Genomic DNA, 113,283 nt, shown 5'->3' on the forward strand with positions numbered 1-113,283 from the left:
GCGGTGAGCGTGGCCTTGGTGCCGGGGCCGATGTTCTCGCGCTCGGTGACGATCCGGTCGTCCGGGTAGAGGACGTAGACCTCGGTGACCTTGGAGCCGCGGTTCTCGACGGCGAGCTTGACGTGCCCGGCCGGGAACTCCTTCTTCGACACCTCGCAGGAGTCGTCCTTGGCGACGACCGTGATCGCGCCGTCCTTGGCGTCGCCGCCGCCCTTCTCGGCGCATCCCGTGACGGCGGTCAGGGCCGCCGCGGTCGCGGCGGCGGTGACGACGGAGAGGCGGACGGCTCGCATGGGGACTCCAGGAACGAGGGGGACGGTATCGAGGCGGAGCTAACTTAGCCCAGGCTTACCTGACTCAAAACTGTCCGTCCGGTGATCCGTCTCTCATCTCCGGCACACCGGACACGGGCGGGTCACGGTGGTTCCAGGAACCGTCCATGAACTGGTCAAGAGCAGGTCAAGGGGGGCGGTTCGTCCGGATCCGGCCCGGGAGCCGCGCCGGAATCCGGACGCGGCCCTGCCCCCGTACGGACGAGTGGTTGAATTCCGCCATGAACACGACCGCCACTGACATCGACGTCCTGCGGGTCTTCTGTGCGGGCGACGGCCGGTACGGCAATCCCCTCGCGGTCGTGCGGGACGCCCGCACCCACCCCGACGAGGCCTCGCGGCAGGCGCTCGCCAAGGAGCTCGGCTTCAGCGAGACGGTGTTCGTGGACGATCCGGAGCGCGGGCTCGTCGACATCTACACGCCCGGTCTGCGCCTGCCGTTCGCCGGGCACCCGCTCGTCGGCGCGGCCTGGCTGCTCGACCTGGAGGTCGTCCACCCGCCCGCGGGCGAGGTGTGGGTGCGCGGGGACGGGGAGTTCACCTGGATCGAGGCGCGCGCCGAATGGGCCCCGCCGCGCACCCTGCGCCGGTACGCCTCCGCCGCCGAGGTGGAGGCCCTGGAGGTCCCGGAGCCCGGCGACTGGATCTACGCCTGGGCCTGGGAGGAGGAGGCCGCCGGGCGGGTCAGGGCGCGGGCCTTCCCGGGGCGCGGCGACGGCATCGACGAGGACGAGGCGACCGGCGCGGCGGCGCTGCTCCTCACGGCGGAGCTGGGACGGGCCCTGAACATCACGCAGGGCCGGGGGTCGCAGCTCCTCACCGCCCCCGGCCCCGACGGCATCGTGGAACTCGGCGGACGCGTCCGCCTGGAGGGCACGCTCACGCGCTGACCCCTCCCGTGCGGTCCGAAGGCCTCACGCGCTCAGCGGGAACTCGCTCCCGAGCTGGTGGAAGACCGCGCTGTTGAAGGCGAAGGCGCGCTTGCACTCGTCGACGATCCGCTGCTTCTCCAGGTCGTCGGCGTTCACCCCGTCGAGCAGCTCCCGGTACGCCCGCTTGAACGCGGCCGGGTTGGAGATCTCCTCGAAGACGTAGAAGCGGACGCCGTCGCCCTTGCGCGCGAAGCCCCAGGTGCGCTCCGCCTTGTCGCGGATGATCTGACCGCCCGACAGGTCGCCCAGGTAGCGCGTGTAGTGGTGCGCCACGTAGCCGGCGGGCCAGTCGCGGGCGCACTCGGCGACCCGCTCGGCGTACGCCGTGGTGGCCGGCAGCGGCGAGGCGGCGGCCTGCCAGTCCGGGCCCCGCAGATGGGCGAGGTCCTGCTCCAGGGCGGCCGTGCGGAACAGCTCGGGCCGTATGAACGGTCCGGCGACCGGGTCCTCGCGCAGCGCCTCCGCGCCCTCCTCCAGGGCCCGGTAGACGAACCAGAGCTGCTCGGTGTAGCGCGCGTAGGCGTCGACGCCCAGGCGCCCGCCGAGGAGGTCACCCATGAAGGACGACGTCTCCGCTTCGGTGTGCTGCTCGTGCGAGGCCGTGCGGATGAGCGTCGAGAAGGGCGTGTCCAAGGCGTGCCTCCGGGACCGATGGGACGGGAACCAGTGACGATCCTGCCGAGTTAGGCTTACCTAAGTCAACTGGTTCCCGACGTCCTGTCGGTAAAAAGCTACCCACTTCCCGGGGCGCGGCAACGTCAGGGCAGCGTGAGGATCTCCGCCCCGGTCTCCGTCACGACGAGGGTGTGCTCGAACTGGGCCGTCCGCTTGCGGTCCTTGGTCACCACGGTCCAGCCGTCGTCCCACATGTCGTAGTCGTGGGTGCCGAGCGTCAGCATCGGCTCGATGGTGAAGGTCATGCCGGTCTTGATCTCGGTGGTGTGGTGCGGGGAGTCGTAGTGCGGCACGATCAGGCCGGAGTGGAAGGACGAGTTGATGCCGTGCCCGGTGAAGTCGCGCACGACCCCGTAGCCGAACCGCTTGGCGTACGACTCGATGACCCGCCCGATGATGTTGATCCGGCGCCCCGGCCGCACCGCCTTGATCGCGCGGTTCAGGGCCTCCCGGGTCCGCTCCACGAGCAGCCGCGACTCCTCGTCGACGTCGCCGCAGAGGTAGGTGGCGTTGTTGTCGCCGTGGACGCCGTCGACGTACGCGGTGACGTCCAGGTTCACGATGTCGCCGTCCCGCAGCACCGTGGAGTCCGGGATGCCGTGGCAGACGACCTCGTTGACCGAGGCGCACAGCGACTTCGGGAAGCCCCGGTAGCCGAGGGTGGAGGGGTAGGCGCCGTGGTCGCACATGAACTCGTGCGCGACCCGGTCGAGCTCGTCGGTGGTGACGCCGGGGGCGATGTGCTTGGCGGCCTCCTCCATCGCCTGCGCGGCGATGCGGCCGGCGATCCGCATCCGTTCGATCGTGTCGGAATCCTGCACCTCGGGCCCGGTGTACGGGGTCGGTGCGGGCTTCCCGACGTACTCGGGGCGGCGGATGGAACCCGGAACGGAGCGGTGGGGGGAGAGCTCCCCCGGTACGAGAAGCGACTGGCCAGACATGCCAGCGAGTGTAACGACCGGGTCTGGGGCACCATGATCTTCGGAGGAAGGAGCCGACGATGGCCCTGTTCAAGAAGCGCACGGCGGGCAAACCGGGCGAGTGGTACTACTGCCTGGAGCACAAGAAGGTCGAGGAGGGCCCCGAATGCCCCTCGAAGAACCGTTTCGGCCCGTACACCACCCGTGAGGAGGCCTCCCACGCCATGGAGACCGCCCGCGACCGGAACCTGGAGTGGGAGACGGACCCGCGCTGGCACGACGCCGGGGGGAAGAAGGACGGGAACCCCGAGTAGCCCGCGTAGGCGGTACGGGAGCCCCGGGGCCGCTCAGGCGGTCCCGGCGGTCTCCTCGCGGGCCTTCTCGGCCGCCTCCTGCTGCGCCCTGCGCCGCAGCGAGTCCGGGTCGGTCGCGGAGTCGTACCGCAGGAGCTTCGGCAGCGTCAGGCAGAGCAGGCCCACCGAGGCCACACAGGCCACGCCGCCCGTCCAGATCGCCGTCCGGGTGCCGGTCCAGCCCGCCGCCACGCCCGCCCGCACCTGGCCGAGCTGCGGGCCGACGCTGTAGGAGAGCACCTCGATGCCGGCGAGCCGGCCGCGCAGCTCCTCCGGGATCGTCTGGTTCCAGATGGTGGAGCGGCCCAGACCGCTCAGCATGTCGCCGGCGCCCGCGAAGGCCAGGCAGAGCAGCACCAGCCAGACGTTCCCGAACCAGCCGGCCGCCGCGATCGCCAGGCCCCAGGCCGTCGCGCCCCCGGCCACGAGCAGTCCGTGCCGCCGCACCTTCGAGGTCCAGCCGCTGGTCAGGCCGAGCACCAGCGAGCCGACCGAACCCGCCGCGTACATCAGGCCGAGCGACCAGTCCGCGTCCAGCTCGTCCGCGAGGAACGGGAAGATCGTGTTCGGGAAGGCGAAGAACATCGCCGCCAGGTCGATCGCGTACGTGCCCAGCAGCACCGGCCGCGACCAGGCGTACCGGGCCCCCTCCGCGATGCCCCGCAGCGACGGCTTCTCCGCGTCGTGCGCGGGCGGCGCGGGGGAGAGGCGCCGGCACATCAGGACCGAGACCGCGAAGCCGCAGACCGTCACCGCGTACGCGGGCGCGTGCCCCGCGAGCGCCACGACCAGGCCCGCGATCGAGGGGCCCGCGATGGCGCCCATCTGCCAGCGCAGCGAGTTCAGCGCGGCCGCCGCCGTCTGGTGCTCGTGCGGCACGATCCGGGCGAAGAGCGAGTCGAGCGCGGGCCGCTGGAGTCCCGCGAGCGCGGAGACGCCGGCCGCGACCACGTACAGCGGCCAGAGCATCGGCTCCGGCAGCAGCGCGTTGACCAGCAGGACCGCGGCCAGCGTGCCGAGGCCCGCCTCGGTCCACAGGATCACCCGCCGCCGGTCGACCGCGTCCGCGAGCGCCCCGCCGTACAGGCCGAACACCACGAGCGGCACCAGCTCGACCGCGCCCATCGCGCCGACCGCGAGCGGCGAGTTCGTCAGCTCCTTGATCTGGAGCGGCAGGGCGATCATCGCCATCGCGCTGCTGAAGAACGTCACGAGCCCCTGCACCCACAGGAGCCGGAAGTCGCGGGAGGCGCGCCAGGGCGCCAGATCGGGCAGAACGGCGGAAAGCTTCGAGAGCGCGGGGGACACGAGGGGTCATGTTCCGTCCGAAAGGTGCTGAAGGCAACCTGATTATCGGTGAGCACTGCCGGGGGTTCGGTGGCGGGGCCCCACCGGCGCTTCGGTGGCGGCCCCCTACCAGCGCTTCGGCGGCGGGGCCGTCAGCCGGTCCGCGAGGTCCGAGAGCCGGTCCCGGAAGCGCCGGTTCCCGCGCGGCGACGGCAGGCTGTTCTCCCCGGCCGCCGCGCTCACCAGGTGCTGGACCGTGTCCAGGTCCACTCCCGCCCCCTCCGCCACCGCGAGCGCCTCGTGCGCGAGCCCCCGCACCTCCGGGTCGCCCCCGTCGAGCGCGAGGACCGTCGCCCCCGCCCGCCGGGCGTCGTGCACCCGCTGGAGCAGCCCCGCCCCCGGCCGCTCCGGCGCCACCACCAGGAGGGTCGCCCCCCGCCCCGCCGCTTCGAGCCTGCCCAGGCCCACCGCCAGGTGCGCCGGATCGCCCGGCCGCACCCGGTGGCGCACCAGCGTCGGCGCCAGCTCCGGCAGCCCCGACCAGGCCGACTCGTCGACCAGGTGCGCCGCCAGGTGCCAGGGCTCGTACTCCTCCGTGCCCACCAGGAGCAGCCCGCCCCCGTGCGGGACCACCGAGCCCCGCAGCGCCCCCGCGAACCGGCGGGCCGCCCCCGGCCACTCCGTCCCGGCGAGCACTTCCCGCAGCAACGCGACCCGTACGGCATCCATGCGGACGCATCATGGACGACGCCGGGCCCGCGCGCGGCCGAATGCGAGTGGATCACCCGTACGGGAAGGCCCCCGGCGGTCCGACCGGTCGGTAATGTCGGGGCCATGACTTCCTCCAGCGCACCCCAGGACCCCGCCGCCCCGGCGGCCAAGGCCCCCAAGGACCCGTGGGACCTCCCGGACGTCTCCGGGCTCGTCGTCGGCGTCCTCGGCGGCACCGGCGAGCAGGGCCGGGGCCTCGCCTACCGGTTCGCCCGGGCCGGACAGAAGGTGATCATCGGCTCCCGCGCCGCCGACCGCGCCCGGGACGCGGCCGCGGAGCTCGGCCACGGGGTCGAGGGCGCCGACAACGCCGAGACCGCCCGCCGCAGCGACGTCGTGATCGTCGCCGTGCCGTGGGACGGCCACGCCGAGACGCTGGAGTCGCTGCGCGAGGAGCTGGCCGGCAAGCTCGTCGTGGACTGCGTCAACCCGCTCGGCTTCGACAAGAAGGGCGCCTACGCCCTCAAGCCCGAGGAGGGCTCCGCCGCCGAGCAGGCCGCCGCGCTCCTCCCGGACTCCCGGGTCACCGCCGCCTTCCACCACCTCTCCGCCGTCCTCCTCCAGGACGCCTCCCTGGACGAGATCGACACCGACGTGATGGTCCTCGGCGAGGAGCGCGCCGACGTGGAGGTCGTCCAGGCCCTCGCCGGCCGCATCGCCGGCATGCGCGGCGTCTTCGCGGGCCGGCTGCGCAACGCCCACCAGGTCGAGTCGCTCGTCGCCAACCTGATCTCGGTCAACCGCCGCTACAAGGCCCACGCGGGCCTCCGGGTCACCGACATCTGAGGACGCCCGAGCCGGAGGGGCGAGCCGGAGAACGGGCGCTTCCGGGCATGGGGGACACTGGACGGGCACCGAGACCCATCCGTACGGACAGGAGCCGACCCCCATGCCCCGCCTCGCCCTCTACGCCCTCGTGGTCTGCGCCCTGGCCGTCGCCGCGGCCGTCGTCTCCTTCGTCCAGGGCAGCTTCCTCGGCATCGTCTGGGTCCTCCTGGCCGGCCTCTCCTCCAACATGGCCTGGTACTACCTCCGCCGCGCCAGGGCCGAGAAGGCCGCCGCCCAGGTCTGAGCCGCCCGGGGCGGGGCTCAGACCCCGCAGAACTCCGGGGTCCCCTCCCAGAACCGGAACAGCCGCGAGCCGCAGTACCGGCTCAGCTCCGGCACGCCCAGGGCCCGCATGAGCGCGTCGATCGCGTCGAAGAAGGCGCCGTTGACCGCCGGGACGAACAGCAGCGCGATCACGACGAAGAAGCCGTACGGCGCGTACGGCTCGATCCGCCGCTTCACGCCGTACGACAGCCAGGGCTCCACCACCCCGTACCCGTCGAGCCCCGGCACCGGCAGCATGTTCAGGAGCGCCGCCGTCACCTGGAGGAACGCCAGGAACGCGAGCGCGTACCGGAAGGCCGGCGGCACGCCGTCCAGCGCGTCCAGCCAGAACGGGGCCGTGCACACGAGCGCGAAGAGGACGTTCGTCAGCGGGCCCGCCGCCGAGACCAGGCTGTGCTTCCAGCGACCCTCGATCCGCCCCCGCTCGATGAAGACCGCGCCGCCCGGCAGACCGATCCCGCCCATGATCACGAAGAGCACCGGGAGCACGATGCTCAGCGCCGCGTGCGTGTACTTCAGCGGGTTCAGGGTCAGGTAGCCCTTCGCGCCCACCGTGACGTCCCCGCCGTGCAGGGCCGTCCGGGCGTGCGCGTACTCGTGCAGACAGAGCGACACCACCCACGCCGAGGTCACGAAGAGGAAGACCGCGAGACCGGGCAGGGCGGCGAAGTCCGTCCACACCGCCCAGCCGGTGACGGCCATGACGGCGAGGATCGCCAGGAAGACGGGGCTGATTCGCCGTTCGCGGCTCCGGGCGGTGGCCGTGGTCATCAGGGAGGCTCCCAGGGGACGGGGAAGGCTGGTGTGCGGGGAACGTACCGGGACCGGGTCCGGTTCCGGGCCGGGGCTCACGGAGAATGGGGCCGTGCGCTATTCCGTCCTCGGTCCCACCCTCGTCCACGCGTCCGACGGCACCGACGTGACCGTCGGCGGTCCCCGGGTGCGGGCGCTGCTCACCGTCCTCGTCCTGCGGGCCGGGCGGCCCGTGCCCGTGCGGGAGCTGGTGGACGAGGTCTGGTACGGCGACGAGCCGCCCGCCGACGCGGTCGCCGCGCTCCAGGCCCTGGTCGGGCGGCTGCGCAGGGCCCTCGGCCGGGACCGGGTGGCCTCCACCGAGGGCGGCTACCGGCTCGACGCCCGCCCCGAGGACGTGGACGCCCGCCGCTTCGAACGGTTCGCCGCCGACGGGGCCGCCGCCCTGGCCGCCGGGGACGCCGGGCGGGCCGCCGCCCTGCTCGACGAGGCCCTCGGGCTCTGGCGCGGCCCCGCCCTTGCCGACCTGCCGGACCGGGCCGCCGAGGCCGCCCGCTGGGAGGCCCGCCGCCTCGACGCCCGCCGCGCCCGCCTCGACGCCGCCCTGGCCCTCGGCGACGCGCCCGCCGTCCTCCCCGAGCTGACCGCCCTCTGCGCGGCCCACCCGCTGGACGAGCCCCTCCAGGCCCTGCGGATCCGCGCCCTGCGCGACACGGGCCGGGCGGCCGAGGCGCTCGCCGCGTACGAAACGCTCCGCCGCGCCCTGGCCGACCGCCTCGGCGCGGACCCGTCCCCGGCCCTGCGCGCCCTCCACGCCGCACTGCTCGCCGGGGAGACGGCGCCGGCGAAGCCCGCCCCCGCCCCCACCCCCGTCCGGGGGAACCTGCGCGCCCGGCTCACCAGCTTCGTCGGCCGCGACGAGGAGATCGCCGCGCTCCGGGAGGACCTGCGGGCGGCCCGGCTCGTCACCCTGCTCGGGCCCGGCGGCGCCGGGAAGACCCGCCTCTCGCAGGAGGCCGCCGAGCGCGGCGCCGAGGCCTGGCCGGACGGCGCCTGGGTCGCCGAACTCGCCCCCGTCACCTCCCCGGAGGCCGTGCCCGAGGCCGTCCTCGCGGCCGTCGGCGCCCGCGAGACCGTCCTGCGCGGCGCGGGGGCCGAGGAGCTGCGGGCCGGGAACGACCCCCTCGCCCGGCTCGTCGAGCACTGCGCGGGGCGCCGGATGCTGCTGCTCCTGGACAACTGCGAGCACGTGGTCGGCGCCGCCGCCGAGCTGGCCGAGACCCTCCTGGCCCGCTGTCCGGGGCTGCGGATCCTGGCGACGAGTCGGGAGCCGTTGGGGGTGCCGGGGGAGGTGGTGCGGCCGTTGGGTCCGTTGCCGGTGGGGATGGCGTTGCGGTTGCTGGGGGAGCGGGGGGCGGCGGCGCGGCCGGGGTTCTCGGTCGGGGACGATCGGGAGGCGGCGGAGGAGGTGTGTCGTCGTCTGGACGGGTTGCCGTTGGCGATCGAGCTGGCGGCGGCGCGGTTGCGGATGTTGTCGGTGCGGCAGATCGCGGAGCGCCTTGACGATCGTTTCCGGTTGTTGACGGCGGGGGCTCGGACGGTGCTGCCGCGTCAGCAGACGTTGCGGGCGGTGGTGGACTGGTCGTGGGATCTGCTGGAGGCTCCGGAGCGGGTGGTGCTGCGGCGGCTGGCCGTGTTCACGGGCGGGTGTGATCTGGCGGCGGCGGAGGTGGTGTGCGGCGGCGGCGGGGAGGCCGGGGACGTGCTGGACGTGCTCGGGGCGTTGGTGGACAAGTCGTTGGTGGTGGCGTCGCCGGGTGGGGCGGGGATGCGGTACCGGCTCCTGGAGACGGTGGCGGAGTACGCGCGGGAGCGGCTGGCGGAGGCGGGGGAGCGGGCGGAGGTGGAGCGGCGGCACCTGACGTACTACCGCGAACTGGCCCGGCGTACGGATCCGGAGCTGCGCGGGCCGGGGCAGGTCGCCGCCATCGCCCGCTTCGAGACCGAGTACGGCAACCTCCGCACCGCCTTGCGCCGGGCCGTCGACGCCCGCGACGAGGACGAGGCCCTCGTCCTCGTCCACTCCCTGCTCTGGTACTGGCAGATGCGCGACCTGCGCACCGACGCCCTGCACTGGGCCCGGGCCGCCGCGGCCCTCGGCCCCGACCCGTTCGCACCGCCCGCCGCCCCCGTCGTCCCCCTGCACGAACCGTGCACGGCCGCCCCGCCGCCGCTCTCCGAGGAGCAGCGCTGGGAGGCCCGGCGCGGGGTCCGGCTGGTCGAACTGATCAACATGAGCCACGAGACGGGCCGCTGGACCACCCCCGAGGGCGTGCGGCGGCTGCGCGAGATGACCGCCGCCCACGACCCCGGCCTGCCCCAGTCCTGCCGGCTGCCCGGCGCCTTCGCCTTCTTCGCGCTCCTCCTCATCGGGGAGGCCGACCGGCTCGGCGACGTGCTCGACGTCACCGTCGACGCCTGCCGCCGGTACGGCTACGACTGGGACCTCGCCAACGTCCTCCAGCTGCGCGCCAACCTGCTCGCCAACCGGGGCGACCGGGCCGCCCAGGCGATCGCCGACGCCGACGAGAGCCTGGAGGTCTTCGTCCGGTTCGGCGACGCCTGGGGCGCGGCCGAGGCGCTCTCCTCCCGCGCGGAGGCCAGGGAGCGGCTGCTCCTGTTCGAGGAGGCCGCCGAGGACTTCACCGCCGCCATCGGCCACGCCGAACGGATCGGCGCCCAGGCGCAGGTGCTGCTCCTGCGGGCCCGGTACGCCGGCACGCTCGTCGAGGCCGGGCGGCCCGCCGAGGGCGAGGCGATCCTGCGCGAGATCCTGGCCGACGACCACGCCCTGGGCCACGAACCCCGCGCGGGCGCCCGCATGTTCCTCGGGGTGGCACTCGGCCGCGCGGGACGGACCGACGAGGCCCGCGAGCACCTCCACGCGCTCCTCGGGGAGTTCGACTCGGACACCCTCGCCCTCTTCAAGGGCTTCACCCTCGGCGTCCTCGGCTGGCTGGACGTCCTGGACGGGCGGTACGCCTCCGGGCTCACCCTCGCCGCGGAGGCGTACGAGAGCTCCCTGGGCCCGCTGTCCATGATGATCGGCCCGCAGATGCCGGCGATGCACCTGATCGTCGCCGCCTGGGCCCTGGCCGGGCTCGGCGGACCGGAGGCGCGGACCGGCGCGGTGCTGCTCGGGGCCAGGGACGGCCTGCTCCCGTCGGAGCACCTGCCGCCGCCGACCGAGCGGGAGCAGCTGGAGCGGGCCACCGAACTCGGCCGTTCCGTACTCGGGGACGCGGAGTTCGAGGCGGCACGCGCCGAGGGCGACGGCCTCTCCTTCGAAGAGGCCGCCGCCCTGCTCGGTCGCGCCGCCGACGCGATCGATGAGCGCGCCGAGTCCTGACCCCCCGGGGAGCCTCGGCTCAGGTCTTCTTGCGGAACTTGGCGACCGCGATCGGCGCCGTGACGACCGTGATCAGCACCGACCAGCCGAGGGTCATCCACACCGAGTGGGCGAGCGGACCGCCGTTGACGAGGTTCCGCGCGGCGTCGGCGAGGTTGGAGAGCGGGTTGTAGTCGGTGAAGGTCTCCAGCCAGCCCGGCATCGAGGTCGGCGGGGCGAAGATCGACGAGCCGAACTGGAGCGGCATCAGGACCAGCATCGCGACCCCCTGGACCGCCTGCGTCGTCTTCATGGTGAGGCCCAGCAGGATGAAGATCCACATCAGCGAGGCGCCGAAGACCATCGACAGGCCGATCGCGGCGAAGAGTTCGAGCACCGAGGTCTTGACCTCCATGCCGAGCAGGAAGCCCATGCCGAGCAGGATCGCGGTGGCGATCAGCATCCGGCCGACCTCGACGACGATCTTGGCGATCAGGACGGAGGACCGGGCGATCGGCATCGTCCGGAACCGGTCCATGACCCCCTTCTTGAAGTCCTCGTTCACGCCGGACCCGACGGCCATGGCGATGTTCATCCCCATCATCGCCATCAGGCCGGGCGTCACGTAGTTCACGTACGCGTCGTTGTTGCCCTTGCCGGCGATCGCGCCGCCGAAGACGTACACGAACAGCAGGATGAAGATGATCGGCATCAGGACCGCGTCGAACATCGACTCCGGGTCCTGCTTGATCTGGAGGGCGTTGCGCCGGGCGAGCGCGCCGATGTGGCGCAGGTTGGCCCGCAGGCCGATCCGGCCCTCGCCGGCCGGCGTCGGCGCCGGGCCCGTGCCCTTGTCCGGGCCGCCGGCGGGGGTCTGGGAGAGCGGTGTGGTCGTGGTGGCGGTGCTCATGCGGCGACCTCCTCGGGAAGCGCGTCGGACACGGTCGTCTTCTGGCCGGTGATCGCCAGGAACACCTCGTCCAGGCTGGGCAGATGGGTGCCGATGTGGGCGATGCCGAAGCCGCGCGCGCCGAGCAGGGCCACGACGGCGGTGAGCTGCTCGTCGGCGAGGATCGGCACGTACAGCGCGCCCTCGTCGGCGACGACGGTCGCGCCGGCGACGCCGTCGAGACCGGTCTCGCGCAGCGCGGCGGCCATGGCGGTCAGGTCGGCCGGGTCCACCGGGCGCACCTTCAGGGTGCGGCCGCCGACCCGGGCCTTGAGGTCGTCGACCTTGCCGTTGGCGATGACCTTGCCGCGGTCGATGACGGTCAGCTCGTTCGCGAGCTGCTCCGCCTCCTCCATGTACTGGGTGGTGAGCAGGACCGTGGCGCCCTCGGAGACCATCCGCTGGACCTCGTCCCACACCTCGTTGCGGGTGCGCGGGTCGAGGCCGGTCGTCGGCTCGTCCAGGTAGAGGACGGCCGGCTTCCCGATCATCGAGGCGGCCAGGTCGAGCCGCCGGCGCATGCCGCCCGAGTAGTTCATCGCGGGCCGCTTGGCGGCCTCGGTGAGCGAGAAGCGCTCCAGGAGCTCGTCGGCGCGGGCCCGGGCGTCCTTGCGGGAGAGGTCGAGCAGCCGCCCGATCATGTAGAGGTTCTCCCAGCCGGACAGCTTCTCGTCGACCGAGGCGTACTGGCCGGTGAGGCCGATGGTGCGGCGCAGCTGGCGGGGCTGGCGCACCACGTCGTAGCCGGCGACGACGGCGGTCCCGGCGTCCGGGAAGAGCAGGGTGGACAGGCAGCGGACGAGGGTGGTCTTGCCGGCGCCGTTGGGACCGAGGACCCCGAGGACCGTGCCCTCGCGGACGTCCAGGTCGACCCCGTCGAGGGCCTTCGTCGCGCCGAAGTGCTTCACGAGGCCCCGTACCTCGACGGCGTTGGTGTGTGATCGCGTCATGTCCACCATGGAACAGGGCCCCACCGACAGCGCCCCGACAGATGACCGACAGCCCGCCGATGGGGGATGTCGGCGGGCTGTCGGAGGTGCCGCAGTGGCTCCGTGACCCCTTTCGGCGGGGTCCCTTCCGGGATCAGTGGAAGGTGTGCTCCTCGGCGGGGAACGCCCCGCCGGAGACGTCCTCGGCGAAGGCGCGCGCGGCGTCGCCGAGCGTCTCGCGGAGGTTGGCGTACTGCTTGGTGAAGCGCGGCACCTTGCCGCCGGTCAGACCGGCCATGTCGGTCCAGACGAGGACCTGCGCGTCGGTCCCGGCGCCCGCGCCGATGCCGATGGTCGGGATGTGCAGCGAGCGGGTGACCTCGGCGGCCAGCTCGGCCGGCACGAGCTCCAGGACGACCGCGAACGCGCCCGCGTCCTGCGCGGCCTTGGCGTCGCGGAGGAGCCGGTGGGCGGCCTCGTCGGAGCGGCCCTGCACCCGGTAGCCCATGGTGTTCACGGACTGCGGGGTCAGGCCCAGGTGGGACATGACGGGGATGCCGGCCTGGACGAGCAGCTCGGTCTGCGGCAGCGAGCGCTCGCCGCCCTCCAGCTTGATCGCGCCGACGCCGGCGTCCTTGACGAGCCGGGTGGCGTTGCGCAGGGCCTGGACGGGCCCCTCCTGGTACGAGCCGAAGGGGAGGTCGCCGACGACGAGGGCCCGCCGGGTGCCGCGCACGACGGCGGCGGAGAGGAGGGTCATCTCGTCCATCGTGACGGGCACGGTGGTGTCGTAGCCGAGGTGGCAGTTGCCCATCGAGTCGCCGACGAGGATGACCGGGATGCCGGCCTCGTCGAAGACGGAGGCGGTCATCGCGTCGTAGGCGGTGAGCATGGGCCACTTCTCGCCGCGGGCCTTGGCGGCGGCGATGTCGTGGACGGTGATGCGGCGGGTGCCCTTCCCCCCGTACAGCGACTTGTCGGCGTCGCCGGTGGCGGCGGGCGGCTTCTGGGCAGCCTGAAGCGTCATGGTGAACGGCTCCTTGTGTCATCTCGAGGCGCCCTCACGGCGTCCCCGGACCACGTCCATGGTGGCACTTCGGCGGGCGGACGGGAAAGTGGGCCGAAGTGGCGCTGTTCACACCGCCGCCATGTGTGAAGTCCGGCGGGGGCGTGAAGCGGCACGACGCCGGTCCGACGTGTCAACGCAACGTAAAGACTCGTCCAGCTTTTTCGATACGAGACGGTTCCGTATCGAAATGGCCCTAGGCTGATCGGCATGTCACAGCCGTCCACCGCACCCGCCACACCCGCGATACCCGCCGGGCCCCGCGTCCCCGAGGCCGTCCACCGGCGTCGCTGGGCGATCCTCGGCGTCCTGATGCTCAGCCTGCTGATCGTCGTCCTCGACAACTCGATCCTGAACGTGGCCGTCAGGACGATCGCCGCCCCCGCCCCCACCGGCATCGGCGCCACCCAGAGCGAGCTGGAGTGGGCCATCAACTCCTACACGCTCGTCTTCGCCGGGCTCCTCTTCACCTCCGGCCTGCTCGGCGACCGCCTCGGCCGCAAGAAGGTGCTGCTCTTCGGCATCACCGTCTTCGGCATCGGCTCCGCCCTCGCCGCGTTCTCCGGCTCCCCGGGCGAGCTGATCGCCTACCGCGCCGTCATGGGCTTCGGCGCCGCCTTCGTGATGCCCGCGACCCTCGCCGTCCTCATGAACGTCTTCGAGCGCGACGAGCAGCCCAAGGCCATCGGCATCTGGGCCGGCAGCGTCGGCCTCGCCATCGCGATCGGCCCCATCACCGGCGGCCTCCTGCTCGAACACTTCTGGTGGGGATCGATCTTCCTCGTCAACGTGCCCGTCGTGCTCCTCGCCCTGGCCCTGATGGTCTGGCTCGTGCCCGACTCCCGGGACCCCAGGCCCGGCCGCGTCGACGTGCCCGGCGTGCTCCTCTCCGTCGTCGGCCTCGTCCTCCTCGTGTACGGGATCATCCGCGGCGGCGAGCTGGCCGACTTCACCGACGTCACCGTCCTCGCCCCGGTCCTCGGCGGCCTCGCGGTCCTCGTCGGCTTCGTCCTGCACGAGCGGCGCAGCGACCACCCGGCCATCGACATGTCGTACTTCAGGAAGCCCGCGTTCTCGGCCGCCGTCGCCGCGATCGCGCTCGTCTTCTTCGCCCTCATGGGCGTGACCTTCTTCTCCGCCTTCTACCTCCAGAGCGTCCGCGGCTACACCGCCCTGGAGTCCGGTCTGCTCCTGCTGCCGCTGGCCGTCGCGCAGATGGCGTTCGCGCCCCGCGCCCGGATCGTCGTCGAGCGCTTCGGCGCCCGGACCGTGTGCGCCGCCGGCATGCTGCTCGTCGCCCTCGGCCTCGCCGCCTTCGCCCTCTTCGACGCCTCCACCCCGGTCTGGGTCCTCGAAGTCGTCTTCTTCCTCCAGGGCACGGGCATGGCCCACATCATGCCGCCGGTCACGGTCGCGATCATGCAGGCGCTGCCCCGCGAGAAGGCGGGCTCCGGCTCGGCGATCAACAACACCTTCCGGCAGGTCGGCGGCGCGCTCGGCGTCGCCGTCCTCGGCTCGGTGCTCTCCTCCACGTACCGGGGCGAGATCGAGGGACACCTGGGCGGGGTGCCGGCGGCGCTGCGGTCCCTGGCGGGCGAGTCCGTCGAGGGCACCCTCGCGGTCGCCGAGAAGCTCGGCCCGGCGGGCCGGGACCTGGTGGCCCCCGCCTACCAGGCCTTCCTGGACGCCATGCACGTCACGGCGATCGCCTCGGCCGCGATCGCCCTGGTCGGCGCGGCGGTCGTCGCCGCCTTCCTGCCGGGCCGCGCCCCGGCGGCCCCTGACGCCGGCCCGGACGCGCCCGCCGGCCGCCCGGCGGGCGACGCCCCCCGGGCCTCGGTACCGGCCCCCGGCGCCGGGGCGGGAGAATCGGCCCGACGGTAACCCGCAGCCCCCGGACGAGAGGCGGAACGCACGTGTCGCTCCAGAACGGCGAGACCCCGGCCCCCCGCGCCGACGGGGGCGCTCCCGGCGGGGGGCCGGAGGCCGGGGCGGCGACACCTCCGGGGGGCGGCCCCTCCGGGGGCCCCGCCCCCCGCCGCGGCCGCCCCCGCTCCGAGGCCGTCGACCAGGCGATCTTCGAGGCGGTCGGGGGCCTCCTGGACGACGGGGTCCCGCTGACCGAGCTGTCCATCGAGCGGATCGCCCGCACCGCCGGGGTCGGCAAGGCCACCATCTACCGCCGCTGGTCCGGCAAGGAGGACCTCTTCGTCGACCTGCTGCGCTCCCTGGAGCCCCCGGACCCGGTGCTGCCCGGCACCTCGGCCCGGGACGACCTCGTGGCGCTCCTGGAGGCCCTGCGGCAGCGCGGCCTCGCCAAGCGCTCCTCCGCCCTCCTCCACACCGTCTTCTCGCAGATGCGGCTCTATCCCAAGCTGTGGGACGCCTACCAGCTCACCGTCATCGAACCGCGCCGCCGGATCGGCCTGGACGCGGTGCGGCGCGGCATGGCGGAGGGCGAGATCCGCGACGACCTCGACGCCGAGTTCGTCAACGACCTCCTCGTCGGCCCCCTGCTGCTGCGCACCGTCATCCGCCCGGACTCCTCCGACCTGGAGCCCGGCCTCGCCGAGCGGGTCGTCGACACCGTCCTGGACGGCCTGCACCCCCGTACCTGACAACCGGCCCGGCACGCGGCCGACCGGGGGTGCGGACCGGCGCGAATATGAGCGTTCTGTCACAACAGCCCCCTCTGCGCACCCCCGGAGGAACCCGCCACGCGCACGGTGTCGTCCCTGGGGGAGTACGGCCGTCCCCTCATCGCCTAGTGTCGACGTCGGGTCACGGCAGCAGGCAAGACAGCACGGCGCACGGCAGTGAGGGCAGCGATGACGCGGGTGGACACGACGGGGACCGAGTACGGCGGCGCGAACGGCGAGCGTCCCCGTTCCCGGTTCCGGACCGCCCTCGACCGGCTCCGCCGCGACCGGGGGATCTGGCGCCGGGGCGTCCTGATCGCCCTGGCCGCCGTGGCGCTCACCCTCGTCATGGTCCTCCACGCCGACATCCCCAACCGGATCGGCAACCTGGGCAGCCTCACGGAGACCTTCCTCCCCTGGTTCGGCCTCTTCGTGCCGCTCCTGCTCGTCCTCGCCCTGCTGCGCCGGTCCGCCACCGCGCTGATCGCGCTGCTGCTGCCGGCCGTGGTGTGGCTCAACCTCTTCGGCGGGCTCGTCGCCGACAAGTCGGCCCCCGGCGGCGACCTGTCCGTCGCCACCCACAACGTGAACGCCGACAACCCGGACCCCGAGGGCGCCGCCCGGCAGCTCGCCGCCTCCGGCATCGACGTGCTCGCCCTGGAGGAGCTCAAGGGCGACATGGTCCCGGTCTACGAGGAGGGCCTCGCCGAGGCCTACCCGTACCACTCCGTCCAGGGCACCGTCGGCCTCTGGAGCAAGCTGCCGCTGCGCGGCGCGCGGCCCGTCGACATCCACATGGGCTGGACCCGCGCCATGCGCGCCTCCGTCGTGACCCCGAAGGGCGAGGTGGCCGTGTACGTCGCCCACCTGCCCTCGGTGCGGGTCAGGATGAACGCCGGCTTCACCGCCAACCAGCGCGACAACAGCGCCGACGCGCTCGGGGCCGCCATCTCCCGCGACCCGCACGAGCGGCTCGTCCTCCTCGGCGACCTCAACGGCACCATGAACGACCGCGCCCTCAACGCCGTCACCTCCCAGCTCCGCTCCACCCAGGGCGCGGCCGGCGACGGCTTCGGGTTCAGCTGGCCGGCCTCGTTCCCGATGGCCCGCATCGACCAGATCATGGTCAAGGGCGTCGAGCCCGTCTCCTCCTGGGCGCTGCCCGCCACGCGGAGCGACCACCTCCCGATCGCCGCCCGCGTGGCGTTCTGAGCAGGCCCCGGGCCGAGCGGGCCCCGAGCCGAGCAGGACCCGAGCCGAGCAGGACCCGTTCTGAACCGGCCCCGTTCTGAACCGGCCCCGTTCTGAACCGGCCCCGAGCTGAACCGGCCCCGAGCTGAACCGGCCCCGCGTCGAAACGTCCCCTTCACCTTCCGGAAGCCACCGGGAACACGTCGTCTGCGACAATTTGTTCAGACGGCGAACTAATCCCGTCTCCCCCTCCGGAAGGCTCCTCCTCCCATGCCCCTGGCGTTGCTCGCCCTGGCCGTCTCCGCCTTCGGCATCGGCACCACCGAATTCGTGATGATGGGCCTCCTGCCCCAGGTCGCCGAGGACCTCGGCACCTCCGTGCCCACCGCGGGGCACCTCGTCTCGGCGTACGCGATCGGGGTCGTCGTCGGCGCCCCGCTGCTCACCGCCCTCGGCTCCCGCGTCCCGCGCAAGCGGATGCTGCTCCTGCTCATGGCCCTCTTCACGGTCGGCAACCTCGCCTCCGCGCTCGCCCCCGGCTTCGGCTGGCTCCTCGCGGGCCGGGTCCTCGCCGGCCTCCCGCACGGCGCGTTCTTCGGCCTCGGCGCGGTCGTCGCCGCCCGGCTTGTCCGCGAGGACCGGCGGGCGCGGGCGGTGGCCACCATGTTCCTCGGCCTCACCGTCGCCAACATCCTCGGCGTGCCGGCCGCGACCCTCCTCGGCCAGCACCTCGGCTGGCGGGCCACCTTCCTCGTGGTCGCCGCGATCGGCCTGCTCGCCGTGGCCGCGCTCGCCCGCCTGGTCCCGCAGATCCCCGCCGACCGACACGGCGGCCTGGGCCGCGAGGTGCGCGCCCTCGGCCGCCCGCAGGTGCTGCTCGGCCTGCTCACCGCCGTCTTCGGCTTCGCGGGCGTCTTCGCCGTCTACTCGTACCTCGCCTCGATGACCACCGAGGTGATGGGCTTCGGCGACTCCACCGTCACCCTCGTCCTCGCCCTCTTCGGCCTCGGGATGACCGGCGGCGCGCTCGCCGCCGGACCGCTGACCGACCGGGCGCTCCGCCCCACCCTGTACGGCTCGCTCGCCGCCCTCGTCCTCGCCCTGGTCGCCTTCCGCTTCACCGTCCACGTGCCCTGGCTGGCCCTGGTCACGGTCGTCGTGCTCGGCGCGGTCGGCTTCATGACCACCACCCCGCTCCAGATGCTGGTCATGAACAAGGCCGCGGACGCGCCCACGCTCGCCTCCGCCTCCAACCACTCGGCCTTCAACCTCGCCAACGCGGGCGGCGCCTGGGCGGGCGGCGCGGCCGTCGCCGCCGGCTGGGGCTGGACCTCCCCGACCCTGGTCGGCGCGGGCCTCACCGTCGTCGGCCTGGCGGTCGCGGCGGTGGCGGGCCTGCTCGACCGCCGTACGCCGGAGGGGGCCTCCCGCGTCGTCGCGGGAAGCCCCCTCGACAGCCCCCTCAGGGGCGCGGAGGACGAGGTCAGCCGGTCGGGCTCTCCCGCCAGCGGTTCGTGATCGGCAGGCGCCGGTCCTTGCCGAAGCCCTTCGCCGAGATCTTGGTGCCCGGCGGGTACTGGCGCCGCTTGTACTCCGCCGTGTCCACCATCCGCAGCGTCCGCGTCACCAGCTCCTCGTCGTAGCCCGCGGCCACGATCGCGTCGCGCCCCCGGTCCCGGTCCACGTACAGGGCGAGGATGCCGTCCAGGACCTCGTAGTCCGGCAGCGAGTCCGTGTCGACCTGCCCCGGCCGCAGCTCGGCGCTGGGCGGCTTGGAGATCGAGTTCTCCGGGATCGGCGGGGTCTGGCCGCGCTCCTCGGCCGCCCGGTTCCGCCAGCGCGCCAGCCGGAAGACGTCCGACTTGTACACGTCCTTGATGGGCCCGAACGCCCCGACCGCGTCCCCGTACAGCGTCGAGTACCCCACCGCCAGCTCGGACTTGTTGCCCGGCGCGAGGACCAGGTGCCCCTCCTGGTTGGAGAGCGCCATCAGGGCCGTGCCGCGCAGCCGGGCCTGGAGGTTCTCCTCCGCGAGCCCGGTGAGGCCGAGCGCCCCCATGTACGCGTCGAACATCGGCTCGATCGACACCGTGCGGTAGTGGAGCCCGGTCCTGCGGGCCAGCTCGGCCGCGTCGCCGCGCGAGTGCTCGGAGGAGTACTTCGACGGCATCGACACCCCGTACACGTTCTCCGCGCCGAGTGCGTCGCAGGCGATCGCGGCGACGAGCGAGGAGTCGATGCCGCCCGACAGGCCGACCAGGACCGAACGGAAGCCGTTCTTCGCGAGGTAGGCGCGCAGGCCGATGACGAGCGCCGAGTACACCTCCTCGTCGTCGTCGAGCCGGTGCGCGTAACCGCCCGTCAGCTCCGGCTCGTACGCGGGCAGCGGCTTCTCGGAGAGCACCACCCGGTCGATCCGCAGCCCGTCCCCGCCGACCGGCCCCTCCGGGGCGTCCGGGTCGTACGCGGGCAGCTCCAGGTCCAGGATCACGCTGCCCTCGACGAACTGCGGGGCCCGCGCGACGACCTCGCCCTCCGCGTCGACGACGATCGAGTCGCCGTCGAAGACCAGCTCGTCCTGGCCGCCGGTGGTCGCCAGGTACGCGGTGACGCACCCGGCCTCCCGGGCCCGCGTCCGGACCAGTTCGAGGCGCGTGTCGTCCTTGTTCCGCTCGTACGGCGAGGCGTTCACCGACAGGAGCAGCCCCGCCCGCGCGGCGCGCGCCGCCGGGACCCGGCCGCCGTCCTGCCAGAGGTCCTCGCAGATCGCCAGGGCCACGTCGATCCCGTGGACCCGGACGACCGGCAGGGTGTCGCCCTGGACGAAGTAGCGGTACTCGTCGAAGACCCCGTAGTTGGGCAGGTGGTGCTTGGCGAACCGCAGCACCACCTCGCCGCCGTACAGGACGGCGGCGGCGTTCTCCGGCGACCCCGCCGGGCGGCCGAGCCGGGGCTTCGCCCGCTCGGACCGGTCCAGGTAGCCGACGACCACCGGCACCTCCCCGAACCCCTCCTCCGCGAGGCGCCGGGCGAGCCCGCGCAGGGCCGCCCGGGACGCCTCCACGAAGGAGGAGCGCAGCGCGAGGTCCTCGACGGGGTATCCGGTCAGCACCATCTCGGGGAACGCGACGAGGTGCGCGCCCTGCCCGGCGGCGTGCCGGGTCCAGTGCACGATCGCCTCGGCGTTCCCGGCGAGGTCTCCGACGGTCGAGTCGATCTGATTCAGGGCGAGGCGTAGTTGAGGCACGCGCCCAGTCTAATCGTCAGACCGACGCTATGTCGTGGGGTTCGGGGGTTCGGGGGTTTGGGGGTTCGGGGGTTTGGGGGGTTCAGGGGGTTCGGGAGTTCCGGGGTTCCGGGAACGGTACGGCCGTTGCCGGAGCCGTAAGCCCCCTCGCGCGTCAGCCGGTCCGCGTCACCGCTTCACCGGCCCGGTCCAGATCACCGGCTCGTACTCCAGGAGCTGCGGCGCCAGTTCCACCTGCATCTCCCCGTCCGCGCCGGCCGGCAGCGAGAAGGCGAAGCCGCTCTTGGCCTGCTTGCCCGGGAGCACCTTGCCCTGGAACATCTCGGTCGCCCGGCTGCCGTCGAAGATCGCCCCCGCCGTGGCCCCCTCCGCGTCGCTCGCGTCCGGCAGGGCCGTGGTGACGTCGATGACCTTCTCGCTGCCGTTGACGATCGTCACGGTCACCCGCACGGCGGTGTCGCCCTTCTCGTACCCGGCGGCGAACTGGTCGGGCCGGTAGGGGAGGGGCTCGGAGACGGTGACCTTCACCCCGTCCTCGTACGTGTGGGTCTTCCCGAACGCCAGCACCGCCGGACCGGTCTCGGTGGGCTCCGGCACGCTCTCCCGCGTGCTCTCCGGCGCCGGGGCGGGCGCGGCGGAGGACGTCGTCCCCCGCCCGTACGGCCCGTCGTCCGCGAACGCCGCCAGGACGAAGACGACCAGCCAGGCGAGGGAGACGACGATCGTCACGGAGCCGAGGACGATGCCCGCGATCGCCTGCCCCTTGTCGTTCGTCTCGCCGCGCCGGGCGCGCCCGTGACCGACGATGCCGAGGACGAGGGCCAAGGCCCCCAGGATCCCGCCGAGCCAGAAGAGGAACGGGACGATCCCGAAGACCAGGCCCACGATGCCGAGGACGAGGGCGCCGACTCCGAGGCCGGAGCGCTGGGGCGGCGGCGCCTGGAACGGCGGCGGCCCCCAGGCGGGCGGACCGGGGGGCTGTACGGGCATGGTCATGCGAGGTCCTCCGAGCTGATCAGAAGACCTGACGTTAAACCGGCCGCACGCGCTCCGGCCAGCGCTTTCACGGCCGAGACGCGTTCGTGACCCGCCGCGCGCCGCGCACCGTATGCCGCACGCCGGACCGCCCGGACACGAGGGCCCGGGCGGCCGTGGTCCCACCCCGGTGAGGGGGGAAGGTCAGGAGGAGGCGTAGACGCTCATGCAGAACGCCTTGATCTGCTCGTCCGACAGGTGCTGCGCCAGCTCGGCCTCGCTGATCATGCCGACGAGCTGCTTGTCCTCGATGACGGGCAGCCGCTTGATCCGGTGGCTCTGCATCTCCTCCAGGACGGCGCCCACGTCGGCGTCCGCCTCGACCCAGCGCGGGGTGCCCTTGGCCATCTCGGCGCAGGTCACCTTGGACGGGTCGTGGCCCATGGCCACACAGCCGACGACGATGTCGCGGTCCGTGAGGATGCCGCAGAGGCGTTCGTTCTCGTCGGCGATGGGCAGCGCGCCCACGTTCAGGTCGCGCATCAGCTGCGCGGCGCGGTCGAGCGTCTCGTGAGCCGGGATCCACTGGGCCCCGGAGTGCATGATGTCCTTCGCCGTGGTCATGGGGTCGCGTACCTTTCGTCGTCGAACGTCGTCGTACGAATCCCCGAGTCCCCTCATTGTCGGCGCACGCCACGGCCCCCGCGACCGCAGCGGGTCACGGGGGCCGGGAACGTACTCCGGGAGCCCGGGATCAGGCCCCGCGCTCCTTCAGCATGTCCGCCATCAGCAGCATCTCGGACTTCTGCGCGTCGACCATGCCCTGGGCGAGCGCGCGCTCGGCGCCCACGGCGCACTTCTGCACGCACCCCTCGGCCATGTGGACCCCGCCCCTGTGGTGCGCGGTCATCAGCCTCAGGTACAGGACCTCGGCCTCCCGGCCACTGGCCGCGCGCAACTCCTCGATCTGCGACTTGGTCGCCATGCCCGGCATGAGCGCCCCGTCCAGCGGACCGGTGTCGCCCGAGCCGCCCATGCCCATCCAGGCCATCGGCTCGACGCCGGACTCGTTCTTGGGCAGTCCCCACAGGTCGAGCCAGCCGAGCATCATGCCCCGCTGGTTGGCCTGCGTGTTGGCGATGTCGTACGCGAGCCGGCGCACGGCCTCGTCCTTCGTCCGGTCCCGGACGATGAACGACATCTCGACGGCCTGCTGGTGGTGGACCGCCATGTCCCGGGCGAACCCGGCGTCCGCCGACGTCGAGACCGGGGTGGCGGAGGCCGCGGGGGCCTCGTCGCGGTCCGCCGACGCGACGGTGACGGCGCCCCCGGCGAAGAGCAGCGCGAGGGCGACGGCGGTGATCGCCGCCCCCTGCGTGCGGTTCACCTTCACTGGCCCATCCCCGCGCCGCCCGCACCGCTCGCGTCGAGCCCGCCCGTGCAGGCGGCGCCCAACTCGGGGGTCTGCGGGCCCTGCACGTACTTGGTGAAGAAGGCGTCGACGCGCGGGTCGTCCGCGCCGTCCACGGTGACCTGCTTGCCCCAGGCGGACAGCATGATCGCCCCGGTCTGGTCGTCCACGGGGCTCATCAGCGAGTACTTGGTCTTGCCGACCTTCGTGGCCAGCTTCTCCACGTCGGCCTTGGGGGCCTTCTTGCTGTACGTGACCCAGACGGCGCCGTGCTCCAGGGAGTGGACGGCGTTCACGTCGGGGATCGCCTTGTCGTAGACGTCGCCGTCGCAGTTCATCCAGACCGGGTTGTGGTCACCGCCGACCGGCGGCTTCATGTCGTACTTCACGGGCGTCTGGACGTGGTTGCGGCCGAGCTTGGCGGGGTCCCAGGTCTTCTCGGCCGCGATCGGGGCCTTGGCCGCGGCGTCCTTCTTGTCCTGCTCGTCGGACTTCTTCAGCAGCACGAAGCTGCCGAAGCCGACGAGACCGAGCACGACGACGGCCGAGACGCCGACGGTGATCAGACGGTTGCGGCGCTCGCGGGCCTGCTCGGCGCGGCGCATCTCCTCTATTCGGGCGCGGCGGTCGGCGTTGGCGGAGCGGTTGGCGGCCATGGTGGTGTCGTCCTTCTTCGGGAGGTGGGGGTGGGGTTCGGTTCGGGCACGGACGTGCGGCGGGGGTGGCGGCCGGGCCGCCCTCCGTACGCCTAGGTCCGGAGAACCTGAAGGACGTGCAGGTCCGGCGCGCGCGGCCGGACGCCGGAGCGGCGCGCCGGCCCGTCGCCGGAGACCGGGGCGAGGCGCGGCAGCCCGTCCGCCGCCTGGAGCGGGGGATCGAGCGGGGGCGCGCCGAGCACCGCGGGGGAGAGGGAGGGGAAGAGGGAGCAGCCGCCGCGGTCGTACGGACAGACGTACTCGACGGTGACGGCGGTCGCGGTCTGGACCCGCCTCTCCGGCACCGCCCCGTGATGGCCCGGTCCCGCCCCCGGTCCGGCGCCCGGACAGAAGAAGAGCGCGGCGAGGAGCGTCGCCACGGCACTCACCAGTGCCATGGGACGCGCGTGCCGGGACGGGCGTACGAGCCGTGGGGCCCCCATGGGCGGAGATCGTAGTGGGCGAAGGCCCTCCGTGGGCCGAACGGGGTACCACCGAGTACCGGAGGCCGGGCGGGAGAGGAGGAACGGAGGCGGGAAAGGCCCCGTCCCCCGTTACCTGAGTCACAACCGAACAGGCAGTATGGGTGTGCAACGTGCGCGAAACCATGTGGTGGGATGCTCAGGTGCCCCCGATGTGCCCGAGGCGGTGGGATCAGGCGGCCTGACCAGCGAGGATGGGTGTGGAAATGGACAAGCAGCAGGAATTCGTGCTCCGTACGCTCGAAGAGCGCGACATCCGCTTCGTGCGCCTGTGGTTCACCGACGTGCTCGGCTTCCTCAAGTCGGTGGCCGTGGCGCCGGCCGAACTGGAGCAGGCCTTCGACGAGGGCATCGGCTTCGACGGCTCCGCGATCGAGGGCTTCGCCCGCGTCTACGAGTCGGACATGATCGCCAAGCCGGACCCGGGCACGTTCCAGATCCTGCCGTGGCGCGCGGAGGCCCCGGGCACGGCCCGGATGTTCTGCGACATCCTGATGCCGGACGGCTCGCCGTCCTTCGCGGACCCGCGCTACGTCCTGAAGCGGGCCCTGGCCAAGACCTCGGACCTGGGCTTCACCTTCTACACCCACCCCGAGATCGAGTTCTTCCTCCTGAAGGACAAGCCGCTCGACGGCTCCCGGCCCACCCCGGCCGACAACTCGGGCTACTTCGACCACACCCCGCAGAACGTCGGCATGGACTTCCGCCGCCAGGCGATCACGATGCTGGAGTCGATGGGCATCTCGGTGGAGTTCTCCCACCACGAGGGCGCGCCGGGCCAGCAGGAGATCGACCTCCGCTACGCCGACGCGCTCTCCACGGCCGACAACATCATGACCTTCCGCCTGGTCATGAAGCAGGTGGCCCTGGAGCAGGGCGTCCAGGCCACCTTCATGCCGAAGCCGTTCTCGGAGTACCCGGGCTCGGGCATGCACACCCACCTCTCCCTCTTCGAAGGCGACCGGAACGCCTTCTACGAGTCGGGCGCCGAGTACCAGCTCTCCAAGGTGGGCCGCTCCTTCATCGCGGGCCTCCTGAAGCACGCGGGCGAGATCTCGGCCGTCACCAACCAGTGGGTCAACTCCTACAAGCGCATCTGGGGCGGCTCCTCCCGCACGGCCGGCTCGGGCGGCGAGGCCCCCTCGTACATCTGCTGGGGCCACAACAACCGCTCGGCCCTCATCCGCGTCCCCATGTACAAGCCGGGCAAGACGGGCTCCTCCCGCGTCGAGGTCCGCTCCATCGACGCGGGCGCCAACCCCTACCTGACCTACGCCGTCCTCCTCGCGGCCGGCCTCAAGGGCATCGAGGAGGGCTACGAACTCCCGGCCGGCGCCGACGACGACGTCTGGGCCCTCTCCGACTCGGAACGCCGCGCGATGGGCATCGAGCCCCTCCCCCAGAACCTCGGCGAGGCGATCTCCCTCATGGAGAAGAGCGAACTGGTCGCGGAGACCCTGGGCGAGCACGTCTTCGACTTCTTCCTGCGCAACAAGAAGCAGGAGTGGGAGGAGTACCGCTCGGAGGTCACCGCCTTCGAGCTGCGGAAGAATCTGCCGGTGCTGTAGGGATGCCGGAGATCCGCGGCGGCTTTCACGAGGTCCCGGCGTCGAGCGTGCCGGAACTCCTCGCGGAGGCCGCCCGCCGGGGCGTGCCCGTCTTCACGCTGTCGACCGGCGGGCGCACCGGCAAGGAGGCGTTCTTCCGGGCGGTACGGGAGACCCTCCCGCGGATCCGCCGCTCAGCGCCTCCCGCTGTGTGTGGGACGCCCTCGACGACTCGCTCCGGAGCGGTCTGCACGCCCTGGACGCGCTCCACGTGGTCGTACTCCGACCCGACACCGGGCGGCCCGTCGCGAGAGCCGACGGGGACCACGCGATCGCCCTGGACGTCCTCCGCGACCTGCCGGTGAGCCTGGCGGATCCCCGCTACGACGCGGGCCGTCGCACGGAACTCTCCGTGTACGTCGCTTCCGCGCCGTTGCGTACGGTCGGCTCGTGATGATCGAAGGTGGCACGTCCCGCAGGCTGCTCGTGGTGGACGGGGATCCGGCCTTCGAGCTCAGCTTCTGGCCCGGTAAAAGTCGTTGTCCCGTGCGCGGGCGGGCGTTCACACTTCCGGGGTGAAGATCCCCTCCGTCGCCACCGCGCGGCTCCTCCTGCACCCGCTGTCCGTCGACGAGGCCGAGCGGATCGTCGCGCGGGCGCCCCTCGCCGGGGACCTCTGGGCCGAGGGGTATCCACAGGACGGGGACGTCCGGGGGTGCGGCGGGTTTCTGCGGGGGGTCTTCGAGCGGGGGGATCCCGGGGTCTTCCGGGCCTATGAGGTGCGGCTGACCGAGAGCGGGGTCGCCGTCGGGGGCATCGGGTTCCACGGGCCGCCCGACGAGCTCGGGGTCGTGACCGTGGGGTACGGGCTCGTGCCCGATGTGCGGGGGAAGGGGTACGCCTCCGAGGCCCTGCGCGCGCTCCTCGACACCGCCCGGGTGGCCGGCGTCGCCGGGGTGAAGGGGGACGCCGACCTGGACAACCCGGCCTCCCACCGGGTCATGGAGGCCGCCGGGATGCGGTGCGTCGCGGAGAGCGACGGGCTCCGGCACTTCTATCGGGGGTTCTGAGGCGTCCGAGGTTCTGAGACGCCGGGGTTCTGAGGCGCCTGGGTTCTGAGATACCTGGGGTTCTGGGAGCCGGTCGGGCGGTTCAGCGTTCCGACAGCTCCGACGGCGCCTCCTGGACCGTCCAGCCGTTGCCGTCCGGGTCCTCGAACGTCATGAACGAGTTCCAGGTGCCGCCCTTCCCCTCCTCCCAGCCCGTCGCGCCGACGTGCATCACGGGGGAGGCCTCGACGCCCCGGGCCACCAGCTCCTTCCGTGCCGCCTCGATGTCCGTGACGCAGATCTGGAGGCCGTGCAGGCCGCCCGGGGGCGTCTGCTTCGTGCCCGGCATCGGCGGCATCCCGCTCAGCATCGCGATCGAACAGCGCGAGCCCGGCGGGGTCGCCTGGACGATCCGCACGCCCGGGGCCACCTCGTCGTCCAGGTCGATCGTGAAGCCGCACTTCTCGCCGTAGAACTCCTTCGACCGGTCCATGTCCGTGACGGGGACCGGGACGACTTCCAGCGTCCAGTTCATGGTTCTTCTCGTTCCACTCGGGAGGATCGGGACCCGTCGTCACCGACCTGACGGAAAATCGTCCCTCTCGCCGTCCCGTTCCGGAACCGGGAGCGCGCACAAGGGCGAGAATGCTCCCCCTTGTTCCTTCTTTGTTCCTTCATGTCGCACATCCGATCGTCAACTGCCCCTTCTCTTCCGTCTACTGTGCGGAATTGATCGTGATTGAGGGCTCCTGCGACACACAACCTCCCTATAGTGAGCCAGCGTTGATCACATGAACGCGACACGTGCGGCTGTCGCCACAGGAGTCGGGAGTTCAGGACTCATGACGCATCCCCGCCCCGAGCAGCCGCCCGCCCCGCAGCCGCCCCCCGGGTGCCCCGCCCACGCGGGCACCGCCGTGTCCCTCGACGGCCCCGGGTTCCAGGTCGACCCCCAGGCCCTCTACCGGGCCATGCGGCGCGACCACGGACCCGTCGTCCCCGTCGAACTGCCGGGCGGGGTGCCCGCCTGGCTGGTCGTCGGGTACCGCGAGCTCCACCGGGTCACCAGCGACGGCGAGCTGTTCCCGCGCGACGTGGGCCTGTGGAACCAGTGGCCGCACATCCCCGACGACTGGCCGCTGCTCCCGATGGTCGGACGGCCCCTGCCCTCCATCTACTTCACCGCCGGGGAGGAGCACCGGCGGCACGTCCGGATGGTGGTGCCCGCCCTGGAGGGCGCCGACCCCTTCGAGATCCGCGGGCACTGCGAGCAGCTCGCCGACCGGCTCGTCGACGCCGTCTGCGGCCGGGGCACGGCCGACCTCGTGGCCGACTTCTGCGAGCCCCTCCCCGTCCTCGTCCTCGCCCGCCTCGTCGGCTTCCCCGACGCCGAGGGCGAGGACATCGCCGAGGTGCTGAAGGACCTGGCCGACGGCGGGCCCGGCGCGCACAGCGCCCACCAGCGGTTCGGCGCCCACATGGCGCGCCTGGTCGCCGCCAGGCGGGCCGCGCCCGGCGACGACGTCACCTCCCGCATGCTCGCCTTCCCCGAACCGTTCACCGACGAGGAGTACGCGCTCGACCTGATGGCCGTCACGGCCGCCGGGCACCTCACCACCGCCGACTGGCTCGGCAACTCCCTGCGCCTGATGCTCACCGAGGACGCGTTCGCCGACTCGATGGCCGGCGGCCGGCGCAGCGTCTCCGAGGCCACCACCGAGGTGCTGTGGGAGGACGCCCCCACCCAGATCCTCGCCGGACGCTGGGCCGTACGGGACACCCGGCTCGGCGGGCAGCACATCAGGGCCGGGGACATGTTGCTGCTCGGCCTCGGCGCCGCCAACACCGACCCGCTGATCCGCCAGGGCGCGCGGAACGCGTACGGCGGCAGCGACGCGCGCGGCGGCAGCGGCGCCCACCTGGCCTTCAGCCACGGCGAGTACCGCTGCCCCTTCCCCGCCCAGGAGATCGCCGAGATCATCGTCCGCACCGGCATCGAGGTCCTCCTCGACCGGCTGCCCGACCTCGAACTCGCCGTCCCCGCCGGGGAACTCGTCCGGCGGCCCTCCGCCTTCCTGCGCGGCACCACCTCGCTCCCCGTCCGATTCACCCCCGTTCGTACGACAGGAGACCTCTCGTGACCTGCCCCCATGCCGCCGCAGCACAGGCCGCCGCCCGGAACGGCGGGACCGTCGTCATCGACCCGATGGTCCAGGACCTGGACGGCGAGACGGCGCGGCTGCGCGACGCCGGACCGCTGGCCCGGATCGACCTGCTCGGGGTGCCCGCCCGGGCCGTCACCCGGCACGCCGACGCCCGGCGGCTCCTGGTCGACCCCCGGCTCGTGAAGGACCTCGACGCCTGGGGCCTGTGGCGCAGCGGCGAGGTCACGCACGCGTGGCCGCTCATCGGCATGATCGACGCCGGACGGTCCATGTTCACCGTCGACGGCGCCGAGCACCGCCGCCTGCGGGCCAAGACCTCCCAGGCGCTCACCCCCCGCCGTCTCGAAGCGATACGCCCCGACATCGAGGAGTTCACCGCCGAACTCCTCGACGCGCTGGAGGAGGGCGGGAAGGACGGGGCCGTCGTCGACCTCAAGTCCGTGTTCGCGCAGCCGCTGCCCATGAAGGTCGTCGGCATGCTGATGGGCGTCGACCCCGCCGCGAACGCCATGCTCACCCGGCAGTACAAGAAGTTCTTCTCGATGCTCACCCCGCAGGAGGAGCGCCTCGCCCTCCTCGCCGACCTGGACGTCTTCTACGCCGGTCTCGTCCGCGAGAAGACCGCGCGGCCCACCGACGACCTGACCTCCGCGCTGATCCTGGCCGACGAGGGCGGCGAGCCGCTCACCGAGGAGGAGGTGATCGGCAACCTCAAGGCGATGGTCGCCGCCGGGCACGAGACCACGATCGGGCTCATCCTCAACGCCGTACGGGCCCTGCTCGCCCACCCCGACCAGCTCGGGCTGGTCCTGGACGGGGAGGTCTCCTGGGAGGCCGTCGTCGAGGAGACCCTGCGGTGGGACACCCCCACCACCCACCTCCTCATGCGGTTCGCCACCGAGGACATCGAGGTCGGCGACGACGTCATCGCCGAGGGCGAGGGGGTGGTCATCTCCTACCGGGCGATCGGCCGCGACCCCGAGCAGCACGGCCCCGACGCCGACGCCTTCGACGTCACCCGGCCCGCCCCGATCCGGCACATGACCTTCGGCCACGGCCCGCACATCTGCCCCGGCGCCGCCCTCTCCCGCGTCGAGGCCGGGATCGCGCTGCCCGCCCTCTTCGCCCGCTTCCCCCGGCTGCGGCTCGCGGTGCCGGACGCCGACGTCCGCAAGCTGCCCGTGATGACGCAGAACGACCTGGAGGCGTTCCCCGTCCTCCTCGGCGACTGAACCGGCGACCGACCCGGCGACCGGCCCGGCGACCGGCCCCCGGGGCCCGGGGCCGGAAGATCCCGGGCCCCGGGCCGCTCAGCGTCCCGCCGGCGTCCAGCGCAGACGGCCGTCCAGGCCCATCGCCGCGACCCCGTCCGTGCCCGCGTCCGGCGCCCCCGCGAAGAGGAAACGTTCCAGCGTCCACACCGGCCGCGTCCCCGCCCCGGTCTTCCCCGTGCCCGTCCTGCCGCGCGAGGCCGTCGCCAGGAAGCCGGTGCGGGAGCGGACCGCGAGGAGGCCGTCGCCGCCGCTCACCGGACCGAAGCCCGCGACCCCGGTGCCCGGCAGCTCCGTGAACGGGGAGACCGGGGCCGTACCGGAGAAGTCGGCGCTCCGCAGGTCGCCGGAGGACGGCTTGCGGAACCAGAGCCGCACCCCGTTCCCGTCCGGCGCCGGGGAGGCGCTCAGCGCCAGCGTCGTCGGGGGCAGGCCGGTCGGCGCCGGGCCCGTCAGCGGGCCGCCGGGGTGCTGCTCCGCCCAGGCCAGGACGGTCGTCGGGGTGCTCGCGAAGACGTACCCGCGCCCGCTCGCGTCCGTCGCCGCCACCGGGTCGCCGTGCACCTCCGCGCCGCCCAGGACCCGCCACGGCCCCCAGTCCCCGCCGGCGGGCCGCTCGCGGGCGGTGAGGCGGTGGCGGCTGTCCCGCAGGACCAGGGCCGTCCGGCCGTCGGCGCCCACGGTCACGGCGGGCGCGCTGATGTCCGAGGAGCCGGAGGCGTCGTCCGGCTCGGGGGTGCCGAGGGACCGCCACGGGCCGAAGGCGCCGCCCGGCACCGACTGCACGGTGGTCACCACCTCCCGGTGGTAGTCCGCGAGGACCGTCCGGGTGCCGTAGACCGCGATCCGGCCGTCGGGCAGGGGCACGGAGGTGACGCCGCTGTCCAGGCCGCCGCCGGGCAGCAGCTCCGGTCCCCGCCAGGCGACCGCGTCCGCGGCCTTCCGCCAGGTCGCGAGGCGCCCGTCGAGGACGGAGAAGGCACGCAGGCCGCCGTCCGGCTCCCGCTGCACCCAGGAGGTGGAGGTGCCCCGGGCGTAGCGGACGGTCTGGGTCCAGCCCCGCCCGGCGGGCCGCGCGGCCACCTTCAGGTCGCCGCAGCCCGCGAGGGTCCCGCAGTCCTCGACCCCGTCCAGCCACGCGTACGTCTTCAGGGTCTTCAGCTTCGCGCCCGCCGCCTCGGCGTCGAGGGTGTGGGGCAGGGCGCTGGTCGGGTAGCCGAGGTAGTTCTGCACGCCGACGTGCGGGTGTCCGGGCACCTCCGCGTACCGGGCCAGGGCCTCCTGGACGAACCGGGCGCCGTACAGGTGGTCCTGGTGGTCCCGGTAGGCCCCCGTCCCCGGGTACGTGCCGGGGGACGGGTCCTGCATCCGCACGAAGGTCGGCCGGAAGCGCTCCAGGAGCCCGGTCAGCACCGCGACGACCTGCCCCCTGTTGTACGAGAAGTCGGCGGTGGCCGGGCTGCCGGCGGAGAGCTGGGAACCGAGCTCGGCCACGCGGCCGTGCCAGAGGCCGTTGAGACTGTGCGGACGGTCGTCGCTGATGGAACCGGCCTCGTGCATCTGCAGCCACACCAGCTTGACGTGCGGCTTCGCCCGCAGGGTGTCCAGCTCGGCCCACGCGCCGCCGGCCGTGGGGATCGCGGTCCGCTCCCAGGGGCTGGTCCTGCTGCCGGTCGCCATCTCGGCGTACGCGGCGCGGATGCCGTTCTGCCGGGCCTCGGCGTAGCCCGCCTTGTCGACCGCGGTCCCGGCGGCGTCGTGCGGGCGCGCGTTGACGCCGTCCGACTCGCCCGCCGTGAGGTAGACGGAGGTCAGGGGGCTGCCGGAGTGGAGCGACTGGGATATGTCCGGGTTCATGAAGAACAGGTCGTCGTCCGGGTGCGCGACGAACTGCATCACCGCCGCCGTCCCGCCCGGCGGGACCTTCGCGGGCGCCCGGTCCGACGCGGCCCGCGCGGCCCCTCCCGCCTTCGCGGCCGTCGCCGCGTGCGCCTCCGGCCCCTCGGGCGTGCCCGTCACCGCGAGGGTCCCGGCGAGGGCGCCGCCCACCAGGGCGGCCGTGACCACTGTCACGGCGGTCCCGCGGCGGGACGGGAGGTCGGAACGGCGGGGGCGGCGGAGACGGCGGACGGGCATGGGTCGGCGGCGCACTTTCGGAGAGGTCGGACGGTTCGCGGGGTCGGGGCGGTACGAGGGGCCGGTGTGGCGCAAGGGGGCGGTGTGGTCGGCGGGGGCGGTGTGGCGCAAGGGGGCGGTGTGGTCGGCGGGGGCGGTGTGGCGCAAGGGGGCGGTGTGGTCGGCGGGGGCGGTGTGGCGCAAGGGAGCGGGGCGGTGCGGGTGATCGGGGCGGTGCACGGGATCGGGCGGGCAGGCGAACGGCACCCCGGCGGGCGCCGGGGTGCCGTTCGAACGGACGGACGGGTCTCGCGCTCGGCAAGACGGACTTTCAAGAAATACGGTTCACCGGGCCCGAAAAGCGATCAATGTGGGGGACGTCACGTGTGATCCGCCGCGAACCGAAGGCCTGCACGCCCCCGCCCCCCGCGCCGGATAGGCTCGATCCCCCGGGTTCGCCCCCGGGGCTCGGACGTACTCGGAGGGAGCGGCGGAATGACGGTGCCGGGACGCAGGAGCAGTACGTTCTCACGTCTGGTGCGGCACGGGTTCACCGACCCCTCGGGAGCCGAACGGCTCCTGGACGTGCCCGAGCTGTCCGCGCTGCGCGGCGACTCCGTGCTCCTCGAAGCCCTCGGCGCCACCGCCGACCCCGACCTCGCCCTGCGCGGCCTGGTCCGGCTCGTCGAGGCGCAGCCCGAGGCCGAGCGGCAGACCTTCACCGCCATCCTGCTCTCCGCCAAGCCCTTCCGGGACCGGCTCCTCGGCGTGCTCGGCGCCTCCGAGGCGCTCGGGGACCACCTGGCCCGCCACCCCCGCGACTGGGAGTCCCTCGTCACGTACGAGGCGGCCGACCTGCACCCGGGGGTCGCCGACTTCGAGCGGGGGCTCGCCGAGGCGACCGACCCGGTCGCGCTGCGGGTCGCCTACCGCCGCTGTCTGCTCGCCATAGCGGCCCGCGACGTGTGCGGCACCACCGACGTCGCCCAGGCCGCCGCCGAGCTGGCCGACCTGGCGACGGCGACCCTGCGCGCCGCGCTCGCCATCGCCGAGGCCGCCGCGCCCGCCGACGCCGCCCAGTGCCGGCTCGCGGTGATCGCGATGGGCAAGTGCGGCGGCCACGAGCTGAACTACGTCTCCGACGTCGACGTGATCTTCGTCGGGGAGCCGGCCGAGGGCGCCGACGAGGGCAAGGCGATCCAGGCGGCGATCCGGCTCGCCTCCCACCTGATGCGGATCTGCTCCGAGACCACCGTCGAGGGCACCATCTGGCCGGTCGACGCCAACCTGCGCCCGGAGGGCCGCAACGGCCCCCTCGTCCGCACCCTCTCCTCCCACCTCGCCTACTACCAGCGCTGGGCGAAGACCTGGGAGTTCCAGGCGCTGCTCAAGGCGCGCGCGGTCGCGGGCGACCCGGAGCTCGGCTCCCGGTACATCGAGGCCGTCTCCCCGCTCGTCTGGCAGGCCGCCGAGCGCGAGAACTTCGTCCCCGACGTGCAGCGGATGCGCCGCCGGGTCGTCGACAACATCCCGGCCGCCCAGATCGAGCGCGAGCTGAAGCTCGGCCCCGGGGGCCTGCGGGACGTCGAGTTCGCCGTCCAGCTCCTCCAGCTCGTGCACGGCCGCAGCGACGCCACCCTGCACAGCGGCGCCACCCTCGACGCGCTCGCGGCCCTCGCCGCCGGCGGCTACGTCGGCCGGGCCGACGCGGCCCAGCTCGACGAGGCGTACCGCTTCCTGCGGGCCATGGAGCACCGCATCCAGCTCTACCGGCTGCGCCGCACCCACCTCGTCCCCGAGGACGAGACCGACCTGCGCCGCCTGGCCCGCTCCCTCGGCCTGCGCACCGACCCGGTCGCCTCGCTCACCAGGGAGTGGCGGCGGCACGCGGCCGTCGTCCGCCGGCTGCACGAGAAGATCTTCTACCGCCCGCTGCTCGACGCCGTCGCCCAGCTCGCCCCCGGCGAGACCCGGCTCAGCCCCAAGGCGGCCGGGCAGCGGCTCGAAGCCCTGGGGTACGCGGACCCCGCCGCCGCCCTGCGCCACCTGGAGGCGCTGTCCTCCGGGGTGAGCCGGAAGGCCGCGATCCAGCGGACCCTGCTGCCCGTGCTGCTCGGCTGGTTCGCGGACTCGGCCGACCCGGACGCCGGACTCCTCGGCTTCCGCAAGGTCTCCGACGCCCTCGGCAAGACCCCCTGGTACCTGCGTCTGCTGCGCGACGAGGGGGCCGCCGCCGAGAACCTCGCCCGGGTGCTCTCGGCCGGGCGGCTCGCCCCCGACCTGCTGCTCCGCGCCCCCGAGGCGGTCGCGATCCTCGGCGACCCGGAGGGCCTCAAACCCCGCGACCGGGGCCACCTGGAGCAGGAGGTCCTGGCGGCGGTCAGGCGCGCGGACGACGCCGAGCAGGCGGTCGCGGCGGCGCGCGGGGTGCGCCGCCGGGAGCTGTTCCGCACCGCCGCGGCCGACCTCATCGGCTCGTACGGCACGGAGGACAGCCCCCGCGAGCCCGACCCGGGCGCGCTCGTCGACCGGGTGGGGGAGGCCGTCACCGACCTCAACGCGGCCACGATCGCGGGCGCGCTGCGGGCCGCCGTGCGCGCCGAGTGGGGCGAGCGGCTGCCGACCCGGTTCGCGGTCATCGGCATGGGCCGCTTCGGCGGCCACGAGGTGGGATACGGCTCCGACGCCGACGTCCTCTTCGTGCACGAGCCGCGCGAGGGCGTCGACGAGCAGGAGGCCGCCCGGGCCGCGAACCGGGTGGTCACCGAGATGCGCCGGCTCCTCCAAGTGCCCACCGCCGACCCGCCGTTGCTGATCGACGCGGACCTCAGGCCGGAGGGCAAGAGCGGTCCCATGGTCCGCACCCTGAAGTCGTACGGGGCCTACTACCGCCGCTGGTCGCTCGTCTGGGAGAGCCAGGCGCTGCTGCGCGCCGAGCACGTGGCGGGCGACGCCGACCTGGGCGAGCGGTTCATCGAGCTCGTCGACCCGCTGCGCTACCCGGCCGAGGGGCTCGGCGAGGACGCGGTCCGCGAGATCCGCCGCCTCAAGGCCCGGATGGAGTCCGAGCGGCTGCCGCGCGGCGCCGACCCGACGCTCCACGCCAAGCTGGGACGCGGCGGCCTGAGCGACGTCGAGTGGACGGTCCAGCTGCTCCAGATGCGGCACGGCTGGGCCGAGCCGGGGCTGCGCACGACCCGTACCCGCGAGGCGCTGGCCGCCGCCCACGCGGCCGGGCTCATCCCCACCGAGGAGGCGCAGACCCTGGACGAGGCGTGGGTCCTCGCCACCCGCGTCCGCAACGCGGTGATGCTGGTGCGCGGCCGCCCCGGCGACACCTTCCCCTCCGAGCCGCGCGAACTCGCGGCGGTGGCGCGGTACCTGGGGTACGAGTCGGGGCACGTCGGCGAGATGGTCGACGACTACCGGCGGATCACCCGCCGGGCCCGCGCGGTCGTCGAGGAGCTGTTCTACGGGGCGTGACGCCTCCGGCGATGGCGTGACGCCTCCGGCGGTGGCGGTGCGCGGAGGTCCTACGGCGCGTCGAGCAGCGTCCTCACGTGGGCGAGGTATCCCGCGAGCGCCAGCTCGAACGCCTGGTTCGCGCGGCCCTCCGGGACCGCGCCCAGGGCGCGGGCCAGACGGGGGGTGGCGGTCTCGTCGGCGAGCTCCCACATCGACTCGGGGGCGGCCAGGTCGAGGGCCGAGCCCAGGACGAGGTTCTCCAGGGCGATGATCACGGGCATGACGTCGGGCAGGGCGAAGCCCGCGTCGAGCAGCCGGCCGACGGCCTTCTCGTACTGGGCGAGGACCTTCGGGGCGCGCACCGGTGAGGTCATGAGGAGCGGGATCGCGCGCGGATGGGCGGCGAAGGCGGCCCGGTAGGAGCGGGCCCAGGCGACGAGGGCCGCGTCCCAGGGCTCCAGGCCGAGGGTCCCGCCGTCGATCCCGGCGGCCACCCGTTCGCGGAGCAGCTCCACGATCCCGTCCCGCCCGTCGACGTGGTGGTAGACGGAGGCCGTCTGCACCCCGAGCCGCTTCGCGATCTGCGGGACGCTGAACTCGCCCTGCTCGTCGACGACTTCGAGCGCCGTGGTGGCGATGCGCTCCCGGTCGAGGAGGGGTCTGCGCGGCCGGCCCATGGGGCGTCACTTCCTGTCCGGGTTCCCGTCGGATTCCCGCCGGGTCTTCCCGAACGGTCGGGGACGAGGCTACATTGCGCAAACCGAAAGCCTTTAGGTTTACGTCCGGCCGGACATCCGACACCCCTGCCCCGCCACCGGAAGGCCCTCCCCAGCCATGTCCGCACCCGCCCCCGACGCGCCCCCGGGACTGAGGACCGGCACCCTCACCACCGCCGACATCTCGTTCTTCGTCGTCTCCGCCGCCGCCCCCCTCACCGTCATGGCCGGCGTCGCCCCCGTCGCCATCCTGCTCGGCGGCGTCGGCGCCCCCGTCGGCTACCTCCTGGCCGGCCTCACCCTCACCGTCTTCGCCGTCGGCTTCACCACCATGAGCCGCCACGTCCGCAGCGCCGGCGCCTTCTACGCGTACATCGCGCGCGGCCTCGGCACCCCGATCGGCATCGCCGCCGCCCTCGTCGCCATGCTCGGCTACAACGGCATGGAGATCGGCGTGTACGGGCTCCTCGGCTCCGCCACCTCGGACACCGCCGCCGCCCTCGGCCACGACGTCCCCTGGCTGCCCGTCTCCCTCGCCGGCCTGCTCCTCGTCTGGTACGGCGGCCACCGCTCGATCGACTTCGGCGCCAAGGTCCTCGGCGTCCTCCTCGTCGCCGAGACCGGCGTCCTCGTCCTCCTCGCCGGCGGCGTCCTGCTCGACGGCGGGGCCCACGGCCTCTCCCTCGGCGGCCTCGCCCCCGCCCACGTCCTCACCGGCGGCACCGCCGCCGTCCTGGCCTTCGCCTTCGCCGCCTTCACCGGCTTCGAGTCCACCGTCATCTACCGGCGCGAGGCCCGGGACCCCGCCCGCACGATCCCCCGCGCCACCTACCTCGCGGTCGCCTTCCTCGGCCTCTTCTACGCCTTCGTCGTGTGGACCGTCATCCAGGCCTTCGGCGAGGACGAGGTCGTCCGGGCCGCCGCCGACGACCCCGGCGGCCTCTTCTTCGCCGCCATCACCACCTACGTCGGGTCCTGGGCCGCCGACCTGATGCACGTCCTCATCGTCACCAGCGTCCTGGCCTCCCTGCTCGCCTTCCACAACGCCATCAACCGCTACACCCTCTCCCTCGCCGAGGAGGGCGTCCTGCCGAAGGCCCTCGGCAGGATCCACCCCCGCCACCGCTCCCCGTACGTCGCCGGGGCCGCCCAGACCGCGCTCGGCGCGCTCGTGGTCCTCGCCTTCGCGCTCGCCGGCGCCGACCCGTACCAGCAGCTCCTGCTCTGGGTGAACACCCCCGGGATGCTGGGCCTGATGGTGCTCCAGCTGCTCGCCGCGCTCGCCGTGCCGTTCTTCTTCCGCCGGATCCGGCACGACGAGGGCGTCCTGCGCACGGTCGTCGCCCCCGTCACCGCCTTCGTCCTGCTCGCCGGGGCGATCGCCCTCGTCGCCGGGCACGTCGACCTCTTCACCGGGGCCTCGCCCGCCGTCAACACGGTCCTGCTCTCCGTCACCCCCGCCGTCTTCCTCCTCGGGCTCCTCCTCGCACACCGGCTGCGCCGCACCCGCCCCGAGGTCTACGCCCGATTCGCCGCCGAACCGTCCACCGGAACAGAAGGAGCAGAACCCCCGTGTCCGCACCCGACCTCGTCCTCGTCAACGCCCGCGTCCGCGACCCCGGACCGACCGGCCACACCGCTGTCGCCGTCCGCGACGGACTGATCACCGCCCTCGGCACCGACGCCGAGGCCCGCACCTGGACCGGACCCGGCACCGAGACCGTCGACCTGGCCGGCGCCACCCTCACCCCCGGTCTCACCGACGCCCACAGCCACCCCGTCTGGGGCCTGGAGATGTTCACCGGCACCGACCTCTCGGCCGTCACCGACCTCGAAGGGCTGCGGGCCGCGCTCCGGGCCGCCGAGCGCCGCGACGGCTGGGTCCTCGGCTTCGGCCTCGACCACAACGCCTTCGGCGGCCGGCCCGTCCACCGCGACCTGATCGAGGACGCCCTCGACGGCGCCCCCGCCCACCTGCGCCTCTACGACGGCCACTCCGCCCTCGTGAACGGGACCGCCCTGAAGGCCGCCGGGATCGACGGGCCCCGGACCTTCGCCCAGCACTCCGAGATCGTCTGCGGCCCCGACGGGACCCCCACCGGGCACTTGGTCGAGCACGCCGCCATGGACCTGATGACCCCGGTCCTGCCCGCCCTGCCGTACGCCGAGCGCCGCGACCGGCTCGTCGCCCTGCTCACCGGCATGGCCGCCACCGGACTCGCCTCCGCCCACGTCATGGACCTCGGCGGACACGACGTCCCCGGCCTCCTCGCCGCCCTGGAGGAGGACGGCGACCTGCCGCTGCGGCTGCGCCTCGCGCCCTGGTGCATGCCCGGCGCCACCCCCGAGGAGCTCGACGCCTTCGTACGGCTCCAGGAGCGGGCCGGCCGGCTGTGGCGGATCGGCGGGGTGAAGTTCTTCATGGACGGCACCGTCGAGGGCGGCACCGCCTGGCTGGAGCACGCCGACTGCCACGGCCGGGGCACCGAGGCCTTCTGGCCCGACCCGGCCGCGTACTCCGCAGCCGTGGCCCACCTGCACCGGGCCGGGGTCGGCACCGCCACCCACGCCATCGGCGACGCGGCCGTCCGGCACGTCCTCGACACCGTCGAAGGGCTCGGCGCGGGCGGCCCCCGGCACCGGATCGAGCACATCGAGACCGTCCCCGACGACCAGCTCGGGCGCTTCGCCGCGCTCGGCGTCGTCGCCTCGATGCAGCCCCCGCACACCGCGTACACCCGCGCCGACCACACCGACGAGTGGTCCGTACGCCTGGGGGAGGAGCGGGCCGGGCGCGCCTGGCGCTGCCGCGACCTGCGGGACGCCGGGGCGCACCTCGCGCTCGGCTCGGACTGGCCGATCGCCCACTACGACGCCCGGCAGGTCCTCGCCACCGCCCGCGCCCCGCGCGGCGCGGCCTCGGCCCGGCACGGGCTCACGGGCCTCATGGCCCTGGAGGGGATGACCACGCACGCGGCGTTCGCGGCGGGGGAGGAGGCGGTCGCGGGCCGGATCGCCCCGGGCTTCCGGGCCGACCTCGCCGCCTTCGCCGTGGACCCGGTGGAGGCCCCGGCGGACGAGACCGCCGAGGCCCCGGTCCGGCTCACCGTCGCGGGCGGCCGGATCACGCACCGGGGGGACTGAGAAAGGAGACCGGCTAGCGGCGGGAGTCGACCGGCCGGACCGGCTCGCCCTCGCGGTCCGCCTCCGGGAGCGGACCGCCGTGGGCGACCACGCCCACCGGCTCCACCGGCTCGACCAGCTTCGGCAGCCGGTGGGGCCGCGAGCCGTACCAGAAGTACGAGACGGCGAAGCCGAAGGACAGGCAGGCCATGCCGCCGACCGCGTCCAGCCAGAAGTGGTTCGCGGTGGCCACGATCACCACGAGGGTCGCCGTCGGGTAGAGCAGGCCCAGGATCCGCGCCCAGGGCGCCTTCGCGAGCAGGAAGACCGTGATCCCGCACCAGAGCGACCAGCCGATGTGCATCGACGGCATCGCCGCGTACTGGTTCGACACGTGCTTGAGGTTCCCCGAGGCCATCGAGCCCCAGGTGTGGTGGACCAGGACCGTGTCCACGAAGTCCTGGCCGTTCATCAGCCGGGGCGGCGCGAGCGGGTACAGGTAGTAGCCGACCAGGGCCACGCCGGTGGTGGCGAACAGGACCGTGCGGAACGCCGCGTAACGGCCCGGCTGCCACCGGTACAGCCACACGAGCACACCGATGGTCACGACGAAGTGCAGCGTCGCGTAGTAGTAGTTCATCGTCACGATCAGCCACGTCACCGAGTTCACGGCGTGGTTGACGGTGTGCTCGAAGGCGAGCCCGAGGGACTCCTCGGCCCGCCAGATCCAGTCGGCGTTCCGCAGCGCCTGGGCCTTCTGCTCCGGCACCGCGTTGCGGACGAGCGAGTACGTCCAGTAGCTCACCGCGATGAGCAGGATCTCGAACCAGATCGTGGGGCGCCGGGGCACGCGCGTGCGCAGCCGCGACAGCCTGCCGTCGGCCGCGATGGGTGACGACGGGGTCGTCCGGTTGTCCACACGCTTCACGGTCGTTTCACCCATGGGGAGAGAGTCTGCCAGATGGCCGCCCCCGACCGATCATCCCAAGGTCGGGTCCCGCGCGCACCCGGTCAGCCCTGGGAAGGAGGCCTGACGGCGGACGGTGCGGAGGCGGTGGAACCCCTGACCACCAGCTCGGGCATGAAGACGAACTCGGAGTGCGGGGCCGGGGTGCCCCCCACCTCTTCGAGCAGCGCGCGGACCGCGGCCTGCCCCATCGCCTGCACCGGCTGCCGGATGGTGGTCAGCGGCGGATCGGTGAACGCTATGAGGGGGGAGTCGTCGAAGCCGACGACGGAGACGTCCTTCGGCACGTCGAGCCCCTGCTGCCGGGCCGCCCGGATCGCGCCGAGCGCCATCATGTCGCTCGCGCAGACGACCGCCGTGCAGCCCTCGGCGATCAGCGCGCCCGCCGCCGCCTGGCCGCCCTCCAGGGTGTAGAGGGAGTGCCGGATCAGCTCCTCGGACTCCTCGGGGGAGAGGCCGAGCCGCTCCTCCATGCCCTTCTGGAAGCCCTCTATCTTGCGCAGCACCGGCACGAACCGCTTCGGCCCGACGGCCAGCCCGATCCGGGTGTGCCCGAGCGCGGCCAGGTGGGTCACCGCGAGCCGCATCGCCGCCCGGTCGTCGGGCGACACGAAGGGCGCCTGCACCCGGGGCGAGAAGCCGTTGAGGAGGACGTACGGGACGCCCTTGCCGCGCAGCCGGTCGTAGCGGGTGGTGTCGGCCGTGGTGTCGGCGTGCAGCCCGGAGACGAAGATGATGCCGGCGACGCCGCGCTCCACCAGCATGTCGGTGAGCTCGTCCTCGGTGGACCCGCCGGGGGTCTGGGTGGCGAGGACCGGCGTGTACCCCTGCCGGGTCAGGGCCTGCCCGATGACCTGCGCCAGGGCGGGGAAGATCGGGTTGTCCAGCTCGGGGGTGATGAGGCCGACGAGCCCCGCGCTGCGCTGGCGCAGGCGCACGGGCCGCTCGTAGCCGAGCACGTCGAGCGCGGCGAGGACGGATTCGCGGGTGGCGGTGGCCACGCCGGGCTTTCCGTTGAGCACGCGGCTGACTGTGGCCTCACTGACCCCTGCCTGGGCTGCGATGTCGGAGAGCCGCGCGGTCATGGGAGTGGACTGTACCGGTCACGGGGCGTATTGCCCACCGCCCCGGCGCACCCCGTCCGCGGTGGCCGGGAGTCGTCCTTCTGCAAGGTCTTGCAGTTCTTGCGGGGCGCATCGGGAGCGGCTCGGGGGCGCGTGGGGTGCGCAAGGGCGCACTTCCGCCCCTGTCAAGCGACCCCTCGGCAACCTTAGGGACACGCGGATGTAACGATCGCCGAGTCTTGCAGAAAAGTCCCGCAAGGTCTTTCGGCTCGTTTTCATCCCTGTTACGTTCCTGCCAACCCGGAGCGCCGCGAGGGAGCGGTCGCATGAGGAAGGTTCCAGCCCCTCGTCCCCCCGGGATCAGTTGAAGGAGTTCACATGCGGCGTGGCATAGCGGCCACCGCGCTGGTCGCGGCCCTGGGCGTGACCCTGGCGGCGTGCGGGAGCGACAGCGGTTCCGACAACGGCGGCTCGAAGGGCTCGGGCGAGCTCTCCGGCACCGTGACGTGGTGGGACACCTCCACGGTCGGCTCCGAGGACAAGGTCTTCAAGAAGGCCGCCGAGGACTTCACCAAGAAGCACCCCAAGGTCACCGTCAAGTACGTGAACGTGCCCTTCGGCGAGGCGCAGAACAAGTTCAAGAACGCCGCGCAGTCCGGCTCCGGCGCGCCCGACGTCATCCGCTCCGAGGTCGCCTGGACCCCCGAGTTCGCGGACCTGGGCTACCTGGCCCCGCTGGACGGCACCGCCGCGCTGAAGAACGCCGACGACTTCCTCGACCAGGCCGCCGCCTCCACCAAGTACAACGGCAAGACCTACGCGGTCCCGCAGGTCATCGACTCCATGGGCATCTTCTACAACAAGAAGGTCTTCAAGGAGGCCGGCGTCGAGGTCCCCAAGACCATCGCCGAGCTGAAGACCGTCTCCGCCAAGATCAAGCAGAAGACCGGCAAGACCGGCCTCTACCTGCGCGGCGACGACGCCTACTGGTTCCTCTCCTTCCTCTACGGCGAGGGCGGCGACCTCGTCGACGCCGAGAAGAAGACGGTCACCGTCGACGACCCGGCCGGCGTGAAGGCCTTCAAGACCGTCAAGGACCTGGTGGACTCCGGCGCGGCCAAGACCGACGCGACCGACGGCTGGAACAACATGCAGACCGCCTTCAAGGACGGCAAGGTCGCCATGATGATCAACGGCCCGTGGGCCGTCGCCGACACCTACGCGGGCAAGGAGTTCGCGGACAAGGCCAACCTGGGCATCGCCCCGGTCCCGGCCGGCTCCGGCGGCCAGGGCGCCCCGCAGGGCGGCCACAACCTCGCCGTCTACGCGGGCTCCAAGAACCTGGACGCCTCCTACGCCTTCGCCGAGTACATGACCTCGGTCGAGACGCAGACCACGATCGCGAAGGAACTCAGCCTCCTCCCGACCCGCGAGTCCGTCTACATCAAGCCGGACGTGGCGACCAACGAGATGATCTCCTTCTTCAAGCCGGTCGTGCAGAAGGCCGTCGAGCGCCCCTGGATCCCGGAGACCGGCAGCCTCTTCGCGCCGCTCGTCACCGAGTACACCAAGGTCCTGACCGGCCAGACCACCCCGGAAGCGGGAGCCAAGGCGTCCGGCGACGCCTACCGCAAGCTCCTCAAGGACTGGAAGTAACAGGAAGGCGGACCGGCTGATGGCCGTGGACACCACCGGCCAGTCGGTGGCGAAGGCCGCGGGCGACCCTGTCGCCCGCGGCCGGAGCCGCGGGACTGGCAAGCGCAGGAGGGCCGAGAAGCGCTCCCTCGCCACCCACTGGTACGCCTGGGCGATGGTCGCCCCGGTGATCGTCGTGATCGCCGTGATCATCGGCTATCCGCTGGTCCGCGGCGTCTACCTGTCGCTGACGAACGCCAACGAACGCAACGTCGCGCGCTCGATCGGCGTCAACGAGATCCCGGCCACCTACGAGTTCGTCGGCCTGGACAACTACGCCGACGCCCTCACCGGCGGCCAGTTCCTCTCCACCCTGGGCTGGACCCTGGTCTGGACGGTCGCCTGCGTCTCGGTGACCTTCGCCCTCGGCCTGACCCTCGCCAACGTCCTCAACCGGAAGATCGCCGGCCGCTCCTTCTACCGGCTGCTGCTCATCCTCCCCTGGGCCGTGCCGGGCTTCGTCTCCGTCTTCGCCTGGCGCTTCCTCTACAACCAGGACAACGGCCTCCTCAACAAGGTCCTCGCGGGCGGCGGCATCGACGCCGTGCCGTGGCTGAACGACCCCACCTGGGCCAAGCTCTCGGTCATCGCCGTCAACGTCTGGCTCGGCGTGCCGTTCATGATGGTCGCCCTCCTCGGCGGCCTCCAGTCCATCCCCGGCGAGCTGTACGAGGCCGCCGAGATGGACGGCGCGAACGCCTGGCAGCGGTTCCGGCACATCACCATGCCCGGCCTCAGCTCGGTCTCCACGACGGTGGTCCTGCTCTCCACCATCTGGACCTTCAACATGTTCCCGGTGATCTTCCTGCTCACCCGGGGCGGGCCCGGCGAGGCCACCCAGATCCTCGTCACCCAGGCCTACAAGTTCTCCTTCGAGGTCAGTCCGCGCGACTTCGCCCAGTCCTCCACCTGGGGCGTGCTCATCCTGGTCCTCCTGATGCTGTTCGCCGCGGTCTACCGCCGAGTCCTCCGCAAGCAGGGAGAAGTCTGGTGACCACCACGAACCCCACCCCCCGGGCCGTGACCAACGCGCCGGTCCGCGGCCGCCGTTCGCCGCTCTCCTCGGTCGCGCTGCACCTGACGCTGATCACGGCCTCCGTGATCGCCGTCTTCCCGGTCCTCTGGGTGCTGCTGACCTCGCTCAAGCCCGCGAAGTACGCCATCACCACGGACTTCTTCAAAGAGACGACGTTCGAGAACTACACGAACCTCCTGAACGACACCCCGTTCCTCACCTGGTTCGGCAACTCGCTGCTCATCGCGGGCCTCACCACGCTCGTCGGCGTCTTCATCTCCGCCACCACCGGCTACGCCGTCAGCCGCTTCCGCTTCCCCGGCAAGCGCGGCCTGATGTGGACGCTGCTCATCACCCAGATGTTCCCGGTCGCCGTCCTGATCGTGCCGATCTACAACATCATGGCGTCGACGGGCCTGCTCAACCAGCCGGCCGGCCTGGTCATCACGTACCTGACCATCGCCGTCCCGTTCTGCGCCTGGATGATGAAGGGCTTCTTCGACACCATCCCGCGCGAGATCGACGAGTCCGGGTACGTCGACGGCCTCACCCCCTTCGGCACCTTCTGGCGGCTGATCCTGCCGCTCGCCAAGCCGGGCATCGCCGTCACCGCGTTCTACTCCTTCATCACCGCGTGGGGCGAGGTCGCCTACGCCTCCGCCTTCATGGTCGGGGACGAGAACCTCACCCTCGCGGGCGGACTGCAGAAGTTCGTCAACCAGTACGGCGCCCAGTGGGGTCCGATGTCCGCGGCCTCCGTGCTCATCGCCATCCCCGCGGCGCTGGTGTTCCTCTTCGCCCAGCGGCACCTGGTCACCGGCATGTCCGCCGGTGCCGTCAAGGGCTGAGCCCGACCACCGCCCCCGCACGCCCCTCCTTACTCCCAGGGAAGACATGACCCAGCATCTCGCCGCCCCGGCCGACGTCCCCACCACCGGAACGCACACGGGCTGGTGGAGAGACGCCGTGATCTACCAGGTCTACCCGCGCAGCTTCGCCGACGGCAACGGCGACGGCATGGGCGACCTGGAGGGCGTCCGCAGCCGGCTGCCGTACCTCAGGGACCTGGGCGTCGACGCCGTCTGGCTCTCGCCGTTCTACGCCTCCCCACAGGCCGACGCCGGTTACGACGTCGCCGACTACCGGGCCATCGACCCGATGTTCGGCTCCCTGCACGACGCCGACGCGGTGATCCGCGAGGCCCACGCCCTGGGCCTGCGGATCATCGTCGACCTCGTCCCCAACCACTCCTCCGACCAGCACGAGTGGTTCCAGCGGGCCCTGCGCGAGGGCCCCGGCTCCCCGCTGCGCGAGCGCTACCACTTCCGCCCCGGCAAGGGCGCGAACGGCGAACTGCCCCCCAACGACTGGGAGTCCATCTTCGGCGGCCCGGCCTGGACCCGCACCGAGGACCCGGACGGCACCCCCGGCGACTGGTACCTGCACCTCTTCGCCCCGGAGCAGCCCGACTTCAACTGGGAGCACCCGGCCGTCCGCGACGAGTTCCGCTCCATCCTGCGCTTCTGGCTCGACATGGGCGTCGACGGCTTCCGCGTCGACGTCGCCCACGGCCTGGTCAAGGCCGCCGGACTGCCCGACATCGGCGCCCACGACCAGCTCAAGCTGCTCGGCAACGACGTCATGCCCTTCTTCGACCAGGACGGCGTCCACGAGATCTACCGCTCCTGGCGCAAGGTCCTCTCCGAGTACGACGGGGAGCGCGTCCTCGTCGCCGAGGCCTGGACCCCCACCGTCGACCGCACCGCGAACTACGTGCGCCCCGACGAGATGCACCAGGCCTTCAACTTCCAGTACCTGGGCACCCACTGGGACGCCACCGAGCTGCGCACCGTCATCGACGCCTCGCTCGCCGCGATGCGCCCGGTCGGCGCCCCCACCACCTGGGTGCTCTCCAACCACGACGTCACCCGGCACGCCACCCGTTTCGCCAACCCGGCGGGCCTCGGCACCCAGCTCCGCGAGGCCGGCGACCGCGAGCTCGGCCTGCGCCGGGCCCGCGCCGCCACCCTCCTCATGCTGGCCCTGCCCGGCTCGGCCTACGTCTACCAGGGCGAGGAGCTCGGCCTGCCCGACGTCACCGACCTGCCCGACGAGGTCCGCCAGGACCCGTCCTTCTGGCGGGCCAGCGGCCAGGACGGCTTCCGCGACGGCTGCCGGGTCCCGATCCCGTGGACCGTCGCGGGCTCCTCGTACGGCTTCGGCGACGGCGGCTCCTGGCTGCCGCAGCCCGCGGCCTGGGGCGCGCTGAGCGTCGAGGCGCAGACCGGCGACCCGGGCTCCACCCTGGAGCTGTACCGCAGCGCGCTCGCGGTGCGCCGGACGCAGCCCGGACTCGGGGCGGGCGAGGGCCTCGAATGGCTGGAGGCCCCCGAGGGCGTCCTCGCCTTCCGGCGCGACGGCTTCGTCTGCACCGCCAACACCACCGGCCGGGCCCTCTCCGTCCCGCTGCCCGGCCGGTTCCTCCTCTCCAACGAGCCCGTCGCCCCCGGCGCGGACACGGTGGAGCTGCCCGCCGACACCACCATCTGGTGGGCGGTGTGACGATCCCCCTGCCGCGGGGCGCCGGAACGGGCGCCCCGCGGCTCGCGGACATCGCGGCCCAGTCCGGCGTCAGCGAGGCCACCGTCAGCCGCGTCCTCAACGGCAAGGCGGGGGTGGCCGGCGCGACCCGGCACAAGGTGCTCGCCGCGCTCGACGTGCTCGGCTACGAGCGTCCCGTACGCCTCAGACAGCGCAGCGCGGGCCTCGTCGGGCTCGTCGTGCCCGAGCTGACCAACCCGATCTTCCCGGCGTTCGCGCAGGTTGTCGAGCAGGTCCTCGCCGGGCACGGCTACACCCCGGTCCTGTGCACCCAGATGCCCGGCGGCGCCACCGAGGACGAGCTGGTCGAGCAGCTCGTGGAGCGCGGGGTGTCCGGCATCGTCTTCCTCTCCGGGCTCCACGCGGACGCCACCGCCGACCCGGCCCGCTACGCCCGGCTCGCCGCCCGGGGCGTGCCGTTCGTCCTCATCAACGGCTACAACGAGCACGTCGACGCCAACTTCGTCTCCCCGGACGACCGGGCAGCGGCCCGCATGGCCGTGCGGCACCTGGTCGAGCTGGGCCACGAGCGCATCGGCCTCGCCATCGGCCCCCTCCGCTACGTCCCCTCGCGCCGCAAGGCCGAGGGCTTCGCCGCCGAACTGTACGAGCTCCTCGGCGTCGAGCGCGCGGACGCCGAACGGTTCGTCCGGCCCACCCTCTTCGGCGTCGAGGGCGGTCACGCCGCCGCCGACATCCTGCTCGGCGAGGGCTGCACCGGCATCGTCTGCGGCTCCGACCTGATGGCGCTCGGCGTGATCCGCGCGGTCCGCGCCCGGGGCCTCGACGTGCCCCGGGACGTCTCCGTCGTCGGCTTCGACGACTCGCCCCTGATCGCCTTCACCAGCCCGCCGCTCTCCACCGTCCGCCAGCCCGTGCAGGCGATGGCCACGGCCGCCGTGGGCGCGCTCCTGGAGGAGATCGAGGGGAACCCGGTGCAGCGCACCGAGTTCGTGTTCCAGCCGGAACTGGTGGTGCGCGGTTCGACGGCGCAGCCGCCCGCCCGGGTCGCGGAGCCGCAAGTCCTTCCGTAACAAATCGCGTTGCGGCGTCCGGAGGGTTGACCGGGCGTCGGGCCACTCGTACGGTCACGGCTGAAAACAGTTGCTGAAGTTTTCGGCAACTTCTTGCGACAGTGAAGTCAGCAGGAGGAAACATGGCCAGAAGGACCGTGGCCGCTGCACTCGCCCTCGTGGCGGGAGCCGCTGTGGCCGTCACGGGAAACACTCCCGCCCAGGCCGCACCCCCCGGTGAGAAGGACGTCACCGCGGTGATGTTCGAGTGGAAGTTCTCCTCGGTCGCCAGGGAGTGCACCGACCGCCTCGGGCCCGCCGGATACGGCTACGTCCAGGTCTCCCCGCCCCAGGAGCACGTCCAGGGCGGCCAGTGGTGGACCTCGTACCAGCCGGTCAGCTACAGGATCGCCGGCCGCCTCGGGGACCGCACCGCCTTCAAGAGCATGATCGACACCTGTCACGCGGCGGGCGTGAAGGTCGTCGTGGACTCCGTGATCAACCACATGGCGAACGGGTCGGGCACGGGAACGGGCGGGACCCCGTTCTCCAGGTACGACTACCCGGGCCTCTACTCCGGCGCCGACATGGACGACTGCCGGGCCGAGATCACCAACTACCAGGACCGCGCCAACGTCCAGAACTGCGAGCTGGTCAAGCTCCCCGACCTGGACACCGGCGAGGCCTACGTCCGCGGGAAGATAGCCGGCTACCTCAACGACCTGCTCTCCCTGGGCGTCGACGGCTTCCGGATCGACGCCGCCAAGCACATGCCGGCCGCCGACCTCGCCGACATCAAGGCGCGGCTCACCAGGCCCGGCGCGTACTGGAAGCAGGAGGCCATCTTCGGCGCCGGAGAGGCCGTCTCCCCGGGCGAGTACCTCGGCAACGGCGACGTGCAGGAGTTCCGTTACGCCCGCGACCTCAAGCGGGTCCTGCAGAACGAGAAGCTGGCGTACCTGAAGAACTTCGGCGAGGCCTGGGGCCACATGCCCTCCGGCCAGGCCGGCGTCTTCGTCGACAACCACGACACCGAGCGCCAGGGCGACACCCTGAACTACAAGGACGGCGCGAGCTACACCCTCGCCTCCGTCTTCATGCTCGCCTGGCCCTACGGCTCCCCGGACGTCCACTCCGGCTACGAGTGGACCGACAAGGACGCCGGACCGCCCAACGGCGGCCAGGTGAACGCCTGCTACAGCGACGGCTGGAAGTGCCAGCACGCCTGGCGCGAGATCTCCTCCATGGTCGCCTTCCGCAACACCGCGCGCGGCCAGGCCGTCACGAACTGGTGGGACAACGGCAACAACGCGATCGCGTTCGGCCGCGGCTCCAAGGCCTACGTGGCGATCAACCACGAGTCCTCGGCGCTCACCCGCACCTACCAGACCTCCCTGCCCGCCGGCACCTACTGCGACGTGCAGTCGAACAGCCCCGTGACCGTCAACGGCTCGGGGCAGTTCACGGCCACCCTGGGCGCCCACACCGCGCTCGCCCTGCACACCGGCGCCAAGGGCTGCGGCACCAACCCGCCCGCCGCCACCGGTGCCTCCTTCAACACCACCGCGACCACGGTGACCGGCCAGAACATCCACGTCACCGGCAACCGCGCCGAACTCGGCAACTGGGCCCCGGCCTCGGCCCCCAAGCTCGACCCGGCCGCCTACCCGGTCTGGAAGCTGACGCTCTCCCTGCCCGCCGGCACGACCTTCGAGTACAAGTACCTCCGCAAGGACGCCGCCGGGAACGTCACCTGGGAGTCCGGCGCCAACCGCACCGCGACCGTCCCCGCCTCCGGGCAGCTCGTCCTGAACGACACGTTCCGCGGCTGAGACACGGCTGAACCGGAGCCGAACCGCGACTGACCCCCCACCAGCCGCACCCCGCCCACCGACCCCGCACCGCAAGGGCCGCCCCACCCGGGGCGGCCCCCTCTTCCCGTACCTCCAGGGAGACTCCCCGTGATACGCAAGAGAACGGCCGTCGCACTGGCCGCCGCCCTGTGCGCGGCCCTCGTGCCCGCCGTCCCCGCGACCGCCGCGCCGAAGCCCCCGGCCCCGCCGTCCGACCGGGCGCTCGCGGCCGAACCCGCCCGCCAGGACCTCACCCGCGAGCAGTTCTACTTCGTCCTGCCCGACCGCTTCGCCAACGGCGACGCGTCCAACGACCGCGGCGGCCTCACCGGCAGCCGCACCCGGACCGGCTTCGACCCCACCGACAAGGGCTTCTACCAGGGCGGCGACCTCAAGGGCCTCACCCGGCGGCTCGACTACATCAAGGGCCTCGGCACCACCGCCATCTGGATGGCGCCGATCTTCAAGAACCGGCCCGTGCAGGGCGAGGGCGAGAACGCCAGCGCCGGCTACCACGGCTACTGGATCACCGACTTCACCCGGGTCGACCCCCACTTCGGCACCAACGCCGACCTGGAGAGGCTGATCGCCGCCGCCCACGCCAAGGGCATGAAGGTCTTCTTCGACGTCATCACCAACCACACCGCCGACACCGTCGACTACGCCGAGAAGACGTACGGCTACCGCCCCAAGGGCGCCTACCCCTACCTGGACACGAACGGCCGCCCCTTCGACGACCGCGAGGCCGTCGGCCGGGTGGACGCGGACTCCTTCCCGTACACGCCCGTGGCCGAGAAGGGCGTCAAGGTCCCCTCCTGGCTCAACGACCCCACGATGTACCACAACCGGGGCGACTCCACCTGGGTCGGCGAGTCCGCCGAGTACGGCGACTTCGTCGGCCTGGACGACCTGTGGACCGAGCGGCCCGAGGTCGTCGAGGGCATGAAGAGGATCTACGAGAAGTGGGTCCGCGACTTCAAGATCGACGGCTTCCGGATCGACACCGTCAAACACGTCGACCTGGACTTCTGGACCCAGTGGGCCACCGCCCTCGACGCCTACGCCAAGAAGCGGGGCCGCGAGGACTTCTTCATGTTCGGCGAGGTCTACTCCGCCGACACCGCCGTCACCGCCCCCTACGTCACCCGGGGCCGGCTCGACGCCACCCTCGACTTCCCCTTCCAGGACGCGGCCCGCGCCTTCGCCTCCCGGGGCGCCGGAGCCGACCGCCTCGCCGAGGTCTTCGCCGAGGACTACCGGTACACCACCGACAAGGCCAACGCCTACGAGCAGGTGACCTTCCTCGGCAACCACGACATGGGCCGCATCGGCACCTTCCTCGAGCAGGACAACCCGAACGCCACCGACGCCGAACTCCTCAAGCGGGCCCGGCTCGCCAACGAGCTGATGTTCCTCTCCCGGGGCAACCCGGTCGTCTACTCCGGCGACGAGCAGGGCTTCACCGGCGCCGGCGGCGACAAGGACGCCCGCCAGCCCCTCTTCGCCTCGCAGGCCGCCGACTACCTCGACGACGACCAGCTCGGCACCGACCGCACCCACGCCACCGACGCGTACGACACCGGCCACCCGGTCTACCGCTCGATCGCCGCCCTGTCGAAGCTCACCCGCGAGCACCCGGCCCTCCGCGACGGCGTCCAGCAGGAGCGGTACGCCGAGGGCTCCGTCTACGCCTTCTCCCGCACGGACGCGAAGGCGCGCACCGAGTACCTCGTCGCCGCCAACGGCTCCACCGCCGACCAGGCCGTCACGATCCCCGTCGACTCGGCGGCCTTCCGCACCCTGTACGGCGGCCGGGGAGCCGTTACGGCCAAGGACGGCAAGGTCACCGTCACCGTCCCGGCCCTCTCCTCCCTGGTCCTCCAGGCCGACCGGGCCCTCCCCTCCCCGGCCGTAAAGCCCTCCCTGGACCTCAAGGCACCGGCCGCCGGAGCCACCGGCACCGTCGAGCTCTCCGCCGACGTCACCGGCGGGCAGCTCAACCGGGTCGTCTTCGCCGCCCAGGTCGGCGACGGGCGCTGGCAGACCCTCGGCACCGCCGACCACGCCCCCTACAAGGTCACCCAGCACGTGACCGCCCCCGCCGGCACCGCCCTGCGCTACAAGGCCGTCGTCGTCGACAGCGCGGGCCGCACCGCGAGCGCCACCGCCGCCACCACGGCGGGCGCGCCCCCGGCCCCCGAGAAGCCGGTCGCCGTCGAACGCACCCACGCGATCGTCCACTACAAGCGCGAGGACGGGGACTACGACGGCTGGACCCTGAAGGCCGCCGGACAGCAGGCCGCGTTCACCGGCCGCGACGCCCACGGCGCCTTCGCCTGGGTCGAGGTCCCCGAGGGCGCCGCCACGATCCCGTACACCGTCGAGAAGGACGGCGCCGCCGACGGCCCGCGGCGGACCGTCGACCTCGGCCGCACCGGCGAGGTCTGGATCACCCAGGGCCGGGACGGCCAGTCCGACACCGACCCGGCACCCGTCACCCCCGACAAGACCAAGGCGGTGCTGCACTACCAGCGCGCCGACGGCGACTACGACGGCTGGGGCCTGCACACCTGGACCGGCGCCGCCCAGCCCACCGACTGGTCCAAGCCCCTGCTGCCGGTCCGCGTCGACGCGTACGGCGCCGTCTACGAGGTGCCCCTCGCCGCGGGCGCGACCTCCCTCTCGTACATCCTCCACAAGGGCGACCAGAAGGACCTGCCCACCGACCAGTCCCTCGACCTCGCCACCTACGGCCACGAGGTCTGGCTGCTCGGCGGGGAGCCCACGTACCTCCTGCCCACCGTCGGCGGCGCCCCCGACCTCGACCTCGCCAAGGCCTCGGCCCAGTGGATCGACCGGAACACCGTCGTCTGGAAGGTGAAGGCCACCGACGCCACCAGCCAGCAGCTCGTCCACGCGAAGGACGGCGGGATCGCCGTCACCGGCGGCGCCCTGAACACCGAGGGCCAGTGGCTCCGGCTGAACCGGACGACGCTCACCGACGCCCAGAAGGCGAAGTACCCGCACCTCAAGGACTACCCGGCCTTCACCGTCGACCCGCGCGACGCCGACCGGATCCGCGACTCCCTGCGCGGCCAGCTGATCGCCACCCAGCGCGCCGCCAACGGCGCCCTGCTCGCCGCCACCGGCGTCCAGACGGCCGGCGTCCTCGACGACCTGTACGCGAAGAAGGCGACCGGCGCCGCCCTCGGCCCGGTCTTCGGCCGCCACGGCGTCACCCTCTCCGTCTGGGCCCCCACCGCCCGGTCGGTCGCGCTCGAACTCGACGGCCGGACCGTCGCCATGCGCCGCGACGACACCACCGGCGTCTGGTCCGCCACCGGCCCGAAGTCCTGGACCGGGAAGCCCTACCGGTACGCCGTGAAGGTCTGGGCCCCCACCGTCCAGAAGATGGTCACCAACAAGGTCACCGACCCCTACTCCACCGCCCTCACCACCGACTCCGCCCGCAGCCTCGCCGTCGACCTCACCGACCCGAAGCTCGCCCCCACCGGCTGGAAGGGCCTCAAGAAGCCCGCCGCCGTGCCGCTGCGGGACGCCCAGATCCAGGAACTCCACATCCGCGACTTCTCGATCGCGGACCCCACGGCCCGCGCCGACCACCGGGGCACCTACCTGGCCTTCACCGACCAGGACAGCAAGGGCGCGAAGCACCTGCGCGACCTCGCCGCCTCCGGCACCTCCTACGTCCACCTCCTCCCGGCCTTCGACATCGGCACCGTCCCGGAGAAGAAGGGGGACCAGGCCGCTCCGGCCTGCGACCTCACGGCGTACGCCCCCGACTCCGAGGAGCAGCAGGCCTGCGTCACCGCCGCCGCGGCGAAGGACGGCTTCAACTGGGGCTACGACCCGCTGCACTACACCGTCCCCGAGGGCTCCTACGCCACCGACCCCGAGGGCACCCGCCGCACCGTCGAGTTCCGGCGGATGGTCCAGGCCCTCAACGGCGACGGACTGCGCACCGTCATGGACGTCGTCTACAACCACACCGTCGCCGCCGGACAGTCCGACAAGTCCGTCCTCGACCGGATCGTGCCCGGCTACTACCAGCGCCTCGACGCCGACGGCGCCGTCACCACCTCCACCTGCTGCGCCAACACCGCGCCCGAGAACGCCATGATGGGCAAGCTCGTCGTGGACTCGATCGTCACCTGGGCCAGGGAGTACAAGGTCGACGGCTTCCGCTTCGACCTCATGGGCCACCACCCGAAGGCCAACATCCTGGCCGTGCGCAAGGCCCTCGACGCCCTGACCCCCGCCAAGGACGGCGTCGACGGCAGGGCGATCGTCCTCTACGGCGAGGGCTGGAACTTCGGCGAGGTCGCCGACGACGCCCGCTTCGTCCAGGCCACCCAGAAGAACATGGCCGGCACCGGGATCGCGACCTTCTCCGACCGGGCCCGCGACGCCGTCCGCGGCGGCGGCCCCTTCGACGAGGACCCCGGAGTCCAGGGCTTCGCCTCCGGCCTCTACACCGACCCCAACGCCTCGCCCGCCAACGGCACCCCGGCCGAGCAGAAGGCCCGCCTCCTGCACTACCAGGACCTCATCAAGGTCGGCCTGACCGGCAACCTCGCCGACTACGCCTTCACCGACACCTCCGGCCGCACGGTCAAGGGCTCCGAGGTCGACTACAACGGCTCCCCGGCCGGGTACGCGTCCGCCCCCGGCGACGCCCTCGCCTACGCCGACGCCCACGACAACGAGTCCCTGTACGACGCGCTCGCCTTCAAGCTCCCGGCGGGCACCTCCCCGGCCGACCGCGCCCGCATGCAGGTCCTCGCCCTGGCGACGGCCACCCTCTCGCAGGGCCCGGCGCTCTCCCAGGCCGGCTCGGACCTGCTGCGCTCGAAGTCCCTGGACCGCAACTCGTACGACAGCGGCGACTGGTTCAACGCCATCCACTGGGACTGCCGCGACGGCAACGGCTTCGGCCGGGGTCTCCCGCCGGCCGCCGACAACCGGTCGAAGTGGGGCTTCGCGAAGCCGCTCCTGACGAACCCGTCCCTCACCGTCGGCTGCGCGCAGATCGACGGCGCCTCGGCCGCCCACCGGGACCTCCAGAAGATCCGCACCACCGAAGCGGTCTTCTCCCTGGCCACCGCCGACCGGGTGCGCTCCGCCCTGACCTTCCCGCTCTCCGGCCGCGACGAGACGCCCGGCGTGATCACCATGCGCCTCGGCGACCTGGTCGTCGTCCTCAACGCGACCCCGCAGGCGCGGGAGCAGAAGGTCACCGGCCTGGCCGGCAAGGACTACCGCCTGCACCCGGTCCAGGCGAAGGGCTCCGACGCGGTCGTGAGGACCGCCGCCTACGCGAAGGACTCGGGCACCTTCACGGTCCCGGCGCGGACGGTGGCGGTGTTCAAGGCCGGATGACCGGCCCCCGGGGGAGCGCCCACTCCCTCGGGGTGACCCCGTGGCGCGTGCCGTCGGCGGCGGGCTTTCCCGGCTCCTCGCCGACGGCACGGCAGCCCACGGCCTCGTAGGACGCACGCAGCCGCGGGTCGCCCGTCGGGCGGTCCCGCCGGGCCACGGTCCGCCCGGCGGTCTCGATCCGCCGTCGTCACGGGGTCCTCTGGTCGGGCACGGCGGGCAGGGCGTCCGGGGCGGGCCCGGGCGCGGGCACGAGCGAGACGAGCCGGGTCACCAGGTCCCCGAAGGGCCCGTCGGCCGGCTCGTCCGCCAGGATCCCGACCAGGACCTCCGCCGTCCCGGGGTCGTACGCGGCGCTCACCGCCGCGAGGGCCGCGAAGTCGTGCACGAGCTGCAACTCCAGCTCCGCGCGCGGCACCCGCCGCCCGTCCAGCCAGAGCAGCGCCGTCGACTCGGCGAGCGACACCCAGGAGCGGACCACCAACTCCAGGCGGGCCGAGGGCTCCTCGACCTCCAGGTGCGCGAGGATCTGCTCGTACGCGGCCTGCCGCACCTCGTCGATCATCGCGTTCGTCGTCGAGGAGCCGACGGCCGGACCGCCCCGCATCAGGGCCGCGAACCCGGGGCCGTGCTCGTCCACGAAGTCGAAGAAGCGGCCCATCACCCGCAGCAGCCGGGCCCCCAGCGGGCCTTGGGGCGGCTCCACGAAGCGGGCCGCCAGCTCGTCGGCGGCCCGCCGGAGGGCCGCCTCGTAGAGGCTCTGCTTGCCGGGGAAGTAGTGGTAGACCAGCGGTCGCGAGATCCCCGCGGCCGCGGCGATCTCGTCGATGGACACCTCGTCGGGAGAGCGGTGGCCGAAGAGTTCGAGGGCCACCCCGATCAGCTGCTGCCTGCGCTCCTCGACGCCCATCCTGCGGCGTACCCCGGTCGTCATGCGAACAGCCTAACGGCGTCCGTTACGCTCCTGCCCCATGAGCGCTGCCGACCAGGACACCCCGGCGACCGGGTCCCCGAAGGCCCCCGGGGCCCCGAAGACCGCCGACGAGCTCGCCGACCGTCCCGAAGACGGCCACGGGGGAGCAGCGGCCGCCGAACCCGACGACGAGGGGGACGAGTTCGACGACGAGTCCGCAGAGCCGGGCGGGCGGCCCGCCGGGGGCCTCACCCCCAGGCAGGCGAGGCGGCTGCGCGTCGCCGCCGCCTCCGTCCTCCTCGTCGCCCTCGCCGTGGTGCTCGTCGTCCGCCTCGCGAGCCGCACGTCCGTCCTGGTCGTCGGCGTGTACGGACTCGCCATGATCCTCTGCGGGATCGTGATCGAACTCTCCCGCAACGGCCGCACCCGGCTGGGCACGTGGCTCCTGGCGGGCGGCCTGCTCGCCGCGCTCGCCCTGGACTGGCTGGTCCTGCCGTAGGGCACGCGCACCCGCCTCGGGCCGCCGGGCCCGAGGTCCGGGCCGCGGGGCCCGAGGTCCGGGCCGCCGGGCCCGAGGTGAAGAACGCGACCGTCTTCTCCGGGGCCCGCTCGCCGAACCCGGTGTCCAGGCTCTCGGCGGGGCCGGTGTCCAGCTCCTGCGCCGGACGGCGTACGGCCACCTTCTCCAGGCTCCGCCCTAGAGGTCGAGCACGAGCCGCCTCCCCGCGCAGCGCGAGACGCAGATCAGCATCGAGTCGTCCCGCTCGGCGTCGGTGAGCAGCTCGTCCCGGTGATCGATCCCGCCCGCCAGGACCCGCTGCTGACAGGTGCCGCAGAACCCCTGCCGGCAGGAGTACGGGACGTCCGGCAGCTCCGTGCGGACCGCGTCCAGGAGCGACTGGTCGGCCGCCACCGCCACCGTCCGGCCCGAGCGGCGCAGTTCGACCTCGAAGGCGGTGCCGCCGGTCGTCGCGGACGCCGAGAAGCGCTCCAGGCGCGGGGTCCGGCCCTCGGGCAGCGCCGCGCCGACCGCGTCCATGAGCCCGTCGGGACCGCAGCAGTAGACGGCGGTCCCCTCCGGCACGTCCGCGAGGAAGCCCAGGTCGGGCAGGCCGGACTCGTCCTCGGCGACGACGGTCGTACGGCCGCCGCCGCCCAGGGCCCCGACCTCGGCGAGGTACGGCATGGTGGCGCGGCTCCGGCCGCAGTAGAGCAGCCGCCAGTCCGCCCCGGCCGCCTCGGCGGCGCGCAGCATGGGCAGGACCGGGGTGATGCCGATGCCGCCGGCCACGAAGACGTACGCGGGCGCGTCGACGAGCGGGAAGCGGTTCCGGGGGCCCCGGATCTCGACCTCCACGCCCGCGTGGAGCTGCTCGTGGACCTCGCGCGAACCGCCCCGGCCGCCCTGCCCGGCCCCGATCAGCCGGGTGGCCACCGTGTACGCGCCGGTGTCGGCGGGGTCGCCGCAGAGCGAGTACTGCCGGACGAGCCCGGAGGGCAGGACCAGGTCGATGTGGGCGCCCGGCTGCCAGGCGGGCAGCCCGGCGCCTTCGAGGCGCAGCTCGACGACGCCCTCGGCGGGCGAAGTGCGGCCGGCGACCAGGACCTTGCGCGGGACGGTGCGGCCCCGGCCGTACCCGGAGACGGGCTCGTCCAGCGCGGGCATCGGCCACAGCGGGGCGGTGGACATGCGGCGGCGGACGGCCCGGCGCACGAGCAGGGCGGCCCCGGCGGCGAGGGCGACGGAGGCGAACCGGGGCATCAGCGGCCCCCGTTGGCGCCGGGGGAGGAGGCGAGGTAGGCCACGGCCTGCGCGGTGTCGCCCTCCTGCGAGGGGTGGTAGGACCGGCTGAGGTAGCGCGGGACGGAGCGCAGCATGGCCGGGGTGGAGGGCAGCACGCCCTGCCGCCCCTTCCGCACGAAGTCCGCGAAGGAGGCCTTCGGGTCGACGAGGCTCGGGTCGTTCTCCAGGAAGAAGCGGATGCCCCGCTGCCAGAGGAAGACGAGCGCGCCGAAGGCGAGCGCCCAGGTGCGGGCGCGGCGCCGGTAACCGCCGTCCAGGTGTGTGAAGAGGTCGAAGGCGACCGAGCGGTGCTCGACCTCCTCGGCCCCGTGCCAGCGCAGCAGGTCGAGCATGGTCGGGTCGGCGCCGACCCGGTCGAGCGCGTCGGCGTTGAGGACCCAGTCGCCGAGGAAGGCGGTGTAGTGCTCGATGGCGGCGATCATCGCGACCCGCTCCATCAGCCACCAGCGGCGCGCCCGGCCGGGCGGCAGCGTGCGGTCCCCGAGCAGCTTCTCGAAGAACCAGTCGACCTGCGCGGTGTACGGCGTGGGGTCGAGGCCCAGCTTCCGCAGGTGCGGCAGGACGTCGTCGTGGGCCTGGGAGTGGATGGCCTCCTGGCCGATGAACCCGATGACGTCCTCGCGGAGCCGGTCGTCCGTGACGTACGGCAGCGCCTGCTTGTAGACGTGCACGAACCAGCGCTCGCCGGCCGGGAGGAGCAGGTGCAGCACGTTGATGGTGTGCGTGGTGAACGGATCGCCCGGGACCCAGTGGAGCGGCGTCTCCTCCCAGTCGAAGGAGACCTTGCGGGCCTTGAGCTCGACGTGCTCCGACGCCACCGGTGCGGGCTCCGTATGAGACATGCCGTCAATATACTGAGGAGTAAGCGACGGGAACAGGTGCGTGCGAGGCCTTTTTGCGGCAGCCCCGGCGGGGCGCGGGGCCTTTCCGCGGGCGGGCCGCCGGGGCCCGGAGCCTTGCTGCGGACCTGCCGCCGGGGACGGCCCCTCACCGCAGCGCGGTCGTCCGCGTCCCGTCCCGCAGGGTGCCGTTCAGGTCCGCCCGGGCCCCGGCGCTCGCCGGCACGGCGAGGACGGACCCGTCCGAGCGGCCCTCCACCCCGCCCGAGACCTCCAGGGACGCGAAGTCGGAGGAGCCCGCCGCCAGGACGTACCAACTGCCGCCCGGCGCCCGCCACAGGACGCCCGCCAGGACCCGGGGGTCACGCACGCCGCAGGCCGGCGAACCCTCGGAGCGGGCCGCGAGCGCCGCGGGCACCTCCGGAGACGGGACCAGGAACTGGGCGAGGACCCGGCCGCCCGTGCCCCGCCAGGTCTCCGCGCGCGTGCACAGCCAGGCGCCGAGCCCCGCGTCCTCCGGCAACGGCTGCCGGGCGAACCGCCAGGCGTTCACCGACCGCACCCCGTGCGCCCGCACCGCCGTCAGCTGGCAGGCCGTCCGCGCCCACGCCTCCCGCGCCTCCGTCCCGGTCGCGTCCGCCGGATCGGCCGGCCTGCCCCACAGGAGCCGGGCGGGCGCCGGCTCGCCGAGGTCGGTGAACAGCCGCGGGCCCGAACCGTCCCGCACCTGGAGCGCGTTCCACCGGGTGCAGCCCTTCGCCTGCGCCGGACTGGGCACCGGATCGGTGACGCCGTCCGCGTCCCGCGCCAGGACGTACGGCTCCTTCGCGGGCGCCAGCAGGTCCCGCACCGCCGTCTCCCGCACCCAGGGGGCCGTGAGGTAGCGGACGTTGCCCGCCGCGCGGGACACGACGAGCGCCGTCGAACCGACCGCGTCGGCCCCGTCCGTCCGCGCGAAGTCGAGCGCGACGCCCGCCGTCCCCCCGACCGGCTCCGCGTACCGCACGGCCCGCAGCCCGTCGTGGAAGAGCACCACCCGCGCCGCGTCCACCCGCCCCGCGAACAGCAGTTGGGGTGGCCCCATCGGCGGCCCGACGGGCGTCCCCGGCGTCGCGGACGACCGCACGGAACCCCCGGGCCGCGCCCATACGGCGAGGGCCCGCCGCAGCAGCGCGGTGTCCCCGGCCAGGTTCCCGCGCGCGGGCCACACGGAGAAGTCCTGCCGCGTCGACCCCGGCCAGACGGCGGGACCGACCCGCTTCACGGCCGCCGGATCGAGCGCGGCCTCGGCGGCGGGGTTGCGCGCGTACGAGGGCGCCGCGGCCCCGTTCCGCCCCCACCCGCCCCCGGGCAGCCCGAGCAGCGCCCCGCACACCACGAGCGCCGCGACGGCCGCGAACCCGGCCCAGACGTGCTGCCGCCGCCGCAGCAGATCGGTCGGCCGCGCCTGGAGCGCGCAGGGATCGAACTCGTCGGATTCGAGCAGGGCGACACCACCGAGGCGAGCGGCCCGGGGGCCGCTCCTACCGGGCCCAGCCCGCTCGCCGACCCTGGGCGGGCGGTCGTTCCGGGACGCCTCGCCGACGGAGGCGACGGGGGCGACGGAGGCGACGGGGGCGACGGAGGCGACGGGGGCGACGGGGGCGGCGGGGGCGGCGGGGGCCTCCGGCGTGCCCCCGGCGGGCCCGCCCTCCCGCTCCTCCACCGCGTCCGCCCCGTCCAGCACCTCCGAGGCGCCCCACGCCTCCACCGCCTCCACCGCGTCCGCCTCCGCCAAGGCCGCCGCCGGGTCCTCGGCGCCCGCCGCGGCCAGGACGCGGAGGACCTCCGGGTCGCCCTGGCGCTCCAGGCCGCGGAGCACGTACGCCGCGCGGCCGGGGCCGGAGAGCCGGGACAGGCGCTGGTCCAGGGCGAGTTCGTCGGCGCCGCCCACCCGGGGGAAGAGCCGCAGCCCCCACACGTGCGGCAGCAGCGGCGGGAACTGCGCCCGGCGCGGCAGCGCGAGCCGCCGCAGCGGCAGCCCGGCGACCAGGGCCTGCCGCAGCACCTCGCCCCGTACGTACGCGTACCCGGGATCGACCGTGTCCTCGGTCCGCCGGGGCCCCGGCACGGCGGGACCCGGCACCCGGCGGCGCGGCAGCGAGCGCTGGACGAGCGCGTGGGCGGTCAGCACCCGGCGGTTGCGGCCGAGCGCGGGCGGCAGGACGAGGTAGGCGATGCGGACGAGCCGCGGATAACGCTCGACGAGCGCGGCCTCGGCCTGCTCGACGTCGACGGGACCCGTGGGGGAGGGGTCGAGATCCTGGGTGCTCACGTTCAGCAGAACGAGCGATTCTTCCGATGGTCACCCCGGAGCGCACCGGCCCGCACCGGCCCGGGCGCGCCCCCGGGGCCCGTCAACCGCCACCCGTCGTCAACCGCTCCCGGATCCGCTCCGTCACCTCGTCCGGCACCCCGAGCCCCTCCCGTACGTACTTCTCCATCGACCCGTGCCGCACCGCCACCTCGTCGAGCGCCGCGTCCAGGTACTCCGGGAGCACCCCGATCATGTCGAGCGCCAGTTGGGGATCGCCGCCCTGGGCCGTGAACCCCTCGATCATCGGCGCGAACGCCTGCCGCACCGCCGGATTGACCGACAGGTACTCCTCCCGCACCGTCCCCTCGTCCGCCCCGAGCAGCGACAGGACGACCGTCGCCGCCCACCCCGTCCGGTCCTTGCCCGCCGTGCAGTGGAAGAGCAGCGGCCCGGCGTCCGGCGCGCCCAGCTCGGCGAGGAGGACGGCGTAGGCGGCGCGGGCGGAGTCGGCGGAGACGAAGGCCCGGTAGGTCCGGGCGAAGGCCTCCCGCATCCGGCCCCCGCCCAGGTGCTCCTCGGCCAGGGCCGGCTGGGAGAGCAGCGTCTTCAGGCGCGCGGCCGGGGGCAGCCCGCTGGTGGCCAGCCAGTCGGCGAGCACGTCCGCGACGAGCGCCCGGGCGCCGGCGGGCAGCCGGTCGGGCCGCTCCTCGCGCTCGGCGTCCGTCCGGAAGTCCACGACCGTACGGACCCCCAGGCCCGCCACGGCGGGATCGCCCGGGTCGAGCCGGTCGAGCTGCGCCGAACGGAACACGAGCCCCCGACGGACCGCCCGCCCGCCGGCGAGCGGCAGGCCGCCGAGGTCACGGAGGTTGGCGACGGAGACGGCGGGGATGACGGCCATGACGTCGACTCCTCCGGTTCGTACGGGTTCACGCGGCTCCGTACCGCCGCGCACCTTTCCCGTCGACCGTAAGCGATCACACCGGCACGGGCAGCTCCTGGTGGTCCGGGGGCCGCCGCGCCCTCACCCCCCGGCCAGCGCCGCCAGGACCTCCGCCTCGCGCTCCGGCGAGAGCCCGGCCTCCGCGCGGTCCGGCCGCTGGGGCGCGACCCCGCCGAGGGACTCCAGCCACGCCCAGGTGTCCGCGACCGTCTCCGCCACGGGCCGGCAGCGCAGCCCGGCCGCGAGCGCCCGGGAGACGTCGGCGGTGTGCATCGCGTCGTACGTCTCGCCCGGCGGCAGCCACACGGGCAGCTCCGTCCACGGCTCCACCCCCGCCGCGAGCAGTTCCTCCGGCGCAGTCCAGCGCAGCTCGGCGCCCGAACCCGTGGCCCGCACGCAGGCGCCGAGGAGCCCGCCCATGGTGGCGTGCCCGGGCGGCGCGACGAGGTTGTACGGCCCCGAGAGCCCGGCCGCCACCGCGTCGAGGGTCCACACGGCCAGGTCGCGCACGTCCACGTACTGGATCGGCGACTCCGCGGGCCCGGGGGCCAGGACCGGGCCGCCGCGCGCGATCCGGTTCAGCCACCAGGGGAGCCGGCCCACGTTCTCGTACGGACCGAGGATCAGGCCCGCGCGGACGAGCAGCGTCCGGTCGGCGCCGAAGGCGGCCCCGGCGGCGAGCTCCCCGCCCCGCTTGGCCTCCGCGTACGGCACGTCCCCGTCGTCCGGCGACCCCGACACCAGCGGACCGTCCTCCGCGAGCCCGGCCGCCGGGGGCCAGGCGTACACGGAACGGCTCGACACGTACGCGTACCGCCCGACCCGGTCCACGAGCAGCCCGGCCGCGTCCCGCACCGCCGAGGGGGCCGCCGACCAGGTGTCCACGACGGCGTCCCAGGAGCCCCCGGCGAGGGCGGCGAGACCGTCCGGACCGGCGGTGCGGTCACCGAGCAGGGACCGGACCCCCGCCGGGGGAGCGTGCCGGCCCCGGTGGAAGACCGTCACCTCCCACCCCCGGCCGAGCGCGGCCTCGACGACCGCGCGGCCCACGAACTCCGTACCTCCGAGCATCAGCAGCTTCATGATCCGAGCCTGCCCGGCCGCCCGGGACCGGACCAGCGATTCCGCTCCCGGAGGATTCCGCCGGGGGCGGACGCGCCGGGGCCGGACCGGTGGAAGGGTGGCCGGACCGGTGGAAGGGCGGTCTGTTCGGCCAGGTGGCGGGATGACACCATGGCGGACGATGACGGATGCCCGGTCGCCCCTGCGCGCCCTGCGAGCCGCACTGTTCGCGGTGGTGTGCGTGACTTTGGCAGCGGTGGGGCATTCGTCCATGTCTGCGCACGGGCTCCCGGCCACCGCGCTCCTCGGCGCCTTCGCCGTGACGGCCGCCGTCGCCTGGGCGGGAGCCGGCCGCCGCCGGGGCGCGCCCACGATCGCGGGCGCGCTGCTCACCCTCCAGGGCGCGCTCCACGTGCTCTTCTCGACGACGGGCGCCCACGGAGGGGCCGCGGCGCACCAGGGCGGGCACGCCGACACGGCCCACCACCACGCGACGCACGGCATGACGGGCGCGACGGGCATGACGGGCACGGGGGAAGGAACAACCACCGCCCTGGATCCGACCACCGCCCTGGACCCGACCATCGCCCAAGTCGTGGACTCCGCCACCGCCTCCGGCCCCGGCATGCTCGCCGTCCACCTCCTCGCCGCACTGCTCTGCGGTCTCTGGCTCGCCCACGGCGAGGCCGCGTTCTTCACGCTCGCCCGCGCCGCCCTCGCGCACGCCTTCACCCCGCTGCGCCTGCTGCGCGCGCTCGTCCGCGTCCCCGACGCCCCGCGCGGCCCGGTCCGCCGGGCGCGGCGGAACGCCCACCGGCCGCACACCGTCGTCCTCGCCCACACCCTGTCCCGGCGCGGCCCGCCCCGGCCGTCCGCACCCCGCGCCACGGCCCTCGGAGCACACGTCTGACCGGGGGTCGCTCCCCCCTGTCCGCACGTACCGAGAACCAGGACGGTCATCCGTGACGATCGACGATCCCGCACGCCCTGAAACACCCGAAACATCCGAAACGCCCGAGGCGCCGCCGTCGGACCCCACTCCGCCCGCTCCCCGCAAGCCCACCACCTGGAGCGCCCTGCGCCCCCTCCTCCTCCGCCTCCACTTCTACGCGGGCGTCCTCGTCGCCCCGTTCCTCCTCGTCGCCGCCCTCAGCGGCCTGCTCTACGCGCTCTCCTTCCAGGCCGAGAAGGTGGTCTACGCGCACGAGCTGGAGGTCCCCGTCGGCGACGCGACCCTGCCGCTCTCCCGGCAGGTCGACATCGCCCGCGCGGCCAACCCGGACGGCACCGTCACCGCCGTCTGGCCCGGCGCCGAACCCGGCGCGACGACCCGGGTCCTGATGGCCGACCCCGACGTCCCCGAGGACACCTCGCTCGCCGTCTTCGTCGACCCGTACACCGGGGAGGTCCGCGGACAGTTGCCCAGCTACGGCGGCTCCGGCGCCCTGCCGCTGCGCACCTGGATCGACGGGCTCCACCGCGACCTGCACCTGGGCGAGTTCGGCCGCAACTACAGCGAACTCGCCGCGAGCTGGCTGTGGGTGATAGCGCTCGGCGGCCTGCTGCTCTGGATCGGCCGGCGCCGGAAGAACCGCCGCGCCCTGTTCGTGCCGGAGGGCGGCCCGGCCTCCCGCCGCCGCACCCTCTCCTGGCACGGCTCGGTCGGCCTGTGGGCGGCGGCCGGCCTCGTCCTGCTCTCCGCGACGGGCCTGACCTGGTCGCGGTACGCGGGCGAGAACATCGGCGCCGTCCAGGACGGCCTCGGGGGCGCGACCCCCGTCCTCACCGCGACGGTCGGCGACGCGCCCACCGGCCACGAAGGGCACGAGGGCCACGGCGGCGGCGCCACCGTTCCCGCTGCCCAAGGTGCGGACGTGGGCGTGGACGAGGCCGTCGGGGCGGCCCGCGCGGCCGGCATCGACAGCCCGCGGATCTCGGTGGTCCTGCCCGCCGACGGCAAGGGGTACGTGGTCAAGGAGACCGACACGCAGTTCCCCCTGGAACTCGACTCGGTGGCCCTCGACCCGGCCGACGGCAGGGTCCTCGACCGGCTCGCCTTCGCGGACTACCCGCTGCTCGCGAAGCTCACCCGGATCGGCATCGACGCGCACACGGGCGTCTTCCTGGGCCTGTTCAACCAACTGCTGCTCGCGGCCCTCGCGCTCGCCCTCGTCCTGCTGGTCCTCTGGGGCTACCGGATGTGGTGGCTGCGCCGCCCGGGCCGCCCGGCCGCGCGCGGGGCCTGGCGGAAGGTCCCGGTCACCCTGCTGCTCCCGCTCGCGGCGGCGACGCTGCTGGTGGCCCGGTTCGTCCCGCTCCTCGGGATCAGCCTGCTGCTGTTCCTGGCCGTCGACCTCGCCCTCGCCCTCACCGCGAAGGCGAGGACGAGGGCGAGGTAGAGAACCGGCCGAACCGCCCGATCAGGGCGTGTACTTGTAGCCGACCCGCCGCACGGTCTGGATCGTGTGGCGGTGCTCGGCGCCCAGCTTGCGGCGCAGCCGGGCCACGTGGACGTCGACCGTCCGCCCGTCGCCGACGTGTCCGTAGCCCCACACCGTCGTGACCAACTGGTCGCGGGTGTGCACCCGGTGGGGGTGTGCCACCAGATGGGCGAGGAGCTCGAACTCCAGGTACGTCAGGTCGAGCGGCTGCCCGTCCACGACGGCGACCCGCTGGACGTCGTCGATGGTCACCGGCCCCCGCTCCTCGGCCGCGACGGGCGCGGTCACGGGGGAGGGGACGGCGGCCACGGGCAGGTGCGGCTGCTGGTCGGCCGGGACGAGCACGAGGTACCCGACCATCGGCGGGCGGCCCGGCAGCGTGGGCAGCGCGTGCTGCGGCGCGGGCAGCAGGGTGGCACCGGGCGGCAGGAAGTCCGCCACCTGGGAGAAGTCGACGACCTCGTTCGGATCGACGGCACGCAGTCGGTGCCGGCCGGGACGGACGGCCGTGAGGGAGGCGCTCTGGGTGTGGGCCATGGCAGGTCAGCTCTTTCGCGCGGAGAAACGGACGGACAGGCGTCGTACGTCGTGCGCGTCGGCCGAAGGCCGGGGATCGGACAGGGCCGATCGGGGCTTTAGAGGGCCGACGCGTTCCTCGCGCGGCAACACACCCGGTCGAAGTCGTGATGCTGCCGGGAAGGCCAGAACGGCTCGAGGTCGTGACGACCCGTCGCGGTGTCGTTCTGCAAGTTGGCCATATCCCTATTGAACCAGAAGGGAAACACCAGGACGACCCCCGGACGGGCCGAACCTGGTGTCATCCGTCCCACATGACGGAAGGGGCGCCCACCGTACGAAACGGTGGGCGCCCCTCCGGAAGACGCTCGGAGAGCCTCCGGTCAGACCTGGCCGGCCTTCGCCAGGGCCTCGCAGCAGGTGTCCACGATGAGGCGGGTCACCACGTACGGGTCGACGTTGGCGTTCGGGCGGCGGTCCTCGATGTAGCCCTTGCGCTCCTGCTCGACCTGCCACGGGATGCGGACCGAGGCGCCGCGGTCCGAGACGCCGTAGGAGTACTCGTCCCACGGGGCGGTCTCGTGCAGGCCCGTCAGGCGCTCGTCGATGCCGGCACCGTAGTTCTTGACGTGGTCGAGCGGCTTCGAGCCCTCGCCGAGGGACTCGCACGCGGTGATGATCGCGTCGTAGCCCTCGCGCATCGCCTTCGTGGAGAAGTTGGTGTGCGCGCCCGCGCCGTTCCAGTCGCCCTTCACCGGCTTCGGGTCCAGGGTCGCGGCGACATCGAAGTCCTCGGCCGTGCGGTACAGCAGCCAACGGGCCACCCACAGCTGGTCCGAGACCTCCAGGGGGGCCAGCGGGCCGACCTGGAACTCCCACTGGCCGGGCATGACCTCGGCGTTGATGCCGGAGATGCCGAGACCGGCCTTGAGGCAGTTCTCCAGGTGCGCCTCGACGATCGGGCGGCCGTGGATCTCGTCCACGCCGACGCCGCAGTAGTAACCGCCCTGCGGGGCCGGGAAGCCGTTGACCGGGAAGCCGAGCGGGCGGGTGCCCTCGAAGAAGGTGTACTCCTGCTCGATGCCGAAGATCGGCTCCTGCGAGGCGTACGTCGCGGCGACCTCGGCGAGCGCGGCGCGCGTGTTGGACGAGTGCGGCGTCATGTCCGTGTTGAGGACCTCGCACAGGACCAGGACGTCGTCGCCGCCGCGGATCGGGTCCGGGCAGACGAAGACCGGCTTGAGGACGCGGTCCGAGGCGTGGCCCTCGGCCTGGTTCGTGCTGGAACCGTCGAAGCCCCAGATCGGCAGCTCGTCGAGCGCCAGGCCCGCACCGGCGATGATCTTCGTCTTGGAGCGGAGCTTCGCGGTCGGCTCGGTGCCGTCGATCCAGATGTACTCAGCCTTGAAGGTCACGGGGCTCATCCTTAGGGCGCGTGGCGTGCTGCTGGGGTTTCCCCCGGCGCCCGGAGGCGGCGGGAGGGGCTGCCCGCGGCGGCTCGCGGCGCTGCGAGAAGCTGCGGTCTCCGCACGGCCCCGGCCGGGGCCGGACCGTACGGTTGCTTTCGGACCGCAGCTTCGCAACACGGGATTTCCCGTCGGTTGCCCGTTTGTGAACCCCGTGTTACTCAGCCTTCCCGCGCCTCCCTCGCCTTCCGTGCGACGACGTGGGCGTCCAGGAGCCCGCCCAGACCCGCCGCCTCGATCCGCCGCACCAGCTCGGCGTACGGGGTGCCCAGGGCCTCCGCGGTCCGCCCGAGGTGCCAGTCGCGGTCCGCGAGCCGGTGCAGCAGGTACCCCTTCCTGACCTGCTTCTCCGAGAGCCGGAAGGTCTTCAGATAGGCCGTCCGCCCCTTGTGGTCGGTGATCAGCTCCCCGATGTGCTGCTCCCGCCCGTCCCGCCCGAACGGCGGCAGGAACCGGTACAGGTCGAACGCCCCCGCCCGGTACACCCGCTCGAAGGCGTACGGGGTCTCCAGGAGGTCCCGCGCCATCAGCCCGTCGTGCGCCGCCGCCCAGGCCCGCTCCTGCCCCAGGGCCGCCGCCCGCAGGTCCGCGAGCGTGCGGATCCCGCCGGCCCCGTCCCGGATCCGCGCCGCGAACTCCGGCACCGGGGCGCCGTAGTGCGCGTACTGGTGGACCAGCTCCCCGTACAGGTCCTCGACGAGCGTCGGGTGCAGGACCCGGTAGTCCTCCGGGTGCGGCACGACGAAGGCCGCGGCCAGGGCGTCGGCCGCGTACACGAGCACCCCGCACTGGCCCGGGTGCAGCTCGAACACCCGCAGCGCCTCCCCGAGCCCCGGCACGTCCCATCCGGCGTACGCCGCCTCGGCGCGCGGCGAGAGCCCCCGCCGCACCGCCTCCCGGGACCAGTCGTCCCAGACCACGGACGGCCCGCCGAAGTGCAGCGCGAGATAACCCTCCAGGGCGAGGTGCAGCGGCAGGAACCGCAGCCGCCGCTCGCCCCGCCGGCGCTTGGCCAGGCGGTGGACACGGCGCACGGGCACGCACGGGGGCGCCGCGTCCCCGAGCCGGGTGCCGTACGCGGCGGACTCGCCGTCCTGCCCGGAGCCGGACCAGTCGGCGACGAAGCCGTGCGGGACGTACGAGGTGTACGCGGCCCGGTCGCCGAGCTCCACCGAGGCCGCCCCGGGCCCCTCGTACACCTCCCGGCGCAGCCGGAGGCCGGGGACCGGCTCGGCCCGCACGAGCGGCACGAGCCGCACCCCGCCCCACACCTGCGCGGGCCGCGCGTCGAGTCCGGTCAGATCGATCCGGGTCACCCTCCACCTCCCGCGAGGAACGTCTCCACCCGCCGGTCCAGATAGGCCCGCAGCTCCGCGAACCCCGTCCGCCCCTCCGCGAACTGCGCGATCTCCACCAGGGCCGCCAGGTCCTCCGCGTCCCGGATGCCGGCGGTCGGCACGCCGGGCGCGAGCCGGCGCACGTCGAAGCCCCCGGCGTCGTATACGGGGTTGAGGTGCACGACACCGGTCCGCCGCTCCGGATCGAGCCGCGTCCGCCACACCCGGAGCACCTCGCCCGCGAGCCCCGGCGGGGCGTTGTCCCAGCCGTCCGAGACGATCACGAGCCGCTCGGGGCCGCTCTCCAGGGCGTCCAGGACCCGCAGGCCGAGCGGGGTCGGCCCGTACGGCCGGACGAGCAGCGGATCGTCCCCGCCCGAGGTCCACAGCGGGGTGTACGCGCCCGGCGCCGCGAGGGCCTCCAGGAGGAAGTGGCAGCCCAGGGCCACGGCCAGCGGGCGGCGCCGCTTCACCGCCGAACCGGAGGACGAGAAGCTGTCGTCGAGCACGGCCGCCACCCGCCCCCAGCTCCCCGCGTGCGGCCCGGCCGCACGCCGGGCGGCGGCCCGCAGCGCCCCGGTCAGCTCGCCGCGCCGGGCGACCCGCTCGGCGAGGGGCAGGGACAGCACGTACACGGCGAGCCGGGTCAGCGGCATGGCGGACAGGTCACCCGCCGCCCCGGCCGCGCGCGCGGTGCGGAGCCGTTCGAACCGGGTCATCCGGGGCGCGATCCGCTCCAGGAACAGCGCGCGGGGCACCCCGTGCCGCGCGGCGAACCCCTCGGCGACGGTGAACGGCAGCTCGTACAGCGCGCCCTGTTCGTAGTGCGCCCGGCGGTGGGCGTCGAGCAGCGGGTGGCCGTACCGGACGCGGCGGCGGGGCGCGAAGAGGAAGTCCCCCGTCTCGGGGTCGGCCGGCGGCCCGTGGACGTGCCGGAGGGCGGCCTTCAGGTCGCCCCGGTACTTCACGGCGTCGAGCGCCGGGTCGGGGCGGGCCGCGAGCCACTCGCGCACGATCGCGCGCGTGCGCCGGTTGTTGACCTTGGCCGCGCGCAGCGCCCGGAACAGCCGGTAGACCCGCTGCGGCGGCAGCAGGGCGAGCCGGGCGGCGATCAGCCGTCCCTCGCCCGGCTCCGCCTCCGCCGGGGTGCGCAGCAGGTGCTCGACGACGAGGGCCGCGTTGTGGTCGTTGATGTCGAGCGCGAGCGCGGCGGCGTACACGGGCCGGTAGTTGACCCGTACGTACTCGTGGAGGAAGGCGAGCGAGAGCCGCTGCTCGCCGGCGGAGGAGCGGAACTCGCGCTGTCCGGTGGCGGTGACGGCGGCGTTCACGAAGAGGAGCACGTCCTCGGCGGCGACGAGCTCGGACACGGATCTCCCCCTTCTGGGCGCCGGCCGGGGAATGAGGGCGCGAACAGCGAAGACGTTGCTTCAGAGGCAGGTTCCGGAAGTCGCGCCGGAGTCCCGCGGCCGGCGGGGGAACGCTAGCGCGGTCGGGAGGGGCGGGGCCAGGGGATTTCAGGGCCGCGCCCCCTCACCCGGCGGAGCCACCCGGCAGACTGTGACCATGGCGAAGAAGCTCGGGGCGAGACCCCGCATAGGACTCCTCGGCACCGGCCCCTGGGCCGGGCACACCCACGCGCCCGCGCTGGCCGGGCATCCCGGCGTCGAGTTCAGCGGGGTGTGGGGGCGGCGCCCGGAGGCGGCGGAGGCGCTGGCCGCCGCGTCGGGCACGCGCGCGTACGAGGACGTGGACGCGCTCTTCGCGGCGAGCGACGCCGTGGCCCTGGCCCTGCCGCCGGACGTGCAGGCCCCGCTGGCGGTGCGGGCCGCGGCCGCCGGCTGCCACGTCCTCCTGGACAAGCCGGTCGCCACGACGGTGGCCGGGGCCCGCGAGGTGGCGGACGCCGTGGCGGCGGCGGGGGTCGCGTCGGTGGTCTTCTGCACCCTGCGGTTCGCGGAGCCGACGGCCTCCTGGATCGAGGAGCAGGCGGCGGCGGACGGCTGGTTCCTGGGCGAGGCCCACTGGCTGGGCTCGCTGTACGGCTCCGGCTCCACGAGCGAGTACGCGGCCTCGCCCTGGCGGCGCGAGAAGGGCGGCCTGTGGGACGTCGGCCCGCACGTCCTCTCGGTCTACCTGCCGGTCCTCGGGGACGTCACGGCGATCACGGCCGCGCCCGGCCCGCAGGACACCCACCACCTCGTCCTGCGCCACGCGTCGGGGGCGAGCAGCACCGCCACGCTCACCCTCAGCGCCCCGCCGGAGGCGGCGGAGGCGGCCCTCACCCTGTTCGGCACGAAGGGCCGCGTCGAGATGCCCGGCTGGGACGGCGCGGTGGACGCCTTCGGCGCGGCCGTGGACGCCCTGGTCACCTCGGCCCGCACGGGCACCCCCCACCCCTGCGACGCCCGCTTCGGCCTCCGCCTCACGGAGATCCTGACGGAGGCGGAGCGGCTGACGGCGCGGCCCTGACCCGACTCGCCCTCAGCGGCGGGACAGCGCGTCCCGTACGGCCTCCTCGGAGCGGCCCACGACGGCCGTGCCGTCCTCGGCGGTGATGATCGGCCGCTGGATGAGCTTCGGGTGGGCGGCGAGGGCCCCGATCCACCGGTCGCGGTGCTCCGCGTCCCGGGGCCACTCCGCCAGCCCGAGCTCCTTCGCCTCGGCCTCCCCGGTCCGGGCGATGTCCCACGGTTCGAGTCCGAGCCGCCCGAGCACCTCCCGGATCTCACCGGCCGAGGGCACGTCCTCCAGGTAGCGCCGGACGGTGTACCCGGCCCCTTCGGCGTCGAGGAGGGCGAGGGCGCCGCGGCACTTGGAACAGGCGGGATTGATCCAGATCTCCATGGCGCACACGGTACCCCCGCGACCTCCCTCCGTGAGCCCCTGCGTGCCCCCGAAAACCCACTCTGGCCAGGGACGATTGTCAGTGGGGGCCGGTAAAATAATGGGTGAAGGTGAGGGTCCCGAGGAGGGCCTTCGCCCCACCGTTCGCCAGGAGGTAGCCCATGGCTCTCGCCGTGATCCGGACGCCGTCCCTCGAACCCTGGAAGCCGCTCCAGAAGCAGCCGCTCCCCGCGGGCCGGCCCCGCGAGTGGTACGTCACGCACAACCGGCGCCTGAAGGCCATGCGCCTCGCGATCGCCCTGCTCGACGCCGGCGTCTACGTCCCGTCGAAGGCCACGAACGCGACGATACGCACCACGGCCGAGCAGCTCGGCATCCACCCGCCCTCGGACACCACCTGCCGCATGGTCCGCACCCTGATCCGCTACGGGCGCTGACGGGGCCGCGAGCACGGCGAAGGCCGCCGCCCCCGGACTTCCGGGAGCGGCGGCCTTCGTACGACGGGCCCCGCGGCTCAGAGGTCGAAGTACAGCTCGTACCAAGACCGAAGCGGCCTACAGGTCGAAGTAGAGCTCGAACTCGTGCGGGTGCGGGCGCAGCTGGATCGGGGCGATCTCGTTGGTGCGCTTGTAGTCGATCCAGGTCTCGATCAGGTCCGAGGTGAAGACGCCACCGGCCTGGAGGTACTCGTTGTCCTCCTCCAGGGCGGAGAGGACGGCCTCCAGGTTGGTCGGGACCTGCGGGACGTTGGCGTGCTCCTCCGGAGCCAGCTCGTACAGGTCCTTGTCGATCGGCTCCAGCGGCTCGATCTTGTTCTTGACGCCGTCGAGGCCCGCGAGGAGCAGCGCCGAGAAGGCGAGGTACGGGTTCGAGGACGGGTCCGGCGCGCGGAACTCGACGCGCTTGGCCTTCGGGTTGGCGCCCGTGATCGGGATGCGCATGGCGGCGGAGCGGTTGCGCTGCGAGTACACCATGTTGACCGGGGCCTCGAAGCCCGGGACCAGGCGGTGGTACGAGTTCACCGTCGGGTTGGTGAAGGCGAGCAGCGACGGGGCGTGCTTGAGGATGCCGCCGATGTAGTAGCGGGCGGTGTCCGAGAGGCCCGCGTAGCCCGTCTCGTCGTAGAACAGCGGGTCGCCGTTGGCCCACAGCGACTGGTGGACGTGCATGCCCGAGCCGTTGTCGCCGAAGATCGGCTTCGGCATGAAGGTCGCGGTCTTGCCGTTGCGCCAGGCGACGTTCTTGATGATGTACTTGAACAGCATCAGGTCGTCGGCCGAGGCCAGCAGCGTGTTGAACTTGTAGTTGATCTCGGCCTGGCCGGCGGTGCCGACCTCGTGGTGCTGGCGCTCGACCTGGAGGCCGACGTTCTCCAGCTCCAGGGACATCTCCGAGCGCAGGTCGGCGAAGTGGTCGACCGGCGGGGCCGGGAAGTAGCCGCCCTTGTAGCGGACCTTGTAGCCGCGGTTGTTCTCCTCCGCACCGGTGTTCCAGGCGCCGGCCTCGGAGTCGATGTGGTAGAAGCCCTGGTTCGCCGAGGTCTCGAAGCGCACCGAGTCGAACACGTAGAACTCCGCCTCGGGGCCGAAGTACGCGGTGTCGGCGATGCCGGTGGAGGCGAGGTACGCCTCCGCCTTCTTCGCGATGTTGCGCGGGTCGCGGCTGTACGCCTCGCCCGTGATCGGGTCGTGGATGAAGAAGTTGACGTTCAGCGTCTTGTCGCGGCGGAAGGGGTCCACGCGGGCCGTCGACAGGTCGGCGCGCAGCGACATGTCCGACTCGTGGATGGCCTGGAAGCCGCGGATCGACGAACCGTCGAACGCGAGCTCCTCCGACGGGTCGAAGGCCGAGGCGGGGATCGTGAAGTGCTGCATCACGCCCGGAAGGTCGCAGAACCGGACGTCGACCATCTTGACGTCGTTGTCCTTGATGAACTTCTGAGCCTCTTCGGCGTTCTGGAACCCGTGCGTCTGGGACATCCCACTCCTCCTACTCCCGGCCCGGGGAGGGGCGGGGTTGCAGCTCGTTCGTGCGGCCAGTGCGGTGGCACACGCTGGACCCGACCATAGGCAGACGGGATTTCTCAAGCATGACCCAATTGTTTCGTCGAAGTTAACCGGGCCGGGTGCCGGTTCTGCTCCGGGCATGCCTGGTTCCCGCCCCTCGGGGGGCCACCGGACCTCCATCCGCTACCCGGGCCGAAGAGATCGAAAACGGGCACAGTACCGTGGTCGGGTGGACAACAGGCAAGCAATCGGATCGTGGCTCTCCGGCCCCCGCGCGGCGGCCGAGGAAGCGGGCGTCGACTTCGGCTACCGCGGTCAGCAGCTCGGGCTGCCCGAGGAGGGGCCCGGCTCGATCGCCCGCCCCGGGCGGCGCCTGGGCGCCCTCGCCGTCGACTGGGCCCTGTGCATGCTGATCGCATACGGCCTGATCACCCACGGCTACAGCCAGGCCACCGGCAACTGGGCCCTCGTCATCCTGTTCGTTATGAGCGCCCTGACCGTCGGCACCGTCGGCGCCACGCCCGGCAAGCTCCTCTTCCGCCTGCGCGCCGTCTCCGTGCGCGGCGGCCGGCTCGCCCCGGTGCGCGCGGTGCTCCGCTCGCTCCTGGTCTGCCTGGCGATCCCGGCCCTGATCTGGGACCGCGACGGCCGCGGCCTCCACGACCGCCTCTCCGGCGCCGTCCAGGTCCGCGTCTGACGCCGTACACATGCGAGAGGGGCTCCGGACCGTGTGGTCCGGAGCCCCTCTCGCATGTTCGGTCGGGCGCGTCAGCGCATCTTTCCGCCGCGCGGCATCCGCATGCCCTTCGGCATCGGACCCTTCGGCAGGGGCATGTTGCTCATCAGGTCGCCCATCGCCCGCAGCCGGTCGTTGGCCGCGGTCACCTGCGGGCCGGTGAGCACCCGGGGCAGCTTGAGCATGGTCGTGCGGACCTTCTTCAGCGGCACCCGGCCCTCGCCGTCGCCGACGATGATGTCGTGCACCGGGACGTCCACCACGACGCGGTTCATGCGCTTCTTCTCCGCCGCGAGGAGCGCCTTGACCCGGTTCGGGTTGCCCTCGGCCACGAGGACGATGCCGGCCCGGCCGACCGCGCGGTGCACGACGTCCTGGTTGCGGTTCATCGCGACCGCGGGGGTCGTCGTCCAGCCGCGCCCGACGTTCTGCAGCACCGCCGCCGCCGCGCCCGGCTGGCCCTCCATCTGCCCGAAGGCCGCGCGCTCGGCACGTCGCCCGAAGACGATGGCCGCCGCCAGGAGTCCCAGGACGAAGCCCAGGATGCCCAGGTAGACCGGATGCCCGATGAGGAAGCCGATCGCGAGGAGGACACCGAGTACGCCGATGCCCACGCCCGCGACGACGAGACCGACCTTCGGGTCGGCCTTCCGGGTCATCTTGTACGTGAGGGCGATCTGCTTCAGTCGCCCGGGGTTGGCAGCGTCAGCGCTGCTCGTGTTTGCCTTCCTCGCCATGTCTCGAAGTTTACGTGGCCCGGGAAGCGCGGCCCGACGCGACCTCCATCACGTGCTGGGCCTCGACCCGGTCCTTGGCGCGGCGCCGGTCCTCCAGGACGGAGTTCCAGGCGTTGCGCCGGGCGGTGCGCTGTCCCGAGCCCAGGAGCAGCGACTCCACGGCCCTCAGGGCGTCGGTGACGGACGGGATCGCGGTGACGCGGACGTGCGTCGATGCGGCCGGCATGGCGGGGTCCTCCCTCGATGGCGGGTGAGACGAGGCGGGGGTGTGAGCGGGCGGTGGCGGTGTGTGAAACCAGGCTCACAGATCGGTGTTACCAGGGCGTGACCCGGCGGTCAAACACGGGTGAAACGTCGGTGCGGCCGGTCGGCCCAGTGCGGAGACGGCGGTGCGGCCCGTACGGCCCCGCTGAGCTGCGGGGTCGTACGGGCCGCACCGGATCCGGCCACTACCGGCCGGTAACTACTTGTGCTCGGATTCACACGCGGTTCGCGCGCGACGGACGCACCGGTTTCACGCGCTCTGCGCGGCCGCCCGCTTCTCCGGCCCCCGGTCACGCTCCGCCTCGCCACCGCCCCGGCCGCGTGCCCGCCCTCGTTCCTCGGGCGGGCCCGCAACCTACGCTCCGGCTCGGCTGCGCTGCTCCATCGCCTGCTGGTAGAGGCGTCCCGCGCGGTACGACGAACGCACCAACGGGCCCGACATCACGCCGGAGAAGCCGATCTCGTCGGCCTCCTCCTTCAGCTCCACGAACTCCTGCGGCTTCACCCAGCGCTCCACCGGGTGGTGGCGCACCGAGGGGCGCAGGTACTGCGTGATCGTGATGAGCTCGCAGCCCGCGTCGTGCAGCTGCTGGAGCGCCTCGCTGATCTCCTCGCGGGTCTCGCCCATGCCGAGGATCAGGTTCGACTTCGTGACCAGACCGTAGTCACGCGCCCGCGTGATGACGTCCAGGGAGCGCTCGTACCGGAAGCCGGGGCGGATGCGCTTGAAGATGCGCGGCACCGTCTCCACGTTGTGCGCGAAGACCTCGGGGCGGGAGTCGAAGACCTGCTCCAGGAGCTCCGGCACCGCGTTGAAGTCGGGGGCGAGCAGCTCGACCTTGGTGCGGCCGGTCTCGCGCTCCGCCGTCTGCCGGTGGATCTGGCGCACGGTCTCCGCGTACAGCCAGGCGCCGCCGTCCTCCAGGTCGTCGCGCGCGACGCCGGTGATGGTGGCGTAGTTCAGGTCCATCGTGACGACCGACTCGCCCACGCGGCGCGGCTCGTCGCGGTCGAGGGCCTCGGGCTTGCCCGTGTCGATCTGGCAGAAGTCGCAGCGCCGGGTGCACTGGTCGCCGCCGATGAGGAAGGTCGCCTCGCGGTCCTCCCAGCACTCGAAGATGTTGGGACAGCCCGCCTCCTGGCAGACCGTGTGCAGGCCCTCGCTCTTCACGAGGCCCTGCATCTTCGTGTACTCGGGCCCCATCTTCGCCCGGGTCTTGATCCACTCGGGCTTGCGCTCGATGGGGGTCTGGGCGTTCCGGACCTCCAGGCGCAGCATCTTGCGTCCGTCGGGTGCGACTGCGGACACATCGGCTCCTGTAGCTTCGATTCTTCGGCGTACACCAGGGTACGCCCGTGGCTTCCATGCCTGCCTACGTCCGGCCAACCTCTGGCCATCGCCCCCGCATTCCCGGGGTCGTACGGACGGGGCGGCCCGGGGTCAGGCGGTCGCGGGCTCCACGGCCCGCGGCTTGAGCTCCGCGTGCTCCAGGACCTCCCGCAGGTGCTTCTCTACGACCGGGAGCACCTCCTGGACCGTGACGTCCCGGCCCAGCTCGTTGGCGATCGAGGTGACGCCCGCGTCGCGGATGCCGCACGGGATGATCCGGTCGAACCAGGCGTTGTCCGGGTTCACGTTGAGCGAGAAGCCGTGCATCGTGACGCCCTTGGCGACCCGGATGCCGATCGCCGCCAGCTTCCGGTCCTCGCGGCGCTGGCCGGCGTTGGAAGGGGCGTACTCCGGCCCGTTCAGGCGCGGGTCGAACTCCTCGTCGGTCAGGCGCGGGTCGAAGTCGAGCGAGAGCCCGCCGAGCGAAGGCCGCTGCTGCACCGGGTCTCCGAGGACCCACACCCCGCTGCGGCCCTCGATCCGCGTCGTCTCCAGGCCGAAGTCGGCGGCCGTGCGGATCAGGGCCTCCTCCAGGCGGCGCACGTGCGCGACGACGTCCACCGGGCGGGGCAGCTTCATGATCGGGTAGCCGACCAGCTGGCCGGGACCGTGCCAGGTGATCTTCCCGCCGCGGTCCACGTCCACCACCGGCGTCCCGTCCAGGGGGCGCTCGCTCTCCGCCGTGCGCCGGCCGGCCGTGTAGACCGGCGGGTGCTCCAGGAGCAGACAGGTGTCGTCGATCTCGTCGGCGAACCGCGCGGCGTGCACCTCGCGCTGCCTGTCCCAGGCCACCTGGTAGTCGACGGCTTCCTCACCGAAGCCGAGACGGACGAATCGCAGCTCACTCACGGCCATGCCTCCTCCTGTGCCGGGAGACCGGGGACCGGGGATCATCCCGGGCCGGTTCGGCACCATGCGTCATTCGCGCCCGTGCCACTGTACGGCGGCGCCGGGGCCGCCCCTCCGGCGGGCGGACGGGGCCCGGGGGAGGCGGACGGGAGCGCTCACGTCAGCGGTCCCCCCAATCCTCACACGATCGGATGAATGTGGGGCGAAGGGAGTGGTACGGGCCGCGGGGGCCGCTAAATTCGCGCCGTCCCAGGAGGGTCCGCAGGGGTGCCGCCCGGGCCCGGAAAACAGGAGACCGCACAGCCGATGACGGACCGACCCCCGCAGCGCATCCCGAACAGCCGGCTCGCCGCGCTCATCGCCGAAGCAGGGTTCTCCCACGCGGGCCTCGCCAGACGAGTGGACCAGCTCGGTCTGGAACACGGCCTCGACCTGCGGTACGACAAGACCTCCGTGACCCGCTGGCTCCGCGGCCAGCAGCCGCGCGGCACCACCCCCGCCCTCATCGCCGAGGTCTTCACCCGCCGCCTGGGCCGCCGGCTCTCCGCCCAGGACCTCGGCCTCGACGCCTGCGCGCCCGTCTACGCGGGCCTGGAGTTCGCCGCCACCCCCGAGGAGGCCGTCGACATCGTCGGCGGCCTGTGGCGCAAGGACTCCGGCAGCCACGCCGAGCTCCGCAAGATCGCCTTCACCCCGGCGGGCCTGGTCGTCCCCAGCCGGGACTGGCTGATCGGCCGCGCCGACGAGCGGGTGGCGCGCGGCGAGCCCGCCCCCTCCCGCCCCTCCGCCTCCTCCGCCGGGGCGTCCCCGCACGATCCCCGGGTCCCGCACCAGGGTCGCTTCTCCGTGCCTCGCCAGCGCGGTACGGACCGGGGGCCCGGGCAGCGCGTCTCCAGCGGCGACATCGCCGCCCTCCGCTCGGTCGGCGAACTCTTCCGCACCCTCGACCACGCCTACGGCGGCGGCCACGCCCGCCAGGCCCTCGTCCGCTACCTGGAGCACGAGGCCGAGCCGATGCTGCGCGGCACCTACGGGGAGTCCACCGGCCGCCGCCTCTTCGCCGCCGCCGCCGACCTCACCCGGCTCGCGGGCTGGACCTCGTACGACATCGCCGCCCACGGCCTCGCCCAGCGCTACTTCGTCCAGGCGCTGCGCCTCGCGCAGGCGGCCGGGGACCGGGCGTACGGCTCGTACGTGCTCCTCACCATGAGCCGCCAGGCCGTCTACCTCGGCCACGGGCGGGAGGCCGTGCAGCTGGCCCGGGTCGCCCAGCAGGGCGTCGGGCCCGCCGCGCCGCCCGGCGTCCAGGCGATGCTGCACGCGGTCGAGGCGCGCGGCCACGCGGTCCTGGGGGAGGCGCGGGTGTGCAGCGCCTCCCTCGTCCGCGCCGAGCGGGCCCTGGAGGCGGCCCGGCCCGGCGACGAGGTGCCGTACTGGGCCCGGACCTTCGACGAGGCGCAGCTCGCCGGCGAGCTCGCGCACTGCCACCGCGACCTCCAGCAGCACCGGACCGCCGCCCAGCACGCCGAGCGCGCCCTCCAGCTCCGCGCCCCCGGCTTCGCCCGCAGCCGCCTCTTCTCCCGGGTCGTCCTCGCCACCTCCCGGCTCGCCCTCGGCGAACTGGAACAGGCCTGCGCGCTCGGCGCCGAGGCCGCCAAGGAGGCCTCCGAGATGCGCTCGGCCCGCGCCGTGGAGTACGTACGCGACTTCGAGCGCCGCCTGGAGCCCTACCGCGACGCGGCCGCCGCCCGCGCCTACCGCGACCGGGTGGCGGCGATCGGCTGACCCCGGCCCGTCCCTCAGGCCACCTCCACCGCCGAGGGCTCCGCCGGGAGTCGTACGCCCAGGTCCGTCAGGAGGGCGCGGGCCGCGCGGTGGCCCGAGGCGAGGGCGCCCCGGGGGGTGCTCGTGGCGCGGTGGTCGCCGCAGACGTAGAGCCCCGCGAGGAGCCGGACCGGGCGGTGGCCGTCGTGCGGGGGCGGCATCGCCGGGACCGCGTCCGGGGTGTGCCGGAGCGCCAGCAGCTCCCACTCGTCGGTCGACGTGCCGTACAGCGTGGCGAGGTGCTTGCGGACCCGCCGCTCCGTGTCGTCCGGCGGCGTACCGAGCACCGTCGAGGTGATCAGGGTCCGTCCCGCCGGGGCGCGGCCCGGGTCGACCGCGCTCATCACGGCCGTGTGGGCCACGGGGCCCTCCGGGTCCGACTCCAGGAGCAGCACCGGCTCCCCGGTGGGCGCGACGGGGGCCGTGTGGTGCAGGACCGTCACCGGGTGGAACGCGGGCGTCCGCAGCCCCGGCAGCAGCTTCGCCGCCGTGCGCGCCCCCGTGGCGAGGACCACGGACCGGCAGCGGAACACCCCGTGCTCCGCCGTCGTCACCCGCGAGACGGACGCCTCCGTGACCCGTACGCCGGTACGGACCGTGCCCGGCGGCAGTCCGGCCGCGAGCAGCTCCGGGAGCGCCGCCGCACCGCCCTCCGGCACCGCGAGCCGCCCCCGGGCGAAGGCGCGCAGCGCCAGGTCCGCCCGCCGGCTCGACGTGCCCAGGTCCGGGTCGGCCAGGAGCGCCGCGAGCAGCGGCCGCAGCACCCCCTGGACCGTCCGGGCGGGCAGTCGCGCGTCCAGGGCCTCGCGCGCGGTCCGCTCGGGCCGGGCGAGGATCCGCTGCGCCGGGGTCGCGGCGAGCCGGACGAGGGACGCGCCGAGCCGCGCCTGGTCGAGCGAGGCCGCCGGATGCCGGGGGGCGCTCGCGAGGGCGCGCGCCACGCTGAACGCTCCCCCCACGCTCCGGCCGCCCGTCGCCCGGGGCACTCCGGCCGTCCGGCGCGGGTGCGGGACGCCCCACCGCGCGTACCGGCCGTCGCTGTGCACGAGGACCCCCGGGGCGAAGGGGCGAAGGGCGAGGCCGCCGAGTCCCGGCAGGGCCCGCAGCTCCTCGTACGACAGGGTGAGCAGGGAGCCCACCCGGTCGAGCAGGAAGCCGTCGACGGACGCGGTCGCCATCCGGCCCCCGATCCACGGCTCCGCCTCCAGGACGGCGACGGAGAGTCCGGCCCGGGTCAGCCGGTGGGCGGCCGCGAGCCCCGCCGCTCCGGCCCCCACGACCACGACGTCGACGGTGCCGCCGGAGCCGCCGGAGCCGCCCGTGGTGATGGTGCTGACTGTGCCGGCGGTGCCTGCCGTGCCGGTGCTGCCTGTCGTGCTGACGGTGCCTGTCGTGCTGACGGTGCCTGCCGTGCTGGTGCTGCCTGCTGTGCTGACGGTGCCTGCTGTGCTGACGGTGCCTGCTGTGCTGTCCGTGCTGCTGACGGTGTTGTCTGCGCTGCTGAGCACGTGCCCCTCCCCAGGTCGGCGCGGCCGGTGGGAGGCCTATGCCCCCAACGGGCCTCCGGAATGCCGGAGTTCACGGTCCGCGTCGAGCCTAGGCAGCGCTCCCGCGGGTGCCAGGAGCGCGTACCGGGGTGCGCGTGGCACGGGGGAGCACGGAAGGGGCCGGAGAGGGGGCGCGTCAGCGGGCGGCGGCCCGGATCGCGTCGTCGATCGTCGGGAACGCGAACTCGAAACCGGTCTCCAACAGGCGCCCCGGCAGCACCCGCTGACTCCCCAGCACGTCCTGCGCGAAGTCCCCGAGGACGATCCGCAGGGCCGGCGCCGGGACCGTGAAGAGGGCGGGCCGGCGCAGCACCCGGCCCATCGCCGCCGTCACCTCGCGGTTGGTGACCGGCTCGGGTGCCGTCAGGTTCACCGGGCCCGCCAGGGACGGGGTGTCGACCATGTGGCGCAGGGCGGCCACCTCGTCGTGCAGGGAGATGAAGGACCAGTACTGGCGGCCGTCGCCCATCCGCCCGCCGAGCCCGGCCCGGAAGATCGGGAAGAGCCGCCCCCACGCCCCGCCCTCGCGGGCCACCACCAGGCCGGTGCGGGCGTGGGCGACCCGGATGCCGGCCTCCTCGGCGGGGGCCGCCGCGGCCTCCCACTCCACGCAGACCGAGGGCAGGAAGCCCGTCCCGGCGGGGGCGCCCTCGTCGACCGCGCGGCTGCCGGTGTCCCCGTACCAGCCGAGCGCCGTGCCGCACACCAGGACCTCCGGCGGCTCCGCGAGCGAGGCGAGCGCCTGCGCGACCGCCGTCGTGCCGAGCACCCGGCTGTCCCGGATCTCCTTCTTGTACGCCTCGTTCCAGCGGCGCTCGCCGACGCCGGCGCCCGCCAGGTGCACGACGGCGTCCACGCCGACGAGTCCGGCGGCGTCCACGTACAACCGCTTGGGGTCCCACTCGACCTCGTCGGCGGTACGGGCGGGGCGGCGGACGAGACGGAGGACGTCGTGCCCGTCGGCGCGCAGGGAGCGGACCAGGGCCGAGCCGATGAGCCCGGAGGCGCCGGTGACGGCGACACGCTTGCGGGAGGCGGAACGCTGCATGGGGCCATCCTGCCCCCTCCGGGGCGGGGCATGGCACAGTGACCGGCATGACCGAGCCGGAGACGCGGATACGCACGGCCGGGCGCGGCGACGACGCCGGGCTCGGCGCCCTCGACCGGGCCGCCTGGTCCACCCTCCACGCGGTGGTGCCCGCGCCGGTCCCGCCGTACGATCCCTTCTTCGACGAGCGCCACCCGCCCGAGGACTACCTGGTGGCGGTGCGCGGGGGCGTGCTCGTCGGCTACGTCCGGGTCGTGCAGCCCATCCCGCTCGCCTCCCACGCGCACGTGCTCCAGATCCAGGGCCTCGTGGTCGCCGGGTCCGCCCGGGGGAAGGGCGTCGCCCGGGCGCTGCTGCGGGCGGCCGTGGACCGGGCCCGGGAGCGGGGCGCCACCCGCCTCACCCTGCGGGTCCTCGGCCACAACGCCCCGGCCCGCGCGCTCTACGCCTCCGAGGGCTTCGCGGTGGAGGGCGTCCTGCCGGGGGAGTTCCTGCTCGACGGGGAGTACGTGGACGACGTGTGCATGGGGCGGTCCCTGGTGGACTGAGGGGCCCCGCCGAGGGCCCCGCCCCTCCGGGCGTACTGAGAAGGCCCCGCCCCTCCGGGCGTACTGAGCGCCCCGCCCCTCCGGTCACGTCCTCAACAGGTCGATCCCGCCGCTCAGTTCACGCAGACAGCGCACCGCCAGGGACGCCGGCTCGTCCCCGCTCCCGTCCCCGCCCTCCGACTCCCCCTCCGCCCAGCTCTCCAGGGCGAGCCGGATCGCGTCCGTGGCCGCCGCCGCCGCGAGCCGTACCCCCAGGGGGTCGGCGTCCGGGCCCGCGAGCCCGGCGAGGACCTCGCGCAGCCGCTCCTCGGACTCCTGGTTGACCCGGTACCAGACGGCCCGCAGGGCGGGGTCGTCGGCGGCCGCCCGGAGCAGCCCCCGGGTCCGGAGCAGCTCCTCCTCGGCCTCCGCGTCCGCCGGGGTCAGCGACGCGGCGACGGACCGCTCCAGGGCGTCGGCCAGGGGCGTGCCCGGCGCGGTGGCGGCGAGGTCGGCGCGCCAGCGGTCGGCGCCGCCCGCGAGGAGCGGGGCGACGGCGTCCTGCTTGGAGCGGAAGTAGCGGTAGAAGGTGCGCAGCGCGACCCCGGCCCGCAGGGCGATGTCCTCGGCCGTCGTGCCGTCCGGGCCGTGCTCGGTGAACAGCTCGACGGCCGCGCGGGCGATGTCGAGCTGCGTGGCGGCCTTGCGGCGCTCCGTCAGGGAGGGGGCCCGGGAGGGCGTCGTGTCGCTCACCCGCCAAGGGTACGCCCGCGACTGCCAGGAGTGCGTGAAATGCAGTGATGGCAAAACGTGCCACTTGGGCGTACGGTGGCAGCGCCCGTCAGTGAAACCCGCCATCGAGAGGCCACCCCATGAACCACCCCGCCCACTCCGAAGCCCGCCACGGAACCCGCCCCGAAGCCCGCCACGGAACCCGCCCCGAAGCCCGTCACGCCGCCCGCTACGAAGGACGCCGCGCGCTCGTCACCGGCGGCGGCTCCGGCATCGGCCAGGCCACCGTCCTGCGCATGCTCGCCGAGGGCGGCCGCGTCGTCGCCGCCGACATCAGCGAGAACGGCCTCAAGGACACCGCCGACAAGGCCGGCGCCGCCGCCGTCCGCCTCACCACCGTCCTCCTGGACGTGGCCGACGAGGCCTCCGTACGGACCGGCGTCGCCGCTGCCGTCGAGGCGCTCGGCGGCCTGGACGTCCTGGTCAACGCCGCCGGGATCCTGCGCTCCTCGCACACCCACGAGACCACCCTCGACGCCTTCGAGCAGGTGATCCGGACCAACCTCACCGGCACCTTCCTGGTGATACGCGAGGCGGTCCCGGCCCTCCTGGCGGGCGAGGGCCCGGCCGTGGTGAACTTCTCCTCCACCTCGGCGGCGTTCGCCCACCCGTACATGTCCGCCTACGCGGCCAGCAAGGGCGGCATCCAGTCCATGACCCACGCGCTCGCCGCCGAGTACGCCAAGCAGGGCATCCGCTTCACCGCCGTCCAGCCGGGCTCCATCTCCTCCGGCATGACCGACGGCACCGGCGCCAGCCGCCGGTCCGTCGGCCCCGGCCTCCCCGCCGACGCCGACATGGCGCTCTTCGTGAAGCTCGCCCCCGCCCTCGGCCAGGGCTTCGCGGGCCCCGAGACCGTCGCCGGGGTCGTCGCGATGCTGGCGAGCGAGGACGGGCGGTTCGTCACCGGCACCGAGGTCCGCGTCGACGGCGGCACCCACTTCTGAGCCCGCCCGGTCACCGCGTCACCGCGTCAGCCCGCCCCGAAGCGCTCCCACAGCCGGGGGAAGCGGACCGCCAGGGCCTCGTCGTCCGCCAGGTCGAGCGGGGTCCCGAGCGGCTCGCCCCCCGGCATCGGAATGCCCAGGTCCGGCGTCTCGGCCCCGGTCAGTGCCTCGTACGCCTCGTCCGCCGCGAAGCCGATCTCCTCGCCGTCCCCGTCGATCTCCACGTCGAAGTCGTCGAGCAGCTCCGCGAGCGCGTCCGGATCGTGCACGCCCCCCTCGTACACCTCCCGGCCCTGGCCGATCAGCCAGCAGCGGAAGGAGTCGAAGACCTCCTCGTTCGCCCCGTCGAACAGCACGGCCGCCGCGCCCCACAGGTCCCAGAGGTACGCGCGGTTGTAGCGGGCCTCGAAGTGGCGCGCGTAGTCGAGGACCGAGTCGGGGTCCAGCCGGGTCAGCCGTTCCACGAGCAGGTCCGCCTGCTCCTCGGCGTCGCCCTCGGCGTCCTCCCGGGCGGCGTCGATGATCTTCCAGAACTCGGTCTCGTCCATCACGGGAACCAGCATCCTGCCCCGGCGGGGACGACGCACCCGGAAAGCCCGAAATGAATCCGGACAGAAGATGTCCTGCTTTCCTGCCAGGGTGAGGCCCATGACCACCGAGACACCTGACAGCAAGCCCCTGCGCGGACGGATCTGCCTGGTCGCCGGGGCCACCCGGGGCGCCGGACGGGCCATCGCCGTCCAGCTCGGCACCGCCGGAGCCACCGTCTACGTGACCGGACGCACCACCCGCGAGAAGGCCAGCGAGGTCGGCCGCACCACCGAGACCATCGAGGAGACCGCCGAACTGGTGACGGCCGCCGGCGGCGAGGGCGTCGCCGTCCCCACCGACCACCTGGAACCGGATCGGGTCCGCGTCCTGATCGACCGGATCGACCGCGAGCGGGGCCGCCTCGACGTCCTCGTCAACGACATCTGGGGCGGCGAGCACCTCGTCGTCGCCGGCTTCGGCAAGAAGATCTGGGAGATGGACCTCGCCGACGGCCTGCGCATGCTGGAGCTGGGCGTGAAGAGCCACCTGATCACCAGCGCGGCGGCCGCGCCGCTGCTCACCCGGCACCCCGGCGGCCTCCTCGTCGAGGTCACCGACGGCACGCAGGAGTACAACGCCACCCGCTACCGCGAGAACGTCTACTACGACCTCGCCAAGAACGCCCCGATCCGGATGGCGTTCGGCCTCGCGCGCGAGCTGGCGCCGTCCGGCGGCACGGCCGTCGCGCTCACCCCCGGCTGGCTCCGCTCGGAACAGATGCTGGACCACTTCGGGGTGACCGAGGAGAACTGGCGCGACGCCGCCGAGAAGCTCCCCGACTTCGCCGTCGCCGAGTCCCCGGTCTACGTCGGCCGCGCGGTCGCCGCCCTCGCCGCCGACCCCGACCGGGCCCGCTGGAACGGCCGCTCCCTCTCCAGCGGACAGCTCGCGAAGGAGTACGGCTTCACCGACGCGGACGGCTCGCGGCCGGACGCGTGGGGGTTCGTCGTCGCCAAGGAGACGGACGAGGACGTGTCGGTGGACGACTACCGGTAGGACCTGCCCGCACGAGCCCTGTGCAAGCCCGCACAAGACCGTACGAGCCCGTACGATCCCTACCCGTACAGCCGCCCCAGCCCCCGCGCCGCCTCCGCGAACCGCTCCCGGAGCGCGGCCGGGGCCACCGCCTCCGCCTCCGGGCCGAGCCCCAGGAGCTGCCCGAAGGCGACCTCCTCGCTCTCGACGCGCAGGGTCACCCGCAGTCGGCCGTCGGCCTCCGCCGTCCCCGCCGCGAGCGCCTCCTCGGCCGCCGCCCGGTCCGTCACGTACGGCAGGCGCCGCGCCCCCTCCTCCGTCAGGAGCAGCACGGCCTCGGCCCGCAGCAGGGAGCGGGTGAACTCGCGGGAGCGGTCCGCCCAGAAGGCGGGCAGGTCGAAGTCCGGGTCGCGCTCGAAGCGCTCCCCGCCCACCGCCACCGCCGTGAACCGGTCCACCCGGTACGTACGGAACGAACCGTCCGCCCACGCGCACGCGTACCAGACGCCCGCCTTCAGGACGAGCCCGTACGGCCGCAGCTCCCGCTCCACCTCCGTGCCGTCCCCGCGCCGGTAGCGGACCCGGGCGCACCGGTCGTCCCAGACGGCCTCCGCGAGCGCCGGCAGCAGCTCCGGGGTCGCCGGTTCCTGGTACCAGCCGGGCGCGTCCAGGTGGAAGCGCTGGGCCGCCGTGCGGGGCGCGTCCCGCAGCGAGGGGAGCAGCGCCGCCGACACCTTCAGACGGGCCGCAGAGGCCGCGTCCTCCAGGCCCATGTCCCGCAGCGCGCCCGGCAGTCCCGACAGGAACAGCGCCTCCGCCTCGCCCCGGGCGAGCCCGGTGAGCCGCGTGCGGTAGCCGTCGACGAGCCGGTAACCGCCGGCCCTGCCCCGGTCCGCGTACACCGGCACCCCCGCCTCCGAGAGCGCGAGCGCGTCCCGGGCGACCGTCCGCTCCGACACCTCCAGCTCGGCGGCGAGCTCGGCCGCCGTCATCGACGGGCGGGACTGGAGCAGCAGGACCAACTTGATGAGGCGGGCGGCGCGCATGACTCCATCATGCGTGCCGCCCGCCCCGCGGAACGGAAGGACCCTTACAGGCCGTAGCGCTCGCGCGCCTCCTTCACGGCCGACGCCTGCACCTCGCCGCGCCGCGCGAGCTGCGCGAGCGCCGCGACGACGATCGACTGCGCGTCGACGCCGAAGTGGCGGCGGGCCGCGTCGCGGGTGTCCGAGAGGCCGAAGCCGTCGGCGCCCAGCGAGGACCAGTCCTGCTCGACCCACTGCGCGATCTGGTCCGGGACCTGGCGCATGTAGTCGGAGACCGCGAGCACCGGGCCCTCGGCGCCCGCCAGGGCCTCGCGGACGTACGGGATCCGCTCCTCGCCGCGCAGCAGCGCCGCGTCCGCCTCCAGGGCGTCGCGCCGCAGCTCCGTCCAGGAGGTCGCGGACCACACGTCGGCGGCCACGCCCCACTCGGCGGCGAGCAGCTTCTGTGCCTCCAGGGCCCAGTGGATGGCCGTGCCGGAGGAGAGGAGCTGGATGCGGGAGGGGTTCGCGGGGAGGTCGACCCCGGCGGACTCGGCCGTGTTGAAGCGGTACAGGCCCTTGACGATGCCCTCGTCGATCCCGGCCGGCTTGGCGGGCTGCGGCATCGGCTCGTTGTAGACCGTGAGGTAGTAGAAGACGTCCCGGTCCTCGCCCTCGGCGGCCTCGCCGTACATCCGGCGCAGACCCTCCTTGACGATGGCCGCGACCTCGTAGGCGAACGCCGGGTCGTACGTCAGGGCCGCCGGGTTGGTGGCCGCGATCACCGGCGAGTGGCCGTCGGCGTGCTGGAGGCCCTCGCCGGTCAGGGTGGTGCGGCCGGCGGTCGCGCCGACGAGGAAGCCGCGGCCGAGCTGGTCGCCGAGCTGCCACATCTGGTCGGCGGTCCGCTGCCAGCCGAACATCGAGTAGAAGATGTAGAACGGGATCATCGCCTCGCCGTGCGTGGAGTACGCGGTGGAAGCGGCGATGAAGTCGGCCATCGAACCGGCCTCGGTGATCCCCTCGTTGAGGATCTGGCCGTTCTTGGCCTCCTTGTAGTACATCAGCTGGTCGCGGTCGACCGGCTCGTACGTCTGGCCCTTCGGCGAGTAGATGCCGAGGGACGGGAAGAGGCTCTCCATGCCGAAGGTGCGGGCCTCGTCCGGGACGATCGGGACCCAGCGCCTGCCGGTCTCCTTGTCGCGGATCAGGTCCTTGATCAGGCGGACGAACGCCATCGTCGTGGCCATCGACTGCTTGCCGGAGCCCTTGTCGAAGACGGTGAACGCCTTCTCGGCCGGGGCCGGCAGCGGGGCCAGCGGGTGCACGCGGCGGGCCGGGGCCGGACCGCCGAGCGCCGCGCGGCGCTCCTGGAGGTAGCGGACCTCGGGGGAGTCGGCGCCGGGGTGGCCGTAGGGCACCTGGCCGTCGGTGAACCGCGCGTCCGGGATCGGGAGCCCGAGGAGGTCCCGCATGTTCTTGAACTCGTCGGTGGAGAGCTTCTTCATCTGGTGGTTCGCGTTCTTCGACGCGAAGCCCTCACCGAGGGTGAAGCCCTTGACGGTCTGCGCGAGGATGACCGTCGGCGCGCCCTTGAACTCCAGGGCGGCCTTGTACGCGGCGTACACCTTGCGCGGCTCGTGACCGCCGCGGGAGAGGTGGAAGCACTCCAGGATCTTGTCGTCGCTCAGCAGCTTCGCCATCTCGACGAGCGCCGGCTCCTTGCCGAAGAAGTCCTCGCGGATGTAGGCGGCGTCGCGGGTCTGGTACGTCTGGACCTGCGCGTCCGGCACCTCGCGGAGGCGGCGGACCAGGGCGCCGGTGGTGTCGAGCGCGAACAGCTCGTCCCAGGCGTTGCCCCACAGCGACTTCACGACGTTCCAGCCGGCGCCGCGGAACTGGGCCTCCAGCTCCTGCACGATCTTGAAGTTGGCGCGGACCGGGCCGTCGAGGCGCTGCAGGTTGCAGTTGATGACGAAGGTCAGGTTGTCCAGGCCCTCGCGGGCCGCGAGCGCGAGGGCCGCGGTCGACTCGGGCTCGTCCATCTCGCCGTCGCCGAGGAACGCCCACACGTGCGAGGCGGAGACGTCCTTGATGGCGCGGTTGGTCAGGTAGCGGTTGAAGCGCGCCTGGTAGATCGCGGAGAGCGGGCCCAGACCCATGGAGACGGTCGGGAACTCCCACAGCCAGGGGAGGCGGCGCGGGTGCGGGTAGGAGGGCAGGCCGTTGCCGCCGGACTCCTGCCTGAAGTTGTCGAGGTGCGCCTCGTTGAGGCGTCCGTCGAGGAAGGCGCGGGCGTAGATGCCGGGGGAGGCGTGGCCCTGGATGTAGAGCTGGTCGCCGGAGCCGGGGGCGTCCTGCGACTCCTTGCCCTTGAAGAAGTGGTTGAAGCCCGTCTCGTACAGCCAGGCCGCGGAGGCGAAGGTGGCGATGTGGCCGCCGACGCCGTACTTGGAGCCGCGGGAGACCATCGCGGCCGCGTTCCAGCGGTTCCACGCGGTGATCTTCCGCTCCATCTCCTCGTCGCCGCCGAACTCGGTGACCGAGGGCTCGGCGGAGGTGGGGATGGTGTTGACGTAGTCCGTCTCCAGGAGCTTGGGGAGGGCGAGGCCCGCGCTCTCGGCGTGCTGGAGCGTGCGGCGCATCAGGTAGGCGGCCCGGTGCGGGCCGGCGGCCTTGGTGACGGCGTCCAGGGAGGCCGCCCACTCGGCGGTCTCCTCGGTGTCACGGTCCGGGAGCTGGTCGAGCTCGCTCGGAATCTTGCCTACGGGATCGGTCATGATCGCCGCCTTCCGGACAGGTGGGGGTGGAGATGGGGCCCTTGTCTGGCAGGACAGGGCGAAGGGCCGGGTGTGGCCCGCCGAAGACTGTAAACCGGCGATCGATGATCGATCAAAGGGTTGAAGGTGAAAACCTCTTCGGATCGAGAAAGTCGGCACAGGGTGCCGCGAAAAGGGGCACCCGGTGCCTTGTTTTCGCAGGTGGGAGCGGTTTTCTGAGGGGGCGCGCGCACGGATGAGCGGGCGTGCGGGCACGGACGAGCGGGTGTGCGGGCACGGACGAGGGGGTGTACGGGCACGAAGAAGCGGGCCCCCGAAGGGACCCGCTCAGAGGGAGGGAGGCGGCGTCAGGCGCGCGGTGCGCAGCCCAGGACGTGCGCCTTCACCAGGGCGCCGATGTTCGGGTCGCCCCGCCGGAAGGCCTCCACCAGGTCCTGGTGCTCCTCCGCGTACGACTTCTGGACCGTGCCCAGCCAGCGGATCGAGAGCGCCGTGAAGACCTCGATGCCGAGCGTCTCCCAGGTGTGCAGCAGCACGGCGTTCCCCGCGGCCTTCACCAGCTCCCGGTGGAAGGCCACCGTGTGCCGCACCTGCGCCGTCCCGTCCGAGGCCGCGTCCGCCTCGTACAGGGCCGCCACGTGCGGCTCCAGGGCCGAGCAGTCCGCCGAGAGGCGTCCGGCCGCCAGCTCGGCCGCGATCTGCTCCAGACCGGCCCGTACGGGGTAGCTCTCCTCCAGGTCGGCCGCGGTGAGGTTGCGGACCCGGACGCCCTTGTTGGGCGCCGACTCGATCAGCCGCAGCGACTCCAGCTCGCGCAGCGCCTCGCGGACCGGGGTCTGGCTGACCTCCAGCTCGGTCGCGATCCGGCGCTCCACGATCCGCTCGCCCGGCTTCCAGCGGCCGCTGACGATCCCCTCCACGATGTGCTCGCGGATCTGTTCGCGCAGCGAGTGGACGACGGGGACGGTCATGAAGGGCTCCTCGGGGAGTGTTGACCCTTAGACAATACGGCGGCGCCCCCGTCCGGAAACACTTCCGGACGGGGGCGCCGCAGGTGAGGCTCGTTACGTTGCGGTCGGGCCGGAGCCCGCCCGCACGCGACTACAGGCCGAGGTCGACCTCGAACTCGCCGGCCTCCAGGATCGCCTTGACGGCCGTCAGGTAGCGGGCGGCGTCGGCGCCGTCCACCAGACGGTGGTCGTAGGACAGCGCGACGTACGTCATGTCGCGGATCGCGATCGTCTCGCCCAGGTCCGGGTGGTCGATCACGACCGGACGGCGCACGGTGGCGCCGATGCCCAGGATGGCGACCTGGTTCGGGGGCACGATGATCGTGTCGAACAGCGCGCCGCGCGAACCGGTGTTGGAGATGGTGAAGGTCGCGCCGGCCAGGTCGTCCGGCGTGATCTTGCTGGCGCGCACAGCGCCGGCCAGCTCCGCGGTCTTCTTCGAGATGCCGGCGATGTTGAGGTCGCCCGCACCCTTGATGACCGGGGTCATCAGACCCTTCTCGGAGTCCACCGCGATACCGATGTTCTCGGTGTCGAAGTAGGTGATCGTGCCCTCGTCCTCGTTGATCCGGGCGTTGATGACCGGGTGGGCCTTCAGCGCCTGGGCCGCCGCCTTCACGAAGAACGGCATCGGGGAGAGCTTGACGCCCTCACGGGCGGCGAAGGCGTCCTTGGCGCGGGCGCGCAGCTTCATCAGCTTGGTGATGTCGACCTCGACGACCGAGGTCAGCTGGGCCTGGCCGTGCAGCGCCTTCATCATGTTGTCGCCGATGACCTTGCGCATGCGGGTCATCTTGACGGTCTGGCCGCGCAGCGGAGAGGTCTCCGGCGCGGGGGCCTTCGGCGCGGCGGCGGCGGCCGGGGCGGCGGCCGGAGCCTGGGCGGCCTTCTTGGCCTCGGCGGCCGCGAGGACGTCCTGCTTGCGGATGCGGCCGCCGACGCCGGAGCCCTGGACGGAGCCCAGGTCGACACCGTTCTCGGTGGCGAGCTTGCGGACCAGCGGGGTCACGTACGCGCCATCCTCAGACGAGGCAGACGACGCAGCGGGAGCCGCGGGGGCCGGGGTGGACGGGACCGGGGTGACCACGGCCGGGGCGAGGGACGGCGCGGCCTGGGCCGGAGCGGCCGGAGCCGGAGCCTGGGCGGCCGGAGCCGGAGCCGGAGCCGGGGCCTGGGCGGCCGGAGCCGGGGCCTGGGCCGGAGCGGCCGAGGCGGGCGCCGGGGCGGCCGGAGCCGCGGGGGCCTCCTCCTGCTTCGGGGCCGGAGCGGCCTCGGGAGCCGGGGCCTCCTGCGCCGGGGCGGCGGCCGGAGCCGAGCCCGCGGCGCCGATGACGGCCAGCTTGGCGCCGACCTCGGCGGTCTCGTCCTCGTTGACGACGATCTCCAGGAGGACACCGGAGGCCGGGGCCGGGATCTCGGTGTCGACCTTGTCCGTGGAGACCTCCAGCAGCGGCTCGTCGGCCTCGACGGTCTCGCCGACCGACTTCAGCCAGCGGGTCACGGTGCCCTCGGTGACGGACTCGCCCAGGGCGGGCAGCACGACGTCGGTGCCCTCGGCGGAACCGCCACCGGAGGCGGCCTCGGCCGTCGGGGCCGGGGCGGGCTGCTCGGTCTCGGTGGACGGCTCGGCCTGCGGGGCCTCCGGAGCCGGGGCCTCCTGCGCCGGAGCGGACTCGGCGGCCGGGGCCTTGGCCTCGGCGGAGTCGCCGGAGCCGTCGTCGATGATGGCCAGCTCGGCGCCGACCTCGACCGTCTCGTCCTCGGCGACCTTGATGGAGGCCAGGATGCCCGAGGCGGGGGCGGGGATCTCGGTGTCGACCTTGTCGGTCGAGACCTCGAGCAGCGGCTCGTCGGCCTCGACGCGCTCGCCCTCGGCCTTGAGCCAGCGGGTGACGGTGCCCTCGGTGACGCTCTCGCCGAGCGCCGGCAGGGTTACGGAAACCGACATGGTTTCAGTTGCTCCTAACGAATTGCGGAAAGTGGTCGTCGCGCCCTGTGATGACGTGAGCGTCAGTCGTGGGAGTGCAGCGGCTTGCCGGCCAGGGCCAGGTGGGCCTCGCCGAGCGCCTCGTTCTGCGTCGGGTGGGCGTGGATGAGCTGCGCGACCTCGGCCGGCAGCGCCTCCCAGTTGTAGATCAGCTGCGCTTCGCCGACCTGCTCGCCCATGCGGTCACCGACCATGTGGACGCCGACCACGGCACCGTCCTTGACCTGGACGAGCTTGATCTCGCCCGCGGTCTTCAGGATCTTGCTCTTGCCGTTGCCCGCGAGGTTGTACTTCAGGGCCACGACCTTGTCCGCGCCGTAGATCTCCTTGGCCTTGGCCTCGGTGATGCCGACGGAGGCGACCTCGGGGTGGCAGTACGTCACCCGCGGCACGCCGTCGTAGTCGATCGGGACGGTCTTCAGACCGGCCAGGCGCTCGGCGACGAGGATGCCCTCGGCGAAGCCGACGTGCGCGAGCTGGAGGGTCGGGACGAGGTCGCCCACGGCCGAGATCGTCTCCACGTTGGTGCGCATGTACTCGTCGACCAGGACGTAGCCGCGGTCCATCGCGACGCCCTGCTCCTCGTAGCCCAGACCGGCGGAGACCGGGCCGCGGCCGATGGCGACCAGGAGGACCTCGGCCTCGAAGGTCTTGCCGTCGGCCAGGGTGACCTTCACGCCGTTGTCGGTGTACTCGGCGGACTGGAAGAAGGTGCCGAGGTTGAACTTGATGCCGCGCTTGCGGAACGCGCGCTCAAGAAGCTTCGAGCTGTTCTCGTCCTCGACCGGCACCAGGTGCTTCATGCCCTCGATGACGGTGACGTCGGTGCCGAAGGACTTCCACGCCGAGGCGAACTCGACGCCGATGACGCCGCCGCCCAGGATGATCGCGGACTCCGGGACCCGGTCCAGGGTCAGCGCGTGGTCCGAGGTGATGATCCGGTTGCCGTCGATCTCCAGGCCCGGCAGCGACTTCGGCACGGAGCCCGTGGCGAGGAGGACGTGGCGTCCCTGGACGCGGCGGCCGTCCACGTCGACGGAGGTCGGGGAGGAGAGGTGACCCGTGCCCTCGATGTAGGTCACCTTGCGGGAGGCGACGAGACCCTGCAGACCCTTGTAGAGGCCCGCGATCACGTCGTCCTTGTACTTGTGCACGCCCTTGATGTCGATGCCCTCGAAGGAGGCCTTGACACCGAACTGCTCCGCCTCGCGCGCCTGGTCGGCGACCTCGCCGGCGTGGAGCAGGGCCTTCGTCGGGATGCAGCCGTTGTGCAGGCAGGTGCCGCCGAGCTTGTTCTTCTCGATCAGTGCGACGTCCAGGCCCAGCTGCGCTCCGCGCAGCGCCGCGGCGTAACCGCCGCTACCGCCGCCGAGGATCACTAGGTCGAAAACGGTGCTGGCGTCGTTCGCCACGTCACGTCCTCCATGCATGTGCGCTCGTCGCCGGTCGTCCATGACCGGGCGGCGGCTGGTGTTCGGCCGCTATATTTTCGGCCCTGTGATGGGGGCCCTGTCCTGCCGAGAACCCATCTTCGCACTTGTTGGCGGACGGCGGGACGCGGGGCCGTTCTCCGAGACGGCCGATCGACCGTACGGAGGGTTCCGGGCGGGCGGGAACGCGACGGGACGGCCCCGGGCACGCAGCCCGGGGCCGTCCCGTCACGCGGGGTCACACGGTGCTCAGAGCTCGCCCTCGGCGGCCCGCTCGGCCAGGCGCACCAGGGTGCGGACCGAGGAGCCGGTACCGCCCTTGGGGGTGTAGCCGTACGGGGCGCCCTCGTGGAAGGCCGGGCCCGCGATGTCCAGGTGGGCCCAGGCGATGCCCTCGCCCACGAACTCCTGGAGGAAGAGGCCGGCGACCAGGCCGCCGCCCATCCGCTCGCCCATGTTCGCGATGTCGGCGGTGGGGGAGTCCATGCCCTTGCGCAGGTCCGCCGGGAGCGGCATCGGCCAGGACGCCTCGCCGACCTCCTCCGCGATCTCGTGGATCGTGGAGCGGAACTCGTCGTCGTTGGCCATGATGCCGAAGGTGCGGCTGCCGAGCGCCATCATCATCGCGCCGGTCAGGGTCGCCACGTCGACGATCGCGTCCGGGTTCTCCTCGGAGGCGCGGGTCAGCGCGTCGGCCAGGACGAGACGGCCCTCGGCGTCGGTGTTCAGGACCTCGACCGTCTTGCCGCTGTACATGCGCAGCACGTCGCCCGGGCGGGTGGCGGAGCCGGACGGCATGTTCTCGGCGAGCGCCAGCCAGCCGGTGACGTTGGCCTCCAGGCCGAGGCGGGCCGCGGCGACGACGGTGGAGAACACGGCGGCGGCGCCGCTCATGTCGCACTTCATCGTCTCGTTGTGGCCGGCCGGCTTCAGGGAGATGCCGCCCGAGTCGTAGGTGATGCCCTTGCCGACCAGGGCGAGGGTCTTCTCCGCCTTCGGGTGGGTGTAGGCGACGCGGACCAGGCGCGGCGGGTTCTCCGAGCCGGCGCCGACGCCGAGGATGCCGCCGTAGCCGCCCTTGGCGAGCGCCTTCTCGTCGAGGACCTGGACCTTGAGGCCGTGCTCCTTGCCGGCGGTCTGCACCGCGGCGGCGAAGGCGGCCGGGGTCAGGTCGTTCGGCGGGGTGTTGATCAGGTCGCGGGCGCGGTTGATCTCCTCCGCGACGGCCTGGGCGCGCTCGGCGGCCGCCTTGTGGGCCTTGTCGCGCGGCTTGGCGCCGAGCAGGGCGACCTCGGCGAGCGGCCCCTTCGCGTCCTTGCCGACCTCCTGGTACGCGGTGAAGGCGTACGCGCCGAGCAGGGCGCCCTCCGCGACGGCGGAGACGGCCTCGGCCTCGGCGACCGGCAGGGCGAACGCGGCCTTCTTCGTGCCGAAGAGGGCGCGGGCGGCGGTGCCGGCGGCGCGGCGCAGGGTCTCCGTGCCGAACGCCTCGCCGTCCGCGGGGGCACCGCCCAGGCCCACGGCCAGGACGACGGGGGCCTTGAGACCGGCGGGGGCGGGCAGCTTGGTCGCCTCACCCTCGGCACCCGAGGCGCCCAGGGTCTCCAGGACGGCGGCGAGCCGGCCTTCGAAGGCCTTGTCCACGGCCTCGGCGCCCGGAGCGACGATCAGCTCCTTCCCGGACTTGGCGACGCCGACCACGAGGGCGTCGGCGCGCAGCGTCGCCGCGCCGGCAGTGCTGAGAGTGAGAGCAGTCACGGTGGTGAATTCTCGCTTCCATTGAGTTCTGTGGCGGTCGAGGGATGGGCCGACCGTGCCCGCCGCATCGTATTTCGGCCCGGAGAGCGCCGGGAACGAGCCTACGCTCGCTCACCCGGTTCGCTCACGGCGGCGTTGATTCACTCATCCGTGGTGTCTCTTTCATGTTTACCGGCCAGGATCGGGCAGCTCCCTTCACACTCACCTCATTCACGCAAGGGCGACACCCTCGCCTTCGCGCCATCTGCAACATCTCCACAGGTTCGCCCGGTCCCGTCCCGGCCCGGCGCGGTCCTGCAGAGGGGGGAAACCACCGATGGACTCCGGCCGAATCCGTATGCCAGGAAACGCGTCCCGCACCGCCCCGGGCGCCCACGCCTCGCCCCGCACCGCCCGCACCGCGCCCCGCACGGTCCGGCTCGCGGCCCTCGCCGCCGCCGCGCTCGTCGCCACCGCCGTACCGTCCGCGCAGGCCGCCACCGCCCCGGCGCCCCGGATCGACCTCACCGTCCTCGTCGTCGACGACGGCGGCAGCGCGGTCGGGGCGATCACCGCCGAGCTGAAGGGCTCCGGCGTCCCGTACCGCCGGATCGACCTGAACGACCCGAACCGGCCGGTCGTGAACCAGGCCTTCCTCAGTGACACAGTCGACGGGCGGCCCCGCGCCAGGTACCAGGGCGTCGTCCTGCCCCACGAGACCGCCTTCGGCCCCGACTCCGCCGAGCAGACCGCCCTCCAGGCGTACGAGCGGACCTTCGGGATCCCGCAGGTCGACGCCTACACCTGGTCGCACCCGGGCGTCGGCCTCGACTACACCACCGAGGGCGGCCGCTCCGGCGTCCTGGACGGGGTCACCACCTCCGTCACCGCCGCGGGCAAGGCCGGCCCCTTCGGCTACCTGGCCGGATCGCTCACCTTCGAGGACAACGACCCGGCGGTCTCCGAGAGCTACGGCTACGCGGGCCGCCCCCGCGCCGGCTACACCAGCTACCTCGACGTGCCCGTCGACGGCGCGGGCGGCGGCCGGGCCAGCCTCGTCGGCGAGTACGCCGCCGACGGGCGCCGCGAGCTCGTCGTCACCTTCGCCTACAACCAGTACCAGCGGCAGTTCCGGGCCCTCGCCCGCGGCATCGTCGAGTGGCTCACCCAGGGGATCCACCTCGGCCGGAGCCGCAACTACCTCTCCGTCCACGTCGACGACGTCTTCGCCCCCGACGCCCGCTGGGACTCCGCGCGCGACTGCACCCCCGGCGACTTCGACTGCGCCGGCGACGACGGCGAGGGCGCGAACCCGATCCGCATGACCGTCGCGGACGCCCAGTACGCCGCCGCCTGGCAGAAGGCCTCCGGCTTCACCCTCGACATGGTCTACAACGGCGGCCAGGGCGAGCAGTGGAAGACCGAGCACGGCGGCGCCGACCCGCTCACCGACCGGCTCGTCGCCGACCGCGCCCAGTACCGCTGGATCAACCACACCTACACCCACCCCTTCCTCGGCTGCGTCCAGGACACCACCGTCGTGCCCTGGCGGTGCGCCGAGGACGCCAGGGGCGCCACCCTCTGGGTGAGCCGCGCCGAACTGTCCGCGCAGATCCGCGACAACCACGACTGGGCCGTCCGCAAGGGCATCGCGGTCGACCGCTCCGAACTCGTCACCGGCGAGCACTCCGGCCTGAAGACCCTGCCCCAGCAGCCCGTCGACAACCCGAACCTCGCCGGCGCCCTCGCCGACAACGGCGTGAAGTGGACCGCGAGCGACAACTCCCGCGAGCCGCAGCAGCGCGCGGTCGGGACCGCGACCGGCGCCGCGAAGACCGTCCCCCGGCACCCCATGAACGTGTACTACAACGTGGGCACCGCCGCCGAGATGGCCGACGAGTACAACTGGGTCTACACCGCCCGCGCCGACGGCGGCAGCGGCGTCTGCGAGTCCAACCCGGCCTCCACCTGCCTGCCCGCCCCGCTGCCCGTCGCCACCGGCTACGCCGACCACATCGTCCCGCAGGAGGCGCGCACCGCGCTCTCCCACGTCCTCGGCAACGACCCGCGCCCGCACTACGTGCACCAGTCCAACCTGGCCGAGGAGCGGCTCCTCTACCCCGTCCTCGACCGCGTACTGGCCGACTACCGGGGCCTGTTCGCGCCCTCCGCGCCGCTGGTGAACCCGGCCCAGCGGGACGTCGGCACCGAGCTGACCCGCCGCGCCGCCTGGGACCAGGCCCTCGCCGCCGGAAAGGTCACCGCCTACCGGATCGGCACCACCGTCACCGTCAAGGCCCCCTCCGGCGTCACCGCGCCCGTGACCGCCCCCGAGGGCACCCGCAAGAAGCTGCTCCTCGGCACCACCGCCTTCGGCACGGCCTACGCCGGCACCCGCTCCGCCTGGACCTCGCCCGAACTGCTCCAGAGCGCCGTCACCCTCACGATCCCGACCACCTGACCCAGCACGTTCCGGGGGGAACCGCACATGCCGAGCAGTGGCCGTCACGTCACCATGCTCACCGAAGGCACCTATCCGCACGTCCACGGCGGGGTCAGCACCTGGTGCGACCAACTCGTCCGGGGCATGCCCGAGGTGGACTTCGACGTCCTCGCCCTCACCGGCAGCGGACGGGAGCCCGTCACCTGGGACCTGCCGTCCAACGTCGTCCGGCACACCGCGTTCCCCCTCTGGGGCCCGGCGCCCGTCCGCGCGCGCCGGGCCCCCCGGGGAGGGGAGCGCCGCCGCTTCCTCGACACGTACGAACGGCTCCTGCTCTCCCTGCTCGACCCGGGGACCGGCTACGACTTCGGCACGAGCCTGTACGAACTGGCGGCGCTCGCCCGGCGGGGACGGCTGACCGCCGCACTCCGCTCCGAGGCCGCCCTGCGCTCCCTGATGTGGACGTGGAGCATGCCGCACCTGCCGACGCGCGCGGCCCGGCCCACCGTCCACGACGCCCTCACCGCCACCGACCTGCTCGAACACGCCCTGCGCCCGCTCGCCGCCCGGATATCCACCGGCGGTGTGGCGCACGCCGTCTCCAGCGGCCTCGCCACGCTGCCGGCCCTCGCCGCGCAGCACTTCGAAGGGGTCCCCTTCCTGCTGACCGAACACGGCATCTACCTCCGCGAGCGGTACCTCGGCTACCGCACCGACACCCAGCCCTGGCCCGTCAAGGCCCTGATGCTCGCCTTCTACCGCGAGCTCAACACCCTCGGCTACCGCAAGGCCGACCTCATCACCCCCTGCAACCAGTACAACCGGCGCTGGGAGGAGCGCGGCGGCGCCCCCGCCGACCGCATCCGCACCATCTACAACGGTGTCGACCCGGCCCTCTTCCCCGAGGCCGGCCCCGAGCCCGCCGTCCCCACCCTCAGCTGGTGCGGACGCGTCGACCCCATCAAGGACCTGGAGACCCTGATCCGGGCGTACGCGATCTGCCGCGCCGAACTCCCCGCGCTGCGACTGCGGTTGTTCGGCCCCGTGCCCGCCGGGAACGAGGACTACCGGACCCGCCTGGAGAAGCTCGCCGCCGAACTGGGCGTCACCGACGGCGTCTCCTTCGAGGGCCGCGTCTCCGACGTGCCCTCGGCCTACGCGGCCGGCAGCGTGGTCGTGCTCTCCTCCATCAGCGAGGGCTTCCCCTTCTCCCTCATCGAGGCCATGTCCTGCGGCCGCGCCACCGTCTCCACGGACGTCGGAGGGGTGCGGGAGGCCGTCGGCGACACCGGACTCGTCGTCCCGCCCCGCGAACCGGCCGTCATGGCCGCCGCCCTCTCCGCCCTCCTGCGCGACGGCGCCCGCCGCGCCGAACTCGGCCGCCTGGCCCGGCAGCGGGTCGTCGACCGCTTCACCCTGAACCGCTCGGTGGACGGCTTCCGCCGGATCTACCGCGAACTCGCGGGCGCGGACCCGTCCCCCCGCCCCGACCCGAAGCTCTGGACGGTCCGGCTCCCCGCCCTCCACCGCCCCCCGGCGGACCTCGTGGCGGGAGGCACCCCGGCATGAGCGGCTCCCTCTGGCTGAAACCCCCGAAGGAGGGGGCCACCCTCCCGGCGATCCCGAGGCCCCGCCGGGAGGAGGCGCCGAAGACCCCGCACGTGTCGAAGGACCCGGGCGCGGAGAGCGCCCCGGACCCGGACCTCGCCCCCGACCCCCTCGACGCGCTCGCCGAGCGGCTCGACGGGTTCGTCGCCGCCGCCGTGCACCCCGACGAGGTGGCCGCGCTCCTGGAGTCCGACGGCATGACCGACGACCACATCCGGCTCGCCTACGGCCGCACCGACTCCTTCGCCCTCGCCGAGGACCTCTACGCGCGCGTGGCCCGGCGCCACCCCGCGCCGCAGACGCCGCCCGCCGGGACCCGGTTCGACGGCCTCGCGCACTGCCTCCTGCGCGGACTCGTCTTCGCGCTGCCCGGACTCGCGTACGTCCTGGCCGCCCCGCTGCTCGCGGGGGAGCACGGCCGGTTCGGGCTGCCCGGCGGCACGGTCCCGCTGCTCGCCGGGGCCGTCACCGGCTGGGTCTGGAACCAGGCCCTGTCCCACCGCGCGTACACCTGGCTCGGCCTGGGCGACCGGTCCGCCGCCGCCCGCGCCCTGCTCGTCGGCGCGCCCCCGGGCGCCCTCGCCGGGACGGGCGTCGCCCTCGCCGTCGCCGCGCCCGGCGAGACCCCGGCCGCCGTCTTCGCCGCGGGCCAGGCCCTCTACCTCGCCGCCGCGACCGTCCTCCTGGTCCTCGGCCGCGAAAAGGCCCTGCTCGGCGCCCTGGTGCCGCTCGCCGGAGCCGTCCCCGCCTTCCGCTGGGACCTGCCCGACCCCCTGCGGATCGGCCTCCTCCTCGCCTCCCTCGCCGCGACCGGCGTCCTGGCCGCGCTCGCGCTCCGGCCGGGCCTCCGGCGGGCGGCGGCGGGACGCGGCGGACCCCCGCGCGCGGCCTCGCTCCCGTACGGCCTCTTCGGCCTCGGCAGCGGTCTGCTCGTCCTGCACGCGGGCACCGGCGCCACCCCGGTGAGCGGCGCGGGGGCCGTCGTCGCGCTCACCCTCTCCATGGGGCCCGCCGAATGGCTGCTGCACCGCTTCCGGGGCGAGAGCCTGACCCGGCTGCGGACCCTCACCACCGCCCGCGAGTTCCGGCGGGCGGTCACCGGCACCCTGGTCCTCTGCGTCGGTGGCTACCTCACCGTCCTCACCGCCCTCCTCCTCGCCGTGACCCTGCTCTGGCCGGGGGCGCCCCGGCCGACGCCCCCGGACCTGCTCGCCCTGCTCCTCGTCGGGACCGCGCTCTGGCTCGGACTGCTGCTCCAGGCCTTCGGCGCGGTGCTCGCCGCCGCCACCGTCTGCCTGCTCGCGGCGGCCGCGCAGACCGCGCTGCCCGCGGCGGGCCCGGCGGCGACCGGGGGAGCGGCGGCCGCGCTCGCCGTCCTCACCTGTGTTCTGCTGGTACGACCGACCGCCCACCGCTAGGGCCTGTCCGGCGGATCAGGGTCGGACAGGCCCTAGGGGTGTCTTGTCGGCCGGGCCGGACGCCGCGAGCCCGGCATGATCGACAAGACACCCCCTAAGGAACGCGATGACGACCCCGTCCCTCCTGGTGCCGTTCTACGAGCACCCGGCCGAACGCCCCGGCGCCTGGGCGGCGCTCGTCGGCGCGGCGCCCTCCCTGTACGGCGTCGTCCTCAATCCGGCGAGCGGCGCGGGCCCGGTCCCCGACCCGGCGTTCGCCGACGCCGCCGGGCGGCTGCGCGCGGCCGGCGTCCGGGTCCTCGGCTACGTGGACACGGCCTACGGGCGCCGCCCGCACGCCGAGGTCGTCGGCGAACTCCTGCGCCACCGCGACTGGTACGCCACCGACGGCGCCTTCCTGGACCAGGTGGCGACCGCGCCCGGCGCCCTCGCCCACTACCGCCGGATCGCGGTCGCCGCCCGGGCCGCCGGGGCCGCGACCCTGGTCTTCAACCACGGGGCCCACCCCGACCCCGGCTACGAGGCCCAGGCCGACCTGCTCGTCACCTTCGAGGGCCCCTGGGACACCTACCGCACCCTCGACCTGCCGGTCGCCGCCCACTACTGCCACCTGGTCTACGCCGCCCCCGCCGGGTTCCGCCCCGCCACCCCGGTGCACTGCGCGGTGCCCGGCGCGGGCGCGCACCCCTGGGGCACCCTCCCGCACCTCCCGGAGCCCGCCCGATGAGACGACTGCCGTTCCTGCTCGCGGGGCTGCTGCTCCTCGCGACCGCCTGCACGACGACGGCTCCCGACCCCGCCCCCGACGCCAAGCGGGCGGAGGAGCGCTGGCGGCCGAAGCCGGGCCTCGCCTGGCAGTGGCAGCTCAGCGGCCGGCTCGACCCGACGGTCGACGTCCCCGTGTACGACATCGACGGCTTCGACCATCCGGCGTCCGCCGTGAAGGACCTGCACGCCCGGGGCCGCAAGGTGATCTGCTACCTGTCCACCGGCGCCTGGGAGGACTTCCGCCCCGACGCCGACCGCTTCCCCAAGGCGGTGCTCGGCGGGGGCAACGGCTGGAAGGGCGAGCGCTGGCTCGACGTCCGCCGCACCGACGTCCTCGGCCCCCTGATGGCCGAGCGTCTCGACATGTGCCGCGACAAGGGCTTCGACGCCGTCGAGCCCGACAACATGGACGGCTACAAGAACCGCACCGGCTTCCCCCTCACCGCCGCCGACCAGCTCCGCTACAACCGCCTGATCGCCCGCCTCGCCCACGAGCGCGGCCTCGCGGTCGGCCTCAAGAACGACCTCGACCAGATCCCCGAACTCCTCCCGGAATTCGACTTCGCGGTCAACGAGCAGTGCGCCGAGTACGAGGAGTGCGACCGGCTCACCCCGTTCGTGCGGGCCGGGAAGGCGGTCTTCCACGTCGAGTACGAGCTGACGACGGACCGGTTCTGCCCGCGGTCCCGCAGGCTCGGCCTCAGCTCCATGCTCAAGAAGTACGAGCTCGGGGTCTGGCGCGAGGCCTGCTGAGCCCCGCGGCCCCCGCCTCGGCCCGGTCAGCCCAGCGTCAGCGCCATCAGGGCCGCCGTCGCCGCCGCCTCCTCCACCGCGCCGAACACGTCGCCCGTCACCCCGCCGAAGCGGCGCACGCACCGGCGGAGCAGCAGCGCCGCCGCGCCCAGGGCGGCGCCGGCCGCCAGGACGTTGCGGACCGCGTCGTACGGCGAGAGCAGCAGGCCCGCCCCGGCGGCCAGGACCAGGAAGGCGGCCGTCACCAGGGTCGCGGAGCGGACCGGGACCGTCGCGGCGACGATCGCGCCGAGCCCCTCGGGGCGGGCCGCCGGGACGCCGTGGCGGGAGGCGTGGGTGAGGGCGAGGCGGGCGGCGGCGGCGGCGAGGACGGCGGCGGCGGCGCCGTGCGCCCAGCCCTCCCCGTACAGGTGGAAGAGCGCGGCGACCTGAGCGAACAGGACGAGGACCACGGCGATCACGCCGAACGGGCCGATGTCCGACTGCTTCATGATGCGCAGCGCGTCCTCGGCCGGCTTGGCGCTGCCGAGGCCGTCGGCGGTGTCCGCGAGGCCGTCGAGGTGGAGGCCCCGGGTGAGGACGGCGGGGACGGCGGCGGTGACGACGGCCGCGAGCAGCGGACCCGAGCCGAGCAGCAGGAAGGCCGTGCCGAGCGCGGCGGAGGCCAGGCCGACGGTCAGCCCGGCGAGCGGGGCGCAGAGCATGCCGGCGCGCGCCGCGTCCCGGTCCCAGCGGGTGATGCGGGCGGGGAACACCGTGAGGGTGCCGAAGGCGAAACGCAGGCCGTCCATCCGGGCAGGGTAATCGTCGGTTCCGGACGGTAGATTGCGCATAACGCGCATTTCGGAAGGGGGTGGCATGGGTCACTGGTTCTCGCGGAACATCCTCGAACCGGGGAAGCTCCCGCTGCTCCTCGCCCTGACCTCATTTGTCGTGACGTTCCTGGTCACCCGGACCGTCACCCGCCTCATCAGGGCGGGGAAGGGCCCGTTCGGGAACGTCTCCTCGGGCGGGCTCCACATCCATCACGTCGTGCCCGGCGTGGTCCTCTCCGTGGTCGGCGGCTTCGGCGCGGTGGGCAGCGGCCGGCACGGCGTCGGCGCGGCCGTCTTCGCCGTCGTCTTCGGGATCGGCGCGGGCCTCGTCCTGGACGAGTTCGCGCTGATCCTCCACCTCGACGACGTGTACTGGAGCGAGGACGGCCGCAAGAGCGTCGAGGTGGTCGTGCTCACCGCGGCCCTGGTCATGCTCGCCCTGAGCGGCTTCTCGCCGCTCGGCGTGAACGACGTGTCCGAGGACGAGCGCCAGGACCGGGCGACCTTCATCGTCACGATCGTGCTCAACTTCCTCTTCATCCTGGTCAGTCTGGTGAAGGGGAAGTTCCGGATGGCCGTGATGGGGGTCTTCGTGCCCTTCGTGGCGATCGTCGGCGCGGTCCGGCTCGCCCGCCCCGGCTCCTGGTGGTCCAAGCGCCTCTACCGCCGCCGCCACCGGGCCAGGGCCCGCTCCCGGCTCCGCACGTACCGCCACGACCGGCGCTGGACCAAGGTCCGCCGCCGCTTTCAGGACCTGATCGGCGGCTTCCAGGAGCGCGTCTCGGGGCCCGGCTCGGCCCCGCCCTGACGCCGCTCGCGCCGGGCCAGGACCGCGATCAGGACGAGGACGGCGGCGATGGCCGCCAGGTGCTCCTTGCCCGCCAGGTTCGGCTTGACCACGACCTCCACGACCATCGCGAGGACGACCAGGCCGCCGGTCCAGCGGGCGCGGTGACGCCAGCAGACGTAGACGGCGAGGCCCACGACGGCCGCCGACGGGCCGGTGTCGACCACCAGCGCGTCGGAGGCCGACAGGCCGAAGGGGCTGTCCGGGCCGATCGCGATGCCCACGCGCGCGTAGAGCGTGCCGGCCAGCGTCGCCAGATAGGCGACGGCGAGCGTCCGCCACCGGCCGAGGCAGATCTCGGCGATCCCGAACACGAGCAGCACCTGCGCGAGGGCGCCCCAGACGGGCAGGTCGAGCGCGGGCACGAAGAGCGAGAGGGGGGTGCGGAGCAGCGCGAGCCAGAGCGGGTCCTGGGCCCGGACGAAGCCGATGTCGTGGACCGGCCCGTAACCCCAGTCCTGGTTCTGCACGAGCTGGAACAGGGCCGTGAGGCAGACCGCCGCCAGCGTCATCGGTATCGCCCGCCACCTCTTCGTGACGAGCGCCGTCCGCACGGTGGAGAACAGCGGCCCCCACTCGCGGCGGGCGAACCGCCGGACGCCGGCTCCCCGGCCTCCCCCGCCTCCCCGGGAGGACCCGCTCAACGCCCGCCCTCCAGGTGCCTGCGGTGCAGCCACTTCGGCAGCCCCGGGGCCTCCAGGAACCCTTCGGCCCGCCCGGCGGCCAGGCCGATGCGCAACAGGTCGGCGCTCTTCTCGAAGAGCATGAATCGGGGCTCCCAGATCGGTCGGTACTTGGCGTTGGCGCGGTACAGCGACTCGATCTGCCACCACCGGGAGAAGAAGCTGAGCAGCGAACGCCACATCCGCAGCACCGGCCCCGCCCCGAGCTTCGAGCCGCGTTCGAAGACGGAGCGGAACATCGCGAAGTTCAGCGAGACCTGAGTGATCCCGATCTCCCCGGCGCGCTGGAGGAGTTCGATGACCATGAACTCCATCAGGCCGTTCTCGGCCTCCCGGTCGCGGCGCATCAGGTCGAGCGAGAGGCCCCGCGGCCCCCACGGCACGAAGGAGAGCAGGGCCCGCAGCTCGCCCTGTCCGTCGGTGCACTCCAGCATCACGCAGCGGCCGTCCCCGGGGTCGCCGAGCCGGCCGAGCGCCATCGAGAAGCCGCGCTCGGTCGCCCCGTCCCGCCAGTCGTCCGCCTTGCGCACCAGCGCGGCCATCTCCTCGGCGGGGACGTCCTCGTGGCGCCGGATCCGGACCTCGTACCCGGCCCGCTTGACCCGGTTGAAGGCCTGCCGGACCGTCCGCATGGCCCGCCCGTCGAGGGTGAACTCGCCGGTCTCCACGATGGCCTCGTCGCCCAGCTCCAGGGCGTCCAGGCCGTGCCGGGCGTAGATCACCCCGGCCTCCTCGCTCGCGCCCATCACCGCCGGGATCCAGCCGTGCTCGCGCGCCTCGGCCAGCCAGGGTTCGATGGCGCCCGGCCAGGCCTCGGGGTCCCCGATCGGATCGCCGGAGGCCAGCGAGACCCCGCCGACCACCCGGTAGGCGACGGCCGCCTTCTCGCTCGGCGACCACACCACGCTCTTCTCGCGGCGCAGCGCGAAGTAGCCGAGCGAGTCGCGGTCCCCGTACTTGTCGAGCAGGGTCCGCAGCCGCCTCTCGTCCTCCTCGGTCAGCGGGTCGACGGCCCGGCGGGAGCGGAAGGCGGCGAAGAGCACCGCGAACAGCAGCAGCGTGGACAGGACGTTGATGGTGACGTCCACCCAGCCGGGGGTGTCGATCCCGGTGAAGCGCGAGTCGTCGGAGGCCAGCGTGACCAGGCGCATCAGGCCGTAGCGCCAGCGGTCCAGGAAGGTGGAGTGGCCGGAGGAGGTGTTGGTGACGGTCACCAGGACGGCGGCGAGCAGCGAGGTGACGAGCAGTCCGCCGACCGCCACGGCCGCGGCGAGCAGCGGGTTGGAGCGGTCGCCCTTCGCGTAGAACTCCTTGCGGCCGAGCAGCAGCGCGAGCACGAACGCGGCGGTCAGGACCAGCGAGACCCAGTTCTGGGCGTGCTGCCGGATCTCCGGGAAGAGCATCACCAGGGCGAAGAGCAGCAGGAAGAGCCCGCCGAGCACCAGGTTGAGGATCCACGCCGCCCGCTTGCGGCGGCGCATGGTGATCGCCAGGAAGAGGGTGAGGACCCCCGAGGCGAAACCGGCCGTGAGCAGGTACGGGGTGAAGTAGTCGTCCTCGTTGTGCCGGCGCAGGTCCTGTCCGAACGAGACCCAGACGGCACCCAGGAAATTGATGAACGTGACGACGCGCAGGTACCAGACGGCGAACGCGGCGCTGCGCCGCGAACGGGCGGTGGTGCCCCGGGGCGTTCCTTCGGCGGACAAACGGACCTCTCCCATGAAAAGCGATCATATGGGGCGCCGCTTGCCGTGCGGCGACGCCGGAGGCGGCCGCACGCGCGTCGCGTACGGCCGCCCCGGAGACGATCTGAATCCGCCGTGCTCCCCGTCAGGCCCCGGGAACCCCCGGGGTGTCGCCGCCGTCGTCCGGAGTGGTCGGATCCGGACGCTCGGGCAGCTCCGCGGCGAGCGCCGCCGCGGCCTGGACCAGGGGAAGCGCGAGCAGTGCCCCGGTTCCCTCACCCACATGGACGCCGTGGTCGAGCAAGGGGTTGAGCGCCATCCGGTCCAGCGCCTTCGACTGCGCCGGCTCGCCGCTCACCTGGCCCGCCAGCCACCAGTCCGGCGCCCGGAACGCCGCCCGCTGCGCCACGAGCGCGCAGGCCGCCCCGACCACGCCGTCCAGGATCACCGGCATCCGCCGCACCGACGCCTGGAGCAGGAAACCGGTCATGGCCGCCAGGTCCGCGCCGCCGACCGCCGTGAGCAGCGCCGACTGGTCGCCGAGGACCGGCCGGGCCCGCCGCAGCGCGTCCCGGACCGCCGCGCACTTGCGCATCCACGCCAGGTCGTCGATCCCGGCGCCGCCCCGGCCGGTCACCACCGAGGCGTCCGTCCCGCACAGGGCCGCGATCAGGGTGGACGCCGGGGTCGTGCCGCCGACGCTCAGGTCCCCGAGCACCACCAGGTCGGTGCCCGAGTCCGCCTCCTCGTCCGCGATCGCCACGCCGAGCCGGAGCGCGGCCGTGGCCTCCTCGGACGTCAGCGCGTTCTCCACGTCGATCCGGCCGCTGCCGCGCCGGATCCGGTGCCGCACGACCTCGGCGGGCAGCAGCTCCGGGTCGCAGTCCAGACCGGCGTCCACGACCCGCACCGGCACGTCCATCGACCGGGCGAGCACGGCCACCGGGCTCACCCCGTCCAGGACCGCCCGCACCAGCTCGTGCGCGGTGCCGGCCCGGCGCCCCGACACGTCCAGCGAGGCCACCCCGTGGTCGCCCGCGAACAGGACGACCTTCGGCTGCCCGATCGCCCGCACCGTGACCGAGGCCTGCGCGGCGGACAGCCACTCGCCCACCTCGTCGAGCCGCCCGAGCGCCCCCGGCGGCACCACGAGCCGCTCCCGGCGCTCCTCGGCGTCACGCCGTATCCCCCCGTCGGGGCGCTCGATCAGATCGGAGAAGTCGTCCAGGTTCACGGTTCCGCCTTGAGACACATCAGCCAGGGCCATCGGTGATCGCACCCTACCCGCGCAGTACGAGCGCCTGCCCCGCGACCACGAGCAGCACCTGCTCGCACTCGTCCGCGAACGACGCGTTCAGCCGGCCCAGCTCGTCCCGGAACCGGCGCCCCGACGCCGTCGCGGGCACCACGCCCGAGCCGACCTCGTTCGTCACCGCCACCACCGTGCGGCGCGTCGCCCGCACCGCCGCCACCAGCTCCGCCGTCCGCTCCCGCAGCGCCTTCTCCCCGCCGTCCGCCCACGCCCCGTCGTCCCAGGCGCCCGCCTCGTCCATGGCGTGCGTCAGCCACAGCGACAGGCAGTCGATCAGGAGCGCGGGCCCGTCCTCCGCGAGCAGGGGCACGAGGTCGCAGGTCTCGGTCGTACGCCACGAGGACGGCCGCCGCTCCCGGTGCAGGCCCACCCGCTGCGCCCACTCCGGGTCCCCCTCCCGGCTCCCGCCGGTCGCCACGTACAGCACCTCGGGAAAGGTCTCCAGGCGCCGCTCGGCCTCCACCGACTTGCCCGACCGGGCCCCGCCGGTCACCAGGGTCCGCCGGGGCACGTCCGGCACCTCGTGGTACTCGCCCGCGTACAGCGTCGCCCCGTCCGGCACCGCCCGCGCCCCCGCCGCCGCGAGCCGCCGGTCCAGCTCGGCGCCCGTCGGCACGTCGTGGTCCAGGTGCGCCGCGATCACGTCCGTGGCCGGGCCGACGGCCCCGGTCGCCCGCAGCCGGGCGAGCCCGTCCGGGCGGCCCGTCACATCGGCCACCACCACGTCGTACGGCGCCCGGTGGTCCTCGCCGAGCCCGGCCGGGGCCCCGCCCGGCGGCAGGTAGAGCAGCCGCTCGCCGTCCGCCGAGGTCACCTCGTACCCGGTCCCGGGGGAGTCCATCGGCACCGCCCGCACCCGGTGTCCGCTGATGAGCGTCAACTCCCGTCCGTCCGGCACCCTCCCCGCCGTCGGCAGCCCGGCGGGCAGCTCCACGGCCGGTCCGTCGTGCGGATGCGTGAGCAGCACCTGCCGCACGCCCACGAGCGAGTGCCCCGACCGGGCCGCCGCGAGGGCGGCCCCGGGGGTCAGATCGAGCAGCAGGGCCCCGTCCACGAGCAGCGCGGTGGCGGCACGCGCGCGTGGCCCCCGGGAGAGCGCGCACACGGCGCAGGGGCAGTCGGGACGGGGGAGGCCGAGCGGGGCGCCGGTGCCGAGCAGAGTCAGTTCCACCCTCAGATCCTCCCGCGCCACCGCGAGGCGTGCGCGCCCGGCTACGCTGCGGGCAGGAAACCGATCATCCGGTGAGCGCCAGGAGGCGGACATGGCATGGACGTGGCGGTTCGAGAAGTCCGACGGCACCGAGGTCGAGCCGGTGGTGACACCCGAGGAGTTCACCACCCAGGGCGACGCGGAGAGCTGGATCGGCGAGCACTGGCGTGACCTCCTGAGCGGCGGCGCCGACCAGGTCACCCTCTCGGAGGACGGCACGAAGATCTACGGCCCGATGCCCCTGAACGCGGAGGGCTAGGGCACCCGGCGACCGTGGAGGGGGTGCGGGGCCCCGGGCCCCGCACCCCGGCCGGTTCCTCCCCGGGGGCCCTTGAGACCTTCCGGTCCGGCGGCCCGGGGCTTGAGGCTTTCCCGGCCCGGCGGCCTTCCCCGGCCCGGGACTTTCCCCGGCCCGGTGGCTTTCCGGCCCAGCGGGTTTCCGGCCCGGTGGTCCGGCGGCCTTCCGGCCCAGAGGGTCTTCTGGCCCGGCAGCCCCCGCCCGGACCCCGCAGCGGCGGGCCCGCGACCTCATGGCGCCCCGGTCGACGGCCGGTCGCCGTCCCGGGCGGCGCCCGTCACATCTCGCCCAGCACGACCTCGGCCTTCTCCGTCTCCGTGCCCCGCACGTACGTCACCGCCACCTTCTCGCCCGGCTTCCGTGAGGCCAGCGCCTCCGACAGGGAGGTGATCGTGGTGACGTCGGCGTCGCCGAGCCGCGTGATCACGTCGCCCGGCTTCAGGCCCGCCTTGCCCGCCGCCCCGTTCGACGGCGCCTCGACCACCGCGACGCCCGCCGGCTCGTAGTCGTCGTTCAGGACCGTGCGCCCGGTGATGTTCAGGGCCGCCCGGCCCGAGTCCGTCACCTTGCCGTCCCTGACGATCTGGTCCGCGATCGTCCGCACCATCGACGCGGGGATGGCGAAGCCGATGCCGGGCGCCGAGCCGCCGCCCAGCTCCGGGTCGGACGCCGCCAGCGTCGGGATGCCGACGACCTGGCCGTCGAGGTTCACCAGCGCGCCCCCGCTGTTCCCGGGGTTGATCGCGGCCGACGTCTGCACCATGTTCCCGATGGTCGCGCCCGTGCCGCCGCCGGCCCGCCCCTCGCTGACCGTCCGGCCGGTGGCCGAGACGATCCCCTGGGTCACGCTGCCGGAGAGGCCGAGCGGGGAGCCCATCGCGAGCACGATCTGCCCCATGTCGACCGTGGAGGAGTCCCCGAACTCCGCCGCCTTCAGCCCCTGCGGCACGGTTTCGAGCCGGATCACGGCGAGGTCCTGCTCGGGGTACGAGGCGACCAGCCGCGCCGTCACCGGCTGCCCTCCGGTGGCCGCCGTGACCTTGAAGCTCTTCTCCTGGCCGACCACGTGCGCGTTGGTGACCACGTGCCCCTTGGCGTCGTAGACGACCCCCGAACCGAGGCTGTTCGCCGCGTCGATCTGCACGACCGACGGCAGGACGTCCTTGATGACGGCCCGGTAGTCGTCCTCCAGCTCGTTGGCGGAGCGCGGGGCCGCCGCCTGGGTCGACCGCTCGGGCCCCGCCGCGTCCCCGGCGGAGGAGCAGCTCCCGACGAGCGCGGCGGCGCACGCCCCGGCGGTCAGCGAGAGGAGGAGACGGCGGGCACGGGCGCGGGCGTGGGCACGGGATACGTCCATGTCCGGAGTATCCGTTCCGCCCCCGCCCCGGGCCCGGTGAGCGCACCCGATCAGGGGGAGCGTCCCCGCCCCCCCGTCCGCTCCGCTACCCCCGCACCCCGCACAGGTGCAGCAGCGTCGCTATCCGCCGGTACGGATCCGTGCGCCCCGCCCGCTCCTCGGCGGCGAAGAGCCGGTCCAGCTCGTCGGCGGCCGGCAGGCCCGTCTCGGCCGGGACGCCGTCCGTGAAGACCCGCACCCCGTACCAGGCGTGCAGCGGCGCCGCGATCCCCGCGAGCGTCGCCGTGAGCGCGTCGAGCCGGTCGGCCCGCACCTTCACCCCGCCGTCGTCGGTGTAGACGTCCGACTCGAAGCCCGCGAGCGCCCCCGCCCAGTCCCCGGCGAGCCCCGGCCGCATGGCCAGGGCGTCGGCGTTCCGCACGACCAGGGAGAGCAGGCCCCCGGGGGCCAGCATCCGGGCCAGGCCCGCGAGCAGCGCGTCCGGCTCGTCCGCGTACATGAGCACGCCGTGGCAGAGGACCACGTCGAAGCTGCCGGGCAGGAAGTGCACCCCGGTCTCGCGCCCGTCCCCCTCGATCATCCGGACCCGCTCGCGGATCCCGGCGGGCTCCGTCGCCAGCGACTCGCGGGCCGCCTTCAGGAGCTCGGGATCGGCTTCGAGGCCGGTCACGGTGTGACCGGCCCTGGCCAGGCGCAGGGCCTGGGAGCCCTGCCCCATGCCCGCGTCGAGGATCCGCAGCCGCTGTCCCACCGGGTACCGGGCGGTTATCTGCTCGTCGAGCTGGCGCGCGACGATCTCGTGCCGGATGGTGTCGCGCAGCCCGCCCGTGCCGGCGGGCCAGTGCGCGACGGCGGGCAGCACGGGTCCCGCCGCCTCCGACACGGCCCCTTCGAACGCGGGTCCGCCGGATTCCGAGCGGTCGGCGCTCAGGGTCGCTCTCCGCGCTTGACCTGCGGCTTCGGCAGCCGCAGACGGCGCATCTGGAGCGTCCGCATCAGGCCGTAGGCCACGGCTCCGCGCTTCGGCTCGTTCGGGAAGCGGGCGTTGAGCTGCTTCCGGAGCCGGATCGAGATGCCGATCGAGTCGATGACGATCAGGATGATCACACCGAGCCACAGGAGCAGCGAGATGTTCTGCAGCGCCCGGTTGGCGTTGCCGAACAGCGAAAGCACGAGGATCACCACGGCCATCGGCAGGAAGAACTCGGCGATCGCGAACCGGGAGTCCACGAAGTCGCGCACGAAGCGGCGCACCGGACCCTTGTCGCGGGCCGGCAGGTAGCGCTCGTCGCCGCTGGCCAGCGCCTCGCGCTGACGGGACAGGTCCGAGCGGCGTGCCTCGCGCTGGCGCTTGGCGGCCTCCTTGCGGTCGAGCGGCACCGTCGAGGCGCGACGGCGCTGGGTCTGCGCCTCGCTCCGCTTCGGCGTCGGGCGGCCCTTGGGGGCCTCGGGGTCGCGGGGCTGCTTGGTGGAGAGGTCCGCCGTCACCTTGTCGGTGGGGGCCTTCTCGTCCTTCGAACGGCTACGGAACACAAAACACAAGGGTACGGGGTGGGGGGCATGAACCCCATGCCGGGCGGGAACGATCCGCTAACGGACTGCGTCTTGGCCGGTACGTACGGGGGAAGGGCGCGGGTTTCCCCGGACTCCGTCTCCTCCCTGCGCGGGAGGGGACGCCGCACGCAGTCGTCCTCGGGGAGGAGCGCATCCCGCTCCGAACAGTGCGGTAATGGAGTCGGGGCCCGTACTGTGGACCTTGTTGGAGAGCTGGAGCCGAGTCCGTCAGAAGGGGGCGCGCGAAGCCCATGAGCGGTGTCATGAAGCGTATGGGGATGATCTTCCGCGCGAAGGCGAACAAGGCCCTTGACCGGGCCGAGGATCCGCGCGAGACGCTCGACTACTCCTACCAGAAGCAGCTGGAGCTGCTGCAGAAGGTGCGACGGGGCGTCGCCGACGTCGCCACCTCCCGCAAGCGGCTCGAACTCCAGCTGAACCAGCTGCAGGGCCAGTCCGCCAAGCTGGAGGACCAGGGCCGCAAGGCGCTGGCGCTCGGTCGCGAGGACCTGGCGCGCGAGGCGCTGTCCCGGCGGGCCGCGCTCCAGCAGCAGGTCAGCGACCTGGAGGTGCAGCACCAGACGCTCCAGGGCGAGGAGGAGAAGCTCACCCTCGCCGCCCAGCGTCTCCAGGCCAAGGTCGACGCCTTCCGCACCAAGAAGGAGACGATCAAGGCGACCTACACGGCGGCCCAGGCCCAGA

At 73.5% G+C, this 113,283-nt stretch carries 96 protein-coding genes (2 of these 96 running past the window's edge); 42 read left to right on the forward strand and 54 right to left on the reverse strand.

The window, feature by feature from the left end:
• Positions 1-293, reverse strand: the beginning of a protein-coding gene (gene efeO / locus ACIP5O_RS24685) for an iron uptake system protein EfeO (protein ID WP_401296743.1). The gene continues 865 nt to the left of window position 1, outside the view; only the first 293 of its 1,158 coding nucleotides appear in the window; it begins with the start codon at positions 291-293; the stop codon falls past the left edge of the window.
• A gap of 260 nt (positions 294-553) precedes the next feature.
• On the opposite strand from efeO, the gene ACIP5O_RS24690 reads away from it, so the two are divergent.
• A complete protein-coding gene (locus tag ACIP5O_RS24690; RefSeq protein ID WP_401296745.1) occupies positions 554-1,222 on the forward strand; it encodes a PhzF family phenazine biosynthesis protein in 669 nt (222 codons plus the stop codon).
• Positions 1,223-1,246: 24 nt separating this feature from the next.
• Here ACIP5O_RS24690 and ACIP5O_RS24695 read toward each other — a convergent pair whose 3' ends face one another.
• A complete protein-coding gene (locus tag ACIP5O_RS24695) occupies positions 1,247-1,897 on the reverse strand; it encodes a heme oxygenase (biliverdin-producing) (protein WP_401296747.1) in 651 nt (216 codons plus the stop codon).
• 125 nt (positions 1,898-2,022) lie between these two features.
• On the reverse strand, positions 2,023-2,880 hold the full coding sequence (gene map / locus ACIP5O_RS24700; protein WP_401296749.1) for a type I methionyl aminopeptidase: 858 nt from the start codon (positions 2,878-2,880) through the stop codon (positions 2,023-2,025).
• Positions 2,881-2,939: 59 nt separating this feature from the next.
• On the opposite strand from map, the gene ACIP5O_RS24705 reads away from it, so the two are divergent.
• Positions 2,940-3,173, forward strand: coding sequence for a hypothetical protein (locus ACIP5O_RS24705; RefSeq protein WP_401296750.1), 234 nt, complete (start codon positions 2,940-2,942; stop codon positions 3,171-3,173).
• Between the two features lie 33 nt (positions 3,174-3,206).
• Here ACIP5O_RS24705 and ACIP5O_RS24710 read toward each other — a convergent pair whose 3' ends face one another.
• Together ACIP5O_RS24710 and ACIP5O_RS24715 are read right to left on the reverse strand one after the other, a co-directional pair.
• On the reverse strand, positions 3,207-4,520 hold the full coding sequence (locus tag ACIP5O_RS24710) for an MFS transporter (protein ID WP_401296752.1): 1,314 nt from the start codon (positions 4,518-4,520) through the stop codon (positions 3,207-3,209).
• 105 nt (positions 4,521-4,625) lie between these two features.
• Complete coding sequence (locus tag ACIP5O_RS24715) at positions 4,626-5,228, reverse strand: hypothetical protein (protein WP_356544367.1); 603 nt, start codon at positions 5,226-5,228, stop codon at positions 4,626-4,628.
• 105 nt (positions 5,229-5,333) lie between these two features.
• Here ACIP5O_RS24715 and npdG point away from each other — a divergent pair, with 105 nt between their 5' ends.
• Positions 5,334-6,056: an NADPH-dependent F420 reductase gene (gene npdG / locus ACIP5O_RS24720; protein ID WP_401296755.1), complete on the forward strand. Its 723-nt coding sequence runs from the start codon at positions 5,334-5,336 to the stop codon at positions 6,054-6,056.
• A 103-nt stretch (positions 6,057-6,159) separates the two neighbouring features.
• The gene (locus ACIP5O_RS24725; RefSeq protein ID WP_401296756.1) at positions 6,160-6,342 is read left to right on the forward strand and encodes a hypothetical protein; all 183 of its coding nucleotides are present in this window, start codon (positions 6,160-6,162) and stop codon (positions 6,340-6,342) included.
• A gap of 17 nt (positions 6,343-6,359) precedes the next feature.
• Here the strand turns inward: ACIP5O_RS24725 and ACIP5O_RS24730 are convergent, their stop codons facing one another.
• Complete coding sequence (locus ACIP5O_RS24730) at positions 6,360-7,154, reverse strand: site-2 protease family protein (RefSeq protein WP_401296758.1); 795 nt, start codon at positions 7,152-7,154, stop codon at positions 6,360-6,362.
• Positions 7,155-7,248: 94 nt separating this feature from the next.
• On the opposite strand from ACIP5O_RS24730, the gene ACIP5O_RS24735 reads away from it, so the two are divergent.
• Positions 7,249-10,545 carry an AfsR/SARP family transcriptional regulator gene (locus ACIP5O_RS24735; RefSeq protein WP_401296760.1) on the forward strand — a complete coding sequence of 1,099 codons (3,297 nt, stop codon included), beginning with the start codon at positions 7,249-7,251 and terminating at the stop codon, positions 10,543-10,545.
• 19 nt (positions 10,546-10,564) lie between these two features.
• On the opposite strand, the gene ACIP5O_RS24740 is transcribed toward ACIP5O_RS24735, so the two are convergent.
• The 3 genes from ACIP5O_RS24740 to panB all read right to left on the reverse strand — a co-directional run bounded on the left by ACIP5O_RS24740 (position 10,565) and on the right by panB (position 13,429).
• Positions 10,565-11,434 (reverse strand): ABC transporter permease, encoded by an 870-nt coding sequence (locus ACIP5O_RS24740; protein WP_401296762.1) that lies wholly within the window; start codon positions 11,432-11,434, stop codon positions 10,565-10,567.
• Positions 11,431-12,432, reverse strand: coding sequence for an ATP-binding cassette domain-containing protein (locus ACIP5O_RS24745; RefSeq protein WP_388658997.1), 1,002 nt, complete (start codon positions 12,430-12,432; stop codon positions 11,431-11,433). The genes ACIP5O_RS24740 and ACIP5O_RS24745 overlap by 4 nt, the downstream gene beginning before the upstream one ends.
• Positions 12,433-12,556: 124 nt before the next feature.
• Entirely contained in the window at positions 12,557-13,429 is an 873-nt protein-coding gene (gene panB, locus ACIP5O_RS24750; protein ID WP_401296764.1) for a 3-methyl-2-oxobutanoate hydroxymethyltransferase, read from the reverse strand.
• Positions 13,430-13,678: 249 nt separating this feature from the next.
• Between panB and ACIP5O_RS24755 the strand changes: the two genes are divergently transcribed.
• The 4 genes from ACIP5O_RS24755 (at position 13,679) to ACIP5O_RS24770 (ending at position 18,816) form a co-directional block, all read left to right on the forward strand.
• On the forward strand, positions 13,679-15,352 hold the full coding sequence (locus ACIP5O_RS24755; RefSeq protein ID WP_401296766.1) for an MFS transporter: 1,674 nt from the start codon (positions 13,679-13,681) through the stop codon (positions 15,350-15,352).
• A 32-nt stretch (positions 15,353-15,384) separates the two neighbouring features.
• Entirely contained in the window at positions 15,385-16,086 is a 702-nt protein-coding gene (locus tag ACIP5O_RS24760; RefSeq protein WP_401296768.1) for a TetR/AcrR family transcriptional regulator, read from the forward strand.
• Between the two features lie 210 nt (positions 16,087-16,296).
• Positions 16,297-17,319, forward strand: coding sequence for an endonuclease/exonuclease/phosphatase family protein (locus ACIP5O_RS24765; RefSeq protein ID WP_401296770.1), 1,023 nt, complete (start codon positions 16,297-16,299; stop codon positions 17,317-17,319).
• A gap of 249 nt (positions 17,320-17,568) precedes the next feature.
• A complete protein-coding gene (locus ACIP5O_RS24770; RefSeq protein ID WP_401296772.1) occupies positions 17,569-18,816 on the forward strand; it encodes an MFS transporter in 1,248 nt (415 codons plus the stop codon).
• On the opposite strand, the gene ACIP5O_RS24775 is transcribed toward ACIP5O_RS24770, so the two are convergent.
• From ACIP5O_RS24775 to ACIP5O_RS24800, 6 genes are all read right to left on the reverse strand, one after another.
• On the reverse strand, positions 18,782-20,545 hold the full coding sequence (locus ACIP5O_RS24775) for an NAD+ synthase (RefSeq protein WP_401296774.1): 1,764 nt from the start codon (positions 20,543-20,545) through the stop codon (positions 18,782-18,784). The genes ACIP5O_RS24770 and ACIP5O_RS24775 overlap by 35 nt on opposite strands.
• Before the next feature lie 168 nt (positions 20,546-20,713).
• Positions 20,714-21,541: a DUF4190 domain-containing protein gene (locus ACIP5O_RS24780; protein ID WP_401296776.1), complete on the reverse strand. Its 828-nt coding sequence runs from the start codon at positions 21,539-21,541 to the stop codon at positions 20,714-20,716.
• A 183-nt stretch (positions 21,542-21,724) separates the two neighbouring features.
• Positions 21,725-22,144 carry a CBS domain-containing protein gene (locus ACIP5O_RS24785; protein WP_401296778.1) on the reverse strand — a complete coding sequence of 140 codons (420 nt, stop codon included), beginning with the start codon at positions 22,142-22,144 and terminating at the stop codon, positions 21,725-21,727.
• Positions 22,145-22,274: 130 nt separating this feature from the next.
• A complete protein-coding gene (locus tag ACIP5O_RS24790; RefSeq protein WP_401296780.1) occupies positions 22,275-22,907 on the reverse strand; it encodes a DUF305 domain-containing protein in 633 nt (210 codons plus the stop codon).
• A 2-nt stretch (positions 22,908-22,909) separates the two neighbouring features.
• A complete protein-coding gene (locus tag ACIP5O_RS24795; protein ID WP_401296781.1) occupies positions 22,910-23,587 on the reverse strand; it encodes a DUF3105 domain-containing protein in 678 nt (225 codons plus the stop codon).
• 92 nt (positions 23,588-23,679) lie between these two features.
• Complete coding sequence (locus ACIP5O_RS24800; RefSeq protein WP_401296783.1) at positions 23,680-24,024, reverse strand: hypothetical protein; 345 nt, start codon at positions 24,022-24,024, stop codon at positions 23,680-23,682.
• 290 nt (positions 24,025-24,314) lie between these two features.
• Here ACIP5O_RS24800 and ACIP5O_RS24805 point away from each other — a divergent pair, with 290 nt between their 5' ends.
• The 3 genes from ACIP5O_RS24805 to ACIP5O_RS24815 all read left to right on the forward strand — a co-directional run bounded on the left by ACIP5O_RS24805 (position 24,315) and on the right by ACIP5O_RS24815 (position 26,725).
• Positions 24,315-25,676, forward strand: coding sequence for a glutamine synthetase family protein (locus ACIP5O_RS24805; protein ID WP_356543831.1), 1,362 nt, complete (start codon positions 24,315-24,317; stop codon positions 25,674-25,676).
• 190 nt (positions 25,677-25,866) lie between these two features.
• Positions 25,867-26,109 (forward strand): hypothetical protein, encoded by a 243-nt coding sequence (locus tag ACIP5O_RS24810; protein ID WP_401296784.1) that lies wholly within the window; start codon positions 25,867-25,869, stop codon positions 26,107-26,109.
• Positions 26,110-26,230: 121 nt separating this feature from the next.
• Complete coding sequence (locus tag ACIP5O_RS24815; RefSeq protein WP_401296786.1) at positions 26,231-26,725, forward strand: GNAT family N-acetyltransferase; 495 nt, start codon at positions 26,231-26,233, stop codon at positions 26,723-26,725.
• 82 nt (positions 26,726-26,807) lie between these two features.
• Here ACIP5O_RS24815 and ACIP5O_RS24820 read toward each other — a convergent pair whose 3' ends face one another.
• Positions 26,808-27,239: a VOC family protein gene (locus ACIP5O_RS24820; protein ID WP_401296788.1), complete on the reverse strand. Its 432-nt coding sequence runs from the start codon at positions 27,237-27,239 to the stop codon at positions 26,808-26,810.
• 307 nt (positions 27,240-27,546) lie between these two features.
• On the opposite strand from ACIP5O_RS24820, the gene ACIP5O_RS24825 reads away from it, so the two are divergent.
• Together ACIP5O_RS24825 and ACIP5O_RS24830 are read left to right on the forward strand one after the other, a co-directional pair.
• Positions 27,547-28,845, forward strand: a complete 1,299-nt coding sequence (locus ACIP5O_RS24825; RefSeq protein ID WP_401296790.1) for a cytochrome P450 — start codon at positions 27,547-27,549, stop codon at positions 28,843-28,845.
• The gene (locus ACIP5O_RS24830; RefSeq protein ID WP_401296792.1) at positions 28,842-30,101 is read left to right on the forward strand and encodes a cytochrome P450; all 1,260 of its coding nucleotides are present in this window, start codon (positions 28,842-28,844) and stop codon (positions 30,099-30,101) included. The genes ACIP5O_RS24825 and ACIP5O_RS24830 overlap by 4 nt, the downstream gene beginning before the upstream one ends.
• 78 nt (positions 30,102-30,179) lie before the next feature.
• On the opposite strand, the gene ACIP5O_RS24835 is transcribed toward ACIP5O_RS24830, so the two are convergent.
• Positions 30,180-32,213, reverse strand: coding sequence for a PIG-L family deacetylase (locus ACIP5O_RS24835; protein WP_401296794.1), 2,034 nt, complete (start codon positions 32,211-32,213; stop codon positions 30,180-30,182).
• 537 nt (positions 32,214-32,750) lie between these two features.
• Between ACIP5O_RS24835 and ACIP5O_RS24840 the strand changes: the two genes are divergently transcribed.
• Positions 32,751-35,738 carry a bifunctional [glutamine synthetase] adenylyltransferase/[glutamine synthetase]-adenylyl-L-tyrosine phosphorylase gene (locus tag ACIP5O_RS24840; protein ID WP_401296796.1) on the forward strand — a complete coding sequence of 996 codons (2,988 nt, stop codon included), beginning with the start codon at positions 32,751-32,753 and terminating at the stop codon, positions 35,736-35,738.
• A 50-nt stretch (positions 35,739-35,788) separates the two neighbouring features.
• On the opposite strand, the gene ACIP5O_RS24845 is transcribed toward ACIP5O_RS24840, so the two are convergent.
• Positions 35,789-36,397, reverse strand: coding sequence for a TetR/AcrR family transcriptional regulator (locus ACIP5O_RS24845; RefSeq protein ID WP_401296798.1), 609 nt, complete (start codon positions 36,395-36,397; stop codon positions 35,789-35,791).
• Between the two features lie 157 nt (positions 36,398-36,554).
• Here ACIP5O_RS24845 and ACIP5O_RS24850 point away from each other — a divergent pair, with 157 nt between their 5' ends.
• A complete protein-coding gene (locus tag ACIP5O_RS24850) occupies positions 36,555-38,099 on the forward strand; it encodes an APC family permease (RefSeq protein WP_401296800.1) in 1,545 nt (514 codons plus the stop codon).
• Complete coding sequence (locus tag ACIP5O_RS24855; RefSeq protein ID WP_401296802.1) at positions 38,009-39,580, forward strand: amidohydrolase; 1,572 nt, start codon at positions 38,009-38,011, stop codon at positions 39,578-39,580. Before ACIP5O_RS24850 ends, ACIP5O_RS24855 begins: the two co-directional genes overlap by 91 nt.
• A 13-nt stretch (positions 39,581-39,593) precedes the next feature.
• Here the strand turns inward: ACIP5O_RS24855 and ACIP5O_RS24860 are convergent, their stop codons facing one another.
• Both ACIP5O_RS24860 and ACIP5O_RS24865 read right to left on the reverse strand, forming a co-directional pair.
• Positions 39,594-40,502, reverse strand: a complete 909-nt coding sequence (locus ACIP5O_RS24860) for a phosphatase PAP2 family protein (protein WP_401296804.1) — start codon at positions 40,500-40,502, stop codon at positions 39,594-39,596.
• A gap of 68 nt (positions 40,503-40,570) precedes the next feature.
• Positions 40,571-41,611 carry a LacI family DNA-binding transcriptional regulator gene (locus ACIP5O_RS24865; protein WP_125665538.1) on the reverse strand — a complete coding sequence of 347 codons (1,041 nt, stop codon included), beginning with the start codon at positions 41,609-41,611 and terminating at the stop codon, positions 40,571-40,573.
• A gap of 357 nt (positions 41,612-41,968) precedes the next feature.
• Here ACIP5O_RS24865 and ACIP5O_RS24870 point away from each other — a divergent pair, with 357 nt between their 5' ends.
• From ACIP5O_RS24870 to pulA, 7 genes are all read left to right on the forward strand, one after another.
• Positions 41,969-43,246, forward strand: coding sequence for an extracellular solute-binding protein (locus tag ACIP5O_RS24870; protein ID WP_401296806.1), 1,278 nt, complete (start codon positions 41,969-41,971; stop codon positions 43,244-43,246).
• A 19-nt stretch (positions 43,247-43,265) separates the two neighbouring features.
• Positions 43,266-44,279 (forward strand): carbohydrate ABC transporter permease, encoded by a 1,014-nt coding sequence (locus tag ACIP5O_RS24875; RefSeq protein WP_401296808.1) that lies wholly within the window; start codon positions 43,266-43,268, stop codon positions 44,277-44,279.
• Positions 44,273-45,148, forward strand: a complete 876-nt coding sequence (locus tag ACIP5O_RS24880; protein ID WP_401296970.1) for a sugar ABC transporter permease — start codon at positions 44,273-44,275, stop codon at positions 45,146-45,148. The genes ACIP5O_RS24875 and ACIP5O_RS24880 overlap by 7 nt, the downstream gene beginning before the upstream one ends.
• Before the next feature lie 46 nt (positions 45,149-45,194).
• Positions 45,195-46,862 (forward strand): glycoside hydrolase family 13 protein, encoded by a 1,668-nt coding sequence (locus ACIP5O_RS24885; RefSeq protein WP_401296810.1) that lies wholly within the window; start codon positions 45,195-45,197, stop codon positions 46,860-46,862.
• The gene (locus ACIP5O_RS24890; RefSeq protein WP_401296812.1) at positions 46,850-47,935 is read left to right on the forward strand and encodes a LacI family DNA-binding transcriptional regulator; all 1,086 of its coding nucleotides are present in this window, start codon (positions 46,850-46,852) and stop codon (positions 47,933-47,935) included. Before ACIP5O_RS24885 ends, ACIP5O_RS24890 begins: the two co-directional genes overlap by 13 nt.
• Before the next feature lie 122 nt (positions 47,936-48,057).
• A complete protein-coding gene (locus ACIP5O_RS24895; RefSeq protein WP_401296813.1) occupies positions 48,058-49,746 on the forward strand; it encodes a carbohydrate-binding module family 20 domain-containing protein in 1,689 nt (562 codons plus the stop codon).
• Between the two features lie 129 nt (positions 49,747-49,875).
• Positions 49,876-55,167, forward strand: coding sequence for a pullulanase-type alpha-1,6-glucosidase (gene pulA, locus ACIP5O_RS24900; RefSeq protein ID WP_401296814.1), 5,292 nt, complete (start codon positions 49,876-49,878; stop codon positions 55,165-55,167).
• Between the two features lie 187 nt (positions 55,168-55,354).
• Here pulA and ACIP5O_RS24905 read toward each other — a convergent pair whose 3' ends face one another.
• Positions 55,355-56,098 (reverse strand): TetR/AcrR family transcriptional regulator, encoded by a 744-nt coding sequence (locus ACIP5O_RS24905; RefSeq protein WP_401296816.1) that lies wholly within the window; start codon positions 56,096-56,098, stop codon positions 55,355-55,357.
• A 37-nt stretch (positions 56,099-56,135) separates the two neighbouring features.
• On the opposite strand from ACIP5O_RS24905, the gene ACIP5O_RS24910 reads away from it, so the two are divergent.
• Positions 56,136-56,576 (forward strand): hypothetical protein, encoded by a 441-nt coding sequence (locus ACIP5O_RS24910; RefSeq protein ID WP_401296818.1) that lies wholly within the window; start codon positions 56,136-56,138, stop codon positions 56,574-56,576.
• 198 nt (positions 56,577-56,774) lie between these two features.
• On the opposite strand, the gene ACIP5O_RS24915 is transcribed toward ACIP5O_RS24910, so the two are convergent.
• From ACIP5O_RS24915 to ACIP5O_RS24935, 5 genes are all read right to left on the reverse strand, one after another.
• On the reverse strand, positions 56,775-57,839 hold the full coding sequence (locus tag ACIP5O_RS24915; protein ID WP_401296820.1) for a PDR/VanB family oxidoreductase: 1,065 nt from the start codon (positions 57,837-57,839) through the stop codon (positions 56,775-56,777).
• Positions 57,839-58,723 (reverse strand): metal-dependent hydrolase, encoded by an 885-nt coding sequence (locus ACIP5O_RS24920; protein WP_401296822.1) that lies wholly within the window; start codon positions 58,721-58,723, stop codon positions 57,839-57,841. The genes ACIP5O_RS24915 and ACIP5O_RS24920 overlap by 1 nt, the downstream gene beginning before the upstream one ends.
• Before the next feature lie 145 nt (positions 58,724-58,868).
• On the reverse strand, positions 58,869-61,043 hold the full coding sequence (locus tag ACIP5O_RS24925) for a hypothetical protein (protein ID WP_401296972.1): 2,175 nt from the start codon (positions 61,041-61,043) through the stop codon (positions 58,869-58,871).
• 73 nt (positions 61,044-61,116) lie between these two features.
• Entirely contained in the window at positions 61,117-61,917 is an 801-nt protein-coding gene (locus tag ACIP5O_RS24930) for a tyrosine-protein phosphatase (protein ID WP_401296824.1), read from the reverse strand.
• Between the two features lie 123 nt (positions 61,918-62,040).
• Positions 62,041-63,042, reverse strand: coding sequence for an NAD-dependent epimerase/dehydratase family protein (locus tag ACIP5O_RS24935; protein ID WP_401296826.1), 1,002 nt, complete (start codon positions 63,040-63,042; stop codon positions 62,041-62,043).
• Positions 63,043-63,292: 250 nt separating this feature from the next.
• Between ACIP5O_RS24935 and ACIP5O_RS24940 the strand changes: the two genes are divergently transcribed.
• Positions 63,293-63,931, forward strand: coding sequence for a hypothetical protein (locus tag ACIP5O_RS24940; RefSeq protein ID WP_401296828.1), 639 nt, complete (start codon positions 63,293-63,295; stop codon positions 63,929-63,931).
• Between the two features lie 52 nt (positions 63,932-63,983).
• A complete protein-coding gene (locus ACIP5O_RS24945) occupies positions 63,984-65,420 on the forward strand; it encodes a PepSY-associated TM helix domain-containing protein (RefSeq protein ID WP_401296829.1) in 1,437 nt (478 codons plus the stop codon).
• Positions 65,421-65,441: 21 nt separating this feature from the next.
• On the opposite strand, the gene ACIP5O_RS24950 is transcribed toward ACIP5O_RS24945, so the two are convergent.
• From ACIP5O_RS24950 to ACIP5O_RS24965, 4 genes are all read right to left on the reverse strand, one after another.
• A complete protein-coding gene (locus tag ACIP5O_RS24950) occupies positions 65,442-65,999 on the reverse strand; it encodes a winged helix-turn-helix domain-containing protein (RefSeq protein ID WP_125665693.1) in 558 nt (185 codons plus the stop codon).
• Between the two features lie 362 nt (positions 66,000-66,361).
• Positions 66,362-67,393 carry a glutamine synthetase gene (gene glnII / locus ACIP5O_RS24955; protein WP_401296831.1) on the reverse strand — a complete coding sequence of 344 codons (1,032 nt, stop codon included), beginning with the start codon at positions 67,391-67,393 and terminating at the stop codon, positions 66,362-66,364.
• A 212-nt stretch (positions 67,394-67,605) separates the two neighbouring features.
• On the reverse strand, positions 67,606-68,760 hold the full coding sequence (locus tag ACIP5O_RS24960; RefSeq protein WP_401296833.1) for an ARPP-2 domain-containing protein: 1,155 nt from the start codon (positions 68,758-68,760) through the stop codon (positions 67,606-67,608).
• Entirely contained in the window at positions 68,757-70,151 is a 1,395-nt protein-coding gene (locus ACIP5O_RS24965) for a hypothetical protein (RefSeq protein WP_401296835.1), read from the reverse strand. The genes ACIP5O_RS24960 and ACIP5O_RS24965 overlap by 4 nt, the downstream gene beginning before the upstream one ends.
• Before the next feature lie 196 nt (positions 70,152-70,347).
• Here ACIP5O_RS24965 and ACIP5O_RS24970 point away from each other — a divergent pair, with 196 nt between their 5' ends.
• The gene (locus ACIP5O_RS24970; RefSeq protein WP_401296837.1) at positions 70,348-71,253 is read left to right on the forward strand and encodes a Gfo/Idh/MocA family protein; all 906 of its coding nucleotides are present in this window, start codon (positions 70,348-70,350) and stop codon (positions 71,251-71,253) included.
• A 12-nt stretch (positions 71,254-71,265) separates the two neighbouring features.
• On the opposite strand, the gene ACIP5O_RS24975 is transcribed toward ACIP5O_RS24970, so the two are convergent.
• Entirely contained in the window at positions 71,266-71,628 is a 363-nt protein-coding gene (locus tag ACIP5O_RS24975; RefSeq protein ID WP_401296839.1) for an arsenate reductase family protein, read from the reverse strand.
• A 161-nt stretch (positions 71,629-71,789) separates the two neighbouring features.
• On the opposite strand from ACIP5O_RS24975, the gene ACIP5O_RS24980 reads away from it, so the two are divergent.
• Positions 71,790-72,065 carry a hypothetical protein gene (locus tag ACIP5O_RS24980; RefSeq protein ID WP_366375410.1) on the forward strand — a complete coding sequence of 92 codons (276 nt, stop codon included), beginning with the start codon at positions 71,790-71,792 and terminating at the stop codon, positions 72,063-72,065.
• Positions 72,066-72,182: 117 nt separating this feature from the next.
• Here ACIP5O_RS24980 and glnA read toward each other — a convergent pair whose 3' ends face one another.
• Positions 72,183-73,607, reverse strand: coding sequence for a type I glutamate--ammonia ligase (glnA, locus tag ACIP5O_RS24985; RefSeq protein WP_401296841.1), 1,425 nt, complete (start codon positions 73,605-73,607; stop codon positions 72,183-72,185).
• Positions 73,608-73,863: 256 nt separating this feature from the next.
• Here glnA and ACIP5O_RS24990 point away from each other — a divergent pair, with 256 nt between their 5' ends.
• Positions 73,864-74,331: an RDD family protein gene (locus ACIP5O_RS24990; protein WP_401296843.1), complete on the forward strand. Its 468-nt coding sequence runs from the start codon at positions 73,864-73,866 to the stop codon at positions 74,329-74,331.
• Positions 74,332-74,402: 71 nt separating this feature from the next.
• On the opposite strand, the gene ACIP5O_RS24995 is transcribed toward ACIP5O_RS24990, so the two are convergent.
• The 4 genes from ACIP5O_RS24995 to lipB all read right to left on the reverse strand — a co-directional run bounded on the left by ACIP5O_RS24995 (position 74,403) and on the right by lipB (position 77,610).
• On the reverse strand, positions 74,403-75,107 hold the full coding sequence (locus ACIP5O_RS24995; protein WP_356543738.1) for a DUF4191 domain-containing protein: 705 nt from the start codon (positions 75,105-75,107) through the stop codon (positions 74,403-74,405).
• A 10-nt stretch (positions 75,108-75,117) separates the two neighbouring features.
• Positions 75,118-75,333, reverse strand: a complete 216-nt coding sequence (locus tag ACIP5O_RS25000) for a hypothetical protein (protein ID WP_053650069.1) — start codon at positions 75,331-75,333, stop codon at positions 75,118-75,120.
• A gap of 393 nt (positions 75,334-75,726) precedes the next feature.
• Positions 75,727-76,680, reverse strand: coding sequence for a lipoyl synthase (lipA, locus tag ACIP5O_RS25005; protein ID WP_401296845.1), 954 nt, complete (start codon positions 76,678-76,680; stop codon positions 75,727-75,729).
• 132 nt (positions 76,681-76,812) lie between these two features.
• Positions 76,813-77,610 (reverse strand): lipoyl(octanoyl) transferase LipB, encoded by a 798-nt coding sequence (gene lipB / locus ACIP5O_RS25010; RefSeq protein WP_401296847.1) that lies wholly within the window; start codon positions 77,608-77,610, stop codon positions 76,813-76,815.
• 306 nt (positions 77,611-77,916) lie between these two features.
• On the opposite strand from lipB, the gene ACIP5O_RS25015 reads away from it, so the two are divergent.
• Positions 77,917-79,395, forward strand: coding sequence for a regulator (locus ACIP5O_RS25015; RefSeq protein WP_401296848.1), 1,479 nt, complete (start codon positions 77,917-77,919; stop codon positions 79,393-79,395).
• A 14-nt stretch (positions 79,396-79,409) separates the two neighbouring features.
• On the opposite strand, the gene ACIP5O_RS25020 is transcribed toward ACIP5O_RS25015, so the two are convergent.
• Positions 79,410-80,762 carry an FAD-dependent oxidoreductase gene (locus ACIP5O_RS25020; protein ID WP_401296974.1) on the reverse strand — a complete coding sequence of 451 codons (1,353 nt, stop codon included), beginning with the start codon at positions 80,760-80,762 and terminating at the stop codon, positions 79,410-79,412.
• Between the two features lie 355 nt (positions 80,763-81,117).
• Complete coding sequence (locus ACIP5O_RS25025; RefSeq protein WP_356543731.1) at positions 81,118-82,029, reverse strand: TIGR01777 family oxidoreductase; 912 nt, start codon at positions 82,027-82,029, stop codon at positions 81,118-81,120.
• Between the two features lie 47 nt (positions 82,030-82,076).
• Between ACIP5O_RS25025 and ACIP5O_RS25030 the strand changes: the two genes are divergently transcribed.
• Complete coding sequence (locus ACIP5O_RS25030) at positions 82,077-82,577, forward strand: GNAT family N-acetyltransferase (protein ID WP_401296851.1); 501 nt, start codon at positions 82,077-82,079, stop codon at positions 82,575-82,577.
• A gap of 84 nt (positions 82,578-82,661) precedes the next feature.
• Here the strand turns inward: ACIP5O_RS25030 and ACIP5O_RS25035 are convergent, their stop codons facing one another.
• Positions 82,662-83,309: a TetR family transcriptional regulator gene (locus ACIP5O_RS25035; protein WP_401296853.1), complete on the reverse strand. Its 648-nt coding sequence runs from the start codon at positions 83,307-83,309 to the stop codon at positions 82,662-82,664.
• 119 nt (positions 83,310-83,428) lie between these two features.
• On the opposite strand from ACIP5O_RS25035, the gene ACIP5O_RS25040 reads away from it, so the two are divergent.
• Complete coding sequence (locus ACIP5O_RS25040) at positions 83,429-84,295, forward strand: SDR family NAD(P)-dependent oxidoreductase (protein ID WP_401296854.1); 867 nt, start codon at positions 83,429-83,431, stop codon at positions 84,293-84,295.
• Between the two features lie 26 nt (positions 84,296-84,321).
• Here the strand turns inward: ACIP5O_RS25040 and ACIP5O_RS25045 are convergent, their stop codons facing one another.
• Entirely contained in the window at positions 84,322-84,843 is a 522-nt protein-coding gene (locus ACIP5O_RS25045) for a DUF4240 domain-containing protein (protein ID WP_401296976.1), read from the reverse strand.
• A 100-nt stretch (positions 84,844-84,943) separates the two neighbouring features.
• Here ACIP5O_RS25045 and ACIP5O_RS25050 point away from each other — a divergent pair, with 100 nt between their 5' ends.
• Positions 84,944-85,882 carry an SDR family oxidoreductase gene (locus tag ACIP5O_RS25050; protein ID WP_356543727.1) on the forward strand — a complete coding sequence of 313 codons (939 nt, stop codon included), beginning with the start codon at positions 84,944-84,946 and terminating at the stop codon, positions 85,880-85,882.
• Positions 85,883-85,941: 59 nt separating this feature from the next.
• Here the strand turns inward: ACIP5O_RS25050 and ACIP5O_RS25055 are convergent, their stop codons facing one another.
• From ACIP5O_RS25055 to ACIP5O_RS25080, 6 genes are all read right to left on the reverse strand, one after another.
• Positions 85,942-86,907, reverse strand: a complete 966-nt coding sequence (locus ACIP5O_RS25055) for a helix-turn-helix transcriptional regulator (RefSeq protein ID WP_401296856.1) — start codon at positions 86,905-86,907, stop codon at positions 85,942-85,944.
• A 44-nt stretch (positions 86,908-86,951) separates the two neighbouring features.
• The gene (gene aceE / locus ACIP5O_RS25060) at positions 86,952-89,666 is read right to left on the reverse strand and encodes a pyruvate dehydrogenase (acetyl-transferring), homodimeric type (RefSeq protein ID WP_401296858.1); all 2,715 of its coding nucleotides are present in this window, start codon (positions 89,664-89,666) and stop codon (positions 86,952-86,954) included.
• Positions 89,667-90,013: 347 nt separating this feature from the next.
• Positions 90,014-90,637 (reverse strand): GntR family transcriptional regulator, encoded by a 624-nt coding sequence (locus ACIP5O_RS25065; protein ID WP_125667234.1) that lies wholly within the window; start codon positions 90,635-90,637, stop codon positions 90,014-90,016.
• A 130-nt stretch (positions 90,638-90,767) separates the two neighbouring features.
• Positions 90,768-92,624, reverse strand: a complete 1,857-nt coding sequence (gene sucB, locus ACIP5O_RS25070; RefSeq protein WP_401296860.1) for a 2-oxoglutarate dehydrogenase, E2 component, dihydrolipoamide succinyltransferase — start codon at positions 92,622-92,624, stop codon at positions 90,768-90,770.
• A 62-nt stretch (positions 92,625-92,686) separates the two neighbouring features.
• Positions 92,687-94,075 carry a dihydrolipoyl dehydrogenase gene (lpdA, locus tag ACIP5O_RS25075; protein WP_401296862.1) on the reverse strand — a complete coding sequence of 463 codons (1,389 nt, stop codon included), beginning with the start codon at positions 94,073-94,075 and terminating at the stop codon, positions 92,687-92,689.
• A 267-nt stretch (positions 94,076-94,342) separates the two neighbouring features.
• Positions 94,343-95,851: a leucyl aminopeptidase gene (locus ACIP5O_RS25080; RefSeq protein ID WP_401296864.1), complete on the reverse strand. Its 1,509-nt coding sequence runs from the start codon at positions 95,849-95,851 to the stop codon at positions 94,343-94,345.
• A 316-nt stretch (positions 95,852-96,167) separates the two neighbouring features.
• Here ACIP5O_RS25080 and ACIP5O_RS25085 point away from each other — a divergent pair, with 316 nt between their 5' ends.
• The 5 genes from ACIP5O_RS25085 to ACIP5O_RS25105 all read left to right on the forward strand — a co-directional run bounded on the left by ACIP5O_RS25085 (position 96,168) and on the right by ACIP5O_RS25105 (position 102,820).
• Positions 96,168-98,291 (forward strand): hypothetical protein, encoded by a 2,124-nt coding sequence (locus tag ACIP5O_RS25085; RefSeq protein ID WP_401296865.1) that lies wholly within the window; start codon positions 96,168-96,170, stop codon positions 98,289-98,291.
• Between the two features lie 27 nt (positions 98,292-98,318).
• Positions 98,319-99,842, forward strand: a complete 1,524-nt coding sequence (pelF, locus tag ACIP5O_RS25090) for a GT4 family glycosyltransferase PelF (protein ID WP_401296867.1) — start codon at positions 98,319-98,321, stop codon at positions 99,840-99,842.
• Positions 99,839-101,299 carry a hypothetical protein gene (locus tag ACIP5O_RS25095; protein ID WP_401296869.1) on the forward strand — a complete coding sequence of 487 codons (1,461 nt, stop codon included), beginning with the start codon at positions 99,839-99,841 and terminating at the stop codon, positions 101,297-101,299. The genes pelF and ACIP5O_RS25095 overlap by 4 nt, the downstream gene beginning before the upstream one ends.
• Positions 101,300-101,405: 106 nt before the next feature.
• Positions 101,406-102,026, forward strand: coding sequence for a spherulation-specific family 4 protein (locus ACIP5O_RS25100; RefSeq protein WP_401296871.1), 621 nt, complete (start codon positions 101,406-101,408; stop codon positions 102,024-102,026).
• Positions 102,023-102,820 (forward strand): endo alpha-1,4 polygalactosaminidase, encoded by a 798-nt coding sequence (locus tag ACIP5O_RS25105; protein ID WP_401296873.1) that lies wholly within the window; start codon positions 102,023-102,025, stop codon positions 102,818-102,820. The genes ACIP5O_RS25100 and ACIP5O_RS25105 overlap by 4 nt, the downstream gene beginning before the upstream one ends.
• A 26-nt stretch (positions 102,821-102,846) precedes the next feature.
• Here ACIP5O_RS25105 and ACIP5O_RS25110 read toward each other — a convergent pair whose 3' ends face one another.
• The gene (locus ACIP5O_RS25110) at positions 102,847-103,653 is read right to left on the reverse strand and encodes an adenosylcobinamide-GDP ribazoletransferase (RefSeq protein ID WP_401296875.1); all 807 of its coding nucleotides are present in this window, start codon (positions 103,651-103,653) and stop codon (positions 102,847-102,849) included.
• Between the two features lie 25 nt (positions 103,654-103,678).
• On the opposite strand from ACIP5O_RS25110, the gene ACIP5O_RS25115 reads away from it, so the two are divergent.
• Positions 103,679-104,443, forward strand: coding sequence for a hypothetical protein (locus ACIP5O_RS25115; RefSeq protein ID WP_401296877.1), 765 nt, complete (start codon positions 103,679-103,681; stop codon positions 104,441-104,443).
• Here ACIP5O_RS25115 and ACIP5O_RS25120 read toward each other — a convergent pair.
• The 4 genes from ACIP5O_RS25120 to ACIP5O_RS25135 form a co-directional block, all read right to left on the reverse strand.
• A complete protein-coding gene (locus tag ACIP5O_RS25120) occupies positions 104,383-105,126 on the reverse strand; it encodes a hypothetical protein (protein WP_401296879.1) in 744 nt (247 codons plus the stop codon). The genes ACIP5O_RS25115 and ACIP5O_RS25120 overlap by 61 nt on opposite strands.
• The gene (locus ACIP5O_RS25125; RefSeq protein ID WP_401296881.1) at positions 105,123-106,886 is read right to left on the reverse strand and encodes a phosphatidylglycerol lysyltransferase domain-containing protein; all 1,764 of its coding nucleotides are present in this window, start codon (positions 106,884-106,886) and stop codon (positions 105,123-105,125) included. Before ACIP5O_RS25125 ends, ACIP5O_RS25120 begins: the two co-directional genes overlap by 4 nt.
• 109 nt (positions 106,887-106,995) lie before the next feature.
• Complete coding sequence (gene cobT, locus ACIP5O_RS25130; protein WP_401296883.1) at positions 106,996-108,084, reverse strand: nicotinate-nucleotide--dimethylbenzimidazole phosphoribosyltransferase; 1,089 nt, start codon at positions 108,082-108,084, stop codon at positions 106,996-106,998.
• A gap of 46 nt (positions 108,085-108,130) precedes the next feature.
• Positions 108,131-109,333 (reverse strand): bifunctional adenosylcobinamide kinase/adenosylcobinamide-phosphate guanylyltransferase, encoded by a 1,203-nt coding sequence (locus tag ACIP5O_RS25135; RefSeq protein ID WP_401296885.1) that lies wholly within the window; start codon positions 109,331-109,333, stop codon positions 108,131-108,133.
• Positions 109,334-109,424: 91 nt separating this feature from the next.
• Here ACIP5O_RS25135 and ACIP5O_RS25140 point away from each other — a divergent pair, with 91 nt between their 5' ends.
• Positions 109,425-109,631: a hypothetical protein gene (locus ACIP5O_RS25140; protein ID WP_125663506.1), complete on the forward strand. Its 207-nt coding sequence runs from the start codon at positions 109,425-109,427 to the stop codon at positions 109,629-109,631.
• Positions 109,632-109,947: 316 nt separating this feature from the next.
• Here ACIP5O_RS25140 and ACIP5O_RS25145 read toward each other — a convergent pair whose 3' ends face one another.
• The 3 genes from ACIP5O_RS25145 to ACIP5O_RS25155 form a co-directional block, all read right to left on the reverse strand.
• Positions 109,948-111,027 (reverse strand): S1C family serine protease, encoded by a 1,080-nt coding sequence (locus ACIP5O_RS25145; RefSeq protein ID WP_401296887.1) that lies wholly within the window; start codon positions 111,025-111,027, stop codon positions 109,948-109,950.
• Between the two features lie 85 nt (positions 111,028-111,112).
• A complete protein-coding gene (locus ACIP5O_RS25150) occupies positions 111,113-111,889 on the reverse strand; it encodes a class I SAM-dependent methyltransferase (RefSeq protein ID WP_401296978.1) in 777 nt (258 codons plus the stop codon).
• A 65-nt stretch (positions 111,890-111,954) separates the two neighbouring features.
• Positions 111,955-112,560 (reverse strand): DUF3043 domain-containing protein, encoded by a 606-nt coding sequence (locus tag ACIP5O_RS25155; protein WP_356543690.1) that lies wholly within the window; start codon positions 112,558-112,560, stop codon positions 111,955-111,957.
• Positions 112,561-112,832: 272 nt separating this feature from the next.
• Between ACIP5O_RS25155 and ACIP5O_RS25160 the strand changes: the two genes are divergently transcribed.
• Positions 112,833-113,283, forward strand: the 5' portion of a protein-coding gene (locus ACIP5O_RS25160; RefSeq protein WP_401296890.1) for a PspA/IM30 family protein. The gene runs 350 nt beyond the window's last position; 451 of the gene's 801 nt are visible here — the first part of the coding sequence; the start codon lies at positions 112,833-112,835; its stop codon lies beyond the right edge, outside the window.

Source organism: Streptomyces sp. NPDC088915 (assembly GCF_044749825.1).
In the GTDB taxonomy this organism is placed as follows: Bacteria; Actinomycetota; Actinomycetes; order Streptomycetales; family Streptomycetaceae; genus Streptomyces.

Excerpts from the sequence above, each read along its gene's own strand:
- ACIP5O_RS24690 (WP_401296745.1), top strand. The coding sequence starts at position 554 with ATGAACACGACCGCCACTGACATCGACGTCCTGCGGGTCTTCTGTGCG.
- map (WP_401296749.1), bottom strand. The coding sequence starts at position 2,880 with ATGTCTGGCCAGTCGCTTCTCGTACCGGGGGAGCTCTCCCCCCACCGC.
- ACIP5O_RS24705 (WP_401296750.1), top strand. The coding sequence starts at position 2,940 with ATGGCCCTGTTCAAGAAGCGCACGGCGGGCAAACCGGGCGAGTGGTAC.
- ACIP5O_RS24715 (WP_356544367.1), bottom strand. The coding sequence starts at position 5,228 with ATGGATGCCGTACGGGTCGCGTTGCTGCGGGAAGTGCTCGCCGGGACG.
- npdG (WP_401296755.1), top strand. The coding sequence starts at position 5,334 with ATGACTTCCTCCAGCGCACCCCAGGACCCCGCCGCCCCGGCGGCCAAG.
- ACIP5O_RS24725 (WP_401296756.1), top strand. The coding sequence starts at position 6,160 with ATGCCCCGCCTCGCCCTCTACGCCCTCGTGGTCTGCGCCCTGGCCGTC.
- ACIP5O_RS24730 (WP_401296758.1), bottom strand. The coding sequence starts at position 7,154 with ATGACCACGGCCACCGCCCGGAGCCGCGAACGGCGAATCAGCCCCGTC.
- ACIP5O_RS24740 (WP_401296762.1), bottom strand. The coding sequence starts at position 11,434 with ATGAGCACCGCCACCACGACCACACCGCTCTCCCAGACCCCCGCCGGC.
- ACIP5O_RS24745 (WP_388658997.1), bottom strand. The coding sequence starts at position 12,432 with ATGGTGGACATGACGCGATCACACACCAACGCCGTCGAGGTACGGGGC.
- panB (WP_401296764.1), bottom strand. The coding sequence starts at position 13,429 with ATGACGCTTCAGGCTGCCCAGAAGCCGCCCGCCGCCACCGGCGACGCC.
- ACIP5O_RS24755 (WP_401296766.1), top strand. The coding sequence starts at position 13,679 with ATGTCACAGCCGTCCACCGCACCCGCCACACCCGCGATACCCGCCGGG.
- ACIP5O_RS24765 (WP_401296770.1), top strand. The coding sequence starts at position 16,297 with ATGACGCGGGTGGACACGACGGGGACCGAGTACGGCGGCGCGAACGGC.
- ACIP5O_RS24770 (WP_401296772.1), top strand. The coding sequence starts at position 17,569 with ATGCCCCTGGCGTTGCTCGCCCTGGCCGTCTCCGCCTTCGGCATCGGC.
- ACIP5O_RS24780 (WP_401296776.1), bottom strand. The coding sequence starts at position 21,541 with ATGACCATGCCCGTACAGCCCCCCGGTCCGCCCGCCTGGGGGCCGCCG.
- ACIP5O_RS24785 (WP_401296778.1), bottom strand. The coding sequence starts at position 22,144 with ATGACCACGGCGAAGGACATCATGCACTCCGGGGCCCAGTGGATCCCG.
- ACIP5O_RS24795 (WP_401296781.1), bottom strand. The coding sequence starts at position 23,587 with ATGGCCGCCAACCGCTCCGCCAACGCCGACCGCCGCGCCCGAATAGAG.
- ACIP5O_RS24800 (WP_401296783.1), bottom strand. The coding sequence starts at position 24,024 with ATGGCACTGGTGAGTGCCGTGGCGACGCTCCTCGCCGCGCTCTTCTTC.
- ACIP5O_RS24805 (WP_356543831.1), top strand. The coding sequence starts at position 24,315 with ATGGACAAGCAGCAGGAATTCGTGCTCCGTACGCTCGAAGAGCGCGAC.
- ACIP5O_RS24820 (WP_401296788.1), bottom strand. The coding sequence starts at position 27,239 with ATGAACTGGACGCTGGAAGTCGTCCCGGTCCCCGTCACGGACATGGAC.
- ACIP5O_RS24825 (WP_401296790.1), top strand. The coding sequence starts at position 27,547 with ATGACGCATCCCCGCCCCGAGCAGCCGCCCGCCCCGCAGCCGCCCCCC.
- ACIP5O_RS24840 (WP_401296796.1), top strand. The coding sequence starts at position 32,751 with ATGACGGTGCCGGGACGCAGGAGCAGTACGTTCTCACGTCTGGTGCGG.
- ACIP5O_RS24845 (WP_401296798.1), bottom strand. The coding sequence starts at position 36,397 with ATGGGCCGGCCGCGCAGACCCCTCCTCGACCGGGAGCGCATCGCCACC.
- ACIP5O_RS24850 (WP_401296800.1), top strand. The coding sequence starts at position 36,555 with ATGTCCGCACCCGCCCCCGACGCGCCCCCGGGACTGAGGACCGGCACC.
- ACIP5O_RS24860 (WP_401296804.1), bottom strand. The coding sequence starts at position 40,502 with ATGGGTGAAACGACCGTGAAGCGTGTGGACAACCGGACGACCCCGTCG.
- ACIP5O_RS24865 (WP_125665538.1), bottom strand. The coding sequence starts at position 41,611 with ATGACCGCGCGGCTCTCCGACATCGCAGCCCAGGCAGGGGTCAGTGAG.
- ACIP5O_RS24870 (WP_401296806.1), top strand. The coding sequence starts at position 41,969 with ATGCGGCGTGGCATAGCGGCCACCGCGCTGGTCGCGGCCCTGGGCGTG.
- ACIP5O_RS24875 (WP_401296808.1), top strand. The coding sequence starts at position 43,266 with ATGGCCGTGGACACCACCGGCCAGTCGGTGGCGAAGGCCGCGGGCGAC.
- ACIP5O_RS24885 (WP_401296810.1), top strand. The coding sequence starts at position 45,195 with ATGACCCAGCATCTCGCCGCCCCGGCCGACGTCCCCACCACCGGAACG.
- ACIP5O_RS24895 (WP_401296813.1), top strand. The coding sequence starts at position 48,058 with ATGGCCAGAAGGACCGTGGCCGCTGCACTCGCCCTCGTGGCGGGAGCC.
- ACIP5O_RS24905 (WP_401296816.1), bottom strand. The coding sequence starts at position 56,098 with ATGACGACCGGGGTACGCCGCAGGATGGGCGTCGAGGAGCGCAGGCAG.
- ACIP5O_RS24910 (WP_401296818.1), top strand. The coding sequence starts at position 56,136 with ATGAGCGCTGCCGACCAGGACACCCCGGCGACCGGGTCCCCGAAGGCC.
- ACIP5O_RS24915 (WP_401296820.1), bottom strand. The coding sequence starts at position 57,839 with ATGCCCCGGTTCGCCTCCGTCGCCCTCGCCGCCGGGGCCGCCCTGCTC.
- ACIP5O_RS24920 (WP_401296822.1), bottom strand. The coding sequence starts at position 58,723 with ATGTCTCATACGGAGCCCGCACCGGTGGCGTCGGAGCACGTCGAGCTC.
- ACIP5O_RS24930 (WP_401296824.1), bottom strand. The coding sequence starts at position 61,917 with ATGGCCGTCATCCCCGCCGTCTCCGTCGCCAACCTCCGTGACCTCGGC.
- ACIP5O_RS24935 (WP_401296826.1), bottom strand. The coding sequence starts at position 63,042 with ATGAAGCTGCTGATGCTCGGAGGTACGGAGTTCGTGGGCCGCGCGGTC.
- ACIP5O_RS24940 (WP_401296828.1), top strand. The coding sequence starts at position 63,293 with ATGTCTGCGCACGGGCTCCCGGCCACCGCGCTCCTCGGCGCCTTCGCC.
- ACIP5O_RS24950 (WP_125665693.1), bottom strand. The coding sequence starts at position 65,999 with ATGGCCCACACCCAGAGCGCCTCCCTCACGGCCGTCCGTCCCGGCCGG.
- ACIP5O_RS24970 (WP_401296837.1), top strand. The coding sequence starts at position 70,348 with ATGGCGAAGAAGCTCGGGGCGAGACCCCGCATAGGACTCCTCGGCACC.
- ACIP5O_RS24975 (WP_401296839.1), bottom strand. The coding sequence starts at position 71,628 with ATGGAGATCTGGATCAATCCCGCCTGTTCCAAGTGCCGCGGCGCCCTC.
- ACIP5O_RS24980 (WP_366375410.1), top strand. The coding sequence starts at position 71,790 with ATGGCTCTCGCCGTGATCCGGACGCCGTCCCTCGAACCCTGGAAGCCG.
- glnA (WP_401296841.1), bottom strand. The coding sequence starts at position 73,607 with ATGTCCCAGACGCACGGGTTCCAGAACGCCGAAGAGGCTCAGAAGTTC.
- ACIP5O_RS24995 (WP_356543738.1), bottom strand. The coding sequence starts at position 75,107 with ATGGCGAGGAAGGCAAACACGAGCAGCGCTGACGCTGCCAACCCCGGG.
- ACIP5O_RS25000 (WP_053650069.1), bottom strand. The coding sequence starts at position 75,333 with ATGCCGGCCGCATCGACGCACGTCCGCGTCACCGCGATCCCGTCCGTC.
- ACIP5O_RS25015 (WP_401296848.1), top strand. The coding sequence starts at position 77,917 with ATGACGGACCGACCCCCGCAGCGCATCCCGAACAGCCGGCTCGCCGCG.
- ACIP5O_RS25025 (WP_356543731.1), bottom strand. The coding sequence starts at position 82,029 with ATGCAGCGTTCCGCCTCCCGCAAGCGTGTCGCCGTCACCGGCGCCTCC.
- ACIP5O_RS25030 (WP_401296851.1), top strand. The coding sequence starts at position 82,077 with ATGACCGAGCCGGAGACGCGGATACGCACGGCCGGGCGCGGCGACGAC.
- ACIP5O_RS25040 (WP_401296854.1), top strand. The coding sequence starts at position 83,429 with ATGAACCACCCCGCCCACTCCGAAGCCCGCCACGGAACCCGCCCCGAA.
- ACIP5O_RS25045 (WP_401296976.1), bottom strand. The coding sequence starts at position 84,843 with ATGGACGAGACCGAGTTCTGGAAGATCATCGACGCCGCCCGGGAGGAC.
- ACIP5O_RS25050 (WP_356543727.1), top strand. The coding sequence starts at position 84,944 with ATGACCACCGAGACACCTGACAGCAAGCCCCTGCGCGGACGGATCTGC.
- ACIP5O_RS25055 (WP_401296856.1), bottom strand. The coding sequence starts at position 86,907 with ATGCGCGCCGCCCGCCTCATCAAGTTGGTCCTGCTGCTCCAGTCCCGC.
- aceE (WP_401296858.1), bottom strand. The coding sequence starts at position 89,666 with ATGACCGATCCCGTAGGCAAGATTCCGAGCGAGCTCGACCAGCTCCCG.
- ACIP5O_RS25065 (WP_125667234.1), bottom strand. The coding sequence starts at position 90,637 with ATGACCGTCCCCGTCGTCCACTCGCTGCGCGAACAGATCCGCGAGCAC.
- sucB (WP_401296860.1), bottom strand. The coding sequence starts at position 92,624 with ATGTCGGTTTCCGTAACCCTGCCGGCGCTCGGCGAGAGCGTCACCGAG.
- ACIP5O_RS25085 (WP_401296865.1), top strand. The coding sequence starts at position 96,168 with ATGGACTCCGGCCGAATCCGTATGCCAGGAAACGCGTCCCGCACCGCC.
- pelF (WP_401296867.1), top strand. The coding sequence starts at position 98,319 with ATGCCGAGCAGTGGCCGTCACGTCACCATGCTCACCGAAGGCACCTAT.
- ACIP5O_RS25095 (WP_401296869.1), top strand. The coding sequence starts at position 99,839 with ATGAGCGGCTCCCTCTGGCTGAAACCCCCGAAGGAGGGGGCCACCCTC.
- ACIP5O_RS25100 (WP_401296871.1), top strand. The coding sequence starts at position 101,406 with ATGACGACCCCGTCCCTCCTGGTGCCGTTCTACGAGCACCCGGCCGAA.
- ACIP5O_RS25105 (WP_401296873.1), top strand. The coding sequence starts at position 102,023 with ATGAGACGACTGCCGTTCCTGCTCGCGGGGCTGCTGCTCCTCGCGACC.
- ACIP5O_RS25110 (WP_401296875.1), bottom strand. The coding sequence starts at position 103,653 with ATGCGCAATCTACCGTCCGGAACCGACGATTACCCTGCCCGGATGGAC.
- ACIP5O_RS25115 (WP_401296877.1), top strand. The coding sequence starts at position 103,679 with ATGGGTCACTGGTTCTCGCGGAACATCCTCGAACCGGGGAAGCTCCCG.
- ACIP5O_RS25125 (WP_401296881.1), bottom strand. The coding sequence starts at position 106,886 with ATGGGAGAGGTCCGTTTGTCCGCCGAAGGAACGCCCCGGGGCACCACC.
- ACIP5O_RS25140 (WP_125663506.1), top strand. The coding sequence starts at position 109,425 with ATGGCATGGACGTGGCGGTTCGAGAAGTCCGACGGCACCGAGGTCGAG.
- ACIP5O_RS25145 (WP_401296887.1), bottom strand. The coding sequence starts at position 111,027 with ATGGACGTATCCCGTGCCCACGCCCGCGCCCGTGCCCGCCGTCTCCTC.